General features: G+C 54.8%; 91 protein-coding genes, 1 tRNA gene and 6 pseudogenes (1 of these 98 running past the window's edge). 49 read left to right on the forward strand and 49 right to left on the reverse strand.

Going from position 1 to position 115,343, the window contains the following annotated elements:
- Positions 1–286, forward strand: a 286-nt coding sequence (locus tag ACR0AA_RS12805) for a transposase (protein ID WP_480756175.1), incomplete at its 5' end; no start/stop codon positions are given.
- A gap of 496 nt (positions 287–782) precedes the next feature.
- Here the strand turns inward: ACR0AA_RS12805 and ACR0AA_RS12810 are convergent.
- Positions 783–1,046, reverse strand: coding sequence for a hypothetical protein (locus tag ACR0AA_RS12810; protein ID WP_480664667.1), 264 nt, complete (start codon positions 1,044–1,046; stop codon positions 783–785).
- A pseudogene (locus tag ACR0AA_RS12815) lies at positions 953–1,231 on the reverse strand (transposase); the annotation flags it as partial. The pseudogene ACR0AA_RS12815 and the gene ACR0AA_RS12810, both read right to left, overlap by 94 nt.
- An 878-nt stretch (positions 1,232–2,109) precedes the next feature.
- Between ACR0AA_RS12815 and ACR0AA_RS12820 the strand changes: the two are divergent.
- Positions 2,110–2,601, forward strand: a complete 492-nt coding sequence (locus ACR0AA_RS12820) for a transposase (RefSeq protein WP_480664401.1) — start codon at positions 2,110–2,112, stop codon at positions 2,599–2,601.
- A gap of 1,043 nt (positions 2,602–3,644) precedes the next feature.
- Here the strand turns inward: ACR0AA_RS12820 and ACR0AA_RS12825 are convergent.
- Both ACR0AA_RS12825 and ACR0AA_RS12830 read right to left on the reverse strand, forming a co-directional pair.
- On the reverse strand, positions 3,645–4,451 hold the full coding sequence (locus tag ACR0AA_RS12825; protein ID WP_480664403.1) for an alpha/beta hydrolase: 807 nt from the start codon (positions 4,449–4,451) through the stop codon (positions 3,645–3,647).
- 201 nt (positions 4,452–4,652) lie between these two features.
- Entirely contained in the window at positions 4,653–4,907 is a 255-nt protein-coding gene (locus ACR0AA_RS12830; protein WP_480664405.1) for an integrase core domain-containing protein, read from the reverse strand.
- Between the two features lie 736 nt (positions 4,908–5,643).
- Here ACR0AA_RS12830 and ACR0AA_RS12835 point away from each other — a divergent pair.
- Both ACR0AA_RS12835 and ACR0AA_RS12840 read left to right on the forward strand, forming a co-directional pair.
- Complete coding sequence (locus ACR0AA_RS12835) at positions 5,644–7,104, forward strand: oligosaccharide flippase family protein (RefSeq protein ID WP_480756176.1); 1,461 nt, start codon at positions 5,644–5,646, stop codon at positions 7,102–7,104.
- Between the two features lie 114 nt (positions 7,105–7,218).
- Positions 7,219–7,871 (forward strand): annotated as a pseudogene (locus ACR0AA_RS12840) (integrase core domain-containing protein); the annotation flags it as partial.
- Between the two features lie 432 nt (positions 7,872–8,303).
- Here the strand turns inward: ACR0AA_RS12840 and ACR0AA_RS12845 are convergent.
- The 3 genes from ACR0AA_RS12845 to ACR0AA_RS12855 all read right to left on the reverse strand — a co-directional run bounded on the left by ACR0AA_RS12845 (position 8,304) and on the right by ACR0AA_RS12855 (position 10,470).
- On the reverse strand, positions 8,304–9,149 hold the full coding sequence (locus tag ACR0AA_RS12845; RefSeq protein WP_480756177.1) for a sulfotransferase domain-containing protein: 846 nt from the start codon (positions 9,147–9,149) through the stop codon (positions 8,304–8,306).
- 153 nt (positions 9,150–9,302) lie between these two features.
- Positions 9,303–9,977 carry a transposase gene (locus ACR0AA_RS12850; RefSeq protein ID WP_480664411.1) on the reverse strand — a complete coding sequence of 225 codons (675 nt, stop codon included), beginning with the start codon at positions 9,975–9,977 and terminating at the stop codon, positions 9,303–9,305.
- Positions 9,978–10,026: 49 nt separating this feature from the next.
- Positions 10,027–10,470, reverse strand: a complete 444-nt coding sequence (locus ACR0AA_RS12855; RefSeq protein WP_480664413.1) for an IS3 family transposase — start codon at positions 10,468–10,470, stop codon at positions 10,027–10,029.
- Positions 10,471–10,832: 362 nt separating this feature from the next.
- Here ACR0AA_RS12855 and ACR0AA_RS12860 point away from each other — a divergent pair, with 362 nt between their 5' ends.
- Both ACR0AA_RS12860 and ACR0AA_RS12865 read left to right on the forward strand, forming a co-directional pair.
- A complete protein-coding gene (locus ACR0AA_RS12860) occupies positions 10,833–12,008 on the forward strand; it encodes a right-handed parallel beta-helix repeat-containing protein (RefSeq protein ID WP_480756178.1) in 1,176 nt (391 codons plus the stop codon).
- Positions 12,009–12,288: 280 nt separating this feature from the next.
- Positions 12,289–12,600: a transposase gene (locus tag ACR0AA_RS12865; RefSeq protein WP_480664658.1), complete on the forward strand. Its 312-nt coding sequence runs from the start codon at positions 12,289–12,291 to the stop codon at positions 12,598–12,600.
- Here the strand turns inward: ACR0AA_RS12865 and ACR0AA_RS12870 are convergent.
- Complete coding sequence (locus ACR0AA_RS12870) at positions 12,574–13,425, reverse strand: glycosyltransferase family protein (protein ID WP_480664417.1); 852 nt, start codon at positions 13,423–13,425, stop codon at positions 12,574–12,576. The genes ACR0AA_RS12865 and ACR0AA_RS12870 overlap by 27 nt on opposite strands.
- A gap of 369 nt (positions 13,426–13,794) precedes the next feature.
- Here ACR0AA_RS12870 and ACR0AA_RS12875 point away from each other — a divergent pair.
- A pseudogene (locus ACR0AA_RS12875) lies at positions 13,795–14,525 on the forward strand (transposase); the annotation flags it as partial.
- On the forward strand, positions 14,525–14,911 hold the full coding sequence (locus tag ACR0AA_RS12880; protein WP_480664419.1) for an HAD-IA family hydrolase: 387 nt from the start codon (positions 14,525–14,527) through the stop codon (positions 14,909–14,911). The pseudogene ACR0AA_RS12875 and the gene ACR0AA_RS12880, both read left to right, overlap by 1 nt.
- Before the next feature lie 164 nt (positions 14,912–15,075).
- On the opposite strand, the gene ACR0AA_RS12885 is transcribed toward ACR0AA_RS12880, so the two are convergent.
- Genes ACR0AA_RS12885 through ACR0AA_RS12895 form a run of 3 tightly spaced genes read right to left on the reverse strand, consistent with a single transcriptional unit; the run spans position 15,076 to position 19,171 of the window.
- Positions 15,076–17,271, reverse strand: coding sequence for a GumC family protein (locus ACR0AA_RS12885; protein WP_480664421.1), 2,196 nt, complete (start codon positions 17,269–17,271; stop codon positions 15,076–15,078).
- Positions 17,272–17,292: 21 nt separating this feature from the next.
- A complete protein-coding gene (locus ACR0AA_RS12890; protein ID WP_480664423.1) occupies positions 17,293–18,615 on the reverse strand; it encodes a polysaccharide biosynthesis/export family protein in 1,323 nt (440 codons plus the stop codon).
- The gene (locus ACR0AA_RS12895; protein WP_480664425.1) at positions 18,599–19,171 is read right to left on the reverse strand and encodes a hypothetical protein; all 573 of its coding nucleotides are present in this window, start codon (positions 19,169–19,171) and stop codon (positions 18,599–18,601) included. Before ACR0AA_RS12895 ends, ACR0AA_RS12890 begins: the two co-directional genes overlap by 17 nt.
- Before the next feature lie 794 nt (positions 19,172–19,965).
- Between ACR0AA_RS12895 and ACR0AA_RS12900 the strand changes: the two genes are divergently transcribed.
- The 7 genes from ACR0AA_RS12900 to ACR0AA_RS12930 all read left to right on the forward strand — a co-directional run bounded on the left by ACR0AA_RS12900 (position 19,966) and on the right by ACR0AA_RS12930 (position 36,394).
- Positions 19,966–24,570, forward strand: coding sequence for a MupA/Atu3671 family FMN-dependent luciferase-like monooxygenase (locus ACR0AA_RS12900; RefSeq protein ID WP_480756179.1), 4,605 nt, complete (start codon positions 19,966–19,968; stop codon positions 24,568–24,570).
- 38 nt (positions 24,571–24,608) lie between these two features.
- Entirely contained in the window at positions 24,609–30,884 is a 6,276-nt protein-coding gene (locus tag ACR0AA_RS12905; RefSeq protein WP_480756180.1) for a type I polyketide synthase, read from the forward strand.
- 347 nt (positions 30,885–31,231) lie between these two features.
- The gene (locus tag ACR0AA_RS12910; protein ID WP_480756260.1) at positions 31,232–31,588 is read left to right on the forward strand and encodes a hypothetical protein; all 357 of its coding nucleotides are present in this window, start codon (positions 31,232–31,234) and stop codon (positions 31,586–31,588) included.
- A gap of 389 nt (positions 31,589–31,977) precedes the next feature.
- Positions 31,978–32,967, forward strand: a complete 990-nt coding sequence (locus ACR0AA_RS12915) for a glycosyltransferase family 2 protein (RefSeq protein WP_480756181.1) — start codon at positions 31,978–31,980, stop codon at positions 32,965–32,967.
- Positions 32,967–34,226, forward strand: coding sequence for an O-antigen ligase family protein (locus ACR0AA_RS12920; RefSeq protein ID WP_480664432.1), 1,260 nt, complete (start codon positions 32,967–32,969; stop codon positions 34,224–34,226). The genes ACR0AA_RS12915 and ACR0AA_RS12920 overlap by 1 nt, the downstream gene beginning before the upstream one ends.
- Positions 34,227–34,305: 79 nt before the next feature.
- A complete protein-coding gene (locus ACR0AA_RS12925) occupies positions 34,306–35,265 on the forward strand; it encodes a glycosyltransferase family 2 protein (protein WP_480756182.1) in 960 nt (319 codons plus the stop codon).
- A gap of 316 nt (positions 35,266–35,581) precedes the next feature.
- Complete coding sequence (locus tag ACR0AA_RS12930) at positions 35,582–36,394, forward strand: sulfotransferase (RefSeq protein ID WP_480756183.1); 813 nt, start codon at positions 35,582–35,584, stop codon at positions 36,392–36,394.
- Between the two features lie 33 nt (positions 36,395–36,427).
- Here ACR0AA_RS12930 and ACR0AA_RS12935 read toward each other — a convergent pair.
- A pseudogene (locus ACR0AA_RS12935) lies at positions 36,428–36,746 on the reverse strand (integrase core domain-containing protein); the annotation flags it as partial.
- A gap of 405 nt (positions 36,747–37,151) precedes the next feature.
- On the opposite strand from ACR0AA_RS12935, the gene ACR0AA_RS12940 reads away from it, so the two are divergent.
- A complete protein-coding gene (locus ACR0AA_RS12940) occupies positions 37,152–39,128 on the forward strand; it encodes a right-handed parallel beta-helix repeat-containing protein (protein WP_480756184.1) in 1,977 nt (658 codons plus the stop codon).
- Between the two features lie 312 nt (positions 39,129–39,440).
- On the opposite strand, the gene ACR0AA_RS12945 is transcribed toward ACR0AA_RS12940, so the two are convergent.
- Positions 39,441–40,094: a sugar transferase gene (locus ACR0AA_RS12945; RefSeq protein ID WP_480756185.1), complete on the reverse strand. Its 654-nt coding sequence runs from the start codon at positions 40,092–40,094 to the stop codon at positions 39,441–39,443.
- A gap of 330 nt (positions 40,095–40,424) precedes the next feature.
- Between ACR0AA_RS12945 and ACR0AA_RS12950 the strand changes: the two genes are divergently transcribed.
- Together ACR0AA_RS12950 and ACR0AA_RS12955 are read left to right on the forward strand one after the other, a co-directional pair.
- Positions 40,425–40,604, forward strand: coding sequence for a transposase (locus ACR0AA_RS12950; protein ID WP_480756186.1), 180 nt, complete (start codon positions 40,425–40,427; stop codon positions 40,602–40,604).
- A 571-nt stretch (positions 40,605–41,175) separates the two neighbouring features.
- Positions 41,176–41,855: pseudogene (locus ACR0AA_RS12955) on the forward strand (IS6 family transposase).
- A gap of 283 nt (positions 41,856–42,138) precedes the next feature.
- On the opposite strand, the gene ACR0AA_RS12960 reads toward ACR0AA_RS12955, so the two are convergent.
- Positions 42,139–42,468: a TOBE domain-containing protein gene (locus ACR0AA_RS12960; RefSeq protein WP_480756187.1), complete on the reverse strand. Its 330-nt coding sequence runs from the start codon at positions 42,466–42,468 to the stop codon at positions 42,139–42,141.
- Between the two features lie 129 nt (positions 42,469–42,597).
- Between ACR0AA_RS12960 and ACR0AA_RS12965 the strand changes: the two genes are divergently transcribed.
- On the forward strand, positions 42,598–42,780 hold the full coding sequence (locus ACR0AA_RS12965) for a hypothetical protein (RefSeq protein ID WP_480756188.1): 183 nt from the start codon (positions 42,598–42,600) through the stop codon (positions 42,778–42,780).
- A gap of 7 nt (positions 42,781–42,787) precedes the next feature.
- On the opposite strand, the gene ACR0AA_RS12970 is transcribed toward ACR0AA_RS12965, so the two are convergent.
- The 5 genes and pseudogenes from ACR0AA_RS12970 to ACR0AA_RS12990 form a co-directional block, all read right to left on the reverse strand.
- Positions 42,788–43,453 (reverse strand): D-lyxose/D-mannose family sugar isomerase, encoded by a 666-nt coding sequence (locus ACR0AA_RS12970; protein WP_480664441.1) that lies wholly within the window; start codon positions 43,451–43,453, stop codon positions 42,788–42,790.
- Positions 43,454–43,470: 17 nt separating this feature from the next.
- Complete coding sequence (locus ACR0AA_RS12975; RefSeq protein ID WP_480756189.1) at positions 43,471–44,397, reverse strand: carbohydrate kinase family protein; 927 nt, start codon at positions 44,395–44,397, stop codon at positions 43,471–43,473.
- Positions 44,398–44,434: 37 nt separating this feature from the next.
- Positions 44,435–45,436: a glucokinase gene (locus ACR0AA_RS12980; protein WP_480664662.1), complete on the reverse strand. Its 1,002-nt coding sequence runs from the start codon at positions 45,434–45,436 to the stop codon at positions 44,435–44,437.
- Positions 45,437–45,454: 18 nt separating this feature from the next.
- Positions 45,455–46,759, reverse strand: a pseudogene (locus ACR0AA_RS12985) (GH1 family beta-glucosidase); the annotation flags it as partial.
- A 2-nt stretch (positions 46,760–46,761) separates the two neighbouring features.
- On the reverse strand, positions 46,762–47,793 hold the full coding sequence (locus ACR0AA_RS12990) for a LacI family DNA-binding transcriptional regulator (RefSeq protein WP_480664444.1): 1,032 nt from the start codon (positions 47,791–47,793) through the stop codon (positions 46,762–46,764).
- A gap of 217 nt (positions 47,794–48,010) precedes the next feature.
- Between ACR0AA_RS12990 and ACR0AA_RS12995 the strand changes: the two genes are divergently transcribed.
- The 14 genes from ACR0AA_RS12995 to ACR0AA_RS13060 all read left to right on the forward strand — a co-directional run bounded on the left by ACR0AA_RS12995 (position 48,011) and on the right by ACR0AA_RS13060 (position 65,281).
- On the forward strand, positions 48,011–49,279 hold the full coding sequence (locus ACR0AA_RS12995) for an ABC transporter substrate-binding protein (RefSeq protein WP_480664446.1): 1,269 nt from the start codon (positions 48,011–48,013) through the stop codon (positions 49,277–49,279).
- Between the two features lie 65 nt (positions 49,280–49,344).
- Entirely contained in the window at positions 49,345–50,352 is a 1,008-nt protein-coding gene (locus ACR0AA_RS13000) for a carbohydrate ABC transporter permease (RefSeq protein WP_480664448.1), read from the forward strand.
- A gap of 3 nt (positions 50,353–50,355) precedes the next feature.
- Positions 50,356–51,504, forward strand: a complete 1,149-nt coding sequence (locus tag ACR0AA_RS13005) for a carbohydrate ABC transporter permease (protein ID WP_480756190.1) — start codon at positions 50,356–50,358, stop codon at positions 51,502–51,504.
- A 9-nt stretch (positions 51,505–51,513) separates the two neighbouring features.
- A complete protein-coding gene (locus ACR0AA_RS13010) occupies positions 51,514–53,169 on the forward strand; it encodes an alpha-glucosidase (protein WP_480756191.1) in 1,656 nt (551 codons plus the stop codon).
- A gap of 3 nt (positions 53,170–53,172) precedes the next feature.
- Positions 53,173–54,255, forward strand: a complete 1,083-nt coding sequence (locus tag ACR0AA_RS13015) for an ABC transporter ATP-binding protein (protein WP_480664454.1) — start codon at positions 53,173–53,175, stop codon at positions 54,253–54,255.
- 83 nt (positions 54,256–54,338) lie between these two features.
- Positions 54,339–55,091, forward strand: a complete 753-nt coding sequence (locus ACR0AA_RS13020) for a sugar phosphate isomerase/epimerase family protein (protein ID WP_480756192.1) — start codon at positions 54,339–54,341, stop codon at positions 55,089–55,091.
- Positions 55,091–56,164, forward strand: coding sequence for a LacI family DNA-binding transcriptional regulator (locus tag ACR0AA_RS13025; RefSeq protein WP_480756193.1), 1,074 nt, complete (start codon positions 55,091–55,093; stop codon positions 56,162–56,164). Before ACR0AA_RS13020 ends, ACR0AA_RS13025 begins: the two co-directional genes overlap by 1 nt.
- On the forward strand, positions 56,157–56,906 hold the full coding sequence (locus ACR0AA_RS13030) for a basic amino acid ABC transporter substrate-binding protein (RefSeq protein ID WP_480756194.1): 750 nt from the start codon (positions 56,157–56,159) through the stop codon (positions 56,904–56,906). The genes ACR0AA_RS13025 and ACR0AA_RS13030 overlap by 8 nt, the downstream gene beginning before the upstream one ends.
- A 63-nt stretch (positions 56,907–56,969) precedes the next feature.
- On the forward strand, positions 56,970–58,616 hold the full coding sequence (locus tag ACR0AA_RS13035) for an amino acid ABC transporter permease (protein ID WP_480664462.1): 1,647 nt from the start codon (positions 56,970–56,972) through the stop codon (positions 58,614–58,616).
- Positions 58,613–60,586 carry a beta-galactosidase gene (locus tag ACR0AA_RS13040; protein ID WP_480756195.1) on the forward strand — a complete coding sequence of 658 codons (1,974 nt, stop codon included), beginning with the start codon at positions 58,613–58,615 and terminating at the stop codon, positions 60,584–60,586. The genes ACR0AA_RS13035 and ACR0AA_RS13040 overlap by 4 nt, the downstream gene beginning before the upstream one ends.
- A 144-nt stretch (positions 60,587–60,730) precedes the next feature.
- Entirely contained in the window at positions 60,731–61,855 is a 1,125-nt protein-coding gene (locus ACR0AA_RS13045) for an extracellular solute-binding protein (RefSeq protein ID WP_480664466.1), read from the forward strand.
- A gap of 118 nt (positions 61,856–61,973) precedes the next feature.
- Positions 61,974–63,086, forward strand: coding sequence for an ABC transporter ATP-binding protein (locus ACR0AA_RS13050; protein WP_480664468.1), 1,113 nt, complete (start codon positions 61,974–61,976; stop codon positions 63,084–63,086).
- Positions 63,087–63,098: 12 nt separating this feature from the next.
- On the forward strand, positions 63,099–64,019 hold the full coding sequence (locus ACR0AA_RS13055) for an ABC transporter permease (protein WP_155148465.1): 921 nt from the start codon (positions 63,099–63,101) through the stop codon (positions 64,017–64,019).
- Complete coding sequence (locus tag ACR0AA_RS13060) at positions 64,016–65,281, forward strand: ABC transporter permease (protein ID WP_480756196.1); 1,266 nt, start codon at positions 64,016–64,018, stop codon at positions 65,279–65,281. The genes ACR0AA_RS13055 and ACR0AA_RS13060 overlap by 4 nt, the downstream gene beginning before the upstream one ends.
- Before the next feature lie 37 nt (positions 65,282–65,318).
- On the opposite strand, the gene ACR0AA_RS13065 is transcribed toward ACR0AA_RS13060, so the two are convergent.
- From ACR0AA_RS13065 to ACR0AA_RS13110, 10 genes are all read right to left on the reverse strand, one after another.
- Positions 65,319–67,238 carry a beta-galactosidase gene (locus ACR0AA_RS13065; RefSeq protein ID WP_480756197.1) on the reverse strand — a complete coding sequence of 640 codons (1,920 nt, stop codon included), beginning with the start codon at positions 67,236–67,238 and terminating at the stop codon, positions 65,319–65,321.
- Entirely contained in the window at positions 67,235–68,095 is an 861-nt protein-coding gene (locus ACR0AA_RS13070; protein WP_480664475.1) for an SMP-30/gluconolactonase/LRE family protein, read from the reverse strand. Before ACR0AA_RS13070 ends, ACR0AA_RS13065 begins: the two co-directional genes overlap by 4 nt.
- A complete protein-coding gene (locus ACR0AA_RS13075) occupies positions 68,092–68,697 on the reverse strand; it encodes a 2-dehydro-3-deoxy-6-phosphogalactonate aldolase (RefSeq protein WP_480664477.1) in 606 nt (201 codons plus the stop codon). The genes ACR0AA_RS13070 and ACR0AA_RS13075 overlap by 4 nt, the downstream gene beginning before the upstream one ends.
- On the reverse strand, positions 68,694–69,587 hold the full coding sequence (locus tag ACR0AA_RS13080; protein WP_480664479.1) for a 2-dehydro-3-deoxygalactonokinase: 894 nt from the start codon (positions 69,585–69,587) through the stop codon (positions 68,694–68,696). Before ACR0AA_RS13080 ends, ACR0AA_RS13075 begins: the two co-directional genes overlap by 4 nt.
- A 4-nt stretch (positions 69,588–69,591) precedes the next feature.
- Positions 69,592–70,359: an SDR family NAD(P)-dependent oxidoreductase gene (locus tag ACR0AA_RS13085; RefSeq protein ID WP_480664481.1), complete on the reverse strand. Its 768-nt coding sequence runs from the start codon at positions 70,357–70,359 to the stop codon at positions 69,592–69,594.
- Positions 70,359–72,068: an IlvD/Edd family dehydratase gene (locus tag ACR0AA_RS13090; protein ID WP_480756198.1), complete on the reverse strand. Its 1,710-nt coding sequence runs from the start codon at positions 72,066–72,068 to the stop codon at positions 70,359–70,361. Before ACR0AA_RS13090 ends, ACR0AA_RS13085 begins: the two co-directional genes overlap by 1 nt.
- A gap of 25 nt (positions 72,069–72,093) precedes the next feature.
- The gene (gene melA, locus ACR0AA_RS13095) at positions 72,094–73,434 is read right to left on the reverse strand and encodes an alpha-galactosidase (protein WP_480664484.1); all 1,341 of its coding nucleotides are present in this window, start codon (positions 73,432–73,434) and stop codon (positions 72,094–72,096) included.
- Positions 73,431–74,279 (reverse strand): carbohydrate ABC transporter permease, encoded by an 849-nt coding sequence (locus ACR0AA_RS13100; RefSeq protein WP_480664486.1) that lies wholly within the window; start codon positions 74,277–74,279, stop codon positions 73,431–73,433. The genes melA and ACR0AA_RS13100 overlap by 4 nt, the downstream gene beginning before the upstream one ends.
- Position 74,280: 1 nt before the next feature.
- Positions 74,281–75,207: a carbohydrate ABC transporter permease gene (locus tag ACR0AA_RS13105; RefSeq protein WP_480664488.1), complete on the reverse strand. Its 927-nt coding sequence runs from the start codon at positions 75,205–75,207 to the stop codon at positions 74,281–74,283.
- A gap of 94 nt (positions 75,208–75,301) precedes the next feature.
- Positions 75,302–76,561 (reverse strand): ABC transporter substrate-binding protein, encoded by a 1,260-nt coding sequence (locus ACR0AA_RS13110; RefSeq protein ID WP_480664490.1) that lies wholly within the window; start codon positions 76,559–76,561, stop codon positions 75,302–75,304.
- A gap of 138 nt (positions 76,562–76,699) precedes the next feature.
- Between ACR0AA_RS13110 and ACR0AA_RS13115 the strand changes: the two genes are divergently transcribed.
- From ACR0AA_RS13115 to ACR0AA_RS13150, 8 genes are all read left to right on the forward strand, one after another.
- Positions 76,700–77,506, forward strand: a complete 807-nt coding sequence (locus ACR0AA_RS13115) for an IclR family transcriptional regulator (protein ID WP_480664492.1) — start codon at positions 76,700–76,702, stop codon at positions 77,504–77,506.
- Positions 77,503–78,561: an ABC transporter ATP-binding protein gene (locus ACR0AA_RS13120; protein ID WP_480664494.1), complete on the forward strand. Its 1,059-nt coding sequence runs from the start codon at positions 77,503–77,505 to the stop codon at positions 78,559–78,561. Before ACR0AA_RS13115 ends, ACR0AA_RS13120 begins: the two co-directional genes overlap by 4 nt.
- Positions 78,562–78,708: 147 nt before the next feature.
- Complete coding sequence (locus ACR0AA_RS13125) at positions 78,709–79,668, forward strand: dihydrodipicolinate synthase family protein (protein ID WP_480664496.1); 960 nt, start codon at positions 78,709–78,711, stop codon at positions 79,666–79,668.
- Positions 79,659–80,591, forward strand: a complete 933-nt coding sequence (locus ACR0AA_RS13130; RefSeq protein ID WP_480756199.1) for a 4-hydroxyproline epimerase — start codon at positions 79,659–79,661, stop codon at positions 80,589–80,591. Before ACR0AA_RS13125 ends, ACR0AA_RS13130 begins: the two co-directional genes overlap by 10 nt.
- Positions 80,588–81,826 carry an NAD(P)/FAD-dependent oxidoreductase gene (locus ACR0AA_RS13135; protein WP_480664500.1) on the forward strand — a complete coding sequence of 413 codons (1,239 nt, stop codon included), beginning with the start codon at positions 80,588–80,590 and terminating at the stop codon, positions 81,824–81,826. Before ACR0AA_RS13130 ends, ACR0AA_RS13135 begins: the two co-directional genes overlap by 4 nt.
- Before the next feature lie 9 nt (positions 81,827–81,835).
- Positions 81,836–82,861: a trans-3-hydroxy-L-proline dehydratase gene (locus tag ACR0AA_RS13140; protein ID WP_480756200.1), complete on the forward strand. Its 1,026-nt coding sequence runs from the start codon at positions 81,836–81,838 to the stop codon at positions 82,859–82,861.
- Positions 82,862–82,986: 125 nt separating this feature from the next.
- Positions 82,987–84,117, forward strand: a complete 1,131-nt coding sequence (locus ACR0AA_RS13145) for a tetratricopeptide repeat protein (protein ID WP_480664504.1) — start codon at positions 82,987–82,989, stop codon at positions 84,115–84,117.
- Between the two features lie 240 nt (positions 84,118–84,357).
- On the forward strand, positions 84,358–86,571 hold the full coding sequence (locus ACR0AA_RS13150) for an NADP-dependent isocitrate dehydrogenase (RefSeq protein WP_480756201.1): 2,214 nt from the start codon (positions 84,358–84,360) through the stop codon (positions 86,569–86,571).
- 279 nt (positions 86,572–86,850) lie between these two features.
- Here the strand turns inward: ACR0AA_RS13150 and ACR0AA_RS13155 are convergent, their stop codons facing one another.
- From ACR0AA_RS13155 to ACR0AA_RS13210, 12 genes are all read right to left on the reverse strand, one after another.
- Entirely contained in the window at positions 86,851–87,960 is a 1,110-nt protein-coding gene (locus ACR0AA_RS13155; RefSeq protein WP_480664508.1) for a peptidoglycan-binding protein LysM, read from the reverse strand.
- A gap of 41 nt (positions 87,961–88,001) precedes the next feature.
- On the reverse strand, positions 88,002–89,264 hold the full coding sequence (locus ACR0AA_RS13160; protein WP_480664510.1) for a type 2 periplasmic-binding domain-containing protein: 1,263 nt from the start codon (positions 89,262–89,264) through the stop codon (positions 88,002–88,004).
- A gap of 22 nt (positions 89,265–89,286) precedes the next feature.
- Positions 89,287–90,072, reverse strand: coding sequence for a PP2C family protein-serine/threonine phosphatase (locus ACR0AA_RS13165; protein WP_480664511.1), 786 nt, complete (start codon positions 90,070–90,072; stop codon positions 89,287–89,289).
- Between the two features lie 3 nt (positions 90,073–90,075).
- A complete protein-coding gene (locus ACR0AA_RS13170) occupies positions 90,076–91,047 on the reverse strand; it encodes an FHA domain-containing protein (RefSeq protein ID WP_480756202.1) in 972 nt (323 codons plus the stop codon).
- A gap of 205 nt (positions 91,048–91,252) precedes the next feature.
- Complete coding sequence (locus tag ACR0AA_RS13175) at positions 91,253–93,433, reverse strand: serine/threonine protein kinase (protein ID WP_480664515.1); 2,181 nt, start codon at positions 93,431–93,433, stop codon at positions 91,253–91,255.
- Positions 93,434–93,771: 338 nt separating this feature from the next.
- A complete protein-coding gene (locus ACR0AA_RS13180; protein WP_480756203.1) occupies positions 93,772–95,058 on the reverse strand; it encodes a dynamin family protein in 1,287 nt (428 codons plus the stop codon).
- Positions 95,055–97,097, reverse strand: a complete 2,043-nt coding sequence (locus ACR0AA_RS13185) for a dynamin family protein (protein ID WP_480664518.1) — start codon at positions 97,095–97,097, stop codon at positions 95,055–95,057. The genes ACR0AA_RS13180 and ACR0AA_RS13185 overlap by 4 nt, the downstream gene beginning before the upstream one ends.
- A gap of 66 nt (positions 97,098–97,163) precedes the next feature.
- Positions 97,164–98,024 (reverse strand): hypothetical protein, encoded by an 861-nt coding sequence (locus ACR0AA_RS13190; protein ID WP_480664520.1) that lies wholly within the window; start codon positions 98,022–98,024, stop codon positions 97,164–97,166.
- A 23-nt stretch (positions 98,025–98,047) separates the two neighbouring features.
- On the reverse strand, positions 98,048–98,449 hold the full coding sequence (locus ACR0AA_RS13195; RefSeq protein ID WP_480664522.1) for a hypothetical protein: 402 nt from the start codon (positions 98,447–98,449) through the stop codon (positions 98,048–98,050).
- A gap of 33 nt (positions 98,450–98,482) precedes the next feature.
- Positions 98,483–100,207 (reverse strand): dynamin family protein, encoded by a 1,725-nt coding sequence (locus tag ACR0AA_RS13200; protein WP_480756204.1) that lies wholly within the window; start codon positions 100,205–100,207, stop codon positions 98,483–98,485.
- An 8-nt stretch (positions 100,208–100,215) separates the two neighbouring features.
- Entirely contained in the window at positions 100,216–102,228 is a 2,013-nt protein-coding gene (locus ACR0AA_RS13205; protein ID WP_480664526.1) for a dynamin family protein, read from the reverse strand.
- A 2-nt stretch (positions 102,229–102,230) separates the two neighbouring features.
- Positions 102,231–102,626: a hypothetical protein gene (locus tag ACR0AA_RS13210; RefSeq protein ID WP_480664663.1), complete on the reverse strand. Its 396-nt coding sequence runs from the start codon at positions 102,624–102,626 to the stop codon at positions 102,231–102,233.
- A 789-nt stretch (positions 102,627–103,415) separates the two neighbouring features.
- Here ACR0AA_RS13210 and ACR0AA_RS13215 point away from each other — a divergent pair.
- The 3 genes from ACR0AA_RS13215 (at position 103,416) to ACR0AA_RS13225 (ending at position 104,541) form a co-directional block, all read left to right on the forward strand.
- A tRNA-Leu gene (locus tag ACR0AA_RS13215) sits at positions 103,416–103,500 on the forward strand.
- 403 nt (positions 103,501–103,903) lie between these two features.
- A complete protein-coding gene (locus ACR0AA_RS13220) occupies positions 103,904–104,107 on the forward strand; it encodes a hypothetical protein (protein WP_480756205.1) in 204 nt (67 codons plus the stop codon).
- Positions 104,104–104,541 carry a hypothetical protein gene (locus tag ACR0AA_RS13225; RefSeq protein ID WP_480664530.1) on the forward strand — a complete coding sequence of 146 codons (438 nt, stop codon included), beginning with the start codon at positions 104,104–104,106 and terminating at the stop codon, positions 104,539–104,541. Before ACR0AA_RS13220 ends, ACR0AA_RS13225 begins: the two co-directional genes overlap by 4 nt.
- A 982-nt stretch (positions 104,542–105,523) precedes the next feature.
- Here ACR0AA_RS13225 and ubiV read toward each other — a convergent pair.
- The 3 genes from ubiV to ubiT are packed head-to-tail and all read right to left on the reverse strand — an operon-like array spanning position 105,524 to position 107,956.
- Positions 105,524–106,432 (reverse strand): ubiquinone anaerobic biosynthesis protein UbiV, encoded by a 909-nt coding sequence (gene ubiV / locus ACR0AA_RS13230; RefSeq protein WP_480664531.1) that lies wholly within the window; start codon positions 106,430–106,432, stop codon positions 105,524–105,526.
- A gap of 4 nt (positions 106,433–106,436) precedes the next feature.
- Positions 106,437–107,414: a ubiquinone anaerobic biosynthesis protein UbiU gene (ubiU, locus tag ACR0AA_RS13235; RefSeq protein ID WP_480664664.1), complete on the reverse strand. Its 978-nt coding sequence runs from the start codon at positions 107,412–107,414 to the stop codon at positions 106,437–106,439.
- Positions 107,414–107,956 carry a ubiquinone anaerobic biosynthesis accessory factor UbiT gene (gene ubiT / locus ACR0AA_RS13240; RefSeq protein ID WP_480756206.1) on the reverse strand — a complete coding sequence of 181 codons (543 nt, stop codon included), beginning with the start codon at positions 107,954–107,956 and terminating at the stop codon, positions 107,414–107,416. Before ubiT ends, ubiU begins: the two co-directional genes overlap by 1 nt.
- A gap of 136 nt (positions 107,957–108,092) precedes the next feature.
- Here ubiT and ACR0AA_RS13245 point away from each other — a divergent pair, with 136 nt between their 5' ends.
- On the forward strand, positions 108,093–109,601 hold the full coding sequence (locus tag ACR0AA_RS13245) for a UbiD family decarboxylase (protein WP_480756261.1): 1,509 nt from the start codon (positions 108,093–108,095) through the stop codon (positions 109,599–109,601).
- Complete coding sequence (locus ACR0AA_RS13250; protein ID WP_480664535.1) at positions 109,598–110,179, forward strand: UbiX family flavin prenyltransferase; 582 nt, start codon at positions 109,598–109,600, stop codon at positions 110,177–110,179. Before ACR0AA_RS13245 ends, ACR0AA_RS13250 begins: the two co-directional genes overlap by 4 nt.
- 54 nt (positions 110,180–110,233) lie before the next feature.
- Here the strand turns inward: ACR0AA_RS13250 and ACR0AA_RS13255 are convergent, their stop codons facing one another.
- The 3 genes from ACR0AA_RS13255 to ACR0AA_RS13265 all read right to left on the reverse strand — a co-directional run bounded on the left by ACR0AA_RS13255 (position 110,234) and on the right by ACR0AA_RS13265 (position 112,069).
- Entirely contained in the window at positions 110,234–110,845 is a 612-nt protein-coding gene (locus tag ACR0AA_RS13255) for a HupE/UreJ family protein (RefSeq protein WP_480664537.1), read from the reverse strand.
- Positions 110,846–111,176: 331 nt separating this feature from the next.
- Entirely contained in the window at positions 111,177–111,482 is a 306-nt protein-coding gene (locus ACR0AA_RS13260; protein ID WP_480756207.1) for a hypothetical protein, read from the reverse strand.
- Positions 111,479–112,069, reverse strand: a complete 591-nt coding sequence (locus ACR0AA_RS13265; RefSeq protein ID WP_480756208.1) for a hypothetical protein — start codon at positions 112,067–112,069, stop codon at positions 111,479–111,481. The genes ACR0AA_RS13260 and ACR0AA_RS13265 overlap by 4 nt, the downstream gene beginning before the upstream one ends.
- Between ACR0AA_RS13265 and ACR0AA_RS13270 the strand changes: the two genes are divergently transcribed.
- From ACR0AA_RS13270 to ACR0AA_RS13280, 3 genes are all read left to right on the forward strand, one after another.
- Positions 112,019–112,906 (forward strand): IS481 family transposase, encoded by an 888-nt coding sequence (locus tag ACR0AA_RS13270; RefSeq protein WP_480664666.1) that lies wholly within the window; start codon positions 112,019–112,021, stop codon positions 112,904–112,906. The genes ACR0AA_RS13265 and ACR0AA_RS13270 overlap by 51 nt on opposite strands.
- Positions 112,907–113,076: 170 nt before the next feature.
- Positions 113,077–113,352 carry a hypothetical protein gene (locus ACR0AA_RS13275; RefSeq protein WP_480664542.1) on the forward strand — a complete coding sequence of 92 codons (276 nt, stop codon included), beginning with the start codon at positions 113,077–113,079 and terminating at the stop codon, positions 113,350–113,352.
- A 10-nt stretch (positions 113,353–113,362) separates the two neighbouring features.
- Complete coding sequence (locus ACR0AA_RS13280; protein WP_480664543.1) at positions 113,363–113,836, forward strand: phage holin family protein; 474 nt, start codon at positions 113,363–113,365, stop codon at positions 113,834–113,836.
- 3 nt (positions 113,837–113,839) lie between these two features.
- Here the strand turns inward: ACR0AA_RS13280 and ACR0AA_RS13285 are convergent, their stop codons facing one another.
- Together ACR0AA_RS13285 and ACR0AA_RS13290 are read right to left on the reverse strand one after the other, a co-directional pair.
- Complete coding sequence (locus tag ACR0AA_RS13285) at positions 113,840–115,009, reverse strand: acetate/propionate family kinase (RefSeq protein WP_480664544.1); 1,170 nt, start codon at positions 115,007–115,009, stop codon at positions 113,840–113,842.
- A protein-coding gene (locus ACR0AA_RS13290; protein ID WP_480756209.1) for a bifunctional enoyl-CoA hydratase/phosphate acetyltransferase crosses the window boundary here: on the reverse strand, positions 115,002–115,343 show its final stretch. 1,053 nt of this gene lie beyond the right edge of the window; 342 of the gene's 1,395 nt are visible here — the last part of the coding sequence; its start codon lies off the right edge, out of view; the stop codon is at positions 115,002–115,004. Before ACR0AA_RS13290 ends, ACR0AA_RS13285 begins: the two co-directional genes overlap by 8 nt.

A 115,343-nucleotide genomic window follows, 5' to 3' on the forward strand; every position in this document is an offset into this window, starting at 1 on the left:
CAGCAGCATCCCAAAAGTCGACTGGCTACTTGGGGATCGCGGCTATGACGCCGACTGGTTTCGAGAAGCGTTAAAAGACAAAGGGATACGCGCCAGCATCCCCGGCCGTAAGCAACGCAAGACCCCGGTCAAGTACGACAAGCGTAGGTACAAACGCCGCAACCGTATCGAGATTATGTTCGGCAGACTCAAGGACTGGAGACGCGTCGCAACCCGCTATGACCGCTGTCCCAAAGTACTCCTTTCTGCCATCGCGCTCGCAGCAACCGTCATCTATTGGTTATGAATCCTGACCCTAGCGTTCTGACGGCCCCTGTTTTCAAACAGAAATCCATATTTTCGCGTTGCATCACACCTTGCCACGCCCTCGGCTTGTCCCGGATCAAGCGCTCCAGATTGAAAAACTCCAACGCACGGCGAGAAGACTGGCGGCCTGCGGTAGATTAATTGCGGCGAAATCCAGCGCGCCATCCTGCAAACTGAGCCAATAATGTCTGGTGGGTTTGTCGAAGCGAGATTGGATATATGCAATCAGTTGGTTGCGCGTCGTCAGTAGGTCAATCCAGGCCGACGGCTGACTTAGTCATCCCCTCAAACTCACACACATAAGGTTGATCGAGGGCAATCAGACTGGGATTCAGTAATTCGTGGGCCGGACGTGCCGAACAGGCAGTGTAGATCAGGAACGTCCAGAACAGATCATCCGTCAGTCCTTCATGTTCGTAGAGAAGCTTTACGTCATCAAGATCTCGTGGATGCTGGTGATCCACGGCTGCGTGGAGTTAACCGCCAAACAAATCTTCGAATGAGACGATCTGCATTTCTGCATAGCCAAACGCGTCCGCTACAGCGTCTGAGCTCGCCCGGGTTTCGGGGTCAGGAACAACGCCGCGCGTGACTGACGAGGTCTCAATTTTGGCTTCTGCACCCTCCAGACGCACAAGCGCGCGGGTGGCACCGCCCCACTCTGGTTCAGGGCGTCCATTGTCTCCTCCCAGAGCCCCGCCAGTGTCCAACACCGGAACTGCAGGTAAACGCTCGGCCACTTCCCGAACTCCCCGGGCAGGTCGCGCCTTGGGGCACCCGTCCGCGCAATCCAGAAAATCCCATCAAGAACAAAGCGGTGTTTGGAAGGATTGCGCCCGTTCGGGGCGCGGACCGCTAGGATGAACCGCTCACAAAACGCCCATTCCTCGTCCGACACCAGGTCTCGTGCCAAGTTGGTCTCCATCGCAGTTGCCAGCTTGAATCACGCTCACCGCGCCATCTGAATCCCTATTGTCAACACGCCCTAACGTGCCCTTTTCATTTCCCGACAAGCTTCAACGAGTTCTAGTCCGACTTTAACAGCCGATTGAGTGCAAGTAGTACTACAGCCACTGTAGATCCCGCAAAATACGAAACTATGCAGATAAATAAGTTCGCGCCGAGAAATACGGCAATCACCGATGCGGCAATGCCAGCAGATAATCCAAAAAGGCCGTACGCCGCCACCATACTTGCTCCATTTCACCTCTAGATTGTCTCGCCTAGGGTCATTACAGCTATGTGTATTACAGAATGCCGACTTGGCGAACGCCAACATCTTTAGTGGCAACCGATCAGCGTAATCTTGCCAACAGATATTCGGTGCTAATGATGCAATGTCTTTTGTGCGTGTAAAACGGGTCGCGGCCTTCGAAGTCATAGGAGGTAGAAGTCAACTTGAAAAAGATGGCCTTCCCTCTGGCACGTGGATGAAAGCGGAAGCTTGTTGACTTTCGGATGAACAAAACACCAACGCGGACCGCTCAAAGGTTGGTTCCAAACAACGCGCAAGCGTCTGATTTCGCTGGCTGAGGGGGCTTGGAGATACTCTTGGATTGCAGGGTTTGCGACGAAATGAGAGAAAGCCCTGCAACTTCCAAGGCCCCATGAAGCCGAAACTCCGCGCCCCTGAACAGGACGATCTGCTGCGCCCACGCCTGACCGACATCATCGACTTACAGCACGATTTCGCGCGCCGAACACGCTGTTCTATTGGGAGTTCTTTGAGCGAATAATGGGATGTACCGGCTGCTTCACTCAGCAGGTTAGGCATTGTCTATTTCTGCAAGATGGAGAAGTAACATGGCGAAGTCCATAATTGTTGAGCTGATGTCGATAGACATCGGAATTTGCAAATCTGCCGTTTGTCCCGAGAAGAACCAGAAGCAGCTTGACCTGCAGGTGCACCATCGCGTTCGGTCCCGCCTGGTGTCGCGTCGAACTGCAACTATCAACCAGATCCGCGCCTGGCATTACGGTGCGGAAGGGGCTGCGTGCTCGAAGAGCTCGTTCGAAACGATCTTGGAAGAGCGCAAAGACGTGATATCCCTGCGGAAGCGTTCGATCTTGATTGGCCTTTATGGTGATTGGTTTTGGCTTGATGATCGGATCGATACAGTTTCGAGGGAGATCGAGTTGATCAGTCATGCCGAAGAGAACTGCGTCATCGTCATGACCATCCCCGGCATTGACGCGAGGATCTCGACCGCGATGGTAGCAGCAGTTGAAACGGGTGAGGCAGTTTGTCGAGGGCGCGACTTCGCGCCATGGGTTGGCCTTGTATCCCGTCAATAGTGCACAGGCGGGCGATCGGTCCTGGGGCGCATCACCAAACGCAGTAGCCAATGTTTGCGAATGCTCTTCGTTCAAGCAGTCAAGGTCATTTTGATGCGCACAAATTGATGGCCGGACTTCAGCTTCGGCGACGGGTTGCCCAAAGCTGCGGAAGGCATGAACAGCAACAAATTGGCAGGCGCCTGGCCAAAAAACTGGCGCGAAGGGCATGGAGCATATTGAAACATAAAACGGCGTTTGACTCACCAAGAGATGAGGTTGCTATCGATGTCAAAACTCCGAGGTAATCCAAAGGAATTCGAGACTGACAAAAAGCATGGAACGGAAAATTTCCGCCCCCAGTATCTAACGGCCCATACGGTCTGCATAGACCTTGTAGGTACTGAGATCACAGCGCGCGCGTAACCCCAACAAGACCACGGCCCGCGCGTCGGCCAACAGGCCGAATACATATGAGCGACTCCCGAGAACATACCAGAAATTACTTGCGAACAGTGGCTGGTACATACAAAGGGGCCGATAACAAAATAGAAATTTTTTGCGTGATGGATTGGACCAAGAAAAATCCTCTGTCGTTCTTGCCTCAACCCTTCCAATACGCGCGTCGGAAACAGGGGGTGGGATTGATGCTTCCACTCGAATTGGGCACTGCGGCTTGTTCGAAACCTTAGCGAAATGGCGTCATACACGCCCGAGAAGGTGGGTCAGACCGGCATGCAGCAATTTCGAGAGTTACCCCCGCTCTTGCAATTTTGGCGGTCTAGCGTGCTCTTTTTCTATGAGCTCTTGCGTTCGGCAGCATCGTGGCTTGCGTCGAGTTCGCTGACCAACTGCCGCAAGCGGATCGGCAAGGAAGGTGTGGAGTGGCTGCTGACCAAGACCTGCGCGTCTGCAATCCACAATAGATCAGACAGGTCGCCACTTGGCTATCCACAGTAAAACAAGCTCAAGCCAACCGAACGAACCGGTTTCAAACTCGCCGCTCGCGCCGAAAACCGTGGAATGCGCGAATTCTTCGCTGTCTCGGAACAACTGCTGCCCAACTACTTCTTTAGAAATGACAAGACCTCGCTGGCAAAACCCTGCGTCAATAGATTCGAATGCGTGCCATTGCGGTACGTATGAAACTCCTTTTCGTCGGGAGCTTCCGAAAAAAGTGCCTCGGCCCATTCTAACGGCAGTGCCTTATCCTGAACTCCATGTCCGAACAGCAAGGGTGCTCTAACATGAGCAATATCGGCTACCGCCTCATGGCGCTCATTCCACATAAGCAGGCACATTGGTATGCCCTTCAAGCGCTTACTCTGATACCTACAAAGCTTATCGAAGCCGGCCTCGACAACGAGGCCTTGCACCTCGCGATTTCTGGCCACGTGGACTGCTGGCGAAGTTCCCAAACTGAATCCATAGATGAACCTCTTTTCGGCTGGAACGGGCTCCGGCAAAATCGCATCGAGTTGGTCATAGAGTGCCAGTGCATCCCCCTTTATTGATATCTCTGAAGGACGACCAGAAGCGCCATTTTGACCGCGATAGCGCATAATAACGATGCCGATGCCAAGAGACGCAAAGCTTGCCATATGCTGCGCCATCCTATCTATACCCGCGAAATTGCCGCCAAATGTCAGCAGAATTGGAGCATCCCCTTCGCGTGGAGTAATCCAAGCCTCAATAGACGTTCCGTCGCCGCCAGCAAACTTGACCACCTCATACATCGAAAGGTCCCCTTCCGGACGCACTGCATCTTGCGGAAAGCGATAGATCGAGTGGGTCTGGTAATACCAGATCGCCAAGATAGTCGAAAGAGCGACTGCTAGTACCACCAGTGCCACGAAATGCAGCGTGCTCATTAACAGACTCCAATCAATAATAGCTAAAGTGTCAGTAGCTGTATCATCTGGAGCAAAAAAGGGATGCAGGAGTCAATCCAAGTTGGAAGATGCGAACTTAGAAAAATCTCTACACCCAGGTTGACAGGCAGTTCAGAGATTGTGACCTGAGACCCGAATTTCCACCAGCCGTTGGGAAAATCCGATGGGTGATTTTTGGCCTCATGTGGCCTTATTCTCCAGTCTCGATTTCGTGGCAAATTCCCACGGTGTGAGATTGCCGCGGGACGAGTGGGGTGTGTGTCGGTTTGTGTCTTCCTTCGATGTGGTGATCTTCTCTCTGGCCTCGGTCAGCGATTGGAGCAGGGTTTCGTCAAAGAGCTCTTCCCAGAAGCTGCCTTTGAACGCCTCGATGAAGTCGCTCTGCATTAACTTGCCCGGGCGAGGTAGTGACAGTCGATCCGGGTCACCAGGCACCGTCTTAAGACTGCCATGCTAGTCAGTTCCGTGCCATTATCACTGACATTCGTTCTTGGTTATCCGCGTCGCGCTTTGATCGCGGTCAACTCCCGCTTGACACGTAGTCAGGATAGCGATGTATCTGCAACCAAGGTCACGCACTCACGAATGTAGGCGTCCACGTTAGGCAGCACACGGAACCTGCGCCGGCCGGCAAAGGCATCCGGGACGAAGTCTAGGCTCCACCGCTCATTTGGGCACTCTGGCACCAACATTGGCCTTCGCGCCCCAGAGCTTTTCTTCATCGGCCGCGCTTCCTTACCTGCAAACTCTCTTCGCGATAGAGTTGCCTCAGCTACTTCTTGTTGACCTGCCAACCTTAGCGTTCGAGCATCAAATGCACGGGTCGATAGCCGAACCGCCGACGTTCCGCAGCGACCTGGTTCATCGCCTTGCGCAACTCGGCATTATCCGCTCAAATGCAACGATACCGAACGCTCGACGCCCAGAACGGGTCTCAGTCCAATTGCGATTGCATATGTGCTCCACCGAGCATTCAGTGAATGGGACGGGATAGGTGTTGACCAAAGCCGTTTCCAGGAAGAACTTACCGGGGTGAGAGTCGGAGATTTGCTCCATTTTTTTGGTTGCACGAGGGTAGATCTTGTAGATAATTTATTTACTTGATAAGAATTCTGCCCTAAGGCGATGGGCCACATGTTAACTAGTTAAAAATATTGAGGAAAACGGCCTAATGCCCTCCGACTTCTCAAAGGTTGGTGAGGATGCTCGCTGGGTTGCCGCGATGAACTTCGTGGCGGTTGGCTTGAAGTTTCTGACCATTCCGATACTCGCTAGATTCATCGGCGCAGAGGAGTTTGGGGCTGTCGCGGTTGCGATTGCCGTGTTTCAGCTCATGTCGATGATGTCGGTCCACAGCGTGAATACCGCGCTTGTCGCGGCCGAGGAACACAGTCCGGAATTGTGGCACACAGCATTCCTAATCACCTTAGGTTTGGGTCTTCTTGTGTCGATGACCTTAGTTCTATTTGCACCGCAGATTAGCCAGCTCCTTGGTGCGCCTAGTTCTAGAGTGTTCATCCAAACGATAGGTTTGATTGCTCCTCTGACATTTGTTGCCGAGTTTTTTGTATCCTTGATGAGCAAGAATCTTACCTTTCGGAAGCAGGTTGTTCCAACCATTGTATCGAATCTGGCGTCCGGATTCTCTGCTATTTTGCTTGTTTTTCTGGGGTTTGGGGTCTGGGCATTGATGGCGCAACACATTGTGTTCTCAATTGTGCGCGTAATCGCCATGTCCGTTGTTACGCCGTTTCGCCCACGCATTTACTTCAATTGGCCATTGATTAAGCCTGTGCTGCCTGAAGCAGCGCGGAGCCTTACTGCGATGATAGGCCACTACCTTTCTAACCAGGGTGTGGTTCTAATTGTGACGCGAGTGCTGGATGCCGCCGCCGGCGGGATATTCTTCGTTTGCAACAGGTTCACGGTCCTACCCATGGAAGTTCTGGGCTCCAGTCTTGGTCGCGTAATATTTCCAAATTTTTCGAAAATTAGCCGCGAGGGCGGCGATAGAAAAGAGCTTCTGAGATGGGCACTATCAGTTTCTTCCACAATCCTTTCTCCCATCTATTTCGGGATGTGGGCGGTTGCAGTTCCAATCACGGATGTTCTGTTGGGCGCTCGATGGTCGGAGATTTCTTCGATCTTCGCCATAATGGCAATCGCTGGAGCCTTAAAAGGGCCGCAAGGCGTTTTCTCGTCGTATTTCCAAGGAACTAACCGGTTTGACTTACTTGTGAAGGTGAATTTTCTGAATGCTCTGCTCATATTAGCGTTCGTTACCATGGGCGCATTTCTCAATGGTCTCACTGGTGCGTGCGTAGGAATACTTGCCTCACGTTTCATTACAGTTCTGCTTACTGGAATTGTAGTGTTCAGAATTGAAGCGATGGACTCTGTTTCGGGGTTCTATTCATTCATTCCCAGTATGATAGTGGCTTTTATTATGAGTGTGGTCGTGTTGCTCTTCATATCCCAGGGAGGGGTTTCGGCATTGCATTCGGCGGTTCAGCTAGGACTCGGCGGAATGTTGGGATGTGCCATTTATGTTGGCTGCCTTAGAGTCTTTCTGCCTCAGGCACTTCGCGAAGTTATACAAGTCTTGAAGCCGGCATCAGCCCGGAAGCTTTGACCAATCTCAGATAGGTGTGCTCTGAAGCCCATTTTTGAGCCATTTGTGATTGGAGTCTTCCGCGACGAATTTCTGGCTGGGAGAAGGAAAGGGGGCGATGAAAGCAGCGAGATTTACGGACGCACAGAAGGCGTTTGTTTTGAAGCAGGTTGGCCGATCAACGTCAAGAAAGCCTATAGAATTTACCGCTAGATGGAGCTGTAATTGCGGGACAGATCACCAAAACGGCGGTGAAGGCCAATCTGAGGGAGGATCGCTCGGATGCCATGAGGCCCAATGAGGTGTGGGCAATGGACTTCGTTCTTGATCAACTCGCGACTTGCCGTAAGCTGCGCGTCCTGACTGTGGTCGATACACTCTCGCGCCTCTCACCCATCATCGATCCAAGGTTCAGCTGCAAGGGTGAAGACGTTGTTGCCACGCTGGAGCGGGTGTGCCGGTAGATTGGCTATCCGGCGACGATGCGGGTGGATAATGGCAGCCAGTTCATCTCGCGGGATATGGATCTGTGGGCCTACCATAATGGTGTCCCGCTCGACTTCTCACGCCCTGGCAAACCGACCGACAACGCCTTCATCGAAGCGTTCAACTCCAAGTTCAGAGCAGAATGCCTGAACACGCATTGTTTCCTGTCGCCGGCAGATGCTTGCGAAAAGATGGAGGATTGGCGTAGATACTACACCGAAGAAAGACCGCACAAAGCCATCGGGAATATCCCGCCGGCAATGCTGGCAAACTCACATTGCGATACCAGCCCGTCATCCTGAGACAAGGCGGAGAACTCTATGCCCAGGTGGCAGAAGGTTGGGTGGCAGAGCAGGTGCCCTGCAACTACAAAACCGGGCGGCCCTAGGTTTGGTGCTTGGTTCGGCGCCTGCAGTAGTTGACTCGTTTGAGATGTATAGTTGGGGTCGTTTAAAGACGCATCGTTAATTCCGACGATTTTAGGCTTTCCTGGCGCGGTGCAGTGCCAATCAGCGTTTTGATCCTGATCGGCCCTAGCCTGTCGCTTTGTACTCAAAAGAAGCCGGACGGTTGCAGATCAAACCAGCACGGATCGTGGTAAAAGACTAGCTTGAAGCCAGAATTCACTCGGCGACATTCCTCAAAATTCGGGGGAGTTCGGAGCTTGGCTCACAAGATGTATTTGAAATGGCTGAGGGATGCCCAATATTGGTTATCGCCTCTAAACGTCCACCTTAAAGGGACCAGTCACCAAAGTCCTGGCCAGTTAGCGACCTAAGACGCTGTACATCTTCGAGAACATCCTCCGCCATCCTCTCCTTAACGGATTCTGAAACTCGCAATATTGGAGTTTTCTTACGCGTGGAAAACATAGGTCGGAGCTTTTCGCGAGTTTCCGGACTTAAAGTACTCCAAAGATTATGGAGACGTCGATTCCTTCTAACTCTTTTGAACGGACCGCTGAGTGATGATAACTCGCTGGATGAGTTTGCATGACCAGTCCGAGCAAACGTAATCTTGTGAACGCCAATAAAATCCAGAAACTCGTCAAAAAAAGACTGAGGATTGGCCTTGAGAGACGAAAAACTCAAAACCCTAATCTTATCTTGAGGAAAGAATTCGAGATATCTCTCTAGGTTTGCGGCGTACTTGCTGGTGTCCAATAGATTGGAGTAAAAGCTACTACCAACAAGATCGTCCGGATTTGGCGGGTTGCGCCCGAGTGCTTGCGCATGCTCATAGTGCGAGATCATTCGTTCGACTGGATCGCGTAAGACGTAAACTAGGCGAACATTCGGGCAATGATCACGTATGCGGTTAGGAACGCCAGGAAAAATTGACTGTTTTGCATAGTTGGGGCTGATTTCACCATGAATCGGCTTGGACGGGTCGAATAGGCCAGAGTACCACAACGGCCCTCTTTTCCAATTCAAGGACTCGACAAAGAAATCCGTTTCCTTTTGGCGCGAAAGCCCAATCACTGGGTGCTCGGAAAGGTGCTCAAAAAGGGTCGTGGTTCCACATCTCATAGCTCCAATGACGATAAAATCCGGCACAATCAAATTGTCTTTATCAATCATCGATTATTCCCCGAGTGGTGGGTCTATGCGATAGCCTAGCTCTAATACCCGTTCAAAACTGCAAGTCAACACTTTGCAAGTTTGCTAAACTGTTTCACAATTTGACAAGATATCCAGGTGCAGGTTTCTGTCATTTTTTGAACGGATTTGGTCTTAGGTCCTAGTGATAGACCATCTTTTGGATGTCTCGGAAAGGGCTTCCGGAACAGCGGACGTAATGTCTTTACCGAAAGTGGGCCGCCGTGATTGAACTACATGGGGCAGCTTAGCATCATTGCAATCTTGACCTAATGCGTCGTTGAAGCCAATTGCAATAGGAGAGTTCGCCGCGCGGAGCGAGCCTCGGCTCACGTGCCGCTGTCTAGCCACTGTTTTTGGCCCGCGGATCGTAGGTTTCTCAAATATAATTTTCGCTAATAGGGGACGCACATTGTGCGCCTGCTTCGGGCTTGTGTGATTGTACTGTCTGAGCCAGTCAATGATGACAATCTGGGCCTGCCTCAGCGAGTAGAAGATCTCCAGGTTCAGCAGTTCGCTCCTGAACCGTGCATCGTTGGCTCTTGATGTAGCAGTTCGGCACCGGCGGTCTGTCCAGATAAATGATGTGAACTGGTTGCCCTGATCCGTGCTCATGATCTTAGGCGGGCCGAAGCGGTGCATGGCCTCATTCAGCGCGTCAACGCAAAATCCGGCCTCCAGCGTGTTCGATATCCGCCAAGTCAGAACCTTTCGGGTGTGCCGGTCCAAAGTCGTCACTAGATTCAGGAGCCCACGTCGCTTGGGCAGATAGGTGATGTCTGCGGCCCAGACCTGAATGGGTCGAGCCACCCGCAAACCGCGCAGCAGATAGGGATAGGTCTTGTGCCCTTTCGCCGCCTTACTGGTGTTGGGCTATCTGATAGATGGGCATCAAGCCCATCAGCCGCATCAGGCGACGGATGCGCTTCTCGTTCACCAGATGGCCTTCGTTGCGAAGATGCTGGGTCATCTGCCGAACGCCAAAGAAGGGCGTTCCCAGAAACTGCTCGTCGATCTGGCGCATCAACATCAGGTTCATCGCCGTCTCGCTCTTGGGCGTGTAGTAAAACGACGGCCGCGAGGTCGACAGCCACTTACGCTGCTTGACACTCGACAGGTTGGTATTGGCAGGCTCAACCATCTTGCGCCTCACTTGCCGATCCATGGCTTGAGCTTTTGTGACAAAAAAGTTGGCGACAGCCAACTCCCCGATCTTCGCGTGCAGTTCTTTGACCTGCTCTTCGTCGATCTCTGGGGACTTCTTTCCGCCTGGTTCAAACACGCCGAACGCGCTTTCCAGCATAGCGCGTTTGCAACAGTGGATCATCGTGGGATGGACGCCAAATTGGCTGGCAAGCTCAGCCACAGTTCACTCACCCTTCAAACCCTCAAGCGCGACTTTCGCCTTGAACTAGGGCGAGTGGTTCTTCCGTTTCGACATCTCTGATCTCCTCTTCGTCGAAGATCAGCAGACAACAAATCGCAGCTTACGTCAGTGTCCGAAATTCAGGGGGGTAGCTCAGGGCACTCCAGAGTTCCGGGCCAAACACAGGGAACATTCCGGTTATGTTTATGCCTCCAACCAATTGTTGCCATTGTGTGCGCGTCGTCCCGAAGCTAACGTTAAGCAACTATCGCAGCATTGGGCAGGTTATGGAACCAGAAGTGATCATCTACGATGTGAGTGAACTCGCTGCTGCTTATGAGACGCTCTCTCAGTCGACTGGCGGAACGATCTTTGTTTCGTCTGGCTCTAATCTAGGCTCGATCAACCTGTCCAATGGCGGAGATCAGGCGGTCACGATTGTGTCGGAGGACGCGCTCAATCCTGCCGTGATAGAGTCGATTGATCTCGAGAACGTGAGCAATCTGGAGATTGACGGCGTCTTGGTTTCACGAGATGCGGGCCGCATGCTCAACATTGAAGCCAGCACGAACATCGCTATTCGAAACACTGAATTTGCGTCAGATTCCACTCAAACACTGACCGAAGGTTTGGTGGGCACATCGACTCAGGGCGCTGACATCGGGATCGTCCGCGATACTTCTGGCCTGACTCTCGAGAACAATGAGTTTCACGGTTTCTTCCAGGGTATCACCATGTATGAAACAAGTGATGTGCAGATCAACAACAACGAGTGGTACGAATTTCAGGGCGATGGAATCCGGATGGAAGGGGTTCAGCGCGTAGATATCATGAACAACAACTTCTATGATTACTACGGATCTCCCCAATCTGTGAACCACTCTGATTTCATTCAGGTCTGGTCTGTCAACTCGACAGAGACGATAACCAGCGATCTCCGTATCATCTCTAACACGATGCATACGGGCGACGGGACGGCGGCGCAGGGAATTTTCATCAATAATGAAGCATTTTCCAAGCGCGGAATTGGTGATTACTATCAGAACATTGAAGTAGCTGATAACGTGATTTATTCCGCGATGTGGAATGGTATACGAGTCAACGGAACCGATGGTGCTGTGATATCGAACAATACCTTGCTTTGGAACCAGGACGCCTTCGTAGAGTTCGAGGATGGTCGCGTTCTCTCCCAAACCCCCACCATCCGAGCCGACAACTCCATAAATGTCGAGACGTTCGACAATATTGCGAGAACCGTAAGGATCAACGATGTTGATCAAGAGCAGAACGTGATGCTGGAATATCGGCAAGAAAGCTCAAGCACCTACGCCTATGACTTGTTCCCGGGGCTGAATCTGGGGGCAGACGCCACGCTCGCCGACCTCGCTCTGGTTGAAGGTAGTGGCGTGGAGGGAGCTGGCTCTTCGCTCTCGCAACCGGGTCAGGTCGAAGATGCGCCGAGCGAGAGCGAGTAACGACTATGCTCTGGCATACACGATTTTGCTTTTCGGTCTGACATTCATCCGATATTGGGCATCGCTCAGCCATTCTCAGTACATCATTTAAGCCAAGCGCGGACTTCCTCTGATTTTTGACGAAAGTCGCTGGGTGCGTTCTGGCTTCATGCCAACCTTTCACCACGATCCGTGCTGGTTTGATTTGGATGGCGGCAATGCATTCAGTACGCGTCTACCAATTTCAGTGAACCTCTCAATGGCGCACAAGACCAAAAGTCCAGAACCAATAATCCTTACTATGGTATCAAGGTGGGAAATAACGACCACAGAGAACGACATTAATTTCGGATATTGTCGCCAGTGGCAAACAAGGATCTCTATCCCCGGGCGGAAGCAGCGCAAGACAACGGTGAAGCACGACAAGCGCCGATACAAACCCCGCAACCGGATCGAGATCATGTTTGGCAGGCTCAAGGATTGGCGCCGCGTGGCAACCCGGTACGACAGGTGCCCGAAGGTCTTCCTCGCAGCAATCGCCCTCGCAGCTCTCGTCATCTATTGGCGATCAGTCCTGACCCTAGGATTAATCGCTTTCCATTCCATAAGCTGAAATGTGCCTTCTGGCAACGACTTCAGGGTCCAGGAATGAAAGGTCCAAGGCTGACAAAGGATGTCCATTTGAATACCGACGCGCGGCCTCGACAAAGTCCGCCGATGTCAAAGCGTCGCGAACCTGAAGCGTATAGTCATTTCCAATTCGTTCAGCTATTTCAGCACCAGCCTCGAATTTGGGAAAAATCGCCGGAGTTCCAATGGACAAAGATGTTATCAGACTTCCTGAGTTGAATTGGCCGCAAAAATTAAAAACGCATGCATTACTAGACTTTATTAGTGATGCCAGTTCCTGATCTCCCAATGCATAATCCAAAATCACTACGCGCTCATCGCTACCTCGTGCCGCTTCGACATCGCGTCGATACGAGCTTTCGATCCGTCCCGCTACCACCAAACGCGAAGCCTTCAGTTTCGCCGAGCGGAACTCGCGGATCATTTCCGATACTCGCTTATATCTCTTGATATATCCGAAAGTGAGAAAAACCGTATCTTGCGGATGAAAGCCAAGACGGCTTCTAGTATCCTCAAGCTGAAAACCACCAAAATAGTTTATGAAGTTTTGGTGCATGACCGTGTGAAACCTTGCGCTCGACAGTTCTGGGAATGAACGCAATAGGGTGATGCGCGCTCCTGAGGACAGCATGGCTACATCTGTTACCTTGCGGAAAAACTCCTGTCGAAGAAGATTCCACACCTCCTTTTGACGAGGACCCCATGCATCGTGCGGTTCAAGGTTGTGGGCAGTCCAAACCACTTTTCCACCGGCATCCCGAATACGTTCCATCGTTCGTAACATATTTCGCGCATAGAAGTCGGCCACCGCTGAAAACCGGCTTCCTAATCTATTGTGAAAAACTCTCTCCGGCCAATGGACATGCATTACTGGGGCGGATCTGAAAGCGAAACTCGGATTATAACTTGATAGTTGAACGCCCTGCATTATCAGAGCCTCAGATAACGTCTTAATGAAAGGGTTATCGTTCCTAACCGTATGGGCAGGGTACATAAGGACGTGGCGCCGGCTCAAAGCGAGGTGCCCTCCTCATGAAAATGCTGCATTCGGTCCGCTCCTTCAGCCAAGCAAACTCAACATGGATGAAATTGAGTGCCTAATCAACAGGTGTTGATTTGCTCCCCTGAAAAGTCCTTGATTTGAGGTTAGCCTGTTCTCCAACCAAGGAGACAAGCGGTGAAGAGAAGCCGTTTCAGCGAGGGGCAAGTTATTGGTGTCCTGAAGGAGCAACAGGCTGGGCTTGGTGCGAAGGAGCTTTGCCGCAAGCTGGGATTAGCGACGCGACCTTCTACAAATAGCGGTCGAAGTATAGCGGCATGGAGGCTTCAGACGCGCGTCGGCTAAAGACTCTGGAATCTTAGAACGCCAAACTAAAGAATATGCTGGCCGAGCAGATGACGAATGTGGCGACGCTGGAAGAGATGCTCGGAAAAACTTTTGAAGCCCAATTCGAGGAGGAATGCTTTGGATCGGGCGATGAAGACCAAAGGCCACAATCAGCGACGCGCTTGTGCGTTGGCCGGGATCGATCCACGTGAATATCGGCGTCGGCCTAAGCACCCTGCCGACACGGAACTGCGGGCAATGATGAAGGAACTGGCGTCCGAGCGGCGCTGGCTCGCCTATCGTCGTCTGCACATCCTGCTGAAGCGCGAAGTCTGGGAGGTGAACTGGAAGAAGCTGAATCGGCTCTACCGCGAAGAAGCGTTAACCGTTCGTAAACGGGGGGGGGTCGCAAGCGCGCAGCCGGGACGCGGGCGCCTATCGCGATCCCGCGCGGCCCGAACAAGTGTTGGTCGCTCGAATTCACGTCCGATGCGTTGGAAGATTGTCATCGGTTCCGCGTACTGAATGTCATCGACGACTTCAGCCGTGAACGCCTCGCCGCCTTCTTTGACACATCAATTTGAGGAGTGCGTGTTGCCCCAAGTGCATTGCGTTAAGTGGGCCTCCCCGAAAAATCGAACAGGCTTTGAAGGTAAGCGGTCTGGAGAGTTATTTTGGCTCAAACCTAAACAGTCCCTACATAGTCAACAGTTGGAAACCTGAACCTGACCTTTTCCTCCACGCCGCCCGATGCATGGGATATGCACCAAACTCCTGCATTGTTGTGGAAGACAGCGCGGTTGGAGTTCAAGCCGAAAACGCAGCCGGAATGACCGCGCTGCTCTACGCGCCACATTCCACTGAAAGTTCAGAAAAAACTGCCACTGTTTTCAATGATATGTCTCGACTACCAGAGCTCATTAAAGCCGTGGAAGTCGAGAAAACGGAACCAGGCAAGGTGGGCTGAAACCACCGGTTACGGCCTTATCGCCCGCGTTGTATTCCTTGATCATCCCAATGATCTGCTCGTCACTAAATCTGTGTTTCATAATCCATCTTTCATTTGGACGAATACTATCACCTCAATAACCTGATTTCAGAGAGCTAGGTCAATATCTTTGATATAGCGCTCTAAGTGTAGTTGTAGGTTGGAAGGCGTTCAAAACGAAGAGCGCGTTTATCCGGTGCAATCGTTAGGCATGCACCGATGAGCATTTCGCGGATGACCGGTACGCCTGACAGCACCCGATTGGCTACTCCAGCTGAAGTGCGACCCCAAGTAAATGCTGCAACCGCTCCGGTAATAAATGATGAGTACTCAAGTGCGTCCCCGACGTGTGCGAGAGCAGGTGTGTCAACAATGACCACATCATATCCGATTCCGCCTGTGTTCGGTTTCCCGATAAGTTCGGACAAGCCTAGATAATCACTGGTCGATCTTTCATCTGGAGCACGAGTTCGAAGGAATGACAGTCCGTCATTTATTCGATAGATATCATTCCCTTGGAATGCGGAATCCTCAGAGTTCCCTGGATGCAAGCTTAGAATGGGCGCGAACGCGTTGGACAGGGATCTCTGATGTCGATCGCCATCCACAAGAAGGACGGATTTTCCCATCGACGCCATGTAGAACGCAATATTGGAAGCGAGTACTGACTTACCTTCATTCTGAAGAGGGGAAACCACCGCAATTGCGCAATTACCGCTTGGTCCGCGTTCGATTTCATAAACTACGCGACGAATGGACTCGGCGAAACGAGTGCGAGGTGCATTTATTGCGTAGCTAAGTAGAGCGAGATTCATGCGTTCAGAACGCGAAACCTTCCTCTCGAGATGCAAATTCTGGAGATCAAGACTGCGCAATTCTCTATGAGAAATTCGCGGAATGGTGCCCAGATATGGAACTCCCAGCGATCGCGTTACATCGTCTGACCGGCGCATTCCGTCGTAGACCTGCTCCAAGGCAAACACCAATGCCATGCCAATGATTAGCCCTCCAATGACGGTTCCTACAGCCACCACCGCAAGGCTTGGATTCGAGGACTTGCTTGGCGGTTGTCCATGTTCAATAATTCTTGCCGGACCTACGACGTATCGAGACGATCTAAGACTATCCTGCTGGCGATCAAGCAACACAGCTTCTTCGCTGCGTAACGCATCAAGTGCTCTCTCCTGACGCAACAACTCGTTTCCGACCTTGCTCGAGTTTGCCAAGCCTACGGCCAACTTGGTGCCATAGTCCTCCAATGATTTCAGGATCATCAAGTCACTTTCAATCGAGCTGAGATTTGATCTTCTCAACCAGTTCAACTCGGATCGGTATCTTCTATGTAGATCCTCCTCCGCTTCCAGCAAACCCGCGTTACTGTCTGACGATGACGCCCTTCGTGAACGAAGATCACCAATTAAGTTGGCCAAGGATTGCAACTCAGAAGACTCCAGTTCTGAGGCAATGTACAAGTAGTCTAGGTGCTCTTGATTAGTGATCTTTTCAGAGGCCAGATCAATCACGTCAATCGCAATGGAGTAATCCGCTATCTCTCGACGCTTTTCCGCAATTCGACTGTTGTTTTCCTCTATCTCTCGCTCAATCTGCGTGACTGAGCCCTCGTCGGGCAAAGAAATATTCAGTCTCAGCTCGGAGATTCTATTTTCCGCTTCACGCATCTCCAACGTAAGCTGGGAGAGTTCAGATTCTACCCAAGCGGCTGCGTGCGCGGCTTGATCGACGCGAGCCCTCTCAAAGCTGGATATGTATGCTTCGGCGACATCATTCACAACATTAGCAGACAAGATCGGATCTAACGATTCATACCGAATAGAGATAATGAATGTCTCACCCTCGCGTTCAACAGACAGTCCTTCCCGTAACTGCTCAATAGCTGCTGCTAGGATGCTTTGCTCGTCTATTGAATCTCCCGCCTCTTCTAGGAGTTGCTTGGCCAAAGTGAGATAGGGTTCCTGGCTAGCAACATCCCTGAGAACGATCTCCGAATAGATCTTGTTAATTTCGGAATCCACCACAAGTCGCTCGGCAAAGAAGACGTTTGGGAGCGTCGGCGAGTTGATTCCGTCCAGGTTTCGAGGGTCAATAGAAATCAAGGACTGGCTGACATACTTCTGGGGTGTGGTGAAGTGGTAGTAAAGCCCAGGAATCAGTAGAAGAAAAACGGGGAGAATTACATATGCAATTCTTTGCCGTAGGATCTCGATTGCGTGACGTGCAAAATCAGATAAATCGAAGTTACGCGCGTGTCTGGCTGCGCCCTCATTGCGATGGCCCTCGACTTGATAATCCTTCCGGAAGCTTTTGCTCTCCGAGTTCATCGCTGTGCCCCTACTTAACAATCAATAACTGTCTTCAACGTATAGATTGACGCTTACATAATCCCCTGGCAAGAGTTGACTATCTGGCTGGGACTCTGTGGAACCGAGGAGTTCTCCGTTTCTCCAGATCGATGTGATCAGCTCCAGATCCTGGGAGGATTCAGGTTCGGCAAGCGCCAGGGTTCTAGTTAGATTCGAAATTCGTTCTTCGACTTCCAAAAGAGACGCAACTATTTCCGCCCGCTCGTTAATCGCAGCGATTGCAATCTCGGCCCTTTGCGTTCGCGTGTCGCGATCAGCACGAAGTATCGATACGTTTGCGCTAATCAATGTCCCCTGTGCGGATAGCATGAGCGTTTGTGCATCAGAAAGTTGAGTTTGTAATCTGCTCAAACGATCTGCGGTCAACAGTCCGCGCTCTGAAAGGCTATTGAGCTCTTCATAGGTTTGTTCAAGTTTCGATGCATGCGCAGAGGCGAGCTCCAGTTGGTCTTCCATCAGGTGTACTCTATCTGCGAGCGCATCCGAGGACGCTTGGTTGAATGATACTTCATCTTCAAGAGTCGCAATTATTCTCTTAATTCGATCTCGATGGGCTAGAACGAGTTGATTGAATTTCTCCTCAGAGAGGTCCAATGGACGTTGGATCGGTGCCATATTCGGGTCGTTCTCGGCAAGCGCCAGCGTTGCCCAATGTTCAACCAAAAGTATCGAGCGGCGCGTTTTGGCAGACTTGAGGTCAGATGCCAACTGAATGATCTGAGCTTGTGACATTTCCTCATCCAGAACACTTCGGATCCCACCAGCGAGTGCTATGGCATGGCGCACTGTCATGCCGGTGTGGAATTGTACTGCTCCCGGTGTTGTCACCGATCCTCCAACGAAAACCGGCGCCCTTTGAGCCACCCTCAGATAGACTTCCACACCGGCAAGAGAAATTTGTCGGATTTCTCCGTTTGGCTGCATAATAGAGGTGGTCGTCCCGGCCAGTGAAAGCTGAATTTCGGATTTCAGTTCCTCGATCGTCTTGCCCGACGCTTGGAGGCTTCCAACAAAAGGAAACAAAATTCTTCCGTTTATTTCAACTTTAGACATCTCCCGAACACTGGGGAAGCCAACCAAAGAAAACTCGATCTGGTCTCCGACCAGTATGGTCGCGTCCAATAGTGGCGCCTTTTCGGTTTGTGCATGTACTTTCTCGTTGGGAGCAATCAAAAGTACTAAAAAGAGTGCTATGGAAAGAAGAGATTGAAGTACACGCAAATTGTTCGAGGCGTGTATAGTACGGTCTGCAAGGATGCTGAGACCTGTATTGGAAATGAACTCGTCAACGAAACATTTCATTCGCATACTCCCAAAGTTCTAACTCTGGCTCCATAATCGTCATTAGCTTTTCCATTTGGGCGCTTGATGGCCTAAAATCGTCGCGCCCTCTTTCGTTATAGCTATAGATTCCCAAGTTGGATCCGAAAACGCGACGATACTCTCGCTTGAACTTTTCCAAGTCGTCCAGGAACCCAATAATTGAGAATGCTTTCATGTTTTCCTTCGCTTGATCCAAAGCTTTCTTTTCGGCACCAGAGGGTATCACCGGCGTACCGGAAAAGAACCTTAGGAACGTTAGGCCGTGGGCCCTCGCGACAGGTCCTTCAAGGTAGTTGTCAAAGTCTCTCGGGATGAACCCATCCCTAGATGTGTGGAGGAAGTTCGAAATCGTCCGCGTTACCGGGTCGCGGAGAAGCGTAACAAATCTGTACGAACTCCCAAAATGGCGACGATACAACTCGTCGAACAATACATGGCCAAATACCAGCTGTACACCATGGCACATGTATGTAACCACGAGCTTACGCCGCAACTCATACACGTTTTTGCTGTTCTCGAAGTCATCGAATTGCAAGTCATTTCTGTCCTGTCCATCGATAAGAATTGCGGATGCTCGACGTGTTGCGTTTGCATCCACCACTCCAATTTTTCGACCGAGAGGCACGGTCGCGCTTAGCGCCTCCGAAATTGACGTCCCCCCGCACTTCGGAATATGCATGTAAAAGCAACAACTTGCGGGTCGGCCAGATACTGTAGCGACAGTTCTTCGTGAATACGTTCGGAAGCGCCTTAAGGCTGTGGTCGCCCTTGTCTTCACTTTAATCTCAGCCCTTTCGAACGTAGAACCACTAACTTACTGAGGGTAACATACGTATCTTTGGTGAGCATTGAAAGGCAATCTCCGAAAACTTTCTCGTATGGACCGGTAATTGTGTGGCGTCATGCTGTCGTCTTCAGCGCCTTCTGACAATTGCTGTTTGATCCGAAGCGGCATTCGCGTGCCCTTCGACGGCGCGATGCCGATCCAATGCACCCGACACAGCTCTTGTCCTTCCCCCTTGCAGCCGGGCCGTTAGACATCAGGAACCGCCCTCACACAATCCAACTCACTGAAGATTAGACTGAATGTTGCAAAAACCCGAGCCGAAACCTCAGATCACTTGGGAATTCCGGGTTGGGAACAGTTTTTCCAATAGGTACGGATTGTCTTGGGCTTGTAACCAGATACGTTAGCGGACTTGTAACCAGATACGTTAGGAGTGGCGCGATCTCGGATGATAAGCTAACCTTTCCTTTATGTCTCTGCGCTGGGGCGAGGGAAGTGTTATTGGAAGTGTTATTGCTAGTGTTATTGAGTGAGGGTTCATTATGCTTGAGACGGTCGCAAAGTTAGATACACCTAGCGCTGCGTCAGCGATTTTTGTTGGTGACGGAAGTCTATTGGTGACATGTGCCGAACTTTTCTTGTCTTCAGGCCATTCTATTGCAGGTGTTTCGTCTTCGTCTGAGGAGAACCAAAGCTGGGCGATCAACAGGGGCATCTCGTTGCTCGGGCCGGCGAAGGATCTAGACCTTTCTGGTTTGGAGTTTGATTTCCTATTTAGCGTTGCGAATTTGGAGATTTTGCCTGATCAAGCGATCGGGGCAGCAAAATCTATGGCGATCAATTTCCATGATGGCCCGCTTCCCCAATATGGTGGATTGAATACACCTTCTTGGGCGCTACTGAACGGGGAAAAGCGATACGGCGTGACGTGGCACGAAATGGTCGCTGATGTTGATGCGGGCCGCATCGTTAAGTCCCTGGAGTTTGAAGTTTCACCAAAGGAAACGGCCTACAGTCTGAACACAAAGTGTTACGCGGCTGCAACAGAGGCATTCCAGTCGATCATCGATGAAATATCTGCGAGTAGTCTTGAACTCTCTCAACAAGCGAAGGCACCCACGATCTACAAGAAGTCTCTTCGACCCAGCCAGTACGGGTTCATTGATTTTTCTCAACCTTCATTTGACATAGAACGTCTCGTACGTGCGCTCGACTACGGCGCCTATGATCACCCGCTCGGCCGTGCTAAAATCTGGTTGGAGGAGGGACCCGTTGTTGTGTCCAGGGCAAGTTCGGCGGCGTCGGACGACAATACTGCGGATGCTGGGCGCGTACAGACTATTGAGCCAGATAGCATTACCGTCGCAACTGGACACGGGGTCATAACGTTGTCCGGGATCCTTAGTTGCGACGGAAAGCCTGTCAATCTGAGCACCACATTGCAAAGGGGCCAAAAGCTCCCCCTCATTGGTCGCGATCTCCGGGAACAGATCGATGGTCAGCTGCCGGACTTGGCAAATGCACATGCATCATGGATTGAGGACTTTAGGGCTTCGAGCCCAGTTGATGTAGTTTATCCGCGGACTTTAGGAGATGGTTCGAGTACGCACGAAGCCAGCAATCAATTGCCATTGGGGGCTATTGAGACTGATGTACCGACATTAATTGCCGGCTTCTCATCTTGGCTGGCGATGCTCTCTAACAAGCTACACGTTTCCATTGCTTTAGAAGGTTCGCAATTCCTTCAGAAAGAACGCATGGCGCAAGGATTAGTCCGCGAAGACGTGTTACTCAATTTGGAGATTGATCAGAGCGCCAAGATTTCAGGCTTGGTTTCCGAGGTTAGACGAGCGTCCGAAAAAATTGTGGCAAGGGCCCCAATACTATGTGATGCAATTGCTTGCCTCGCTGACGAGGGCGAGCGTGACCGGGCGGTCGGTGCATTGAATGTGGGCGTTTACGTTGGCAACGGTCGTCCCAAGCCAAGATCTATCACGTTACACGTCGACGAAAATAGCCAAGAGCTATCTCTTGTCGTTGATCCGAGGGTTCACGATCGGACGGTTGCCGAAGTCATGGCGAAACATCTTTCGTTCTTCCTCGAGAAGTTTGTGGACGCACCAGGCAGCCAGATTCAGCAATTGCCCTTAGTCCCTGACAATGAAAAGGAGGTTTTTGATCGACTAAATCTAACGAACCAAGATTTTAGTGACGCCTGCGGCATTGATGAAGTCATATCCGCGATGGCCCGTGAGTTGCCCGATCAACCGGCCGTCGAGTGGAACGACGTCGTCCTATCCTATTCTGACCTAGAGGAACGTGCGGAGAGTTTTTCTAGGTTGCTTCTCCAAAAGGGGGTTGGAGCGCGCAGTATCGTTGGGCTTTGTATGGCGCGTACACCGGACCTTATTGTCGCGTTACTGGGTATTCTTAAGTGTGGCGCTGCCTACCTGCCTCTCGATCCGAGCTACCCGAGAGATCGTCTGCTGTTTATGTTGGAGGATTCCGGGGCGGAATTGGTTGTAACAGATCCAAGTAGCGCTGAACGAATCCAACATTGCGGTGCCGATACGGTCATGGTCGCGGACACACCGAGCATAGGCGGCATCAAGGCGCTTGAGCGAAGTTCTGGCGATCTTGCGTATCTGATCTATACTTCGGGATCCACGGGGAAGCCTAAGGGCGTGATGGTCACTCATCGCAATGTCCTTAACTTTTTTGCGGCAATGGATGCCCGTGTGCCAAGTGAGTCTGGTGGACGCCTGTTGGCCGTTACCAGTCCATCCTTTGATATCTCCGTACTGGAACTCTGCTGGACCCTGTCTCGTGGCCTCACAGTGATTTTTCAATCACAAGACGCAATTGCCCACAGCAATGGCCCAGGTTTCAGCCTATTTTACTTTTCCTCCGACGCGGCGTCGAGGGGCCGTGAGGCGTATAGGCTTTTGCTGGAAGGAGCTAAGTTCGCTGACGAGAATGGCTTTGAGGCGGTGTGGACGCCAGAGCGGCATTTTCATTCATTTGGAGGATTGTTTCCCAATCCGGCAGTAGCAGGTGCCGCGGTTGCTGCAATCACAAATCACATACATGTCCGAGCCGGAAGCTGCGTGTTTCCGCTACATCACCCAATTAGGGCTGCCGAGGATTGGGCTTTAGTAGACAATTTGAGCGATGGCCGTGCAGGCATCGCGCTTGCTTCTGGTTGGCAGCCGAATGACTTCGTAATTCGCCCTGAGGCATTTGAAGAGCGCAAGCAGCATATGATCGATGGGATTGGCCAGTTGCGCGATCTTTGGCGCGGAGAGAAAGTGGCATTTCCTGGTCATGCAGGGACTCCAGTCGAAGTTTCGACGCTGCCAAGACCTGTCAAAGATGACATTCCAATCTGGATCACAGCAGCCGGAAATCCGGAAACGTTCGAGGTTGCGGGGAAAAACGGCTGCAATGTACTGACCCATTTATTGGGTCAAACCTTCGAAGAGGTGGCTGAGAAGGTTGCAGTCTATCGAAAGGCTTGGGTTGAAGCCGGGCACGCTGGGCAAGGCAAAGTGACTCTCATGCTCCACACTTTCGTCGGGGATGATCACGACTCCGTACAGGATGTGGTTCGTGAGCCAATGATGAACTATCTGCGCGGCGCAATGGACCTTGTAAAAAAGGCTTCGTGGTCGTTCCCGACGTTTGTACAACGCGGCCAGGAAACTGGTCGGACACCGGCGCAACTGTTCGAAGAGGAGGAACTCACAGAAGATGAGACCCAAGCTTTGCTGGAGCATGCATTCCAAAGATACTACAAGACCAGCGGGCTCTTTGGTGCACCAGAAAACTGCGTCGACATAGTTCGGAAGTCGGCGCAGATCGGCGTTGACGAAATTGCTTGCCTGATCGACTTCGGGATTGAGAAGAGCTTAGTCCTCGATCATCTCCCCTATATAAAGAAAGTGATGGATTTGGTCCGCGCGGAAGTCCCGGTCGACGCGAAGGCGTCGGTTGCGAATGATATTCTGAGCAAAAAAGTCACTCATTTACAATGCACTCCGTCGATGGCTTCGATGTTAGTAGTCGACAGCATTGGGAGGGCGGCTCTAAGTGAGTTAGACGTAATGATGGTAGGGGGAGAAGCTTTGCCATTGTCGCTCGCAACCGAGCTACGATCGAACCTTTCGGGAGAGTTTCTAAATATGTACGGACCGACTGAAACCACGATATGGTCCGCAACTCAAACCTTAGACAAAATTGGCGACTTTGTTCCTCTTGGTACACCTGTGGCAAACACTTCAATAAAAGTCGTCAATGAACACGGCGCGGAGTGTCCAAGCCTTGTGCCGGGTGAGATTGTCATTGGCGGGTCAGGTGTAACGAATGGCTATTGGAAGCGACCTGATCTGACTTCAGAACGCTTTATCTCAGACAGATTGGCAGATCATCAAGGAAAGCGCCTCTACCGAACCGGAGACTTAGCACGCAGACATAGCACAGGGGCTATAGAGTTTCTTGGACGCATTGATCACCAAGTAAAGATTCGGGGCCATCGGATCGAACTAGGGGAGATCGAAGCTGCGCTAAGCTCTCATTCGTCGGTGAGAGATGCTGTCGTGCGGCTTTGGGCCGAGCCTTCAGGTTCGCAGCTTGTTGGGTATGTCGTTCCAGTTGACGGTCAGACTGTGGTGGACACTGCAGCACTTCTTGAGGAAATTAGCGAGCGCTTGCCGGAAGTGATGCTTCCAACGTCCATTGTGAGTTTGTCGAAGCTGCCGCAAACACCAAATGGCAAGATTGATAGGAATGCCTTGCCTCCATTGGCTTCCGTCGCCAGACAAAGTGAAGAGGTAGCATCCGCAAACGATCTGGAAGCTTCGATCGCGTCGATCTGGTGCGAAATGCTGGGGATTCAGTCGGTTGGAATGACGGATAACTTCTTTGACCTCGGGGGGCACTCTTTGCTCGTGGTGCAGGTCCAGCGCTGCATAAAGCAAGAGCTGAAGCGTGAGGTCCCAATTACGGATATGTTCCGTTTCACTACAATTCGCGCTTTGGCGGAGCACCTTCAGGATGGAGAAACTCAAGAGACCAAAGGCGCTATGCGTGGTGTGGACCGTGCATCAATCAGGCGCAGCCGGATGACCCGTGGACGCTCGAGAGCATAGTGAGTCAGTGATTTTAGTGTTGTGTAGGGGGCAATCGAATGGTTCAGTCGTATGAAGGTGACAATGGCGACGCCATCGCAATAGTGGGCATGGCGGCGCGTTTGCCTGGTGCCCGAAACCCAGACGAGTACTGGCAAATGCTAAAAGCCGGCCGCCTCGGCACCCGTTGGCTTACCGATGATGAACTCCTCGCAGAGGGCGTGTCACCCGAGGAATTAAGGGATCCAAACTACGTCCGGGCGGCTAACCTTTTGTCAGACATGGAAATGTTTGATGCGGGATTCTTCGGCTTTAGCCCTCGTGAGGCCGATATTCTTGATCCTCAACATCGGCACTTCCTAGAGCTGTGTTGGGAGGTGCTCGAAGACGCCGCGCATATACCGGAGAATTTCGACGGTGCTATTGGTGTGTACGCCGGTTCGGGCATGCAGGCGTATATGCCCTATAACCTTCTATCGAACCCGGAACTTGTAAACGATGTGGGCCTGTTTCTTCTCCGGCACACCGGAAACGACAAGGATTTCCTGACGACGCGAGCTTCTTATCTTTTGGATCTGCAGGGGCCAAGTATCAATATACAAACTGCATGCTCAACGTCTCTGGTCGCGATCCACGAGGCGTGTCAGAGCCTGCTGAGCGGCGAATGCGACATGGCCCTTGCTGGAGGCGTGACGATTGAGTTGCCGCACCGCCGAGGATACCATTATGCCGAGGGTGAAATCCTTTCGCCCGATGGGTTGTGCCGAGCGTTTGACGATGCGGGCACAGGAACCGTATTCGGCAGCGGCGGTGGATTAGTAGCGCTGCGCAGACTAGAAGACGCATTGGCAGATGGCGACAATGTGCGCGCAATCATAGTAAGTAGTGCAATAAATAATGATGGATCGCAGAAGGCAGGTTACCTTGCGCCCAGCGTAGACGGACAGGCTGGTGCTGTCGCTGAGGCTCTTGCGGTCGGAGGCATATCTCCTGATACGGTGTCATACATTGAAGCTCACGGTACAGGAACAGCGGTCGGTGATCCCATAGAGCTCACCGCTCTCAGAGAGGCCTATGGCACAAATCTTCCGTCTGAAAGCTGCGGTATCGGGTCAGTAAAGACGAACATCGGGCATCTTGACACTGCGGCGGGGGTTGCGAGCCTAATTAAAGTGGTTCTGTCACTTGAGAATGAGGCTTTGCCACCAACATTGAATTTTGAGAAACCAAACAGCCGGTTCAACTTCTCAGAAAGCCCATTTTACGTACAGGATACCCTGCAAACTTGGCCAAGAGCATCCGCACCCCGGCGCGCTGGGGTAAATTCCCTCGGAGTAGGGGGGACGAACGCGCATGCCATTCTTGAGGAGGCACCGAAGCGGACCCAAAAACCTAGTAGCGAAGGGTTTAAAATTTTCCCGTTCTCGGCGCGGACCGAGAAATCCGCTGATGCATTACTGAACAAGTGGAGTCTATGGCTTTCGAACGAGAATAAGGGTGTCATAGCAGATGACGCTGCGTTTACGTTGCAAACCGGTCGGCGCCAATTCGACCACCGCCGCGCCGCTATCGCAACTGACCTAAGTGAACTGAAAGACGTTCTGCGTGATCGAACCGCTAGCAAGCGCTTTACGAAGGGCAAAGCAAATTCGAACAAGCCGGGTGTCGTGTTTATGTTTCCGGGTGGCGGGGCGCAGTTTCCTGGGGTCGGGCGCGAGCTCTATGAATCACTACCAGTATTCCGAAGCGCAATTGATGACTGCATCGCTTCACTCCCAGGGGAAGCACCTGCTGATCTGAAAGAAGCAATGTTTGCAAAGCAATCTGACCTAGAGCGCATTGGCCCGATATTGGCACGCCCCACCTATGCATTGCCCACACTGTTCGCGCTTGAATATGCTTACGCCCGGCTATGGATGTCCTGGGGCATCAAGCCGACAGCAATGATTGGTCACAGCGCAGGCGAGTATGTAGCGGCATGTATCGCCGGTGCGCTCACGCTGAAGGACGCCTTGGCAATCATCTTTATCCGCGCCCAACTTTTCGAAGTCGTTCCAGAAGGCAGAATGGTTTCTATCGGTTTGCCAGAACGGGAAGTAAGAGACCTTATTGGTGAAAATCTCGATATCGCTGCCGTGAATGGAGAGTCGGCATGCGTTGTTTCGGGCTCCGAGGCTGCAGTAGAGGAACTGGCGCATAAGCTTTCAGAGCGGGACATTCCGCTAAATAAGTTAAGGATAAATGTGGCGGCGCACTCGCGTATGCTGGACTCACAGTTGGAGGGCTTTCGCCGTAAACTGGAATCGATTAGGTTTTCCGATCTATCAGTCCCATGTATCAGCAACTTGAACGGGGATTGGGCATCTGGCAACGACATGACTACTGTCGATTATTGGGTGCGTCATTTAAGGAACACGGTTCGTTACGGTGACGGCATCTCGAAGGTTTTGGAAAAGCCGAATCAGATTCTCCTTGAGGTTGGTCCGGGGCAGAGCCTTGGAGCACTCGCACAGCTGGCACAATCCGATCACGAGCCCATCAGTGTGCTTTCTTCTACTCGCGCGCCTAACGAAGTAGATTCCGATCTTGCTTTCGCAATGACGACAGCAGCATCTCTTTGGTGTTGCGGAGCTGACATTGACTGGGCGGTGCTCCGAGAAGAAAGAGATCACAAGAAAGTTGCTCTGCCGACTTATGCGTTTGAGAAGGAATATCACTGGATTGAGCCAGGAAGCGGAGGGTATTTACCCGTCGCCGACTCGGAGCAAAGCGAGGTATCCCTCTCACGGATTGAGAACATTTCAAATTGGTTCTCGACGCACGAAATGATCAAGATCCCGTCATCAATCGGGACGGAAGATTGTACTGGTCGTTGGCTGATCTTCGGTGATGATTGCGATTTACATCGAGAACTTGTGGAGCGGATCGGGATTGGTGGCGGAGTAGTTACTTCTGTTTATCGCGGTGACGAGTTTAAAGCGGGGGATCGGGGCTATTGGGTTGCGCCCGGAGACTGGGAGTCTTTCGAGGCGCTCGTGGATGCATTAGAGCAAACTGGAGGCGTCCCTACGAAGATCGTTTACATGTGGCCCTTGGTTGAATTGGAGCAGACTGACTCCTTCATGGGAGCAATTGGTTTTTGTCGGTCCCTTCAGCTGAGCGGCGCGGGAGGCGAACATCGAATTGCTTTCACGACGGGCCTTTCTCCTTCGAATCCTGATCAGTTGCGTGCGCGCCCTCCCCAATCCGCGTATTTGGGGCTTAGCAGAGTACTGCCCAGGGAGTGTCCGGGCCTATTTGCACAACAGATAGATCTCGTCGACGTCGGGGATGCCGCGAGCGCAATTCTTGAAACCATTCTGGAGCCGGCACAGCATGAACTTGTAGTTTATGAGGCAGCCAAAAGGTTAACGCAGCGACTTGTTCCAACCGAAACCCAGATCGCGGACGGATTACCGGATCGATTGCGGGAAAACGGAGTCTATTGTATCACAGGCGGGCTTGGTGGCATTGGGTTGAAGCTGGCAAATTATTTGTTCGAGACAGCGCAAGCGAAACTGGCTCTGATTGGACGGTCAGAATTGCCTCCTCGAGAAAAGTGGTCGAGTGAGATTAGTGCTGCACCATTTTCCCAAAAGACAGAAGTTCTCCAGGCGCTTATTGACTTGGAGTCCAGAGGAGCAGAGCTGTGCATTGTAAAAGCGGATGTAACTTCAGAAGCAGAAGTAGTTAAGGCACTCGAAAAAATCGTAGAAAAGTTCGGACCGATTAACGGGATCATACACGCAGCTGGCACTATAGATGATGGGCCGCTTGCTTCTAAAACTGCAGATTCAGTGAAGAAAGTCCTAGCCCCGAAGTGGACAGGGACTCGAGTTCTCGACAAATTGATCCCGGATGGTTCTGTGGACTTCTTCGCAGTGTTTTCTTCTACGAGCCTACTGATCGGTCCACCGGGACAGGCTGACTATGCCTCGGCAAATGCGGTAATTTGCGCACACGCCTTAGCTCGAAAAGACGGTCTCTGCATCGATTGGGGCGTTTGGTCCGGCGTTGGTCTTGCACAAAAAACATATGGTGCGGTGTTGCCCGATGGCTGCGTTGAGGATCATCCATTTCTCGGCATCAGAAGTTCGCAAGAATCGAGTGTTTGTTACTCTGCGCTCTATCGACCTCATGATCTTTGGGTACTAAACGAGCACCGGCTCGGCGGCGTTCCAGTGTTTCCTGGCACGGGCTATGTCGAGATTGCAGCTGCGGCGGCTCGTGTTGAGCTTGACCAAAGCACGCTTGAGATCCAAAATCTCTCCTTTGAGGCACCTATGCGATTTGCGGGTGATGTGCCGCGGCTGGTTTTGACTTCTCTGAAGCCATCTGCACTCGGCTACGAACTGGAGATTGCGAGCAAGTCTGTTTTCGGAGATACGACTACAAGGCATGCAGTTGCTGAAGTGCATTCGCCGTCAGAGCACGAAATCCCTACTTGGGCGGACACGTTGCTCGGGGTTCGCGCTGAAGACTGCGAACAGATTGGTATTCGGCACCCCGATCCGGAAGTTCTGGAGTTTGGGGAAAGATGGCGTTCAATCAAGTTCGTCGGCACAGCGCCGGAAGAAATCACACTTGGACTCATCGAGTTGCCGTCTCGGTTTGATGCAGATTTCAATACTTTTGAGACACATCCTTCTCTACTGGATATCGCCGCAACAATCGGGTTGCAATCGATTGAGGATGGATATGGGAATGATGGTCTCTACGTGCCGATTTCCGTGAAGAGCGTGAAGCTTTACGCACCGATCTCGGGAAGCCTCAAAGCGATTGCCCGTTTGGTCGATGCTGAAGTTGGGCGTTTTGCAGTATTTAATGTTGCCGTGACCGACGCTCAGGGCCGGTTGCTGGCGGTGCTTGAGCAGTTTGCCTTGCGACGAGTCTCTTTGTCGACGATCAACGCTAATATTGAGGAAGAAGGGTCGTCACTGATCGAAGAAATGATGACAAAGGGTATCCGGGCGGAAGACGCGGACGAGGTTTTTGGTCGCGTCTTTAACAGTAAATTGAGCCGCCTCACCGTGAGTTCGATTGAGTTACCGCAGTTGCGGCATGCTTTGTCTGTCTCTCTTGCGCCGACCCAGCAGAGAGAGCCCAATCGTTCAGAAGGTCCTTCCGGCGATTACGCAGACAAAGTTGAAGGAACGATTGCAGAAATCTGGAGCAATCTACTTGGAGTGGAGCGTATTGGTGTTGACGATGACTTCTTTGATCTCGGCGGTCACTCTCTTGCGGCGGTTCGCTTGTTCGCACAAATTCGAAAGGCATATGGCGTTTCACTTCCGTTGTCTTCTCTATTTGAGGCACCGACAATCAGCAAGCTTGCGCTCTTGGTGAAAGAAGAAGCAGATATTCCAGAAGAGCAAGCCGCGGACTCGGTGAAACAAGACGTGACGGAACCTGTAGCAATAGCGTCGGTTCAAGCGCCGGAGGCCAAGCGCGCATGGTCGCCGCTTGTACGCATTTGCGCAGGCGAAACTGGCCGGCAGCCATTGTTCGGCATCCATGGTGCGGGTGGAAATGTGTTGTACTTCAACGCTTTATCTCGGCATCTCGGCGGCGATCAACCGTTCTATGCTCTCGAAGCGCTCGGTGCAGACGGCAGGAATGTGGAGCCGCACCAGACAATCGAAGAGATGGCGGCTTGTTATCTCGATGCAATCCGGACGATCCAGCCACATGGGCCCTACCATCTAACCGGCTATTCTGGTGGTGGTGTTATTGCCTATGAGATTGCCCAAATGCTTCGCAAAGTGAATGACAGGGCAGAATTGGTGATAATGCTCGATACCATTTGCCCTGCGGCGGTTAGTAGGAGTGCTACTCCAATTCAACACTTTAAAAATGCACTAAAAAATCCAAGGTATCCGATCGCTTTGCTCAGGGCGTTAAAAAAGCAAAAAGACACCATGCGGGCTCAGGCCGATATGCTGCTTAGAACGGTGGATCATGCGATGCGTGGAGATGATCTTCCCTTGGATGCTATAGAGTTTAAAATTAGCCGACACTTTGCCAATGTTCAGCGCAAATACGAGGTGACTGGCTATCCCGGTGATATTGTCATAATGCGTGCCATGGAGGCGGGCCTCTTTTTCACGCGAGGTGGTAAGCAGCTTGGTTGGCAGGACTATGTATCCGGCTCGATTGAAGTGATTGAGTTTGATTGTTCGCATGCAACAATGGTGAGCGAACCCACAATCGGAGAAGTTGCAAAGACGATACGCCGCCATCTCGACGCAAAGAACGTAACGGATTTGGGTGGCGCGGATGAAAGACTAGTGTCGTAGCAGTGGCTGAAAAAAGACTCATATACGTATCCTATTTGCCGCTTGGAGGTATTCGAGGAGTCTTTTCGGACACATCGTTTCCAGCGAACATTCTGGAAAAAGCTTCGCGCTACCGATGCGAGGCTGACCGAGTCTCATTCCTTGCGTCTCACCATCTTCAGAGATTGGTCGCCGCCAGTTTTATTGGTGTTGAACCACGCGATGTGAATATTCGGCACTCCAGTACCGGGCGACCGGAGATTCGCGTCCCGGGTGTCCATGGCCCGCAAATACCGCAGATAACTGCCTCAAGACGCAGAGGATTGATTGCGGTTGCTGTCTCCGATGTCCCGACCATAGGAATTGATGTGGAGCTAGATTGCCAGATCGAAGAAGCTATGGATCTCCTTAGTCCATTCTTGGCACAGGAATCCTTGGCGAGAATCTCGCTAAGTGTTGGCAATGAATGCAATCTGGACTTTTTGACTTCATGGACATTGATTGAGGCATGTGGAAAGGCGGTTGGGGACGGTCTGCTTGCTTTCGATGGAGATTTGACGATCAGGCAAGTTGCAAAGAGGAGGTATTCTTTGACTTCGTCAAAGGGAAGTTGGCAAGGTTTGAGCCGAAGAGTCCACAATGAGTATGTTATCGCTGTTGCCTGGACGGCTTCTGAAGCGCGTCCCGAAATAAGATGGCTATGTGGCGAAGACCTGTTCCGATGACTAGGTTTTGACCTAAAGACCTGCCCCTGAAATGTCCAGTGTTTAGGTTTAGTCTGTTCACCAAGGAAGGATACAGACTTGAAAAGAAGAAACCGTTCCGGAGTTTAACAGATCATTCGAGTTCAGGAAAGGTATGAAACTTGGCATAGTTCGAATGTCGATGGCGCACCGACTGTCAAAGGATGTTAGAATCTGACAGGTGTTGTTTGGATGCAGCTAAGGGTCAGACCTCAACAGAGAAACTAAAAAGTGCGGTCACTAAGGAGAGCAGGCCGAAATCTGTCAATTGTGTCCTTCCCTCGGGGAACTGGGCCACTACACTGGCTCCGGAAGGGGATTAGTCATGGCGAGGAAGCGACATTCGAACCAAGATATCTTGAAGCTGCTGCGTGGACGGTACTGATTGCCGACGCCTGAGAAATAATGTAGATTACACACGTAAATGGTTGAGTAAGTATATGGCTAAAGGTAATAAAATCCTTGTTGCAGTGCTCACTATGTCCAAGGCTGCAGCTGATCTTGAAGGGCTGCTAAATGGTCTTCGATCGTTATTGATGCCTAAAGGTTCAGAAGTCTATTTTGTTCTCATTCAAAACGGTGTCTCATCACCGACTATAGGCTCGAGCGAATTAGGCCTTACCGATTATAGAAACCCAAATGTCATTTCTGTGGAGAGGTTGGGCATTCCGCAGGCTAGGAATGCTGCATTGAAGTATGCGCAGGAAATGGGTTTCGATTGGTTGGCTTTCTTCGACGACGATGCAATCCCAGATCCCTATTGGATTATCGAGTTATTGGCTCCAACGAGTCGCGGCGGAGTAGATGCTGTTGCCGGGCCTCAGGTGCCTGTGTTCGCCGGAGATACCAAGACGAGGATAAATAGTTCCAAAGTCTATCAGGAGATGAAATGCGCATATGGCACTCAAAGGACATGGGCTGCGACCAACAATGTTATGTTCTCGGTCCAATTTACTGAGGAAATGGGTCTCGAGTTCAACGAGGAAATGCAGTCGGGCGGCAGCGACAAAGAGTTCTTCCTTAGATTCCATTCCTCTGGAGGTAATATTTTTTGGACGGATCGAGCAATTGTTGCGGAGAATATACCGACAAGCCGCTTAACACTCTCATGGATACGTCGCAGAGAGTGGCGCAAGGGAGCTACGGAATTCACAATTCAGAGTGGGGTTCATCGGAGTTTCCGTGCAGCTTCGCTGTGTGCACTTAAATCCATTTACTACTTTCTATCTGCAGCTATCAATCTGCTTCAGACCCTCGACAGCCGAAAATCAGGCTACGTAGATGCGATCGCAGACATAAGTCACGCAGCGGGGCTGGTTTTTGGTATTTCACCTTACTTTCGGCCTCGGAAATATACCTAATGCTTCCGGCGGAATATGGACCAAACCAGATCGGTTCGACGGACGTATTTTCCAAAGTGGTAACTGTCGCATATGCGCTATTTGTGTATTTAATTGCTACTGGATTGTTTGCGCCACTTGGACTTCATCCGACACTTTGGCTGATGGCGTATGCAATATTTATTTTACTAGTTGTTTCAAACTTTGTTGAGTTTCTTGGCGAGGTTATTGACAATCTCGTTTATGTACTTTTTGGGCTTCTTTGCTTGGTGTCCGCGTTATGGTCAGCTGCCCCGGAAGACACGGCCCGCTTTGGAATTCAAGCAACATTCTCGATTCTGATTGCATTGTTTATTGGTATGCGACTCAAGCCTACTGAGCTGTTTTATACTTTTTTGATAGTCTCGGTTCTCGGAGTTGCTATGTCTTGGATCAATCAGGGAGGGTTACTTTTCTCGCCGGTGAATGATAATGGTCTCTTTAGAGGTGCATTCGGTGGAAAGAACTCGTACGGAGAGGCCGCAATGGCGTTGGCTCTGGCATGCCCGATGGCCCTGTTCCTGCTGAGTTCGCGACACGTCTTCATAAAGCTTGCATTGACTGCCGTTCTTGTGGGGGGCTTCCAATTATTATTGAAAAGCCAATCCGCTTCGGGACTGCTGTTGTCAATCGGCGGGGTCATTCTCGTCGTATCAACGCAGATTTTCTTCCGGAGCAAGCTGGCCAGAGCCTTGATGGCGCTATTTTTCTCCATTGTAGTTTCACTTGCTTTAATTACAGCAATAGTGTTTGGCATTGACCTCTGGGGCGCACTACTCGATTCAGTCAACAAAGAAAGTACCCTGACGGGAAGAACTGTTCTATGGGGCCATGCAATGGCGCTTATTCAGGAGCACCCAATTTTGGGAATCGGCGCAAATGGGTTCTGGAATGGGGCCGAGTATAGGAATGAAGTAAGCGCGCTACAGAACATTTATGGTGATCAGGTTCTATCTTTTCATAACCTGGCTTTTGAACTCGCGGTATCCCTTGGAGTATTCGGGCCAATAGTTCATGCCTTAATGGGCTTGAAGACCTTCAAGCTTGGCCTCCTCTATGCCTTTCGGAATGGAGAACCACTGGGTATTTGGGTCTGCGTTTTAGTACTGTGCCTTTACGTTCAGGCTCTTTTTGGCACGACCCTCTATAAGCCACATGAAGCATCTCTGATGCTACTGGTTAGCTTTGGCGTTTCATTGGGCAGAGCCGTCTATCGCGTTGGGGCACCGTATGATTCCTAAGGTGATTTCAAGGGTGGGGAGGTGTGATGTCGACGCTCGCCGTCGGCGCCAATTGTTCGCATCCGGTAGGGAAATCCTTGTGGTTATCCCGACGCTCAACGAAGAAAGGAAGATAGAAGAGTGCTTGCAAAGCCTATATTCTGGTTCGGTGCGCATGGAAGACGCAAGCGTGTTTGTAGCCGATGGCGGCAGTGAGGACAGAACACTAGAGATTTTGACCAAACTATGTGAACAGTATCCGAATCTTCACATAATAAAGAATGAGCAGCGCTTGCAGTCAGCTGCCGTAAACTTGGTTTGCTTCGATCATGCAACGGAGGATCATAAATATCTTGTTCGTTGTGATGCTCATAGCATTTACCCACCAGATTTTGTGGGCCAAGTGGCGGACGGTCTTGCAGGCGACCGGATTGCTTCGTTGGTGGTTTCGATGGATGCTAAAGGAGACTCTGGATTCGGAGAGGCCTTGGCATGGGTGGTTGATACCCGCCTAGGATCCGGCGGCGCTCCCCACAGAGGTAAGAGTATTTCTCGAGAGGTTTCCCATGGGCACCATGCTGGCTTTAATATTCGCTGGTTTCGTGAGATTGGGGGATACGATGAGACTTTTAGCCACAATGAGGATGCGGAATTTGATCTGCGATTGACGAAAGCGGGTGGCGTAATCTGGTTAGAAAGTAGTCTCGGAATTACTTACATAGTTCGTAGGACGCCTTTCCTGCTTGCCAAACAATACTATAATTATGGTTTGGGGAGGGCCAAGACCCTACGGAAGCATTCAATGATGCCGCAACCTCGACAACTCATTCCTGTCGTAAATTTCTTGCTTCTGGTCTCGTCCTTTCTAGGATCTTTTATTGATCCTTTTTTCTTGGTTTGGCCCCTGACTTATTTCGCGATATTGATCGCAGTATCGGTGTGCTGCAGTGTTTCCCTGGGAAAGCTTCATGGAGCTTCAGCTGGAGTGGCATTGGCCATTATTCACAATTGCTGGGCAATTGGTTTTTTAAAAGGTGTGTTCCGGAGAAATCAATTTTAACGGAATGTCCTATTTGACTTGGTCCATTGTTATGTTTTGGAATGTGAGGACAGTGAAGGCGAACATGCGGCACAAGCCGGAGGAAATAGTTCAGAAGCAGCGTCAGTTGGAGCGCCTCATCTGCCAGACATGCCACACCAGAACAGGGGTGGGAGTCGTATGTTAGGCGGGAAACACGATATGCCTGTCCTACTGACTCATAAATTGGGCCCTAATGTCTCAAGGTCGCGTTCAATGGACACTCAATCAATTACTGAGCTTTCAGAACAATCAACTTACGCTATCACAGGTACCAATTCCCCTCTATCGTGAAACTATGAAACTTTTAGGATACATACCAAAGCCGCTTAAAACTTCGTTTGGTGGCTTAGCGCTAGAGATTGGTGCACATGCCCGACTTGCTGTGAGTAACACTATTTCTAGTAGAACTCGACCGACCAAGAAGTTTGTTATCTTTGGGCGTGGGCGATCTGGCTCAACACTACTTGTTGATATGCTCGATAGTCACCCTGACATCAGATGTCTCGGTGAGATCATGAGGTACCCTCCTATCCGACCAGTACAATACGCGGAAGCCGCTTTGGGTTGCGCAGGTGGAAATGTTGTCGGATTCAAGTTGCTAAGCTACCAGGTAAGGAATCTCTGGCGTGACTCTCATAGGAGCAACTTGCGCCAATGGATAGTCGATAACAGGGTCATAGTATTTAGAGTGCAGCGCAGTGACTTGCTCCGCCACGCGGTTTCCAACCTATACGCCAGACATCGAAGGGCATTTCACTCTACAGACGCGAAGTCGAGTTTTCACCGCCCGTTTCATATTGATCCAAACGAACTGATTAAGTGGATGGAAGGCAGCGAGGGCCATTTAGAATTCGAAAATTCTTGGTTGGAAGATATTGAATTCGAGAATATCACCTACGAATGCGATCTTGCAGATGGCGTTCAGCAAGAAGCAACGAGAAACCGACTATTGGACATACTTGAGCTGGATAGAAGCGAGTATGCTACCAAGTATAAGCGCGTAACTCCAAGGTGCCTTCAAACTCTGATCGAGAATTATGACGAGGTTCACAGGCACTTGAAGGGCACGAAGTACGAGGTGTTTCTTCCGACGGGTGCTAAAGATTGAGCATGCTTAACCTGCTCCCCTGAGAGTTCGAGTTTATAGGTTAGCTCTGTTCAGGTTTTGGCCTTCCTTTGACCGGTTAGCATATTCGTATGGCGTCAGGCCGGCGAGGTTCGAATGAGGCCGGTTGTGATTCGCGCCATGCCGCAATCATGCCGCAATCATGCGGCAGGCATGGCGCAGAGATGGGAATTGGCGTTCGTTCAGGCATTTTGTGATTCTAGTCGGCGCGCCATGCCGTAATCATGCAGCAGGCATGGCACACAGATGGGAATAGGCGTTCGTTCAGGCATTCCTCTCGCATCCGCCCGCTGGAGATTTCGACCACGCCGTGCTGCGCTGGCTTTCCCGGCGCGCCGCCCGATCTGTTAGTTCCAATTTGATTGTAAGTGCATGATTGGACTGGTTTCCATTAAGATGATGCATCCGGGACCCGGTGGTCGGTCGTCCAATGCACTGCGGCAGATTCCCGCCAACAATTGGTCGCATCAAGTGGGATCTCGCCGATCGCATCGCCTCGCTAATGACAATACTCAGAGCGCTAAACTATATACCGCTTAGATCTTCATTGTGGACTGGATCTGGACGGTATGTTTCTCGGACAGGGACAATGATCCACATAAAAGACACAATAGCATGGCTGATTTAAGCCCAAACGGAAACATTGGCTTCAATTTAGCCACTTTAACTTGGCCTAGCGAACGGTCGCTGCCAGCGTCCCGAAGTTAGCATCGAAGCAGAAAGAGAAGGAAAACAGGTCATGGAACCAGAAGTGATCATCTATGATGCGAGCGAACTCGCTGCTGCTTATGAGACGCTCTCTCAGTCGACTGGCGGCACAATCATTGTTGCATCTGGCGCTAATCTAGGCTCGATCAACCTGTCCAATGGCGGAGATCAGGCGGTCACGATTGTGTCGGAAGACCCGGCCAATCCTGCCGTGATAGAGTCGATTGACCTCGAGAACGTGAGCAATCTGGAGATTGACGGCGTCTTGGTTTCACGAGATGCGGGCCGCATGCTCAACATTGAAGCCAGCACGAACATCACTATTCGAAACTCTGAATTTGCGTCAGATGCCACTCAAACACTGACCGAAGATTTGGTGGGCACATCGGCTCAGGGCGCTGACATCGGGATCGTCCGCGATACTTCTGGCCTGACTCTCGAGAACAATGAGTTTCACGGTTTCTTTCAGGGCATCACCATGTATGAAACAAGTGATGTGCAGATCAACAACAACGAGTGGTACGAATTTCAGGGCGATGGAATCCGGATGGAAGGGGTTCAGCGCGTAGATATCATGAACAACAACTTCTATGATTACTACGGATCTCCCCATTCTGTGAACCACTCTGATTTCATTCAGGTCTGGTCTGTCAACTCGACGGAGACAATAACCAGCGATCTCCGTATCATATCTAACACGATGCATACGGGCGACGGGACGGCGGCGCAGGGAATTTTCATCAATAATGAAGCATTTTCCAAGCGCGGAATTGGTGATTATTATCAGAACATTGAAGTATCTGATAACGTGATTTATTCCGGGATGTGGAATGGTATACGGGTCAACGGAACCGATGGTGCTGTGATATCGAACAATACCTTGCTTTGGAACCAGGACGCCTTCGTAGAGTTCGAGGATGGTCGCGTTCTCTCCCAAACCCCCACCATCCGAGCCGACAACTCCATAAATGTCGAGACGTTCGACAATATTGCGAGAACCGTAAGGGTCAACGATGTTGATCAAGAGCAGAACGTGATGCTGGAATATCGGCAAGAAAGCTCAAGCACCTACGCCTATGACTTGTTCCCGGGGCTGAATCTGGGGGCAGACGCCACGCTCGCCGACCTCGCTCTGGTTGAAGGTAGTGGCGTGGAGGGAGCTGGAGCTTCGCTCTCGCAACCGGGTCAGGTCGAAGATGCGCCGAGCGAACCTGTGTCGCCGCCGCCCGAGAGCGAACCAGTGTCGCCGCCGTCCGAGAGCGAAACCGTGTCGCCGCCGTCCGAGGGCGAGACCGTGTCGCCGCCACCTGAGGACGAGACCGTTGTACCACCCGCAGAAGAAGAAGTTGAAGACAATCCCGACCCGGTGACCGAGCCGAGCGGCGAAGCAGGAATGACCATTCACGGCACCTCAAGCGCCGAGACCATTTCTGGAACAATCGGCGACGATAACATTTTTGGCTATGATCGTGCCGATGTCATTTTTGGCGGAGACGGCAATGACCTGATAGAAGGCGGCGGGGGGTTCGACGACCTCAACGGCGGGCGCGGAGATGATGACCTTCGTGGCGGATCAGGCCACGATGTCCTTAACGGTGGAGAAGGCGCCGACACTCTTTCGGGCGATGCTGGCAATGACACGCTCAACGGTGGCGAAGGTTCAGACGTGATTCAAGGGGGCCGTGGAGGAGATCTGCTGCACGGAGATGCTGGCAACGATTTCTTGTTCGGCGGGATGGGGTCTGACGAGCTATGGGGTGGTGAAGGAGACGACACAATGTCCGGTGGAGGAGGGCGTGACGTATTCCACATAGGCCCTGCGAGCGGAAACGATATAATAACCGATTTCCGAATCGGGAAGGACCTCCTCGCGCTGGAATCTGATCCAACGAGCGCTATCCAGACGGACAATGGGTTGCTATTGAGATTTGTTGACGATAGCAGTCTGCATTTGGACGGTGTTACTCTTGAAGAGTACCAGACTGAGTCGGAATTTTTCCTACTCTAACTGTCTTCAAGGGTTTAAGTAACATAATGTATTGATAGTCCAGACACACTGAGGTTTGATTGGCCTCAGGTGTCTGGACCACCGCGCGCCGGTCCTATTTTCCTAAATCCAATACGAATGAGTGCTGAACTCTCCCTTCAAATTCCCTCGTTGCATTGACGTTGCACACTGAAATCAGGCCACTGATTTTTTGGTTATCCGTCCGAATATCGACGGATCCTGTGTAACGGCAGTTTCATTCGATCCGGGGGCAGTTAGAACTACTCCATATAGTATGCATGGCCTCTATTTCTAATCCTATTGGTCAAAGCGTCAGCACGATCCTCGTTGGACGAGAACAACATGAACTGTTTTGAAAACCAGCCAAATGTCGCGCATAAATGTCCAGTTTCCAACATACTCAGAGTCCATTTGAACCCGTTCTTCGTATCCGATTCCACTTCTGCCATGCGTTTGCCAAACTCCAGTTATTCCGGGGCAAGCGCGCAGGTAGCTATGCAACTGTCTTCCATAGTATGACATTTCGCCACTCTGTATCGGACGAGGTCCTACGATACTCATGTCGCCCCGGAGCACATTGATAAATTGCGGCAGTTCGTCGAGGCTGGACTTTCGGAGAAAACTTCCAATGAACGGAATGATTCTTGGATCATTCTTGATTTTTCGGCTGCGGTTATACTCTTTTCGGATTTCCGGGTCAGACTTGAGAAGCTCTTCTAGCGCTCTCTCCGCATCGACCACCATTGTTCTAAATTTGATGCATTGAAACTTTTCCCCATTAAAACCAATGCGCTCCTGCTTGAAGAATACGGGGCCAGGCGCGAAAAGCTTCACGAGTACAATCACCAAGAGAAACAGGGGTAAGAACGCAATGATGGCCATTGTCGAAAAGACGACATCAAAGGCGCGCTTCGATGAGCCCCCAATCGGTGATGTGTATGTGGCAGAGTTGACGACGTCTTCCATTCGTTCCCCCAGTTACTAGTTACCGAAATTTCTTCCAATCGCCGCAGCAGAATACGACCACTGAAAGTAAGCCCGGAGGGAACACCTATCGGAGACTGTTGAAAAGGATCCTCGGGCAAAGCCCGGTTAAAAACTATCCCACCATTACAATCCAAAGCGAAATGCACCACAAATCTCGTCGCCGCGTACCAATACGCACAAATATTTATGATGCCCCACTCCGAGCACACTAATAGGAAGACAGTACTACAAGGCTAGAGTTGAACGCAACCATTTCTGTCCTTCCCCGTAGAACTGGGCCACTACACTGGCTGCAGCAGGGGGTCTGTCATGGCGAGGAAGCGACACTCGGACGAAGACATCTTGAAGTTGCTGCATGAAATCGAGTTGAAGCTGAGTGCTGGATCGGATGTGGCCTCAGCGTGCCGCAGCGTTGGGATCAGCGATGCGACTTACAACAACTGGCGCAAACGGTTCGGCGGGATGGGGCGCGCGCAGTGTCGGAGCTGAAGAGCCCGGAGAAAGAGAACGCGCGGTTGAAGAAGATCTTCGCCGAGCTCGAACTGGACAAGCTCATTTTCAAGGAAAGCTTTAACCACCTTAAGCCCGGGGCCTGACCACGGAGAAACTCCGTCAGGCCGTCACCCATACACGCCAGAAGCTCGCGACGTCCGAGCGGCGGACGTGCCAGGTGCTCGGCTTGGGTATATTAGGTGTGGCCTTCATTATGGGGCCAAGCGCATTGACTGAGTTTAATCCGAGTAATCTGGCACAACTGGCAATCCTTGGGGCGGCGCTGTCCTATGCTTTTGCCGGTGTCTGGGGCAGCACTGCCCTTTCAAGCCAACGACCACTTGTGAACGCACTTGGTATGCTGATCGGCAGCACAGTGCTTATGTTTCCGATTGTTCTGTTGCAAAGTATTGCTGGCCGATCACCTATTTGTAGATATCCATTGCAAGCACGTTGAACTGCCCGCCAATGACTTTGGGCAGGTTCTGTCGCAAACTCTGCCTCACCTGTCAGACCGAACGCAATTCTGTCAACGCGTGCTGGGACATAACCGGAACAAACCGCGGCGATCTCATTTAAGGGCACGCATTTTCTGAAAGACGTGATCTTGCACGCGGTTTTTTTCTACCTGCGCTATGGCGTGTCATACCGGGATCTGGAAGAAATCATGGCGGAACGTGGGCGTTGATCTGGATCATGCAACGCTAAACCGCTGGGTCAGCCGAAATGCAGGCCTCATTGCTGAAGCAGCGCGGTATAGAATGCGCCCCGCAGACTGTTCTTGGCGCATGGATGAGACATATGTGAAAGTGAAGGGCGAGTGGGTTTATCTTTACCGAGCGATCGACAAACACGGCAAGACACTTGAACTCATGTTATCCGAGCGCCGGAATAAAGCCGCCGCGACGAAGTTCTTCGCTCGCGCATTTGACGTGAACGGTCTACCGCGCAAGATCGTCATCGACAAAAGTGGAGCCAATACAGCTGGCATCAAGGCGATCAACAAGATGCTCATATGCTACGGCCGTCCGATCCCAATCGAAATGGTCATGCGGAAATACCTCAATAACATCATTGAACAATGATCACCGGTTCATCAAACGAAGGATCAGACCCATGCCGGGATTCAAATCTTTCACTTAAGCCGCATCTAACCTGGCGGACATAGAACTGGTCAACATGATCCGCAAAGGTCAATTCACGCTCGAACTCCATCCGTTTCAGCAGTTCGCCCAACTGGCGGGGTAAACCGCTCACCAATTCCACTGATGCTCTGCCATCTAATAAGTTTGCAACAGAACCAAATGGTCTGCCGTTGCTTCGGGAAACAGACAGCGCTCAACGTTCCAAGCGGCAACTGTGAACTCTGCAGGCAAAAGTGCAGACTGTGCCACGCCACCCAGCTGCACTGCGTTCATAGCAGGTAGGGCGGACAACAATGCCCTATGAGCTCCGGCCGTGCGAGGGGCCGAGAGGATACTCGCTCTCTGTTCGTCCGTGACCGCTGGATGGTCCGCAAATGTCTGGGTAATCACAGTCTTTGCCCCGTCGCCTTATCAAAAAGCCGCAGCGCGTTTGGCTTCAGGCTGATGCGTGTTTCGCCGATTTTCGCTGCGTGGTCCTTACCCACCAAAACAGTGAAGGGTTGATCAGAAATCACCCCGTGCAACAGGCGGTGGGCACCAAGTTCTTCAAGGATGTCAACGCGGAATGTGACACTGCCGTGATCGTCCAGCACAACATCCTCAGGGCGAATACCCATCGTGACCGCCCCAGAGTAAGCCTCTTGCACAGACAACGGCCCGCCATAGCCGTTGATCCGGACCTGCCCCTGACCCATTTCCGTCTCGATCAGGTTCATCGGCGGGGCACCCATAAACGAGGCAACGAAGGTTGAGGCCGGGTTGTGATAAATTTCGGAGGGGGTGCCGACCTGTTCGATGCGGCCAGCGTTTAGAACGAAGATGCGGTCCTGGAGGCGTTGTCAACTGTGCGGTTCGACGACATTAACATCGCGGGATGGCCGACCTTTGATCTGTCGACCGTTTGCAATCCGATCGATGACGCGGTCAAGCGTGTCATCTGGCTGTTGGAACGACGGTTGGCAAACCCCGCGAAACCAAGCGAGACGATTCTGATCGACCCGTATTTCGTGCCCCGCGGGACTCACTGACTGCTTTTTAGTAGTCGGATACCAGCAGGAAGTCCGGCTCTGCGTCTTCTTCTATGGTTGCAAAGCGCGGGATGGGGTCCTCGAACACGTTGTCGGTTCGGTCGTCGTTCACGGTTGAGACCTCGCCAATCAGGCAATCGCCTTTTTCCGCCCAGAACGCGTGCCAAATGCCGGGCATCAACGTTACGCTTTGGCCGGGCTTCAAACGCAGCAATTCGCCGGGCTGAATTGTGACTGGACAGCTATCGCTGGGAACCACCACCGGGTTGTCACGGTCGATCCCGCCATCGGGGTCCGAGGCATAAATTTCCATCACCAGATCGCCGCCACCCCGGTTGATGATGTCTTCAGCTTTGACGATGTGGCGATGCATAGGAGACAGTTGCTTTTCCCGCGAAGCCAGTAGCTTTTCTGCGTAGAGCATCCCCCGGCCTTTGTTCAGGTCCTGAACGTCGCCATTGCGAAGCGTAAAGAGAAACAAACCTAGCTCATCAAAACGGCCCTGACCGTAGTCGGTGATGTCCCAACCAAGACCGCGACTACGGATGTCCTGTGCCTGAGAGCTGCGCATCTGTTCGGGTGACCAGGTCGCAAAGGGCGGCAGAACCGCCCCGAATGAGTGGATGAAAGCCTGTGCTTCAGACTTAATTTCGTTGATTTCTGATCTTTTCATCTGCGTCTCTCGTGGGGTCAAAGTTCATGCGCCCAGGGCGGGTTCGCCCCGGCGCGGGAGACGGTGATGGCAGCCACTTTTGCACCTTTCAAAAGGGCGGCCCGCAAGTCGTCTGTGCTCAGTGCTCTTAGTTCGGTTTTGGACAGCCGGCCCAACCGGTCCAGCTCGGCCAGAACTCCGGCGTTGAAAGTGTCCCCGGCACCGACCGTGTCAGCCACTTCGACTGCCTGAACTGATACCGAGGTTTCTGAACCGTCCGCCAGATAGCCGACAGCCCCCTCGCGGCCACGGGTGACGATTACCACTGCAGGTCCTGCCTGCAGCAGCAAAGGAACCTTTTCTGCCAGAGTTTCAGGCCCTGGGATGATCCAGTCCAGATCCTCATCTGAAACCTTCACGATATCGGACTGTGCAATCATACTATTCAGCCGGGTACGATATCGGGTCTGATCCTTGATGAAACCGGGTCGGATATTCGGGTCCAACATAACTGCCCGATCCGATCCGTGGCGACTCAGCAGCGCGGCGTAGGCGTCTGCACAGGGTTCGCAGGCGAGGCTGATACCGCCGAAATACAAGGCCGAAGCGGCGGGCAATTGCGTCGGCATGTCCTCGGGCAATAGCATTCGGCCAGCCGAGTTTTCGTCTACAAAGCTGTATGTTGCGTGCCCATCTTGAAGTTGGACAAAGGCTAGCGTCGTGGGGCGGTCCGAATGGATTACATGGCTTGTGTCCACATGGCTGTCTTTCAGCGCTTCCGCCAATTGCTGGCCAAACATGTCGGAGGACAAGCCGGTCAATAGTCCGACCGGTGCACCCAGACGCCCAAGCGCAATAGCGGTATTGAAAATCGCGCCTCCCGAATGGGGCACGAACCCTTGCGCACCTGAGGCGGTCGGTTCGGCGATCATGTCGATCAGGGCTTCACCGCAGCACAGGATCATGCCGAGGTCCTTTCTGTAATGGGGTCAGGCGGCCAGTTTACCGCGCGAGCGCACTTTTGCAGAAATTGTTAGCGCCAACAATGCCAAATTCATCCTGTTCGGACACATACAGGTTCATTGAGCGGCGCAATTCACTGAACCGCCCGCCAGCATTGAAGGCATCCCGGAACGCATCCTTAAACAGCCATCGGTTCTTTTCGGCCACTCCGCCTACAAGAAAGACACCGCCTGTGGGCATGAATGCAACGGCTAAATCGCCCATCAATGCCCCAAGATGGGTTGTGAACATGTGGGCTGCTTTGACGGCGACCGGGTTAGTTTTTGATTGCGCGTCCTGTAAAATATCCTTGGCGGTGCGCAGTGGGGCGTCAGATTGGCCAGCGGCCAAGCTGGCCGCCTTGTAAAGAATTGGCAAGCCGGTACCGCTTAGGAACATTTCCGCTTCCAAAACGAGGCTGTCGTCGAAGAAACAGTCCGGGGCGACGTGGCGAGCGGCTTTGAAGATTTCCACTTCATCCTCGTGGCGAGGTGAAAGACCAACATGCCCGCCTTCACCGGACGCAGTGTGGTATCGCCCTTCCGAATACAACAGAGCACCAACGCCAAGCCCTGTACCCGGGCCCACCACTAGACGCGTTCCAGCGGGTGGGGTTGCTGCCCCCTGCAGAACTTCGACATCGTCGCCAGTGATTTCGGCGACGGACCATGCAGCGGCAGTAAAGTCGTTGATAACAAACGTATGCTGCGCGCCGGTTGCCTTGCCTATGTCGCGCTCTGACAGATCTAGATGCGCATTCGTCAACCGGATCGTCCCGTCCTTGACCGGGCCAGCTCCGGCCGCAACGACAGCGCGGGGATCGGTGCCAAGCTCGTCGCGCAGGCTGTGAAAGGCGTCCAGCAACTCGGACAGCGAGCCGGTCGGGTATTTGCGAAGGTCCGTCAGTTCTCCGTTTGAAATAACACCCAGACGGGTATTGGTTCCGCCAATATCCGCAACAAGGTTCCAATGTTCGTGCATGGCGCCTGCAGGTTGGGCCATCGGCAGAGAAACGGAACTTCCGGCCAGAGCGGTTTTCAACGCGTTGTACGACGCCTTGGGTGTGCGCTCCAGCGTATCAAAGTCGACGTCGACCAGCCCGAACCGCTTTTCATAGCCAAAGGACCATTCGTAATTGTCCAGCAACGACCAAATGAAATAGCCCTTGACCGGTACGCCTTGCTCAATTGCGTTTTGGACTGCGGCCAGATGTCCGTTCAGGTAGTCGATGCGGTCGTCATCCTGCTGACGCTCGGGGCTGGCCATGCCGTTTTCGGTGACAAAGATCGGCAGATCGCCAGTGTGATCGCGCATGGTGCGTGTCAGGAAGCGTGTCAGGGCGTCAGGCTCAATCTCCCACCCCATCTGGGTCTTGGGCAGCGGGCCGGGGATTTCCTTCAGGCTGGGCCACGCAGTTTCATCGGGCGCAATCAGTTTGCGGGTGTAGTAGTTCAATCCGCACCAGTCGACGGGTGTGCCGATGGTGTCGAAATCGTCTTGCCAGCCAGAGGGTAGGTGAGGTTCCAGCCCGTCCAGCACGTTTTGCGGATAGGCTTTACTGAACACCCCGCTCAGGAAAAAGCGGTTATAAATTCCGTCATAAAGATCAGCAGCCTTGCGTGCGCCGGGGCTGTCATCGGCGGGTTCAGCCCATTCCAGATTAAACACAGCGCCCAAGTTGGACATTCCCAAACCGCGCATCGCCTCAATGGCACGACCATGAGCAAGCAGGACATGATGCATCGCACGGGCTGTGGCGCGGATGTCGCGCAGGCCCGGTGCGTGATGGCCTTCAAAATGGCTCAGCCAGCTGACGCACCAGGGTTCATTGATTGGGGCTACACTGTACATGCGGTCCCCGACCCGGCCCATTATAATCTCGGTGAAATCTGCGAACCAATGTGCGATATCGCGATTTCGCCATCCGCCAAGATCGGCGAGGGGCGAGGGCAGCTCCCAGTGGTACAGGGTCGCACAGGGGCGAATGCCGCGTTCCAGAAGTGCGTCGGCCAGGCGATCGTAATAGTCCAAGCCAGCTTGGTTCACCGTACCACGCCCTTCGGGCAACACGCGCGCCCAACTGGTTGAGAAGCGATAGCAGTCGAAACCGGCATCACGCACCAGATCGAAATCCTGCGGATAGCGATGTAGATGGTCACAAGCCAGATCGCCATTCTCATTGCGCACCACATTGCCGGGTGATGCTGCAAATGTATCCCAATGGGTCTGCCCAGCGCCGCCCTGAGCGTGTCCTTCGATCTGGTAGGCAGAAGTTGCAACGCCAAAGAGGAAGTCTTTGGGGAAATCCGAACGCGTGTATTTCATTTTCAGAACCTGTTTGGGGCGGGGCCGGTCGAGCCGCCAACTACCAGTTCGGCCTCCAGCAATCTAGTTTTTACGGGATCTTCCGGGGATTTGATGCGCTCGATCAACATCTCTGCCGCCATTTCACCGGCCTGACGAACCGAGGATCGGGTGGCCGTGAAAATCGGCACATCCTGACCGTTCTTGAGGTATGAGAGGTCGTCATCATGGGCAATGACCGAGACATCTTTTCCCATTTCCAACCCCGCCTCGTTTAGCGCGCGCCGCACGCCAATGGCAGAAATCATCGATGACGTCAGAATGGCGGTTGGCGGTTCATCCAGACGCAGCATGTCGCGCGTTTCGTGATGCCCATAGACCTCGGTCATCTCGGCGCTGCGCATCAGATCGGGGTCGGGGGACAGGCCGGCATCATCTAGCGCCTCAAGATACCCTGCACGTCGGCGTTGGGCGAAATCCATATCCTCAAGCCCGTTGATCAGCGCGATGCGGCGATGTCCAAGATCGATCAGAAACCGGGTCGCGCGCAGGAATGAGCTTTTATTGTTCACGTCAATCCAATCATAGGGCACGTCCACGCCAGTTGATCTGCCGTGTACGATGAACGGCACACCCATCCGGTTCAAGACCTCGATTCTGTGTTCGTTGACCTTTGGGCCTTGCAGAACCACCCCATCGACCGCGCCGCGTTGAAACAGGCTGCGATATGCCTCCTCGATCGAGGTGTCGTCGGCGTTGGTGAACATCATGTCATAGCCATGATCTCCATACTTGCGGGCGGCACCGGCGACGAAATCCCCGAAGATCGGGTTCACCATTTCATGCTGTGACGAACTTGGGATCACGTGACCAATTACCATGGATCGTCCAGTCGCCAAGCCCTTGGCTCGGCTGTTCGGACGGTATCCGTGTTTGGCTGCGGCGGCCTGAACACGAATGCGCGTGTCCTCATTTACCTCGGGATAGCCATTCAGCGCGCGGCTGACCGTGGTCTGGGACAGGCCGAGAATTTCTGAGAGCTGCTTTAGGTTCATCGTCGATTCAAAGCGCCTTCAATTTTTTCTGTTTCGTGTATTGCGGGCGGTTTTCACCCTTAGACACGTTTTTCCCTGATTGGGTTTCAATATTAATATTTTGGGGCGCAGTAAACAGATTATTGACATATTTTGAATGTTAGCGGATAAAGCTCAACATCCAAAGCGCTTTGAAAATGAGTCTTGCAGGCGCTTAGTAATGTTGGGAGGAAGCTTCATGAAACACTCGCTTTATGCAGGAGCGGCGACGTTCGCCCTGATGGCGGGCGCGGCGCAGGCCGACAAGGTTACCGTGTTCGGCCCATGGCTGGGGCCTGATCAGGAGAATGTCGAAAAGGTGCTGGATGGCTTTGCCGCCGCAACCGGGCACGAATACGCCTATGTCGGATCGGATAGCTTCGAACAGCAAATCAGAATCGATGCCGAGGCAGGGTCGGCGCCCAATGTAGCAGTGTTCCCCCAGCCCGGCTTGGCTTCGGATATGGCCAAGGCGGGGTTTCTGACACCGCTTGGCGATGGGACTGCAGACTGGATTCGTGACAACTATGCCGCCGGGCAGTCGTGGGTTGATCTGGGGACCTATGCGGGTCCTGGCGGCCAGGATCATCTGTATGGCTTTTTCTACAAGGTCGACGTGAAGTCGCTTGTCTGGTTTGTGCCCGAGAACTTTGAAGATGCCGGGTACGAAGTCCCCACCACGATGGAGGAACTGAAGGCGCTGACAGACCAGATCGTGGCCGATGGCGAAACGCCGTGGTGCATCGGTTTGGGCTCCGGTGGCGCGACTGGCTGGCCGGCGACCGACTGGGTCGAGGACATGATGCTGCGCACACAATCGCCTGAGGATTATGATGCCTGGGTCGCAAACGAGCTGAAGTTCAACGATCCGAAGGTTGTTGCTGCGATCGAAGAATTCGGCGCGTTTGCCCGCAATGATGACTATGTGGCCGGTGGTGCCGGTGCAGTTGCCACAACAGATTTCCGCGACAGCCCGAAGGGCATGTTCAGCTCGCCTCCGCAGTGTTACATGCACCGCCAGGCCTCGTTCATTCCGGCCTTCTTCCCGGAAGGCACGGTTGTAGGTGAGGATGCTGATTTCTTCTATTTCCCGGCGTACGAAAGCAAGGACCTTGGCAGCCCTGTACTGGGTGCCGGTACGGTTTGGGCGATCACAAACGACAGCCCCGGCGCGCATGCGTTGATCGAATACCTGCAAACGCCAGAGGCGCACGAAACATGGATGGCGCTGACCGGCTTCCTGACACCGCATAAGGGCGTCGATACTTCGGTGTTCTCAGACCCGACTTTGAAGAAGATGAACGACATTCTTCTGGGGGCGACAACCTTCCGGTTTGACGGGTCCGACCTGATGCCAGGTGGTGTGGGCGCGGGCACGTTCTGGACGGGAATGGTCGACTATACCGGGGGTACTCCGGCGCAAGAGGTTGCCGATGAAATCCAGTCTTCCTGGGACGCATTGGACTAATCGATTGAAACCGGGCGACCCGCAAAAGCGGGCCGCCTGACCCCTCCGTCGCAAGGGAGAGCGGCATGCATCCGGCATTTCAGGGCCTGCTGACCATCGCCATCGGCGTGTCAGGTTGCGTGGGCTATTTCTACCTATCCAATCAGTTTCTGGACAAAGTTCTGTTCCCGCCTCGCGGGCCGAACGCTGGCCGTAACATCAACCGCGCGAACATGATCCGGCCTTGGTTGTTCCTGTTTCCGGCGTTGGCTGCGTTGGGGCTGTATCTGGCCTATCCGGTCGTCGAAACGCTGCGCCTTTCGCTGACGGATCGGGTCCCGGGCGGTGGGTACGAATGGGTTGGCTTGGACAACTATGTCCAGATGGCCAACGAACCCAAGTTTTGGGAAGCGATGCGCAACAATATGTTCTGGCTGATCGTCGTGCCCGCCATGTCGACAGCCTTTGGCCTGCTTGTAGCGCAACTGACTGACCGCATCCGTTGGGGGAACATCGCCAAGTCTCTGATCTTTATGCCCATGGCGATCTCGTTCGTGGGGGCCTCGGTCATCTGGAAACTGGTCTACGACACCCGCCCGGCCGAGCAGGATCAGATCGGCATGCTCAACGCGCTGTACCTGTTTTTCGGCGGGACCGAGCCGCAGACCTGGCTGACGATCCCTTTCTGGAACAGTTTCTTCCTGATGGTTGTCCTGATCTGGATTCAAACCGGGTTTGCCATGGTCATTCTGTCAGCTGCCCTGCGTGGCATCCCCGAGGAGACCGTCGAAGCGGCCATTCTGGATGGCGCCAACCCGTTTCAGATCTTTTTCCGGATCAAAGTGCCTCAGATCAAGACAACAATACTGGTCGTATGGACCACGATCACGATTACCGTTCTGAAGGTCTTCGACATCGTCTTCGCCATGACCAACGGCCAGTGGGAGACGCAGGTTTTGGCCAACTACATGTATGACAAGCTGTTTCGGGCCAATGACTGGGGCGTGGGCTCAGCCTCGGCCATGGTGATCATGTTGCTGGTCGCTCCGATCCTCGTTTGGAACGTGCGCAATGCGCGCAAAGAGATGGAGTAGGCCGTGAACGATATTGCTGGAACCAAACCTGCCCTCAGATGGGTTGTTCACGCCTCGGTCATCTTCCTGGTGGTACTGTGGGTCGTGCCAACTCTTGGGCTGCTGATCTCATCCTTCCGCACGGCTGACCAGATTGCGACCAGCGGTTGGTGGCGGTCGCTGTTTCCGTCCGAGCAGAACCTGACTCTGCGCAGCGCGGCACCTGACACGCAGGTGCTGGAAAACGGAATGTACGTGATCGAGGGCAACCTATTTGGCGACGAAACCAAAGCCGCGATTTCAAAATGGGGTGTCAGCTCCAGGGCCGTTGATGCATTCGCCCCCGGAGATACCGCAGAATTGCGCAATGGTGGGACAATCACGGTCGATGCCAAAGGCAACTACCGGATGCAGAACCCGGAAGAGTTCACCGGCAGCCGCGGGTCGCGTGTCTTCGTAACGGCCGAATTGCCCCCTGAGTTCACCTTGGACAATTACCATAAGGTCTTGCTGGCCGAGGACAGCACCGACAGCATGGGGCGGGCGTTCTTCAATACGCTGACCGTAACAATTCCGGCCACCATTATCCCGATCCTCGTTGCAGCTTTTGCGGCATATGCCTTGGCGTGGATGGATTTCCCCGGACGAGCGCTGCTTATTGCCGCCGTCGTGGGTTTGCTGGTCGTCCCACTGCAGTTGGCCTTGATCCCGCTTTTGAAATTCCACCTCAATATTGGCATTGGCAAAGGTTATCTGGGGGTCTGGCTGGCCCATACTGGTTTCGGCATGCCTCTGGCGATCTACCTGTTGCGCAACTACATGGCCGGGCTGCCCCGAGACCTGATCGAAAACGCTCGGGTTGATGGCGCGACCGAATTCCAAATCTTTACCAAGCTGATCCTGCCGCTCAGCTTCCCGGCGCTGGCGTCATTCGCGATCTTCCAGTTCCTCTGGACGTGGAATGACTTACTGGTCGCTAAGGTCTTCCTGATCGACGCGTCGGGCCAAACTACCGTTATGACCAACCGCATCGTCGAGCTATTGGGCACACGCGGCGGTAACTGGGAAATCCTCGCCACGGCGGCATTTGTTTCAATCGCCGTACCGCTGGCTGTCTTCTTCGCAATGCAAAAATACCTGGTCCGTGGCCTGTTGGCCGGGTCCGTCAAATAGAGGCGTCTGATGAACGTGCAGAACACCGTGGAACTCAACAAAGCAACCAAAGCATCGTCCGACTGGTGGCGTGGCGGGGTCATCTATCAGATCTATCCGCGCAGCTTTCAGGACAGCAATGGTGATGGAATCGGAGACTTGAAAGGTATCACCCAGCGCTTGGAATACATCGCTTCGCTGGGCGTTGACGCCATCTGGATTTCTCCGTTCTTTAAGTCGCCGATGAAGGATTTCGGGTATGATGTCAGCGACTATCGCGATGTCGATCCGATGTTCGGGACCATGAAGGACTTTAAAGAACTTCTGGATCGCGCGCATGTGCACGGTCTGAAGGTGATGATCGATCTGGTGCTGTCGCACACATCGGATCAGCACCCATGGTTCAAAGAAAGCCGGTCCAATCGCGAGAATGACAAGTCCGACTGGTACGTCTGGGCTGATCCCAAGCCCGACGGCACGCCGCCGAACAACTGGCTGTCGATCTTTGGCGGTTCGGCTTGGCAGTGGGATTCTCGCCGCCTGCAGTATTACCTGCACAACTTCCTCACGTCGCAACCGGACCTGAATTTTCATTGCGCGGATGTGCAGGATGCCTTGTTGGATGTGGCGCGGTTCTGGTTAGATCTCGGCGTCGATGGGTTCCGATTGGATACCATCAACTTCTATTTCCACGACAAGCAACTGCGTGACAATCCTGGCCTGCCCATGGATCAGCGCAATGCTTCAATCGCGCCGATGGTGAACCCGTATAATCATCAGGATCACCTCTATTCCAAGAGCCAGCCTGAGAACATTGCCTTCCTTGAGCGGTTACGCGCGCTGACCGACGAGTATGAGGGCCGCGCCTGTTTGGGCGAGGTCGGTGACGCACAGCGCGGGCTCGAGATCATGGGCGAATACACCAGCGGCGATAAGCGCATGCACATGTGTTATGCGTTTGAGTTCCTGGAAAAGCGCGCTTTGACAGCAACTTACGCCAAGCAAGTGTTCGACCAACTGGAAGAGAAGGCGGGCGACGCGTGGCCATGCTGGGCATTCTCGAACCACGACGTTCAGCGTCACGCGTCCCGGTGGGAGTTGGACGACGCGGCGCTCCGTCAGCACGCCGTTCTGATGATGTGCCTACGCGGATCAGCTTGCCTGTATCAGGGCGAGGAACTGGGCTTGCCCGAAGCGGATGTTCCCTTTGAGCTCCTGCAAGACCCCTATGGCATTGAATTCTGGCCGGAATTCAAAGGGCGCGATGGCTGCCGCACGCCGATGGTCTGGGCCGCGCAGGACGAACAATCCGGTTTCACTTCAGGAACCCCCTGGCTACCGGTTAGCCAGACTCAGGCTGACCAAGCTGTTGACCGATTGGAACAGGAGGCCAACTCGATGTTGCACCACTATCGCCGCGCCATCGCGCTGCGTCATGCGCATTCTGCGCTGATGTCCGGTCGGCAGATCGATATGAAACAGTCGGGCCCAATCCTGTCGTTCCTGCGCGAGAATGGCACCGAACAGGTGTTCTGCGCGTTCAATCTGGAGACAGAATCAGCAAGGGTCACTCTGCCGGACGGCGAATGGCAGGTTATCGGGGAGGAATTGGGCAGCGTCGTAGGGGCGGGGACAGTGACCCTCGGCGCGGCCCAATTCTGTCTGATGCAGCGGGTGCGGGGATAAGCTATGTCGGAACTCAATCTCACGGATGTGGCGAAGACCTATGGCAATGTCGATGTTCTCAAGAACATCAATCTGGATATTGAACGCGGTGAGTTGATCGTGTTTGTCGGTCCCTCCGGCTGCGGTAAATCCACTTTGTTGCGCATGATTGCGGGGCTCGAAAAGATCACCGGCGGGACGCTGGAGATCGAGGGGCAGGTCATGAATGACGTTCCCCCGGCACAAAGGGGCATCGCAATGGTGTTCCAGAGTTACGCGCTATACCCGCACATGACGGTGCGCGAGAATATGGCCTTTGCTCTGAAGATCGCCAAAATGCCGTCGGACGAAGTGGACGCAGCCGTCGAGCGCGCTGCTCGTATTCTGCAGCTTGAACCGTTTCTGGACCGCCTGCCCAAGGCTCTGTCCGGTGGTCAGCGCCAGCGGGTCGCCATTGGTCGGGCCATCGTGCGTGATCCGAAGGTATACTTGTTTGATGAACCTCTTTCTAACCTTGACGCCGCTTTGCGGGTCGCTACGCGGATCGAGATCGCACGTTTGAAAGAGGCGATGCCGGACAGCACGATGATCTATGTCACTCACGATCAGGTCGAGGCGATGACGTTGGCCAGTCGGATCGTGGTCCTTGCCAACAAGGGAATTGCGCAGGTGGGTACACCGCTTGAGTTGTACGAAACGCCTGACAACGAGTTTGTCGCCCAGTTCATTGGCTCCCCGGCAATGAACCTGTTGCCGGGCGTCATCACGCAGACTGGAGAGCAAACCGTCGTAAAGCTTGATGGCGGCGGGACCGCGGTTTCCGACATCGCCACAACAGAGGCAGACGCGGGAAAGCAAGTGAACATTGGGGTCCGTCCCGAGGATTTTCACCCAGTCGACGCCAATCCGATTTTGGAAGGTGTCGTGGATTTCACTGAAGCTCTGGGTGAGGTCACGCTGCTCTACTTCGCAGCCAAGGACGGCGAAGACGCCACTATCGCCAAACTGCCGGGTGTTCAGAAAAATATGCGGGGACAAAGTGTCGCCGTATCAGCAGAACCGGAAAAGGTTCACCTGTTTCATCAGGGGCTTTCCATGCGGCATTAACCCAGGCGGCAGCCAAGCTTGACAAGAGCAGCGTCCCTGTTTCAAGCTAATTGAAACGTTTCAATTGGCTATGGCACCTGTCTATGCGAATTTCGGCGCAGCTTTATACCGTGCGGAAAGTTGGGGATCTAAAGACCCAGCTTGAATTGGTTGCGGGCTGCGGATTTACCGACATTGAAACCATCGGGTTCCACGGCAGCACGCCAATTCAGGTCGCGCAGCTGGCTCAACAGGCGGGGCTTACCGTTCGGTCCGCACATTTTGATTGGATCGAGTTCGAAACCCGCTTTGACGAAATAGTGGACTTTCTAGGGCTGGTGGATTGCCCAGTGGCCGTCATGCCTTGGTTGGCGCCCGGAGAAAGACCCCAATCAACTGACAGCTGGGTCGCGATGGCGCAGCAACTGACCGTATGGGCCGACCAGTTGTCGCATCATGGGGTTCGCCTGGCCTATCACAACCATGATTTTGACCTGCTGGGGCGAATTGGTGAAACACCGTTGGACATCATCCTGTCGCATCACAACCTGCACTGGCAGCCAGATCTGGGATGGCTGGTTCTAACTGATCCAAACCCGATCGAGTTGCTGCGCAGGTATTCCGACAAGATCGTTTCCGTTCATGCCAAGGACGTCAACCCGTCAGGCGGGCAGGGCGATGAACGTTGGCGCGACTTAGGCCACGGAGTGGTTGATTGGGCTACGGTTTTGGGTGTTTTGGCCAACAGCAATTGCGCCGATCTGTTTGTCGAACATGACGAAACGCCAAATGCGCCCAAGACATTGCGAACAGGGCGCAAGTATCTGTCCCTGCATCTGTTGGCTGGGGCAGGGTAATGGCCCGCGCGACCATCAAATCGATCTCCAAGGAAACCGGTTATTCGGTCGGGACGGTTTCGAATGCGTTGCGAGGGTCAGAGACAGTCAGGGAAGAAACGCGAACGGAAATTCAAGCCGCTGCTGCCCGACTTGGCTATCGCGTGAACATGGATGGGTTGAAACTGCGCACCAATAAATCCTACCGCGTTGCGGTTTTGGTCAGTGTGTCCGCCGATGCAGAGGAAGAGTGGGAAGGCGTGGAATTCACCCGTATTCTGGCTGGGATTTCGACCGCTCTGAAAGGGTCTCGGTATGAGCTGAGCGTTTTCAATGTGGCCAACCTGGAAGACGCGATGGGGGCATTGAGGAAGATCGTTCAGGACGGGCTTGCCGATGGCGTCATCTTTTCTGGAACGCTGCATCACGATCCGCGCATCGCTTTTCTTCAGCAAAACGCATTCCCTTTTGTCACACTGGGGATGAGCGACGGCGAAACCCCTCATGCCTATGTAGATATCGACAGTCAGGCAGCAGCTTACGATGCGACCGAGCGACTGGTGCGATTGGGGCATCGGCGCATTTCCTTGGTGAACCCTCCATCTGATCTGATTTATGCGACGCAACGCCAACAGGGGTACGCGCAGGCATTGTCAGCCGAAGGTTTACCTTTCGATTCCTCATTGATTTTCAACGGACCGACGACGGCGCGGACCGGGCGGCAAGCCTTTGAGGCAATGATGCAACTAACCGATCGTCCCACGGCATGCATTTGCGCCAACGAAGCGATGACCCTGGGTGTTTTGTCCGCTGCTCACAAGGCAGGCGTCTGCATTGGGCAGGACCTGGTCGTTATCTCGACGGATGACCTGCAACTCAGCCGATACTTCGTGCCGCCGCCCAGCACCTATTATGTCCCCATTGAGGAAACCAGCCGCGTGCTGGGAGAGTTTATCCTGAAAGCTCTGGACGGGGCGAAGCCATCGGAGACCCAAAAAAAGATCAGGGCCAACCTAATCGAGCGGCAACCTGACACCCATGCGCAGAAAAGTGCGCACAACGTGAACCAACAGAGGAGTACTGAAGATGATTAAGAGACTATTGGCTGCAGCAGCAGTGACTGCCATCTTCGCGCCAACGGCGTTTGCTGCTGATCTTGAGGGTCGTGTGCTGAAGATCGGCACCGACGCAACCTATCCCCCGATGGAAACCGTAGACGAGACGACCGGGCAAATCGTGGGCTTTGATGTCGACGTTTTGAAAGCAATCTGCGAGCAGGTTAACTGCGTCCCGAATTTCGTGAACACTGCGTGGGACGGTATTTTTGCGGCACTTCAGCAGGGTGAATTTGATCTGGTGATTTCAGGCGTTTCTATCACGCCAGAACGCGAGGAAAGCATGGACTTTTCCGAGCCGTACATCGTCGTCAGCCAGGCAATCCTGTTGCAGGTCGATAATGCCGACATGACGCTGGACGATTTCAAAGCGGGCGGGCAGAAACTGGCCGCGCAAACGGGAACCACCAACGCGCAACTGGCCGAAGAACTGGTCGGGCGTGAGAATGTCAGCCTGTACGACAACTTTTCGGCCGCGATTCTGGCGCTGCAGAATGCGGATGTGCAGGGCGTCATCATCGACGGCACCTCGGCCGCAGCATATGAACAGGAATTTGCGGGCGAGCTGACCGTAGGGATCACCGGTCTGCAGTCGGATCCGTTGGGCATCGTGTTTCAGGAAGGCGACGCCACAGTTGATGCCATCAATGAAGGACTGGCGGCTATCAAAGCCGACGGCACGCTGGACAAGCTTGTCGCAAAATATTGGGGCACGGAATAACCGCCCACAGCTCAAGTGACCCGACGGCGCGCACGTCGGGTCAAATCTCAGCAGAGAGGTTTCATGACCCGTCTAAGCTCGATCCGCCCGAGCAATCTTGTTCTGCTCGCCGCCGCTCCGTTCATTGTCTATCTGTTTGCATCATCCTCGAAATACCTCAGATCGCTGACGGCGATCCTTGGGATCGGTGATAATGCGGGCCCGATTTTCATCGGGTTCCTGTTGGTGCTTTCCGTGGCCGTTCTGGGGTACCTCAGCGCGCGTGTGGCCAGGTTTCGTGATGCCGCTCCGCGCTGGTCGCGTGTCGTTGCAATTGGCGCACTGCCGGCGGCTGCCGCGCTTTCTGTCCTGAGTTTCGTGGCGCCCCACGCCCTCATGCCATTTGCTGAATCCGTGTTCTTTCACGCGCTAAGTGAGAACACTTCAACCTTGATCGACCGTTCCTCGCAACCGTGGGCGCTGTTCCCAGACGCCGTTTTGCGAGTTCAGGCGGGGCTTCAGGCGGTTTTGATTGTCTACGCGCTCCTCATTGCGGCGATCGCGGTAAGTGGACACCTTCCCTCAAAGGTTCAGGGGATCACTCAGCCCGGGTTTGAGATCCTGACCGGCGCGACGCTGTTCTATCTACTCTTCATGGCGCATTGGCAGTTTGCGACAGGCGTCGCGATCACGTTCAGGGCGGCTATTTTCGCTTATATATTTGCCGCCATTCTGGGCTTGATTTGGGTCGGGCTGCAGTCGTTTAAGCCCAAGGCACGTACGACGGTTGTATACGGGTCGATCAGTCTAACGCTGCTGGCTGTGTCGGCTTTCTTTTTCATGCAACCACAGGTCAACTACGTGCTTGTTGGCAGCACCGAAGCCCGTATCGCAATCGTGCGTGGCACGCCGCAGGCGCAAGCGGACAATATCCGTTTTGGCGAGTTTGAGGGCGGCGGTGAGCAACAATACCGCATCCGCAGCGCCACCGACCCGGCCAGCGCACTTGAGCAGATCGAAACCGTCGACAGTGTGTCCGGTGCATTTGTTCCGATTGAGACCCACACGCAGGGCCATCCAGTGATTTGGCAGACCAGCTTTCTGCCGGACAAGTACCGAAATCCGGCGCTGACCTTCGCCGTTCTTGGCTTTCTGCTTCTGACCCTGACCATTGGTGGTGCGCAGCACAAGCTGCATCCGTTGGCAGTCGGATCCGAGTTCTTCGTGGATACCATCCGGGGCATTCCGATGCTGGTGATCATCCTTTACATCGGTCTGCCATTGGCGGGGGCAGTCAAAGATGCGACGGGCGGTGGTATCGACATGACCAACATGACGCGCGGTGTGATTGCCATTTCCGTCGGATACTCTGCCTATATGGCCGAGATTTTTCGCTCGGGTATCGAAGCGATCCCGCGCGGGCAAATCGAGGCGGGAGGATCACTTGGCCTGTCGCGCTGGCAGACCGCACGGTTGATTATCCTGCCGCAGGCTTTGCGTATCGTGACGCCGCCCCTGGGCAATGAGTTCATCGCCATGATCAAGGACACATCGCTGTTGTCCATCTTGTCGGTGCGCGACATGACACAGCGTATGCGAGAGTTTCAGGCGGCCAGTTTCCTTCCTTTTGCGCCATTTAACACTGCGGCCATCCTTTATGTCGTAATCACCTTGGGTTGCGCCAGTTTCCTAAAGTGGATTGAACGCCGCACAGCGAGGGAAGGCAGATGAGTAAGCTTGAGCTTGGCGTTTGTTATTACCCTGAACAATGGGACAGATCACTGTGGCGCGACGATGCTGAACGGATGGTCGAAATGGGTCTCGACTGGGTGCGTATCGCGGAATTCACCTGGGGGCTGGTTGAACCCGTGCGAGGCCAGTTCAACTGGGATTGGTTGGACGATGTGATCGGCATTCTGGGCGAGGCCGGTCTGCGTGTCATGATGTCGACGCCCACGGCCTCGCCCCCGAAATGGCTGATTGATGAGTACCCTGAGATATTGCCGGTTGGTCCTGATGGTCGAACCAGAGGGTTCGGTTCTCGCAGACATTACTGCTTTTCCAGCGATGTCTACCTTGCCGAGGCTCAACGGATCGCGACCGAATACGCCCGCCGATACGGGCAAAACCAGTTTGTACACGCCTGGCAGATCGACAATGAATACAACGATCATGATACGGTGCTCAGCTATTCGGTAGCCGCGCGGGACGGGTTTAGAAAATGGTTGTCAGACCGGTACGGTACTATCGAAACCCTGAACCGAACTTGGGGCGCAGTGTTCTGGGGATCGGTCTATTCCGATTTCGATCAGATCGAGTTGCCCAACGGATTGGTTGCAAATCCAAACCCGACCCATGCGTTGGACTTCATGCGCTATTCTTCCGACCGAGTTCGCCTGTTTAACCGGGCACAGGTGGACATTCTGCGCGAGTTTTCTACGGGCCGGGACATTACCCACAACTTCATGGCGGGCAGTTTCGAATTTGACCACCACGCCGTAGCCAAGGATTTGGATATCGTTGGCTTCGACAGCTATCCGCTGGGCAACCTAATAGGTTCCACGCTGTCAGATGATGACAAGCGCAGATACCTTCGAACCGGTGCACCGGATTATCAGGGTTTTCACTGCGATCTCTATCGCAGTCAGGGCAATGGGCGGATGTGGGTCCTGGAGCAGCAACCTGGCCCGGTCGATTGGGCATCCAAAAATCCGTCGCCTGCTGACGGAATGATCCGGCTGTGGACATGGGCTGCCTATGCGCATGGTGCCCAAGCTGTGATGTTCTTTCGATGGCGTCAGGCCAAATACGCGCAAGAGCAGTTTCACACCGCGCTGTTGCGATCAGATGGTAGCATCGATCAGGCTGCAATCGAAATGGCGCAAGTTGCGGCGGAACGCGCCGCGCTTCCAGCGGCAGAACGAGACCGGACACAAGTGGCAATGGTGCTAGATTACCCATCAATCTGGGCCGCAAATATACTGCCCCACGACGAAGACTTTCCTAACACTCATATAGCGCGAGAATGGTACGCGGCACTGCGGTCCCTTGGGGTCGATCTGGACTTTTTGGGTCAGGACGACGATATCTCGGGATACGCTCTGATCGTTATTCCGCAATGTATGATTGTCTCGGCCGAGTTGGCCACAAAGCTGAAGGGATGCGGTGCGCGCCTTCTGATTGGTGCCCGCTCTGGTAGCAAGACGGAAGACATGCACACGCCGCGAAATCTGGCCCCCGGAGTATTGGGGGATCTGACAGGCGTGAAGGTCCTGCGGGTCGAATCACTGCCCGACCTTGCGGAGGAATCGGTGCATCTGGTGGATGGCGCAACGCACGGTTTTTCCGGCTGGCGCGAGATTCTGGAATCAGATGCCACTGTAATAGCACGTTTTTCCAGCAAATACCGGGACAACAGCCCAGCGATTGTCCGTTCAGATAAGGCAACCTATCTGGCAATGGTTCCCCGCGGTTCGTTGTTGAAGTCTGTCCTGCAAGAGGTTCTGAAATGGGCGGAAATTCCCGTTTTGGATTGCGGTTCTGATCTTAGAGTCACACGTCGTGGGGCACTGAGTTTCGCCTTTAACTTTGGGGATACAGAGCGCCGCCTGCCTGCGAGCGAAACGCGCTATTTTCTTGTGGGCTCGTCTTTGATCCCGTCCTGTGGGGTTTCAATCTGGGCTGATGACCCTGAGAATTGAATTTGGCTGGATGCAAAGTGAAAGCGCCAACTGGATATATGAAATTTTTCAACTGTCACTTTTGGCCTGACAATACCGCCGCAAAGTTCTAGCGTGACAACCATAACAACAAAACAACACAGTCCAATAACGGGAGATCCAAAAATGGCTGAACGGAAAAACCTTTCCAGACGCTCTGTTCTGAAAGGCGCGGGGGCGGCTGCTCTGGCTGCGCCTCTTTACAGCAAGAGCGCGCTGGCATCTTCGGGTGAAATCAACATTCTGATGTGGTCGGATTACCTGCCGCCTGCGTTCCTGCAAGAGTTTGAAACTCTGACAGGAATCAAAGTGAACTACACCGGCATTGGGTCGAACGAAGAAATCATCAACAAGATGAAGGCCACCAAGGGCCAAGGCTTTGACATCGTCTCGCCGACCAACAACCGCTCTCTCCAGTGGGAGCCGCTGGAACTGCTGCAGCCCTTCGACATGAGCAAGGTTCCGATCGATCTGGTGAACCCTGCCATGGCGCAGATCGGCACCGATGCGTGGAACTTTGGCGACAGCGGCGTGCACTGGTTGCCACACATCTGGGGCACCGAAGGCATCGCCTATCGCACCGACCTCTGGCTGCCCGAAGGCGATGCGCCGTCCTATGGCGACGTCTGGTCGGAAGAGAACGCAGGCAAGACCATGGGTCGCGCGCATTCGATGATGCTGGGCGCAGGTCTGTATATGGAGCGCTCAGGCGAGATGGAGCCGGGCTCTGTTTGGGCCGCATACGGCGACGAAGAAACCATGCGCAAGGTCTGGGGCCAGATCACCGACTGGTGCATCGAGCGGAAGAACCGGATCAAACTGATCTGGAACGATGCCGACACCCAAAAGAACGGCCTGCTGAATGAAGGCGTTGTTGTTGGTCAGACCTGGGATGGTCCGCCGCTCGCACTGAAATCGGCGGGTGAGCCGGTCCACTATCAGGCTCCCATCGAAGGTGCGATGGCATGGGTCGACGGTATGTCGATGCCGACCGGCGCGCAGAACATCGATCAGGTGTATGCCTTTATCGACTTCGCGTATCAGGCCAAGCCTGCGGGTGTTGCCATTGACAGCCACGGCTATAACTCGCCGGTTCTGGGTGCGGACCAATATGCCGGCGACACCTACAAAAAGAACTTTGCCGAGGCCTATCCAGGCGACTCCCTGGCGAACCTGAACCCATGGCCTGCTGAGGCTCCGTGGTACGCCGAAACCCGGACCGAGTTCGTCAACAAGTTCAAAAGCGCTTAATCGCTATGCAAACCTGCCCTCCGCCAATGTGCGGAGGGCTATGAACCCGCGCGTCGTGACGGCGTGACGGATCCATTTTCGGTGCGAAGGGGAATCGCGCCAGACGGAGATACCAAAAATGAGTGCAGGGGTCGGTGTAGATCTTGAAAACCTGTGGATCCGCTTCGGAGACTTTGTCGCCGTGCGGGACGCCAATGTGAATATCAACGGGGGCGACTTCTTTTCGTTCCTCGGCCCCTCGGGCTGTGGTAAGACGACGATCCTCCGAGCGGTCTCGGGCTTTTTGGACCCCAGTGAGGGCAAAGTCCTGATCGGCGGAAAGGATATGCGCGGTATTGGGCCGAATAAACGTCCGACAGCACTGATTTTTCAGAACCTTGCGCTGTTTCCGCTGATGAAAGTCTGGGAGAACATCACCTTCTCGCTTGAGATCAAGGGAGCCAGCACCGCTGAGCGCCGAAAGCGCGCCGATGAGCTTTTGGACATGATCGCATTGCCGGGGCAGGGCGACAAACTGCCGAGTGAGCTATCTGGTGGTCAGCGTCAGCGCGTCGCGATTGCCCGCGCCCTGTGCGCCGAACCTGATGTGCTGTTGCTTGACGAGCCGCTGTCGGCGCTTGACCTCAAGCTGCGTCAACACATGCGCACCGAATTGCGCGAGATCCAGCAACGCGTCGGCATCACTTTCATCTACATCACCCACGACCAGGGGGAAGCTCTGACCATGTCGGACAATATCGCCGTTATGCGGGCGGGGGTGATAGACCAGATCGCTGATGGCAAGACGATTTACAATGATCCGAACACCGCATTTGCAGCGTCATTTGTTGGGGAAAACAACGTGTTCCGCGGCAAAATTAAACAAGTCATGGGGAATGAGGCGCTAATCGCGACGAACCGCTCCGGTGATTTGGTGGCTCGCATTTCGACTGCCAATCAAGGGAAAATGAAAGAAGGCGACGACGCCATGATGTTCATTCGCCCCGAAGCATTTGCGATTGCCCCGGATGGTGCCACAGGCGATCACTTTGTGACCGCTCGGGTGAACCATGAGGAATTTGAAGGTAACGTCTTCAATATCTTCACCGAAGGCGACGGCGGCAAAGAGATCAAGGTGTCTCTGCCGAACCTCGGCCAGTCCTTCGAGGACCACACCGGCCAGAACATCACGCTGGAATACGAGACCCGCAATGCGGTTTTGGTTCCGGCTGGTGAACTGGCCGCAGAATAAGGAGGCCAGACAATGCCCGGCTTCCTGAAAGAATTCTTCAACCGTAACGGCACCGGCATGGGGCTCGCGATCTTGGGGCTCGTCCTGTTCTGGACCATCGGCCTGATCATCCTGCCCCAGCTGTCGATGCTAGACTTTTCCTTCCGTCCGAACCTGCCACCGCCAGAGATTGGTGGGCCCAAGGACGTCTATACGCTGGAGAACTACAAATACCTGATCTACGGACCCGAAGGGGGCAGCCAGTCTTATAATGCTGTCGACCTGCGGGTGTTCTTCCGGACGCTGATTGCGGCGGTCTGTGTAACGATCTTCAACCTGATCATCTGTTATCCGATCGCCTATTACCTCGGTCAGTCCAAGGGCAGCCATATCCGCATCTTTGCGATCATGCTGATCATCCCTTACTGGATCAACGAGATCCTGCGGGCCTTTGCGTTGCGGATCATCTTTGGCGAAACCGGTGTTCTGAATACCCTGTTCATGGGGTTGGGTATCTTTGATACGCCATTCGACTTCATTCGCAACGACATCGCGCTCTATGCTGGTCTGGGCTATGCCTACATCCTGCTAATGATCTTCCCGATGTATAACGTCATTGAAAGTCTGGACGGGAACCAGATCGAGGCCGCGCGTGACCTTGGTGCGCCCTGGTGGCGGATTCACTGGCGGGTGGTCATTCCCTATGCCAAGCCGGGCATCAGTTCTGGCTGTACGATGGTCTTCATGTTGAGCGCCGGTGCGCTGGCTGCACCGCAGATTCTGGGCGGGCCCTCGTCCTTGTGGTTCACACAGCTGATCTATCAGCAGTTCAACGACAACAATGACTGGCCGCAAGGTGCAGCTTACGCCATCGTTCTTCTGGTGACCTGTATCCTGTTCGTTCTGGCGATGATGCGCCTGTTCAAGGTGAACATGGGGGACATCGGGAAATGAACAATTCCTTCCTTCGTGTAAGCATCTGGGTCTATCTGGTCATCTTCTTCCTGTACCTGCTTGGTCCGTTGGTGATCATGTCGGTCACGGCGTTCAACTCTTCGGCTTTCCCGAGGATGACGCCGTGGGAATGCCTGACCTTCCAGTGGTTTGGCGAGCTGTTTCAGGATCAACGTATCCTGAACGGCATCAAGAACTCGCTGATCATTGGCGCTGGCACAGTTGTTCTGTCTGTGGCAATGGGTCTGGCCGGTGCGCTGATGCTGACCCAGATCTGGCCTAAGCTACGCGCGACCTACTACACCATCATAATCGCGCCGATCCTGATCCCGGGTGTTGTTCTGGGTATCTCGACACTGGTGTTCTGGGATCGGATCAACCGGATGCTGGGGCTGGGTGCTGACAGCTTTCTGTCGAACGGTATTTTCCTGACAGTGATCGGCCAGTCCACCTTTATCGCCAGCTATTGCATGTTGGTGCTGGTGGCGCGTTTGCAAAGGTACGACATCGCGTTGACCGAGGCAGCTTTGGACCTTGGCGCGACACATGCGCAGGCATTCCGCAAGATCTTGCTGCCTTTCATGCGTCCCGCGATTGCGTCGGCGGCGGTACTGGCGTTCCTCGCCTCGTTCGAGAACTACAACACCACCACATTCACCTTTGGTGAGTACCCGACGCTGACGATCGAATTGGCACAGAAAGTCCGCTATGGCATCACGCCTGCGATCTCGGCACTAGCCTTCCTCATCGTGGCGTTGACGGTGTTCTTTGCGCTGCTGAATGAAGCCAAGCTGAAACGTCAGGAATTGGTGGCAGCGGCTCGTAAGAAGGCAACGGTTGAAGAACTGGCAGGCAAGATCAAACTGCCGAGCTTCTTTTCAGGTAACATGGCTGCCGTTTTGCTCGTCGTGTTCGCAGTTGCCACAATCACCGTGGTTGGCACCGCGACGGCCTATAACCCCGGCCAGTGTATCGCCAACGTCAAAGAACAAAAACGCCTAGAAGCCGAACAGCGTATTCAAGAATTGCGCAAGCAGCGCGAGGAACAACGCAAAAAGCGTGAGGCTGAAGAGGCTGAACAGGGTGGCGCACAGCAATCCACGCCTAAGCCATCTAACAATAGCGGCTTTGGCAACGTGTTCGCCCCAAACTCTTTGGGCGGTGATGCAGAAGAAGAGGGCTCAGATTCCGAAACTCCGCCGTCTAACAACGGCGGGTTTGGAGGGGCGTTCGACCCCAACAGCCTTCAAACTGACCAATAGGTGCAGTGTCTAAACAATGAAATGCGCCCGAGGAGGTTTACCCCTCTTCGGGCGTTTCGTTTTTCAAAATTGCAACATCGCAGGCGTCAATGACCTGACCATTCCACGCAACCGGTTGGGCGTTGTAGTTGATAAGGAAAGTGTGGGCAGCGGTATCGCGGCGTCGCAGTCCCTCAGGCATCGGGTTCAGGGCCACTCCGGTCTCGCGCGCCGCCATTTCGATCACCCGGTCCCACAGTGCCTCATCCGGAAAACCCGCCAGATACCAGAGGCCCTTTTCGCCTATCAGCGCAGGTGTTCTGTCCGCAAATCTCAACAATTTGGAAGCTGATCCGGACAGCCGATCAATCCAATGCTGCGCTGCGCCGCCGCCGTTGACCGGCCGCTGCACGTTGGGTGGTAGCGTCTCGACCAGATCGACCTCGCAATTCAGGCTGGTCAGATCCGGGCGACCTTTTGCCGGGATCTGGAAATCATGTGTGATTGCACCGCTGCGCGGTCCAAGGATGACCAGATCGCCCCCTTCGGTGAGCCGACGCTCCAGATCACTGTCCAATGTCGCAAGCCCGGGGGCAAGAATGATTGCATAGCCATTGTTCGGGATGTCGGTTGGCGAAACGAAATCAACAGAAAGACCAGCCCGTCGCAGAGCCCGATAAGCCGAGAAGACCAATCTGAAATAGTCAAATCCGGCGCCCTGCGGCTGTGTTGTCCATGCCCAGTCGGATGCATAGTCGAACAGGATGGCGACCTGTGCCGGTGTCTGAACCACGTCGCCGAGGTCTCTCAGAGTATCCGCGGTCTGTTTCGCCTCGGTCAATCCGGGGGCAGGGCGGTTGTCCGGTGTCAGCAAACCGGCATGCATTTGCTCTTGCGCAAAAGGTGCTTGCCTCCAGCGAAAATAACTGACGACCTCGGCCCCATGCGCCACGGCCTCAAGCGACCAAAGCCGTACCATGCCGGGCAGGGGGGCTGGATTGTAAGGCGCCCAGTTCACCGGTCCGGGTTGCTGTTCCATCACCCACCAACGCCCACTGCCGACTGCCCGATATAGGTCATGGTGAAAGGCTTGCATGTCCGGGTCGCCCTGTTGGAGGAATGCAGTTTTATGAGCCTCGTCAGCTTCCAGCCGGTCGGAAAGGAACCCGATCGGATAGCTGTCCCATGTGGCGATATCCAGATCCTCACCGACTTTGAAATGGTCGAAATCCAGAATCCGCCCCATGTAGTTGTGCAACAGCGGTGCATCTGTCAAAGGACGCAGCACATCAACTTGAGCCTTGTTGAATACGGCCACCTGATCCGAGCTGAAGCGTCGGAACGCCAGCACGTGCGCTGGATTGGGTTCGGTCACTGTCAGGTTGGGTAAATCGATCTGGTCGAAATCGCCGTACTCCATTGACCAGAATATGTTGCCCCATGCCTCATTCAGCGCATCACTGCTGGTGTATTGGTCCTTCAGCCAAAGCTGAAAGGCGTGCAGAGCAGATGGGCTGTAGCTGACCGTGGTGTCGTGACATCCATATTCGTTGTCGATCTGCCAGGCGGCGATATGAGGGTTACGTCCATAGCGTTCACCCATAGTCCGGGCAATGCGGACGGATTCCTCAATATAGCCCAGATGGCTAAAGCAGTAATGCCTGCGCGACCCGAACTTGCGGGCATTTCCCTGCGCGTCCACTGCTAACATGTCTGGATGTTTTTCGATCATCCATCGCGGAGGCGTCGCGGTCGGGGTTCCTAAGACAACTTTAAGCCCGGCATCTCCCAACGTTTCAATCGCACGGTCCAGCCAGTCAAAATGCAGCTCGCCGGGCTTGGGCTCCATCCGGCTCCATGCGAACTCGCCGATCCGAACCCAGGCCAGCCCCGTTTCGACCATAAGGGCTGCGTCTTCGGCCCATTTGGCTTCGGGCCAATGTTCCGGGTAATAGCAAACGCCAAGTTCTGCTTTCATAGAAGGACTCTGTGTTCCGATTGACCCTTGCTGACGCCCATGGCGGCAAAGGTCATGCCATTGGTTGGTTGGGTTCTTAGCGCGTCGGCATCCAGACCATCGCGCGCCGTGGTGCAGAACAGAGTTGTCAGATCTTTTCCGCCGAACGCAGGGCATGAGGTGTGCGCGGCCTGAAAGGGCACTGCCCGCAGAAACCGACCAGTCGAATCGTACGCGGCAACACGGCTGGCACCCCATTGGGCGATCCAGACATTGCCGTCAGCATCAACAACCGCGCCGTCGGGATAGAGGCCATCGTCTCTCAAATCCAGAAACACAACGCTTTTGCCGTCAGGCCAGCCAGAGTCCGGGTCAAGGGACCTGCGCATAACCTGTTGCGTGACCGTATCCGCGTAATATGCGCAGGATCGATCCGGTGCAAAACAGATCGTATTCGAAATTGTGACACCCGGCACCAGCTGGCGAAGCTCTCCTTGCCAGAACCGATAGATCGCGCCTGCCCTGTCTTCCGCGTTCTTCCCCATGGTTCCGATCCAGAACCCGCCCCAAGGATCCGCGCGCCCGTCGTTGGAACGCGTGACTGGGTTGTCCGCCTCGAGCGGTACGATCAGATCTTTTTGGCCACTGAGCAGCTCAAACCGCCACAGCCCGGTTTCAGAGGCCAGCAGCAATACATCATGGTCCACCCATCCAGCGGCCGAGACGTGTTCGGAAAACTGCCAACTGTGTTGTTCGCCTGCGTCTTGCGTCATCAATCGCTTGTTGACGATATCGAACCAGAACAACTGTTGCCGTTCCGGATGCCATAATGGACCTTCGCCAAGCTCGCATGGGCGGTCGTCAAAAATAGAACTCATCCAGCGGCCTCATCGTATGCTGCGATGATCCGGTTTGCCCGATCCGCAACGTCAGGAACCGCCATGCCAGGTTTGAACAGGGCCGATCCGATGCCGAATCCATCGGCGCCAGCCTCGATCCACTCGGCGAAGTTTTCCGGACCCGCGCCACCGACCGCATAAACCAGAGTGCCGGTTGGCAACACAGGCCGTAAAGCGGCTAAACCGGTCAGACCGGCCATGACGCCGGGAAACAACTTCAACCCGGTGGCGCCAGCCTTGAGCGCGGCAAACGCCTCGGTTGGGGTATAGACGCCAGGCCAGCTCTGCATATTCATTGCGACAGATCGGGTGATCACATCGGTGTCGCAATTCGGCGAAACGATCAGTTTGCCACCGACGCCCGCAACCGCCTCTACTTGTTCGGGGCTCAGCACAGTTCCAGCACCGATGAGGGCTTGGTCGCCAAACTCTGTGGCCAACAAAGCAATGCTGTCCAGCGGATCGGGCGAATTCAGGGGTACTTCGATCTTATCAATGCCTGCGTTGATCAGGGCGCGGCCCACTTCCACGGCCTCGGAAGGGTTTAGGCCGCGCAAAATTGCGATGATAGGGCGGTTCATGCGGTTTGCCTCGTTAGTTTTCGGGCCTGCGAAAGACCAGCCAAGGTACATTGCGTGGCATTTGCAGTCTCCACGAAAGCCCCCTGAAGTTGCAGCGCACTGGCATAGATTTGAGAGATACCGTCGGCCCCGATAATCGCCAGTTGCTGCCCCAGCCAATAGGGGCGCGTTGCGGCCAGTTCCGCACCGATCAAAAGCCCGGACAATCGGGACCGGGCGGTCGCCTTGTCCTGATTATGCAGCAAATCCGCAGCGCGAAGGCCAAACAGGCGCGCGGCCAGTTGCTCGGGCTTCGACAGTGTGTCAGCGGCGGCTTCGGCAAAAGCGACCTCGTCCCAACCGTCTCCGACCGAGTGTTTCAATACCGATTGCTTGCTCAAAAGCTCAAACATCTCGCCAGTCATGAAGGTTCGAAAGCTCACGATTTCTCCGGCGCTGACCTGAACCCATTTTGTGTGTGTCCCGGGAAGGCAGATGACACCGTCCCAGTTCTGATGGTTTGCCAAAAACCCGGCGATTTGGGTTTCCTCACCGCGCATGACATCCGGCGGCGTGTTCTGTTTCAGGCCGGGCACAACAAATGCCCGTATCCGAGCATCGGTATTCGGCACGCGAATTGGTGCCACCGGAACCGGGGCTGAGGGAACAGCCGAGTACGGCGCCTCAACCCAACCTTGCCGCGCGCCGACCATGCCACAGGCCACAACGTCGACGGGATCGGCATCCAACCAGTCTTCGATCAGGTCCAGCAGTGACGATTCAAACTCATCTTTACCGAGCCGCGCCATACCAAGGTCAGACTGCGCCTGAGCCACGACTGTTTCCCCCTGCATCGCCCAGGCTCGCAGATGAGATGTTCCCCAGTCGACTGCAATCCACTCTGCTCTCATGGCGTTACCCCGTAACTACGACACCGCCATCCACTGCCATGCACTGGCCGGTCATCGCGCGGCTGGCATCGGAGGCAAGGAACAATGTCGGTGCGATCATGTCTTCGGGAGTCAGGTGTTCTTTCAGGCATTGCCGGTCCATATGGGCAGCCAGATCCTCGGGTGTGGCCCACATGTCCAACTGCTTTTGCGTCAGGACCCATCCGGGGGCCAACGCATTCACGCGGATTTTTTGCGGCCCCAACTCGCGCGCCAAAGACCGTGTCATCCCAGTGATCCCGGCATTCGAAGTCGTATAAATCGGGTAACCCGCATTCCCCATCATATAGCTGATCGAGCTGAAGTTGACGATTGATCCCCCTTTGCCGGCCATTTGGCGCGCAGCCTCCTGACAGGCGAAATAGTAGGCCTTGAGGTTCACCTCGATCATCCAGTCCCAGAACTCGGTAGTTGTTTCATCAAGCGAGTGGCGTTTGTCATTGGCTGCGTTGTTGATCAGTACGTCCATTGGACCATGGGCTTCTGCCGCTTTTTGCATCGTGACGTGCAGCAATTCCGTATCCGTCATGTCGCCTTGCATGAACAGGGGCGCACGTCCGTGCTTGTCCCGCATTTCCTCAACGAAAGCACTGGCGTCTGAACGGCCGATAAAGGCAACGTTTGCGCCTTGGGTTAAAAACCCATCCGTCAGGGCTGCCCCTACGCCAGAGCCGCCGCCGGTGATATAGACCGAAGCGCCGTTTAGATCGGGAAAAGTGGCTGGTTGATCCATCAGTGGCTCTCTCTGGTGACAAGGCGGGTGTCTTTGCCGACAAGGAAATCAAGATCCGCTCCCTGATCCGCCTGCAGCACGTGGTCGATATAGAGTTTTGCGTATCCGCGGGTGTAATGCGGATCGTCCGGTTGCCACGCGGCGCGGCGTGCGTCCAGTTCCTTTTGGTCGACCAGCAGCTCCAGTTCGCCCTTACTGGCGGAAACGCGGATACGGTCGCCGGTTTTGACCAGCGCAAGCGGACCGCCAGCCTGTGCTTCAGGGCTGACATGCAGGATAACGGTTCCAAAGGCGGTGCCGGACATGCGGGCATCCGAAATGCGGATCATGTCACGGACGCCTTCCTTGACCAACTTTGCCGGGATAGGCATGTTTCCAACCTCCGGCATTCCGGGATAACCTTTTGGGCCGCAACCTTTGAGTACAAGAATGGTTTCGGGCGTTACCGGAAGATCGTCCCGATCGATATTGGCCTTGAGGTCCTCGATGCTTTCGAAAACGTAAGCTTCGGCTTCGGTTTCCAGCAGGGCATCTGTTGCCGCCGAAGGCTTCACAATGGCTCTGTTCGGTGCGAGATTGCCGCGCAGGACTCGCAGACCAGCGGCGGGTTTCACCGGGTCGTTGAAGGGGCGGATGACGTCTGTGTTGAAGCACTCGGCACCTTCGTAGTGGGCTGAGATATCCTTATTCAAAACAGTTTTCGCAGGCCGCAAAAAGGATTTGAGCTCGGACAACACAACAGGAACGCCGCCAGCATAACAGAAGTCTTCCATCAGGTATTTGCCCGAGGGCATGCAGTTGACCAGCAGAGGGATGTCCGACCCAATTTCGAAGTCCTTGAGTGTCAGGTCCACTCCAACACGACCGGCCAGCGCCAGCAGATGGACTACGGCATTGGTCGATCCGCCCACGGCAGCGTTGGCCAGAATTGCGTTTTCAAATGCTTCTTTAGTCAGGATGTCCGAAGGCTTCAGGTCTTCATCCACCATCTCAACGATCCGTTTTCCGGTCAGATGCGCCAGCGCCATCCGGCGGGCGTCTACAGCGGGCAGGGCAGCGTTAGTGGGCAGGCTCATTCCCATCGCTTCGACCAAAGACGCCATCGTTGACGCCGTGCCCATGGTCATGCAGACACCCGCGCTGCGCGACATGCCGGACTCGGCGCTCATGAAGTCCTTCAGGGTCATCTCTCCGGCGCGCACAGCTTCGGAGAACTTCCACACATCCGTTCCCGACCCAATATCCTTGCCGCGGTACTTCCCGTTTAACATCGGTCCTGAACTAACGACGATCGAAGGCAGATCGACCGAAGCCGCCCCCATCAGCTGCCCCGGAGTGGTCTTGTCGCATCCACCCAGCAGAACGACTCCGTCAATCCCATAGGCGCGGATCGATTCCTCGACATCCATGGCCAGCAGATTGCGGAATAGCATGGCTGTGGGCTTCATTTGCGTCTCGCCCAGTGACATCACCGGGAACTCAACCGGGAAGCCGCCAGCCTCCCACACGCCGCGTTTGACGCCCTCGGCCAAGTCACGCAGGCCCGAATTGCAGGGTGTGAGCTCGGACCACGTATTGCAGATGCCGATGATGGGGCGGCCATCAAAGGCGTGATCGGGAAAGCCCTGGTTCTTCATCCAAGACCGGTGGATGAAACCATCCTTGTCCAGCTTGCCATACCAATGCTGTGAGCGGCGTTTTCTTATCATTGTTTTCAGCCTTCTAAAGTTCGGTTCAGGCGGCCTTGGCGGGTTTGCACCAATCGGGCAACCAATCGGCGTGCGCGACTAACAGATCATTTACCATGCTGCGGATCTGCCGCAGATCCAGCTCGGCAGCTGTATGAGGATCCATCATGGCCGCGTGATAGATATGTTCGGGGTTCTGCTCAACCAAAGCCCGCACTGTCAGCTCTTGCACGTTGATCTGCGTGCGCATCAGGGCGACCAGCTGCGGGGGAATGTCCGTGACGACCGATGGCTGAACGCCATTGGAATCCACAAGGCACGGTGTTTCGACCGCAGCGCCCAAAGGCAGTTGCGGAATTTGACCGGTGTTGGGCAGGTTGCCGTAAGCCACATAAGGGGTGTCAGTTGCGATCGCGTTCATAAGATCGGCCGCAAATTCGTGGCTGCGGACGACCTCGATATTACGCCCGTCGGTCAGGGTTTTGGCCTGTTCTTTCCAGTTTGCGACCTGTTCCTCGCATCGGGTTGGATATTCATCCAGAGGGATACTGAACTGCTCGATCAGATCTTGCCGTCCGTCTTTGATGAACCAGGGAACGTATTCGGCCAGATGCTCCGAACTTTCGGTGCAGAAATAACCCAGATGGTCCATCACCTCGTACCGCACTTTGTTGGGACAGCGCGGCATCAGTAGCGGTGGTTTGGGGATGCGCCCGTTGGCATAGCCCTGACGCAACGCCGGATAGAGATCACGGCCTTCGTGTTCCAGCCGCAAGAAGAAGGCGACGTGGTTCACACCGGCGACTTTGTACCGGAATTCGGACTTCGGCAGGTCCAGATCGTGGGCCAGTTCCTCAACCGTGTTTTGTACCGAATGACAAAGCCCCACATGTTTCAGCGCCGGGAACCGCTCGGCCAGGGCCCACGTATTGATGGCCATAGGATTGACGTATTGCAGCAGCGTCGCGTTCGGGCAGAGCTGCATCATGTCCTGTGCCACATCCCACAGTACCGGAACCGTACGCAGGCCGCGCATGATGCCGCCAACACCCAGTGTATCCGCAATGGTCTGGCGCAAGCCGTATTGCTTGGGGATTTCGAAATCCGTCACTGTGCAAGGCTCGTATCCCCCGACCTGAAAGGCCGTGATGACGAAATCTGCACCGTCCAACGCGGCACGGCGATCAGTGTGAGTGGACACGGTAGCACCGGTTCCGACAGAGCGTATCATTGCCTTGGCTACGGCTTCACTTTCGGCAAGACGTACCGTATCGATATCCATCAGCGCAAAGTGGCTGTTGGCAAGCGCTGGGGTCAGCAGAGCGTCGCCCACGATATTCTGCATGAAGATCGTGGAGCCCGCGCCGATGAAGGTAATTTTTGTCATTTTACAGCTCCGAGGGTCAGGCCCGCGATGAAGTGTTTCTGCATGAGGAAGAACATGGCCACCGGCGGCAGCGCCGCGACGATGGAGCCGGCACTCATTAACTGATAGGCTGCGCGAAATTGCGCGTTAAAGCTGGTGATCCCGGCGGTCACAGGTTGGCTTTCTGCGCCTTGGGTCAGGACAACAGCCCAGAAGTAGTCGTTCCAGATAAAGGTAAAGATCAGCACGCTGAGCGCCGCAATGGCGGGTTTCATCAAGGGAAGAACAACGTACCAGAAGATCCGCCATTCGCTGATACCTTCAACGCGCGCCGCTTCGATCAGTTCAAAGGGCAGGGCGCGGATGAAGTTGCGCATGAACAGCGTGCAGAACCCGGTTTGAAACGCGATGTGGAACAGGACCAGCCCGGTTTTGGTGTTGTAGAGGCCCAGTTGCAGGGTCAGATCGCGCACCGGAACCATCAGAATCTGGAACGGTACGAAGTTGCCCGCAACGAACATGAAGAAAATCCAGAGGTTCGATTTGAATTTGTAGATTCCCAGCGCAAAGCCGGTCATGCAACTCAGCGCGACGGCTCCGATCACCGTTGGGATGGTGATCAGGAACGAATTCATCAGATACCGTGGCATGTCCGAGTTGAAGAAGACCTGCCCATAGTTGAAAGCGCCTTCAAAACTGGATGGCATGCCCCAGTAATTGGCGTTGGTAAAATCGGCCGCGGGTTTGACCGAAAACAACGCGACTGCAAGCAGAGGCCCCAGCCAAAGCAACAGTGCCAAAGGCAGCATGGCCTGATAGGTGATTTGCGCCGCGCGGGGTTGTTTTTCGATAGGTTTGGGAAACATCTCAGTGCCCCTTTTCTTCGCGGTACATCGACCACAGGAAATAAGCGATGAAGCACAGCATGATGAGGAACAGGATCACCGCGATAGCAGCGCCATATCCCATGCGGAAGCCGTATTCGGACAAGGCGACCTCGAACATGTAATAGGCTAGTACGCGGGACGACCCGAACGGACCGCCCTGGGTCATGATCGAGATCAGGTCGAAGGAGCGCAGAGCGCCGATGATCGTCACGACAAAGGCGATGAAAGTCGCGGGGCGCAGTTGCGGAAGGATGATGTGCCAGAGCATCCGAAAGCCCTTTGCCCCGTCCAGGCGACCTGCCTCGATCTGCTCGGGGTCGACGGCGTTCAGGCCGGTCAGATACAGGATCATACAATAGGCCGTTTGTGGCCAAAGACCGGCGAAGATGATGCCGTACGTAACAAACCGTTCGTCGCCTAGAACGTTTAGCGGGCCGAGACCAAATAGGCTGAGGAACTCATTCAACAGACCAAAGGTCGGATCGTAGAACCACGTGAAAACAAGGCCGACGACGACCTGTGAAATAACAAACGGGAAGAAAAACAGCGACTTGTACAGGCGAATGCCCCAGACGGTCTGGTTCAGGAACAACGCGATGAACAAGCCTGCCGGGATTGCCAGAAGATACAGGATCAGCCAGATCAGGTTGTTCTTGAGCGAAGTATAGAACGCATCGCGGTCAACCCACTCCCAATAAAGGTCTTCGTAGTTTCGAAAGCCGACATATTCCGCCGCCCCAAGCCCGTCCCACTCATAGAGCGACAGGTTGAAGGATTGGAACACCGGAATGATCACGTAGACCATGAAGAAAAGCAGGCCCGGGGCCAGAAATAGCCAGGGCGCAATGCGCTGTTGGTTTCTGTGGAACCAGCTTTCCTGTTCGGGGATATCGACGGCAACGGTCATGAGAAATCTCTGGGGTCGAGGGGCAGGCGGGACGCAACCCGCCTGGAAATTGGTTCAAGTGCGGCCCAGCATGGTGCGGGGCCGCAGCTACTCATCAGTTTTCGTAGATGCGCTGACGTGCTCGTTCCAGCTTGGACAGGATGCGGTCGGCATTGTCCGGCTTGACCATGAACTCCTGGAAGCCTTCCATCGATACTTTGGCCATTTCGGCCGGTGCATCGCGGTCCCAGAATTGGGCAACGCCACCGGGGCTGTTCGACGACAGCATGGTGAAGCCTTGCTGCAGGAATTTGTCGTCGTCCACAGAAGATTGAGCGTTGACCGGCAGCTGGCCCAGGTTCGACCCATTGTTGATCTCGGTCTGTTCGTCGGGAGAGACAACAAACCGCAGGAATTCACGTGCTGCTTCTTTGTTCGACGCATTGGCAGGGATGTGGAACGTGTCGGTCGGGGCGTCTTCGGCCAGTTCAACATCTGGGTTGATCGCGACGAACTGGTAGAAGTCCAGTTGATCATCGGTCAGGCCAGCCTCGCGCAACGGTGCCACGGCAAAGTTGCCCATCAGATAAGCGGCGGCTTCTCCGTTGACCATGAAGGGCAGAGCCTCTTGCCAGCTATAGGTCTGGTGGTTGTCGATGAATGCGCCCATGTCGATCAACTGCTTCCAGTTGGCGAAGGTTTGCTTGACACGGTCATCCTCCCAGCTGACTTCGCCATTGGCCAGTTGTTGATGAAAATCAAAGCCATTTGTTCGCATGTTCAAGTAGTCAAACCAACCACCAGCGGTCCAAAGAAACTTGGTGCCGATGGTATAGCAGGCCCGGCCTGAGTCGACGATCTTCTGGCAGTTTGCCAGCTCTTCTTCCCATGTGGTCGGCTCACTCAGACCCAGTTCGTCAAAGATGTCTTTGCGATAATAGACACCCCACTGGTAGTAGGTGTAGGGCACGCCCCACTGCTTGCCGTCGATGGTCATCGCGCCTTTGGTCGACGCGAGGTTGTCGGCAATCGCCGGCTCGGCCCACAGGTCGGACACATCTTCGAACAGACCGGCATCAACGTATGGTTTCATCCGATTGGCGGCATACCACGTCGCAACGTCGGGCGTATCTGCAGTCAGGAAGTTCCGGATCTGGGTTTTGTACGCTTCACGGTCGATCACCGTGGTTTCGATTTCCAGACCAGGATGTTGTTCCGCAAAACGCTCGATCATCGCTTCCATCGTCGCACGCGGCGCGGGGTTCGATGTGTCGAGGAAGATTCTCAGTTCGCCGGTGAGTTCGGCAGCGACAGGTGCAGCGAGTGCGACACTGGCTGCCAGAGCCGCGGCAGTGCGCGTGAACATGGAATGCATGGTTTCCTCCCTTAGCTTCCATTTAGTTCCAAATAATGAAACTGTGTTTTATATATTGAAAACTACACATCGACTCGGTTAGTCTTGTCAAGACCCTTGCGCCGACGGCCTTGGGAAACGGGAGGAGAATGAACATCCGTGGCTGGTGACGGTACAATAGGAAAAGCATGTGATGTGCTGGATCAGGTCGCGGCTTTTGCCCGCCCGGTTCGATTTGCTGAATTGCTGGACAGCAGCGATTTCCCCAAGGCGACTCTTTATCGGTTTCTGCAAACCCTGACCAATCAGGGCATGTTGTCTTACGATCCCGAGCGGCAGACTTATGCGCCCGGAATGCGCTTGGTGAGGTTGGCCCACGCCGCGTGGACGCAAAGCTCTTTGGCGCCAATAGCACGGCCGTTTCTGGACGCTCTCAGCCGCGAGACGGGGGAAACCGTCCATTTGGCGCAGCTGGATGCCGGTCAGGTGTTGTATGTGGACAAACGCAACGCGGCCCAGCCGATTGAAATGTTTTCGCAGGCCGGTAAGGTCGGTCCGGCCTATTGCACCGGTGTTGGTAAAGCCATGATGGCGTTTCTGGATGAAGATGCGCAAAACAGGGCGCTTTCTCAGCAGAGTTACCACCAGTTTACGGAAAAAACGCTGACCTCAGAAAACGCGCTGCGCGCCGATCTGGAATTGATCCGAGACCGAGGCTACGCCGTCGACGATGAAGAACATGAGCCCGGCATCATTTGCATAGCCTGTCCGATCCTGACGTCGACCGGCCGCATGCTGGGCGCAATCTCGGTCACCGGGTCCACGGAACGAATGGATTTCGATCAACTGGAAACCTGGGTGCCGCGCGTCCGCCGCGTCGCCGAGCAGATTGGATCAGAAGCACAAGCCTGGCGGTTTCCCGAAACCCGCCCGAATGTAAAAAACGACAGGATGCAAGCAACATGACGGGTGTAACTCTGAATCAAGCGGTTAAACGCTACGGCCAGACTCAAGTCATTCACGGTATCGATCTTCAGATCGAGGATGGCGAGTTTTGCGTGTTTGTTGGTCCCTCGGGGTGCGGTAAGTCCACTCTCTTGCGGATGATTGCGGGCCTTGAAGAAACGTCGGAGGGCCAAATTCACATTGGTCCACGCGATGTGACGCATGTAGACCCAGCCAAACGCGGTGTTGCGATGGTTTTTCAGACCTATGCCCTCTATCCGCACATGACCGTAGCCGAAAACATGGGGTTTGGCCTGCGCATGAATGGCGTGGCCAAGTCTGATATAGACCAAAAGGTTCAGGAAGCGTCGAGTATCCTGAAGCTTGACCAGTACCTCAAGCGCAAGCCCAAGGCATTGTCTGGCGGTCAGCGACAGCGGGTTGCTATCGGTCGCGCAATTGTTCGTGGCCCTGAGGTGTTTTTGTTTGACGAACCCCTGTCCAACCTCGACGCGGAGCTACGCGTTGAGATGCGGGTCGAGATTGCACGGCTACACAATGAAATCGGTGCGACCATGATCTATGTGACCCATGATCAGGTCGAGGCAATGACCATGGCCGATAAAATTGTGGTGTTGCGCGACGGCAGGATTGAGCAAGTTGGTGCGCCGATGGACTTGTATCGCGATCCCGACAACCGATTTGTGGCCGGTTTCATAGGGTCTCCGGCGATGAACTTTCTAGATTGCGACTTTGTGGACGGAAAGGTTTCGCACCCGGCGCTTAGTGAGCCGTTGACAATCCCAGTCAATGTGCCTGCGGGATTGGACAAAGTAACCCTGGGCATCCGTCCGGAACATATCGAAGTTGATCGTTCGGGCGACACTTGCTCAGTCGATCTGACCGAGGCACTTGGCGGTGTAAGCTATTCATACCTGCTGACGCCGAACGGAGATAAACTGATTGTCGAGGAGCGGGACGACCAGCGCAGCAGGCAGGGTGACAAGATCGGCATCGTCGTTCGTCCTGAACGGGCTATGTTGTTTGATCCGGACACGGGCTACAGGCTCCGCTGACGTCTTCGCGAACTTTTTTTGGGCGCGTCTGGTCATCGATCAGGCGCGTTTTCCTTTTTTCTGGATTTTGTATCCAATATCCGTTATGGCGATTCCGAAGGGCTTGCCAAGCCGCCCCAAACGCCGATTGTTTTAAGGAAGCACCCCATGTCGACCAACGTTTTCACCGGCACGATGCCGGCGCTGATGACACCATGCAAACCTGACCGCACCCCTGACTTTGACGCATTGGTGCGCAAGGGAAAGCAGATGATTGAAGCGGGCATGTCGGCGGTGGTCTATTGCGGATCAATGGGGGATTGGCCCCTGTTGACCGATGCGCAGCGGATGGAAGGGGTCGAACGCTTGATCGATGCTGGATTGCCCGTCGTGGTCGGTACTGGCGCTATCAACACCAAGTCCGCTGTCGCCCATGCAGCCCATGCGCAAAAGGTGGGCGCAGTTGGCTTGATGGTCATTCCACGGGTTTTGTCGCGGGGTAGCTCTCCGACCGCGCAAAGGAACCACTTCAAGGCAATCTTGTCTGCCGCGCCGGAAGTTCCGGCAATCATCTACAACAGTCCATATTATGGCTTTGCCACCCGCGCGGACCTGTTCTTTGCCCTGCGCGTCGAACATCCGAACCTGATTGGCTTCAAGGAGTTCGGCGGCAAGGACGACCTGCGCTACGCCGCCGAGAACATCACCAGCCAGGACGATCAGGTCACTCTGATGGTGGGTGTGGACACCGAGGTCTACCACGGCTTTGTCAATTGCGGTGCGACTGGGTCGATCACCGGGATCGGTACAGCCCTGCCGCGCGAGGCTTTGTTGCTGGCGTCCTTGTCAAAAAAGGCGGCAGATGGAAACGCCGAAGCCCGGCAGCGGGCGCAAGAGCTGACCGAGGCGATTCAAGTGCTGTCCAGTTTTGACGAAGGGCCGGATCTGGTGCTGTACTACAAGCACCTGCTGGTGCTGAACGGTGAGCCGGAATATCGCCTGCATTTCAACGAAACCGATGAATTGACCGATGCGCAACGTAACTATTGCGAACAGCAATACGACCTGTTCCGCACCTGGTTTGCAGAATGGTCCAAGCAGGGTGGGGTGATCACTGAATGCGAGTGATCGACAGCCACACCGGGGGTGAGCCGACGCGTGTCATTCTGGACGGCGCCCCCGATCTAGGCTCCGGATCGTTGGCGGAGCGCGCCCGGCGATTGGCGACCCAGCATGAGGCGTTCTATCGATCTGTAATGTTGGAGCCGCGGGGTCAGCCCGCTATGGTTGGCGCCTTACTGGTCGAACCTGTTGATCCGACGTGTGTCACAGGCGTGATCTACTTCGACGTGGACGCCGTTCTGGGAATGTGCGGGCACGGGACCATTGGCCTGGCCGTAACGCTGGCGCATATGGACCGAATTGGCATCGGCAGTCATCGGATCGAAACCCCAGCCGGCGTGGTGACGGTTGAACTCCTTGATCGCAACACCGTCACCGTGACAAACATCGAAAGCCGCAGAGTTCGCCAAGGCATTGAGCTTGACGTCCCTGGTCACGGCAAAGTGACAGGAGATGTGGCTTACGGAGGAAACTGGTTCTTTATCGTCGATCCCAGCCCGATACCGGTGAATCCCGGCAATATCCCGAAGCTGACCGATATGACGGTCGCCATTCGCAAGGCGTCAATTGCGCAGGAGGTTGGCGGCGAAGAAGGCGAGCCGATTGACCACGTCATCTTTCAGGATGCGTCGCCGGACCCGTCTGTCCACAGTCGCAACTTCGTTCTTTGCCCTGACGACAATTACGACCGTTCGCCGTGTGGCACTGGGAGCTCGGCCCGGCTGGCCTGTCTGGCCGCAGATGGGCGCCTGGCACCCGGACAGGAGATCGTACAGGAAAGCGTTATCGGCAGCACATATCGATTGTCTTACCAGCCGGGTCGGGAAGGGGGCGTGATCCCGTCAATCACCGGGCAGGCGTTTGTCATGGCAGATTCGAAACTGCTGTTCGACGAAAATGATCCTTTCAGGGCAGGGATCGAGACATGACCCCACAGGTTGTTGTCATCGGTGCCGGTGTTATTGGCATTACGACAGCGCTCGAGCTTCAACGACGCGGGCACTCCGTTCTTGTAGTGGATAGGAAAGGTGTCGCCGCAGAAACCTCGGCGGGCAATGCGGGGGCTTTTGCGTTCTCTGAAGTGGAGCCGCTGGCGACACCTGGTATAATGCGCAAGGCCCCGATGTGGCTGCTGGACCCGTTGGGCCCTCTGTCTATTCCCCCAGCATACGCATTGCAAATCGCACCCTGGATGTACCGTTTTTGGCGCGCTAGCCGATCAGGTCGCTACAAGGACGCGCTGAGCGCACAAGCGGGCCTGATGGAACTGTCCCGCCAAGCGTTGGAACGGCTGGTTCCATTCGTGAAAGCAGAACCGTTGCTGCAACGCGATGGGCAGATGCAACTGTATGAAAGCGATGCAGAATTTCGTGCTAGCCTGCCGACTTGGGACCTGCGGCGCGAACATGGGGTCGAATTTGAGCTACTCAAAAGCCCTGCTGCAATAGCAGAAAAGCAACCCGGTCTCAGCGCGCGCTTTACCCATGCAGGTTTTACTCCGAACTGGCTGAATACTACTGACCCCAAGAAATGGGTGGATCATCTGGCGCAGGTCTTCTGCCACCGAGGTGGCCAGATTGAACGGCGGGACGTTCGTGCGCTGGCACCGTTGGAGAATGGTGTGCGGATCACATTTTCGAACGGTTCTCTGGAGGTTTCCAAAGCGGTGATTGCGGCAGGCGCATGGTCTCATCACATCGCTCGTACTTTGGGTGATAGCATCCCTCTGGAAACAGAGCGTGGATACAACACGACGTTGCCCGAAGGTGCATTTGACCTGCGAACGCACCTGACCTTTTCGCGCCACGGCTTTGTGGCTAGCAGGATCAATGGCGGTGTACGTGTCGGCGGGGCAGTGGAACTGGGCGGGCTGACCCTGCCACCCAATTTCAAGCGTGCCGACACTCTGCTGAAAAAGGCCACGGAATTCATGCCGGGCCTGAAAACTGAAGGTGGCACGCAGTGGATGGGGTTCCGCCCTTCAATGCCTGACAGCCTTCCGGTAATCGGCGCTTCACCCAATGCGCTCAGCGTTATTTACGCGTTTGGCCACGGGCATCTGGGCTTGACCCAATCTGCTGGAACCGCCGAACTTGTCGGAGCGATGATCGATGCGGTCGAGACTCCGATTTCCCTAGTGCCTTACTCGGCCACGCGGTTTTAAGGAGGGCATATGCGCAGCACCAAAGCCATCCACGTTGTTTCTGCCCACGCGGAAGGCGAGGTCGGCGACGTCATCGTAGGGGGTGTATCACCACCGCCGGGTAAAACCCTGTGGGAGCAACGCTCTTTCATTGCGCAAGACCAGACCCTACGAAATTTCGTGCTGAACGAGCCCCGCGGTGGCGTATTTCGTCATGTCAATCTGCTGGTTCCGCCCATTCATCCAGAGGCGGATGCCGCCTTTATCATTATGGAGCCTGAAGACACGCCGCCCATGTCCGGCTCGAATTCGATCTGTGTCGCAACGGTTTTGCTGGATGGCGGGATCATCCCGATGCACGAACCCGAGACGACTCTGACGCTCGAAGCGCCCGGAGGGCTGGTCCGCGTGCGAGCCGAATGCCGGGACGGCAAGGCAGAACGAGTATTCGTTCAGAACCTGCCGAGCTTTGTCGACAAACTCTCGGTCCCTTTGGAAGTTCCTGGCATTGGCACCTTGACTGTTGACACAGCCTATGGCGGTGACAGTTTTGTCGTGATCGACGCCAAATCCCTTGGGTTTGAGATAACTGAGGATGAGGCCCACGACATCGCGCGACTGGGCGTCGCGATCACCAATTCGGCCAATGAACAATTGGGGTTCACGCATCCAGACAATCCGGACTGGAACCACATTTCTTTTTGCGCCTTCTGCGGACCGCTCGGGCAAACCGCAACGGGGCTGCGCGGCAAATCCGCCGTTGCGATCCAACCCGGCAAGGTCGACCGTTCACCCACCGGAACAGCCGTCTCCGCGCGCATGGCTTTAATGGCGGCGAAAGGGCAGATGAGGGTTGACCAGACGTTCGAGGCAATATCGATCATTGGTTCGCGCTTTACCGGCAGGATTGTTCAGGAAACTCAGGTCGGCGGGCGCGCGGCCATTATCCCCGAGATTAGCGGCCGTGGTTGGATCACTGGCACGCATCAGCACATGCTGGACCCGGACGATCCCTGGCCGGGCGGATATCGCCTGAGCGATACCTGGGGAGTCTGATCAATCATCGCGATTGCTCCTGTGACTTTTTCGTATCACTTACAGATAGTTGGCTGCGCGCCTCTCTTGAGAATCTGTGTCTACCTACCACCTTAAGGTGAGTGGTATTCACCTGCGGAGCCCATATGCACATACGCCTTGCAGCATTAATTGTTGTGTTTGCCACCTTGCTGCTGTCGTTAAACTCCACCCCTTCCTACTCTCAGTTGTCCGCTTCATGTTTGGGGAACAAGGGCGGCTTGACCAAGGTGGTTGCGGCCTGCACGACGCTGATGAATGCGGAGGGACTAACCCCCGTGCAGCAAAACGCTCTCCTAAGGGCGCGTGGCTGGGCCTACTACTGCGGCAAAAGGTATGACAAAGCGATCGTGGACTATAACAGCGCTTTGAAATCGCTGCCGGGTGACTCAGTTTCGCTGCTTAGGCGGGCTTTCGTGCATGACGTTTTGGGCAATGTCGACGCTGCGGACTCGGATTATTCCGAAGTGCTGCAATCCGACCCCGACAGAATCTCAGGGCTTTTCTACAAGTCGAAATTTGACGAATGGCAGGGAAAGCATGCCGATGCCATGAAAGGATATGAGCGGGTTCTTGAAATCGATCCTGATTACAAGAACGTGGGCCAGTATTTGCACCGAATGCATCATGAACTCTATGGGATCGATGGTGCAAAAGAGTTTCTGAAAGAGGCGAAACGGCGATGGCCAAATCAAGTCTGGGTTTATGATACCCAGGTTCAATTCGATCTGATGTTTAGCCGCGATCATGAAAGTGCGATGAACGCCCTGACACAACTGGCACAACTCAAACCCGGAATAGAGTACGAAGCATTGCTGCCGGCGATTGTTCACCTGAAAATTGGAATAGAGGAAGAGGGGATCAAATACGTCAAGGATTATGCGGAACGACATCTGGAATACGACTTGGCCAATAGAAATCTGATCGGAAGATGGTACCAAAAGGCTCATAGCATGCTGGTTATTGGGCAAGACCGACAATGGATGTATCGGTATTTGCTTTTAGCAATGCTTGAACGGCCGGACCTGGCCAAGAAAGAGATCGCTGCTTTTCTCAAAAATTCAGGAAAAAACGGTCGACGCGCAATTCTTCGTATCATCCGCGGCGCGGGGATAGAGGTGTCGCAAGAAGCATGGGCGGGCTCTGTCCAGCAATTGAACAAAGCGATAGACGAGTATCTCGATCATCTCGGACGGACCAGCGGCTTTAGGAAATATGGGCCTCCGGAAAGAGGCTAATGCCGCGCCAATAGCGGTTGTTAGTACGCAATGAACGCTCAAATTCTGCGATTTCAGCAACCCCGTGTCAATTTGCGCGGCCTCTAGACGATTGATCCCGGGCCAAACGTCATTTATGGGAGGCCCTGTCAAAACAGAGTCACCGTTGGGCGGTAGGTTAAACGCGCCCATCCCTCGCCACGCATTTGTGGCACACTCTTGGATCGCACGCCCCGAAAGGCTTAAAAAAGGTAAAAGAATATGGCAGATAAATCGAACTTCGACATATTGTATACCATTGTAGACGAAGCGCCCGAGCTGGCCAGCGCCTCGTTCCTGCCCATCATTCGCAAGTTCGCTTCGGCGGCGGGCGTCAGCGTTGGTACCAAAGACATTTCCCTTGCGGGCCGTATTCTGGCGACCTTCCCGGAAAACCTGACCGACGCACAGCGTATCACCGATGATCTGGCCGCTTTGGGCGAGCTGGTAAAAACCCCCGATGCTAATGTGATCAAGCTGCCGAACATTTCGGCCTCGGTCCCGCAGCTGGTGGCGGCAATCGAAGAGCTGCAGTCGCAGGGTTACGATATCCCGAACTATCCTGAAGAGCCCTCGACAGATGACGAGAAAGCAATCCGCGCGCGTTACGACGCCATCAAGGGTTCGGCCGTGAACCCGGTTCTGCGTGAAGGTAACAGCGACCGTCGTGCCGCCCGGGCCGTGAAAAACTACGCGCAGAAAAACCCGCATTCGATGGGCGAATGGATGTCGGACAGCAAAACAAAAGTGTCCTCCATGTCCGGCAATGATTTCTATGCCAATGAAAAATCCGCCACCATCACCGCTGCGCAAGCCGGCGATGCCAAGATCGAATTTGTTGGCAAGGACGGGAGCGTGACTGTTCTGAAAGATGCCTGGCCTCTGGCGGAAGGCACTGTTGCCGATGCGACCTTCATGTCGGTCAACGCACTGTCTTCATTTCTGGCGGACGCGATTGAGGACACCAAAAAAGACGGCACCATGTTCTCGCTGCATATGAAGGCGACGATGATGAAGGTCTCCGACCCGATCATTTTCGGCTATGCGGTAAAGGTCTGGCTGGCGCCGGTGTTCGAGAAGTTCGGTGCAGAGCTGGACGCTTTGGGTGTGAACCCGAACTCGGGCCTTGGTGATCTGTTGGATCGCGTGAAAGACAATGCCGACATCATGGCGGCAATTGATGCGATCAAGGCAGACCGTCCTTCAATGTACATGGTGGACTCGGACAAGGGTATCACCAACCTGCACGTGCCTTCGGACGTGATCATCGACGCCTCGATGCCCGCTGTGATCCGGGCGGGCGGCAAGGGCTGGGATGAGACCGGCGCCAAGGGCGACACCAACTGCGTGATCCCAGATCGTTGCTATGCGCCCGTCTATGACGAGACCATCAACTTCTTCAAGGCCAACGGCGCACTGAACCCGGCCACTGCCGGTGCCGTGGCAAACGTGGGCCTGATGGCGCAAAAGGCCGAGGAATACGGCTCGCACCCGACGACCTTCGAAGCACCCGCCGACGGCACCATCCGTATCGTTCTGACCAATGGTGACGTGCTGCACTCGCATGACGTCGAAAAAGGCGACATCTGGCGTGCCTGCACCGTCAAGAAAGCGCCGATCGAAAACTGGATTCAACTGGCGATGGATCGTCAGCGCCTGACCGGTTCCGAGGCGATCTTCTGGCTGGATGCGAACCGCGCCCATGATGCAGAACTGATCAAGTACGTCAAACCAGCGCTTGAGGCCGCGGGCGTGGCTGACAAATTCCTGATCATGGCCCCGCGTGAGGCAACCCATCAGTCGCTGGAGACCATCACAGCGGGCAAGGACAGCATTGCCATTACCGGTAACGTGCTGCGCGATTATCTGACCGACCTGTTCCCGATTTTGGAACTGGGCACCTCGGCCAAAATGCTGTCGATCGTCAAACTGATGAATGGCGGTGGACTGTTCGAGACGGGCGCGGGCGGTTCGGCACCGAAACACGTGCAGCAGCTGGTCGAAGAAAACCACCTGCGCTGGGACTCGATGGGTGAGTTCTGCGCTTTGGGTGAATCGCTGAACTTCCTGGCCGACAGCAAAGGTAACGCCAAAGCAGGTGTTCTGGGTGCCGCAGCCGAAGCTGCTACGCAAGGCATTCTGGACAACAACAAGTCGCCCAGCCGCAAAGTCGGTCAGCCCGATAACCGCGACAGCCACTACTGGTTTGCACGTTACTGGGCCCAAGCTTTGGCCGCGCAGTCGGATGACCCAGAACTGGCAGCCGAGTTTGCTCCGGTCGCCAAGGAACTGGCAGACAAAGAAGGTCAGATTCTGTCCGAACTGGAGTCTGCACAGGGTGCGGCAGCGGACCTAGGTGGGTACTATCACACCGATCCGGCAAAAACTGCGGCGGTCATGCGTCCCAGCGCAACACTGAACGCGATCATCGACTGATAGACAGTACCCACGCCCTGCGGCGTGGGTGTTTTTGTTATTTGAGACAGTTGCACGAAAAAGGGCCGACCCCCAAAGTCGGCCCTTTTTGAGTGAGTGGTAAGGCCAGAGCCTCACCGGTACAGTTGAATCCATGTTAACCCGTCGACAATTTTTCGGTATTAGGGGTTTCCCGTAGTCATTCGGGTTCCACCAAAGAACAAAACGCTGATCCTCTGGATTTGAACGAAAAAGGGCTGGTCAGTAGACCAGCCCTCGGACACTCGGAATTCCGAATGATCAGTTTGAAGCTGCCATCAGCTTTTCGTTGTGCTCGCGCAGCGTGTCCGAAACGATTGCGTACCATTCGCCGGATTCACGCATCTCGTTTAGGCCTTTGTTCAGCATTGCCAGGTACTGCTTGCCGAACGGGTTGCTGCGGTGGCTGATGAAGCGCAGCGAGGACAGCGAGGTCACGAAGGGGTTTTCAACCAGATCGTTCTGGTTCAGGCCCATTTCCACCATGGTGTCCGAGAACAGCTGAACTTCGAAGGTCGCAACATCTGCGGTGCCGGTCAGAACGGCGTCAAGGCATTCGCGTGCGGTGATCGGCTGCATTAGTGTCATGGTTTCGCCGTTGTGCAGACCTTCCTGCTCCATATCGTGGATGAACCAGCCGTCCATACGGCAGACCGTGGCGCCTTGAAGCTGATCAAAGGTCGTAGCGCTTGCATACTGACTTTCCGGGAGCGTGTAGAAGCCAACCACGATGTCATAAACCGGAACGGACGAGTCGAACTGAGTGCAGCGCACTTCGGTTTCCCAGGACCATTCGTAGGTACGGTTGGTGCAGTCCGGCATGTTCCAGGCCATCGACACGTCGAATGCGCCGAGCGGCAGCAAGGTTTCCAGATGCGAGTTCCAGTCGTCGACGAAGCTAACCGAATAGTCGCGCGCGTTTCCGCCACGCTGCAACGCGGTGGTTCCCAGACGGGTGATCGCGCCGCCGCCGTTAAGCGATTCATCCGCGAATGGGGCCCAGCCGTTACCTGTAACCAGCTTGATCGGCGGCTGATAAACGCTCGAACGCTTGACGCTGGCTGCGCGGGCTTCTTCCGCCGCGATGATTTCCTGGGCGGTCTGACCGTTGGGCAGGCTACCGTCGGCACAGGGCAGGGCCAGAACCAGACCCGGCTCAAGTGCGTTCGGGTTGGTGATGATGTTGCGGTTTGCGTTGAAGATCGGCTGATAGTTCGAGGTGCCGTACGCTGCAATGGCGATGGTGGCCATCGTGTCGCCGTCTGCGACCGTGTAGTTTGTACAGGCTTCCTGTGCTGCGGCTGCGCCGGCGCTCAGGGCAGTGACGGCGGTGGCCGACATCACAACTTTCTTCAGATTTAATTCAAACATGTCCACTTCCTCCAGACTTTTTAGTCAGGCCAATTGGGGCCTTAGCCATTTTCCATTTGATGACGCAGAGCGGTTGAAACGATGTCTCGCCACTCTCCGGATTGCTGCATGATCGCCAGACCCTGATTGAGCGTCTCAAGGATCGCTTCCCCATCCGGATTATCTTTGTGGGTCATGACGTTAAGCGACTTGATTGCCGCCAGATTGGGGTTCTCGATGATACGGTGCTCATAGCCCAGCCGTCCGATCGCTTCGACAGCCAGGTGCGCTTCGATTGCTACGATATCGGTTGTGCCGTCCATAAGTGCATGAAAGCACTCATCCGGGGAAACCGGGCGCATAAGCGTGATAGCCGGTTCGTACAGCCCAACGGCATCCATATGTGACAGTGACCAGCCTTCGGGACGGCAAATGGTTGTGCCCGCAAAATCCGCATATGTCAGCGTTTGCTCATAGCCCGAACCTTCGCGGGCAAAGAACGTGTCCACAACTTCGTAGAACGGGTTCGAGAAGTTGTATGTTTCGCACCGCGCACGGTCCTTTTCCGACAGAGCCTCGGCCTCTTCGCAGTTCGGACGCGACCACGGGAAGGTTGCATCGAACGCCAGAGTCGGCATCAGCAGATCCAGATGTGACGACCAGTCGTTGACGAACTGGATCTTATAGGACTGCTCGGGCGCGGCGCGCAGCATCGCGGTTTCGACCAGATAGGTGTAGAGACCGCGATTTGGCAGCGCTTCGTCCGTGAAGGGCGCGTAGTTGCCACCTGTGATCAGCAGTAGTTGGCGGTCACGGATCTCCGGGCGTTCTCCGCCATCCGCGTTGCGGATCAGCGCAGCGGCCTCGGCCCGGGCCGCTTCGATTTCTTCCTTAGCTGCGGCTTTTGCTTCAACAACCGCGTCTTCGCTGGCTTTTTTGGCCTCAGCTTCCGCTTCGGCAACCCGGGCTTCTGCTTCGGCAATGGCTTTGGCGGCGCGATCTTCGGCAGCCTTAACCAGCTCTGCGGCCATCTCGGCGGCCATAGCCTCGGCTTCGGTTTGCGGAGCGGCCGGAGCACGCCCGATGTCTTCCAGACAAGGCATCGTCAGAACATCACCGACCCGAATGATGTTCGGATTATTACCGATCACATCCCGGTTCGCGTCATAGATGATGCGAAAATCTTCGGTCGAATACACTTCGATAGTTAGCTCACGAAGGCTATCGCCGCGTTGAATTTCATACGTTGAGCACGCCTGTTGCGCCGAAGCTGTGCCCGCTGCGGCAGCAAGTGCCAGGCTGGATATGATCAGATGGGGTCTCATGGGTCCTGTTGCTTTGCCTTGTTTAGTTTTTTGTGAGTTTCACGACGCCGATCGAAGCGTTGTCCTGATCCGGATCGCCTTTGGTCTTCAGCGCTTTCTGCAGCGTTCCGGCGATGTCTTGCGCAAGACCGTTCGCGTTGGCCTGAAGAATGGACTGAATTTCCGCGTTGCTGAGGTATTGCAGGCCATCGCTGCCCAAAACCAAAATATCCGAGGGCGTAAGATCGAGTGGGTCTTCGGGGCAATCGACCTTTGGGATTGCCGCCCCCATGATGACTGATGTCAGCTGATTGCGGTCGGGATGCGCAAGGGCCTCGGCCTCGGTCAGGGTGCCCTCGGCCCGCTGAGCATCGATCACCGGCGCCATTGAGTGGTCTTCGTTGATCTGAGACAACGTGCCGTCCCGGAACAGGTAAAGCGGACTGTCACCGATCGAGATCCAGAACAGCCGCCGCCCCAGCAAAAGGACGCCCAACAGGGTCGACCCCATGTTGAATCCGGCACCTTGCTCTTCGCAATGGTTGGCGATTGCCGCATTGGCCTGCATTGCGGCCAGGGGTAGGGCGTCGATCAGGGCGGATTCAGACGGTGTGCCAGCTTCAAGCTCCGCATCCAGCGAGTCACGCCAGGCCTGGATCACCAGTTCCGAGGCCACTTCACCTGCTGCGTGCCCGCCCATGCCGTCGGCGACGACGACATATCCAGCGTTCGCCGCGTCAAACATACGTGATGCAACCGCGTCTTCCTGCGTTTCGCGCTGGCCCTTGTCCAGGATCAGCGCAATATCATATGCCGGTGTCGCCAGCATCTATCAGGAATCCCGCCAGTCAAAGCCGTCATCACAGAAGGCGGCAAAACGGATCGAGGTTTCGCTGATCCGGATCAGGTCGCCGCTCGACAGGGCGACGGTGCTGAGAACCGGTTTACCATTCAGGCGCACCAGGTTGGCTTTGCCGCCGTGGCCCAGATAGCATTTGCGATCTTCCGGGTCATAGGCAATAACCGCGTGGTTGCTGCGGGAAATGCCGGTGTCGCCAAAGTCCAGCTGAATAGCCTGATCGTCATTGCGGCCAATCTGCATCAAACCTTCGGTGAGTGTGACGCTGGCACCGCGACCCGGACCGCCGGTTACAACCAGCCACCCGACCGGGAAGGATTGTTCGGCATTTTCGGTTTTCGCTACTGGTTCCGCTGTTTCAATCAGGTCCTGAACATGGGTGTCGGCGCGTTCGAAACCCAGGAATGTCGTCTTGACGCGGCCACGGCGATCCTCAGCCAGAGCGGGCTGCGGTTCCTGCGGCGCTTCGGTCACTGGTTCTTGGACGGAAGGCTCGTTTGCCACCACATCGACAACCTGTTCGGGCTCGGAAACCTCCACCTCAACGATGGTTTCCTCGACTGCTTCTTCAGGGGCGGCTTCGGCACTTTCCGCGGCTGCGGTGTGCAGCGTCACGACAGGCTCGGCTTCAGGTGTCTCGTCGGAAACGTCCTGCACCTCTGCAATGACTTCCGCCACAACGACGTCATCTTCCGCTTGAGCTACTTCGGCGTCTTCACCCTCGGAAAAATCGGGCATCTTTTCTTCGGGAACCAACTCTTCGGCTTCTTCGTAGCTGTCGGAAGACGACATGTTGCCACCAGCCAACGCTTCGCGCAGCGCGTTAAAGTCAGCAATCGGTTCGGCTTTTTCCGTCTCGGTCGCTGAAGTTTCTTCGGCTTCGGTCTCTTTGGGTTTGCCGGCACCTTCGAGAAGCCGGCTAAGAGGGCTTTTGTATTTAAACATGGTGTCGACACCTTTGATTTTGGCACAGGACAGGCGTCCTATGGAGCTGCTTCTAACCTCTGCGCGCACTTGCACAACGGCACGAATATTTCTGATAACAAACTCACTTTTGACTTCCGCGGCGGGCCGGTTCCCGCCAGGGGCGCCAACTCAGGCGCTGCCCTCAGCAAACACACGCTGGCAGATCACGTACGAACCGGTCAGATCACTCCTGCGCCAACGGCATGTTGGCATTTGTCTCGACCCCAATGCGCAAGACGTTGAACCTTGCCTGAGGTTGATTTTCGGAAACAAGCGCTGCCAGCAAGGCATCCAGGCTTTCCGCGGCATTAACCGTCGTGCCCGAATTCGCCTCAGAGACCAGAACATCGCCCTCCTGCAATGTGCCCTCCGCTTCAGGTGGTACAGAACTTATCACTGTCTTCCAGCCTTCGCCGTCTTTGTTCTGAATGGTAAAGACATAGCCGTTTTCCAGACCAAGAACGCGCATGGCCGGAAGCGCCAACAATCCGTTTTGGGGACGCGTTTCACCCAAAGGCCGATACCGGGCAGAGACGCGGATATAACCATCCTGATCCACCTTCAGATCATTCAGCACCTGAGCGGCAAAACTTGTGTCCGCTTGTACGGGTTTGCCATTCAGAGTGTAGATCGTTGCACCGCGTTGAACCCACTCACCGACAATCGCCGGGTCCATGTCTGCGTCAACTCCGGTGACGGCGATCACGTTCCCGGTCGAAGCACGTCGCCGGGATGTCTGAAACGGAATTTCCACGTCCCAATGCGAGAATGCGACCTGCTGCTCCGCCAGTTCAACTGGTTCCGCTGGAATGGCCGGAGCGGCCTCTGCAGGTGCTGCTTCCGCCACCTCAGCTTCAGCTACTTCCGTAGCTGCGGTTTCTACCTCGTCCGTGGCGACCGGGGTTTCCTGGGCCTGCTCGACAGGCTCTGGCTTGGCTTCCGCTTCCGACGGAGTGGGCTCAGCTTGTACTTGTGCTGGTTCAACCACGGCTTCGGAAACCTGCTCGACTGGTTCCTCTGCGGGTGTATCAACTGCTGCCGTTTCTTCGACGACGCCTGTCTCTGCCGGCGTTTGCACGGACGCGGTCTCTTGTGGAGGAGTTTTTTGCTCTCCGGACATCAGAAAAAACCCGCCCGCCGCCAAGGCCGCGACGACCGCCGCGCCGACCACAATTTTGCCCGCTCCGCTTGATCCGTTTTTGACAACGGTATCCACGGCAACTGCGGCTTCCTCTTTTGGCGTGAACTTGGCCAGTTCGTCGTCTTTTTTGTCCTCATTGCCCAATGCAATGTCGGTGTTTCCTGCCAGAAGAGCGGTGACGACTGCTTCGGCATTCTCGCTCTCGGCCTTAATTCTGGCCTTTTCCGCTTCTTCGTCTTTGTGGTCCATCGCAACAATCACGGAAACGGGCCGGTAATCGAAGCTGTCGAACATCACACTGGGACCGCGGAACATGCGCAACCAGTCCAGAGCGGTCTGCAGACGATCGGTTGCGTGAACTTCCATCGCCTTGTCAATGGCCTCCAGGAACCCTTCAGGGTATCCTTCAAAGCGCCCCGCCAGCGGCGAGTAAGGGTCATCCTGACCGTTGTTGAATGCGTTCAGACGGGTCTGACCATCGATCGGTCGCTCACCGCTGATCGCGTGATACAAAGTCGCCGCAAGAACATAGAGGTCACTGCTTGGCCCTTGTTCTGCGCCGCGAACGTAAAATTCGTGGGGCGAATACCCGTCCTTGATGACGCGCAGGGTCAACAGCGCAGCAGACTGGTTTGCAGCCTGTTCCCGGGCTGCGCCAAAGTCGATCAGAACCGGATCGCCGTTTTCATCGATCAGAATGTTGTCGGGCGAGATATCGCGGTGCAACATGCCACTTTGGTGGATGAACGAGACCGCGGACAGCATTTTCTCGGTCACCTGAATGATAAAATCTGGTCCCGCTTTGTTATCCTGGTTTTCCACGTAATCCAGCAGATCACAGCCGCGGATGTAGTCCATTGCTATGTACGCTGTGTCATTGTCTTCGAAAACCTGATGCACGTTGACGATGTTGGGATGCACCAGGCGCGCATGGTTGCGGGCTTCCTGAATGAACAGATCGATGATCGAACGCAGATCGTCCTTGTAACCCGGCTCAACGGGTTCAACCAAATCGCCATTACGGCGGCAAAGTGCACCCGGATAGCATTCCTTGATCACAACTTCGCGTTCCAGGCTGTCGCGAGCAAGGTAAGTGATCCCAAATCCGCCATTGCTGATAAAACGCAGGATTTCGTACTGCCCGCGCAACAGCTTGGCGCCGGGTTGAAGTCCTTCAATTTTCGGTTCGTCGCGCGTCGCGCCGACGGCCTGGTTGTGGCTCATTTCTTTCCGCCCGTTCTAATCGTTTTGCGGCTTCATACCTTGGGCAAACAGCCCGCGAACTCACAACCAAACACAACCGCAGGACACTGAAGAACGTTAGACGTTTCAAATTTGACTTTATTGGGGCCGCCTCATGGCTTCACTAAGAACCAAGCTTGTGAGAAATCAATATATGGGTTCATAAAACCCGGCCACATCTATATATAGGATTTACCTTGGCAAAATCTGCGGACTGAATGCCCGTATTTTGGAGAATGGTCTCTGATTCCGAAACAATCGCCATGCGATTCTTCGGGTCTCGAATCGCTGCGCTGCGGCTCAATTATAGCGAGAAGGGGTCAGGTTCCGGTTTTCGGCTGCACTGAATCCACCCGGCTGCCGGCCCAGGCGAGATTGTCGCTGAGCTGCGCGAGGATGCTGATCGCATCCTTTAGTGGGGCATCACCGCTTTCGAATTGCAGCAACAACAGCAGGTCGGTGGCCTTTTCGAACTCACCGGGAATCCAGTCTGCCTCTGGGGCGATTTCGCCGCCCTGCTCCAAACGTTCGGCGAAATCTTCAACAATTTCCTGACAGCTGTTCAGGAAAGCGGCTGGTTCGATGTTGGACGTCTCGCGGAGATCATCGTAGATGCTTGCAATCGCCGCCAGCCAGTCCTCGAGGATCGGGTTCTCAAGCGGGGGAAGGGCGGATTCCAGCGTCGCGTGGATCGAGGGCGCTTCAGTTTTCGAGGGTTCCGCTTTTCCGATGTCCAGACTTTCCAGATAGGGCAGAAAATCCTGCTCGAGATCCTTCTGTGCGGCTTCCAGGTCTTTCAAACGCCGCGCTGACGCTATTTCCAGAACCTGCTCAGCCAGATTCTGGCCGCCGCAGGTTTCCCAAAGATCAAAATCTGGCTCAGGTTCTTGCGCCATAGCGCGGACAGCGACTGGGGTGCCGATGGGCACGACGGACCGGAACATGTCGCCCTTTTCCTTCTCCAGACGGGCCAAAACGCGATCCAAAGCGTCGCGCACCGGGGGAAGGTCTGTGTGGGTAACAGCAAGCAAACTGTTTGAGCGCAGCTCTTGCGGAACCTGTGCCCACAGGTGGCGCTCGGTCTCGCGCCAGGCGTTGGTTCCGTTCGTGCACCAAATCGCACAATCGACATAGGACAGCAGGTCCAACGTTGGTTTGTAGGTGTCATCAAGCGCACCCGTGCCCGGCAGATCGAACAGAGAAATTTCCTGCAGCGCGGGTGTGTTCAGCCCAACCGAGATGAAATCCGGGTTGTCGGCCGCAGCTTTCTCCAATGCGATTCCGGAATAGACTTTGGGTTCCTTGTCCCACCACCCAACAGTGGTTTCGGGGGCATCGGCATAAGCCACAATGACCAAAGGCAGTTTCAGGTGCTGAGGGCCGGTTGGCAGAATGTCGGCCCCGGCCAGCATGTTGGCAAGGCTGGATTTCCCGGCGCCGAATTCTCCGGCGAAACCGATATTGACCGCATTCGAAAGCCGTTCGGCATGGGCCAGAGCGCGCTCGCGCATCTTGTCCAAGGCCGAATCTGACGGCAGGGTTTCGGTAGCGGTCAGGAAGCGCTCGAGCTTGCGTACTTCCTGTTCGGTTCCGGGAAATTCAATCATTCCGCAGCCTCTGCTAATTTCTTGTCGGCACTATCGGTGCCGAACACTGCATCCAGATCATCTGCAACCCGTTGCGCTTGATCGAATGCCGCCTGCGCTTCTGCGCGTACATTGGTTTGGCCGGTTCCGACCCGTTGTTCAAGATGTCCGGCCAACAATGCCAGGTAATGGTCAAGCACGGTGTTCAGGCGTTCCAGCAGATCAGCCCTGGCCGTATCGACCAGATCGTCGCCAATCATCTCGAATTCCTGTACGATCATCCGTTCGGCCCTAGAGACCACGCTTTTGCGCGAGATCAATCGCGACAGCCAGCTTACGCGCAACTCGACGGTTATGCCCCGGGTCAGTGCGGTGGTATCCGGGCGGAACCAGCGAACCGCGCTGGTGTTCATCCGGTTGTCCGTGGGATCTTGCCAGCCGGGCAGGGCGCGCAAAGCCGCATTGCTGTTCATATCTATAGCATAAAGCTCGCTGAGCATGCGTTGCCGAACAACCTGCGTGGCACCCTGAACCAATTCGCGCATACGATCCCGCAAGGGCGAAAAGTTCAGTTCGGTTTCGCCCCCTTTGGCCAGCAAGGGCGAGTCGCCGTTCGGTCCGCGAACGACGCCTGAAACCGCCTCGGCCACGGTGTCATCCATAACGCCGCGCAAGTTGGCGAGAACGTCATCCATGTCGTCGATGATCTCTGACGTTTTCTGCGAGACCAGCGCGCGCAGTTCAGCCAGCGTCTTGTCGTTATCGTCCCCGTCGGTCACGTCGGCAGTACCGTCATCGTCGATCGCACGCAGATGCGCTTTGGACCGTTCCAGTTCACCTTGGGCAAAACTGTTTAGATGCTGCCATGCCATCTTGAGTTGTTCATCCCGAGGTCCCTGGGTCAACGCATTTGTGACATGGCGGCGCAGATCCGGCAGACCCGAGGCAATCATTGCGGCAAAGCGCAGTACACCTTCGCGGCTGATCGGGCCGGGGCCTTGTTTGATCTCTTCGACACCGTCCAGATACTGCTTCATCTGCTCGGGATGCGCGCGCAGCCAGGCCAGGACGTGATCGTGATTAACACCCGTTTCGTCGCCGGTCAGCGCATAATGGGCCCACTGGGCGCTGCCCATCAGAACATCGATGTCGGAATTGCCAAGAGCTTTCTCCAGACCATCCAACACGTCCGCCCGGACTTTGCCAGCGTCCTCTGCGCCGCCCCCCAACTCATCCACGCGGTTTATGAAAACCACGATCTGACCCAATTCCAACGCCTGCATCAGGCGGAACAATTTGAGGTCGGCCCGCGAAAGCGCCTGGTGCGCAGACAGAACAACCACAAAGAAATCCGATTCCTTGAGGTACTGACGCGAGATTTCCTCGCGGATCAATAGCGGGTCATTAACGCCCGGTGTATCGGTTACGGTCAAAGGGAAGGGGAAGTGGCCGATGTCGAAATAGACCTCGGCCTTCCGGGTAATATCGCTGTACAGACCGCGGTCCGAACCCGGATCGTGTTCCTCTCCATCGGTGGGATCATCACCTGCGCAGACATAGCGGGCCAGATCGTCCGAGGTCAGGTGTTCCAGATCGTGATGCTGGCCCAGCAACTGTTCATAGCTGTCGCCAAGACGCAGTTGGGCGCGGGTCTTCATCGCCTCGACCTGCTCTTCGATCATCTCGCGTTTATAGCTGTCCTCGTCATCCGGAAACATGTTGCGCAGCTCTTCGCCCTCGGCGATCAGCGCCTGCCATTGGCGGTTGTCGAAGAAATGAAACTCGGCCCCTTCGGTGCGGCCTGATGGATGCCCGAAATGCATATCGGTTATCACTGTCGTCCAGGGGTTCACATCCGACGGCAAGTATTCGGCCTGTCCGGTAAAGCCGTTGATAAGGCGTGATTTTCCAGCCTTGATCTGCCCAACAAATGCGATTGATGGCTTCAGATTCGAAAGATCATTTACGATGCGCGAAATGAACTGACGGGTTTCGTCATTACTGACCCCGTTCATGTCTTCGGCAATACGGATTAACTCGCGACGGTTGTTTTCACTCATACTGTTACCCTGGAAACTGATAATCACGGATTGAATTAGTCGAAAAATTGAATGTTAAGGGCGCAATCATTCGGCACGCCCCGTCAGAGATGTCCACACGTTCACGATGGCGCCAAGTTTACGTGCGTCGTGAACAACCATGGAAAGTTGGTCGCCGTCGTTCAATACGGCCAGTCCTGGGCCTTTGCCACCAGAAGGGCGCATCACAATCAACTGCGGGTGACCCAGCTCTGCGGCCGCATCACTATCCCATCCAGCAAGATCGCGGGCGAATTTGCCCAGCAAGCTCTGATCGGCATGCAGCGGCTGATCCTGGGCGCAATCGCCGCCAGACTGAATTGTCGCGCCGTCTTGAGCATTGGCTTGAATGCGACCCAGAGCAAATCGTTCCGCGTCGCCATAGAATCTGCTGGCCAGACCAGCCGGTTCATCTGCTTGTTCATCAGGTGCGTCGGTCTCTGGATCGTTTGGCACCACGGACATAATGGGGTCTGAAGGAAGTTCTATAGACGTGCAGGCATTTGCGATTTCACTGAATGTTATGCCGACGTCATCCGCCTCAAGCATGGTATCCGGTCGCAAAGAAACCAAGTTCAACGGCGCTGGCGCTGCGGCGATATCAGAAACCAGTTGGGCCAGTTGGCCAGCCAGCGCCTCGCGTTGTTCGGTTTCAAAATCCGGCGCAACGCCGAACCGAACGCGAAATACGTCAGTAACCCGAGAGCTGTTGACTTCAATCGCCAGACAATCTCCATTGCTGGCCGTGAATTCCAGCCGGCGCGGTAAGACAGTGCCACGGATGGTTTGCAGCACCTTTTCGCGACGCTCGACAGCACTATCACCCGGAAGAATGACAGCCGGGTCCAGCCGCGCTACCGATGAGCGGCCAATATCCTCGAGCAGGTCGAGTATGTCTGTATCCATCATGCCGTGACCCCCTCTGGTCCCGTCTAAACTGCGGCCGCAACCGGCCCCAGGCTGAGATGTGATTTCGTCAGCGCCAACCCAACGTTTGCGCTATTGCGGCAGATGTAGCAGACCACATGGTCTGGATAAGCCTGCGTCCGCAAGAAAATGTTCAGCCTATCCTTCGAAAACACCGCGATTTCCCCAAATCCCGGGTTTTCTGAAGCCGCGCCCTCTGATTGCCGCAGCAATGCTTCAAACGCACTCACGCCACGGCCCTGAAACAGGTTCGCGACCGCAATCGCCAGCGTGTCCAACGCCTCGGCATCTGCCTGGTCGTTGACGCTGGCCCCAAGCAACATCCCCGTTTCCATATCGACGTACCCGGCCGCAACGCAGTCGGGTATCGTTTCCATGGCGGTTTTCAGTGCGTTTTCGATAGACATCCGGTGCCCCGTCTTTTCCACCTTGGAATCACGTTACAAGACATGCCATTCAGCCCCGCTCTTATTGCCGGTTTTCGGGATCGATGGAACGTCTTCTTTTGCCCGGCGGGCACTATGTTCCGCCGCGATTTTGTCGAACTCCTCAAGGAATGCATTGAAAACCTTTTTCAGCCCTTCAGGGTCTTCAGGAAGGTCTTCGCCCACCGTGATTTCGCGCCACATCGCTGATGCACTAAGCGACGAACCAGCTTCGACATTCAGCAGGTCCTCAAGCGTTTCGGTCTCGGTTTCCTGAACTGCACCATTTGGCATCGGAACGACCTGTGTTTCGATCAGGCCGCTCGTTTCAGGCTCCGGTTCAAACTCATCATCCGAAGCGCCGGATTGCTCGGACAGCAAAGCGGCAATCGACGAAACGGATACATCTGCGCTTTGCGTTTCTACGGCGGGTTCGTTGGCTTCAACCTGTTCAGGCGTGTCCGCCAACTTGTCCCCAAGTGAGGACATAAAATGGTCTTGGCTATCCGGGTCGGCTGCAGGTTGCTCGCCTTCCGCCTCAACCTCAAGGTCGATGGCCTCGTCCTCTTCCAGTTCGTCCTCATCCAGTTCCAGAAACGCGTTTTCGGTGGAAGGCACATCCGTTATGTCGCTCAGGTTCAGCGGTTGGCTGGGCGTTTCGCGGAAGAAAGACCGAAGTTCATCTTCTTCTGTGTCCACCGACGGTGTGACCTCATCCGGTATCGCCGCCATTTCGGCCCGCATCCGCTCCGCCTCATCAGCGTTGATGCGGGGCGCGCGTTCGGTATCGTCTGCGCGAAGCTCGACACGGGCAGGACGTACCGGAAAGCTGGTGACAACGTCGTCTTTCTCATCCTGGTCCGTCTGACTCAGAACGGGATTTACCAACTTCAGAGGTGTCGTCTGATCCGCGCTTTCGGCACGTTTACTCGGCCGGAACGGCTGTACCCTCGGGGTTTCGGCAAGGCTGTTGTCGATCTGATATCGCGCCAGCATGTCCGCGCGGTTGTCCATGATCTGTTCGGTGATTTCAAGAAAGCTGTCCACCATCTTGCCGCCACCGCTGCGACCCCACAGCTCGGCATCGCCGCTCTTGTCACGTGCCGTGATCGCGTCGCGAGCCGAGAACAAAATCGACCGGTTGAACAGGTGTCCAGCCTCTCGATTCACGCGGCGCAGCACTTTCTGGCGGTCCTTGGAACCCAACGTATCGGCACGGGTAACCAGCAGCAACGAGTTGTGCTGCAACCGTTCCGGCAAAGCCACCCAAGTCGCCCGCTCAGTCTCGCGCCAGGCTTGCGTTGCGTGCGTGCACCACAGCACCCCGTTGGCCTGACCAACGGCGCGGCGCCAGACGTCTGTTGAAATCTTGGGGTCCGAGATACCGGGCGTGTCGATCAGATCAACCGCCTCTAGAATGTCAGATTCGAGGAAAATGCGAACGAATTGCGCGTCGTTGACACCGACGGATTCCAAATTATCCAGCTCGATGTCTTCGCGTGAGCCATCGTGGCGCTGAACGTATGCGGATTGTTTGCCCCAGCTGAACCAGACCGGCGGCAACTGCGTAGCCGTTACCTGAGTCGGCAAGGTATGCGACCGAAGCAAAAAATTCATCAGCGTAGATTTGCCTGCGCTGAATTCTCCCATGAGTGCAAAGACGGGCTTGCGGCGGGACCACTGCTCGATGCGTTCCCATGCCTTGGGCGAGACGAAACGGGTTTGTGAGTCTTTTGCCATATCGCTACTTATGCTGCCTCGTTACTAAGATCTTTCAGGATGTCGCCTAGAATATCGTCTCGCGATTTCTGTGGCGTCAGTCCTGCCATCAGCGCTGCGTTGCGATTGGGGTCATTCTCGGCCGTGGCCGAAATGTTCAGCAACGTCTCCTTCTGCTCGCGCATGAAATCCGAAAGGACGGCGCGCACGTTTTCCAACACTGCGGCAACCTGATTTTCCTCGATATCTTTGGTGATCGAGTTCGCCTCTGACGCGATCAGGCGTGTGTAATCCGCCGCGTAGGCTTCGAATCCTTTACGACGTTGCCACCAACGACGCCACCAGGTGCTTTGTAAGTCCAGCGCGATGGTTCGTCCAATGCCCAGCGGTGGCGGGACACGCGGAACAATCGGCGCTTCGATGCTGAATTCACCCAGATGGTTACCCAAAATCTTCTGGTACAGGGCCTCAATGTCCGTCGCCGCTGCACTGTATAGCGCGCCAGCGTCTTTGCGCATCGACCTCGCAAAGCTGAAGTACGCCGCTTTTTGCAGCGTCCGCAGCCCTGCAGGGTCATACTGCCAGGTGCCTTGTTCACCGTTCAACTCCAGATGCGCAATCAGCGAATCCGTCGCGCGTTTGACAAAGTTGGATTCAGCTGAATTCAGCCTTTCCAAGACTTTGGTACGCAGGGAAGCGGTCAGTTCAGCCGCTTTCTTTTCGTACTGATCTGCGATCGTAGCAACCGCTTCCTCGGGCGACACGCCGTCCAGATCACGGACCAAACCTTCGCCGCCCGAAAGATTCTTGGCAACTGCAGTCGCGCGAATCTGGCTGGCGATGTTGCGGGCACGGTGGCGCACGCGATCCAGAAGGCGGTTGCCTGCGCCCTCAGCGATGCGTTCGTTCATTGCTAACAACAGATCTGGCAGCCCAGACAGCGCCCAGATCTTGTCGAGCGAGGGGGCCTGATCGCCGAACCCGGCAGCCAGATAAAACGTGTTCAATGCCTCGCGTGATTCATCAGACAGAATCTCGGGATTTCCCGTCAATGCGGCCTCGGCCCAAAGCGCACTGCCGAAAACGACGCTTGTGTTCGCGTCGATATTGTTTTGCTTCAGTGTGTCCTGAATCCGATCACGGATTTCCGGCACCTGATTAACTGGGTCGGCCAGTTCGTCAATCCGATTTACAAACAGGATGATCTGGCGATTTTCGAACTGCGCAATGATCCGCATCAGCGCCATGTCCATGGTCGTCAGAGCCTGGCTAGCAGCCAGAACAACGACGCAAACTTCGGACCCGCGCAGGCTGCGCAAAGTGATCTGCTCGCGCACCATGAATGTATCGTTTACACCGGGTGTGTCGCAAAGTTTCAGCGAGATGGGATATTGCGGAATGTCCATGAACAGTTCCGCCGACTTCGTCACATCCGCAAACCGTCCGGTTTTTGGGTTGATGTCCGGGTCGTCTTCGTCACCCAGGCACACATAGCGCTGTATCAGTTCTTCGTCGAAATAGTCGTACTGATGGCTCTGCCCCAGGATCAGGTCGAAATGCTGGCCCAACCGCGCTTCGGACTTCGCCTTCATCTCGCCGATCTGGCGGCGAATATCGTCCATCTCGTCATCGGCACCGGCCCGGTTGGCCAGTTCGCCGAGGCGACCGCCGCCGACCATCAGGTTGTCCCACTCCTCCTGTTCGAAGAATGTGAATTTGGCCTTTTTGTCCCCTTCTGTGCGGGTGTTGATGTTCAGCGTGGTCACCACCGAGGTCCACGGGTTCACGTCCGACGGCAATAGGGCAGGGCGCCCGGCAAGGATGTTCACGATCGAGGACTTGCCCGCCTTGACCTGTCCGACCATTGTGACACTGGCCGTGAAATTCTCCATCCGTGTCTTGAGCGTGGCAAGCCGTGCGGACGATCGCGCATCCGCCACCTCTGTCAATTGGTCGATCTGTGCCGTCAGCGAGCTCATGGCCGATGTCATGGGCGTCAGCGCTTCATTTCCGACTGACAAAAGGTGGTCGTTGCGCGCCATGTTCAGCCTCCGGTTCCTGTCGCAGCCAACTGATGTGCTGGCGTGCTCGTCAAAGTGTCGATGCGGGCGATCAGGTTCAGCGCATTACCCAGAATGGCAGCCTCAGCCCCTGGCGAGATCGATTCATATGCGCGGCAATCTGCCAGCACCTCAATCGAGCTGAAACGTTCACTGTTCTCGAGGCGCGCGACGCGGCGACCGGTCGGAAAACCCTCGGATTTGCTCTCAGGCAGCGGCATACGAGAATTGGCAAGCAGGTATTGCCGCCCCGAGTGCGTGCGAAGCGAAATGCCGAAACCAGTGTTTGGATATTCCCGGTTCAGGGCTTTGAGTTCACCAAGAAAACTTTCGCGCGCAAGACCAACGGCTTCTTGCTCGGCAGCAGCGGAGTTCATCATTTTGGTCACGGTTCAGACCCTTGTACTGGAGTTGAGCGAAAAACTCGTACGGCGCCCGTGGGCAAAAAAGACTCATTAACTCCCAGCGCCCATCAATTACTTTCAAGGCGGTCTTATTTTGACGCGAATAAGATTTTTTGGCGTTTGAATTGTGGCGCAATTGTGTTGGCGACGTAGGCTTCACCCGCAACCTTAGGGCGTATCACGCACTAAAGTGAGTGTCGGGTCAGTTTGTCGCCAGGATTGGTTCACAACAGGAGTCTTAAACCGTAGTGCGTGAAAAGAAGCGCGCGGTATTACTGTAAATTATTGATGTATATTATTATTTGTGGACATTTTAAGCTCTCCGCTCCGCTAGGTTTGCCTTGGAGCAAACGAAAGCCAAGAAGCCTCCAGCCGAACGGTCGATCTTGTAGCTCGCACACACTCACGTTTCGATCAAAAGGTCACTCAACGTAAGCGCGTTTAAGTTTGTAGATAATTCGCACCTAGTGTCTCCAATTTGTAAACAATTGCAGCGACTGGTTCGGTAAGATTATTTGTTATTTATTTTTTTGAAAATACCTGAAACTCACGACGCTTTTCAGTAGCGTCATCTGGCAGCGCAGGCACGAGGTGACCCTCGGTCGACCACCAAGTCACCTAAACGTCGCAAACGTTCTGCAAAGCGCTTTTGCGATTGTTGCGTGTTCGCTGTCAATAATCTTGCACGCGGTGTAATTTTCCCTCTCGCACTCTGCTGAAAGCTTTGCTATTCACCCCCTCATTCTGGCACGTCGTGTCAGGGTTGCGGGTGTGGCGAAATTGGTAGACGCACCAGATTTAGGTTCTGGCGCCGCAAGGCGTGGGGGTTCAAGTCCCTCCACCCGCACCACGCTGTTTTCCCAAAGAAAAATCCTGGTCACCTCTGTTGTTGAATAACGGGCGGAATTTCAGTTTCCCACATTGTTTCCCAGTTTCCAGTTACGGTTTTGTTCTATTCCGCATTCAGAGTCGGCGCGGTTAAGCGCGCTGCGAAAGCCGTTTTTGGTTGGCTCGGCTACGGTACTTTCTGACCATCTCGAGCGTCTTGTAGGCGCAAGGGGCTCGAGCGTGCGAAAGCGGCCAATTTTCAGAACATTTGTGAACGAATGATCTTGCGCTGATTTTAGAAACCCGTAGCCAACGGAACAGTATACCACGGCAGTCCTTCCTGACAATTCCGAAGCAGTGTCTGACATCGACGCTGTACCGCCAACTACCCCGAGGAAAACGGTCGCAGGAACCTTAAACCGGCGTTGGCCGATCAGGTCGAGATGCGCCTGCTGCCCAAGTTGCGCGGCATAGAAGTAGAAAACCTCGGCGGCCAAATTCAGAAGCTTTCGGATTATGTCGAAGTGGATCTCAGCGATCCGGAGCTGGCCGAAGCAATCCGCGAATCTGTTCGGCAGGCCGAAGATGAAACAGGGCAATTTGTGTGGCGGGGGGTCACGCGCGGATGAGGCTGATCCGCCGGCCTTGGGCGCAACGTGCCGAAGATCCTGATGAAGCGATCTTTGGCCCGGCGGATTGTCCGCTGGGGGATGCGAACGCACGAGAAAACGCTCGATCCCGACACGCCGTCCTTTTGACGCGCGGTGATCAAGAGCTGCGTCTCTTTCCCTATCCCAAGACCGGTCTCAGCAACGCGGACGTAAAGGTCGCCGGATTACCCGCCCGTCCAAAGATCGGATTTGAGCCTCGTACGGAAGAAGAAGAGAAGGCAGTTGCGGCCTCAGGGTCAGATTCCGCCGCGCTCCGGGCAAACGTCGGCTTAACCGAAACCTCTCAGAGTGAGTTTTCGTCCCCTGCCGAAATGGGTTCCACACTGGGCGGAAAAGAAGCAATGGTGATGGACCAGCGGTTTCGGCATCACCGATTTACCGAGAACACATAGCCGGCAGGTGAGTTGCAGAGGCCGGCAGCTGCGGTGGCCCGGATGGCGAAGGCCGGGGGAAATCAAGCGACTGATCCATCGCCGCCGTGCGAAGGCCTCTTAATCGGAAAGCGGCAACCAAATCGTCTTTCCGGTTTCCTGTCCCGCCCAATCTCCGTTTCCGACTGACCATCCTCCTGGATGCGGGTGCGGGGGTTTTCAACCGGTTCCAAGCTCTACAAATAGGGCGTCAGGCAATAGAAATTCTCTGATTTGGGGGCTGGTTTGCCCCAGATTTTAGCCCTCAGCCCTCTAAGCATTATAATCAGTGTTATGTTCATAAGCTGTGCGCCACATACTTTGTCGTTTGACACAGATAAATCCAAGCGCCCCGAAAAATAGAGCAGTTTTTAACAAGGCAGGCAACTTGGCGTACGTCATTAAATCTCACAAATAGACCCAGTAATGGGGTATCCGTTCGCCTCTATCAACCGCTGCGCCACTTTCACTAACATCGGTCGCGCGTTCTCAATTTTCCTCGCTGAAAACCCGTGCATTTTTTCCTTTTTTGTTTGTTGGGGCATACATCTACCAGGCGTTGAACAGGATGGTCTGGACCGTTCACCCGTGATCAGAAGTGGTGGTTGGGATTTTGGAGCGGTTCAAGACGATTTTGGTTACTCTCTGAAAAGCGCAAACCGATCAACGAACTGATCTGGAAACGATTCTGCAAGACCATGAACCTACGTAGCGTTGCGGCATTGCCGGCAAGGACAATCCCGGAAGCCATCAACACAACTGCGCAGGTTTTCGTCTTTGCGACCCTGCTGCAGTGGTTTCTCAACCTACCTATCGTGCCCCGGAGCATTATTGATTAATTGCGCCAAAAAACTATGTCCAAAGCAGTGGAAGTCTTGCCGCTTCCCGATTCAGTTAACCCCTGGTCGAGCCCCATGACCGCAACGTGGCGACAACGCATCGTTTGCCGCCGACGTCACAGGTTTTACGAGCGTTGACCGTCGGCACCGGTCCAGGCAGCGCCACAGGCTCCTGTCAAAAACCCATCACTCAGGCGGATGTTTGCGTCGACGGATTGCAGTTCACGTGCCAACTCTCCCGGTGTGAGGTTCTGATCGATCCGCTGGCGATACAGCCCACAAAGCCGCGTGAACCCGCGCGATTGCGGGGAAAGGCGTAAGGCCCTGACCCCGGCAGCTTGCAGTTTTTCGATCTGATGATCAGTACATGCGTATGTATCAGACAGCGTCTGCACCCCGTTCATTGCCAAAAAGGGCCTTCCATCTCGGGTTTGCACGTCCAACCCATCCGGGTCATCTTCGCATGCAAACTGGCAGTTGTCCTTGGTTCGACCATGCAGCCGAGCGTGATAACAGCGCCCGGAAATCGCCAAGGGTAGCCGCCCATGGCCCCAGGCCTCTACTGCCAGATCCAAATCGCCAGCAACTTTCGCCAGAGCTTCGACCGAACTGATGGGCAGTTCTGGCGGCAGACAAACGCGCCGCGCGCCGCAAGAGGCCAGCCATCGCAGCGTGCCTTCGTTGTAGACGTTGACAAGCGGTCCAACGGAAAACTGGGTGTTCTTAGGTAGATACGCCAGCGCCGTCAGGTCGTTGATTTCGACAGTGACACCCATCTCGATCAATTCCGCAGTCAGCTTGCGTTCGCGTTTCAGCGTCACCAGAGCAAGGCTCGTGAGGGCAACGTCCTTCCCGGCATCTGCAAGTCTGGAAAGCGCTTCGGGAATTCGGTCCTGATAAAACGGCAATCGTTTGGAACACACGAGTTCACCTACCACGACGCGATCCACGGGCGCTTGTGCCAGTTCGGTGTAAAAATCGCTCCAGGTTTCAGCGGACCAAAAGAATTGAGCGGGCCCGACGGTTAGTTCCATTTGGCTATCTCCACGTCTTTTTGTAAGCGCCAGTCGTCATGGCCTGTCCCTCGGACAGCCGCGCGAGCATTCCTTCGGGTAACGGGCGTCCTGCATCCAATGCGTCTACAGCTGCGCGGAAATTGCGGACGACCTGCGCGACGTAGGACTTCGACCGCTGCCGCCCTTCGATTTTCAGAGCCGTCACACCGGCCTTTTGCAATTGCGGGATCAACTTTTCGGCGTTGAGGCTAACCGGATCTTCGAACAGATGCCCGGTCTTCTCTCCCGCGGAAAAACACCCTTTGCACAGCGTCGGATATGGCGCGGGCTCACCCTTGTCGACACGGTGAATGAGATACCCGCCGAGGCGGGCGTCCAATACGCCATGATCTTCGGTGTAATCCACATGGCTGGCGGGCGAGCAGACGCCGTTCATGTTCGGGGATAGTCCAGTGGCGTAAGACGATAGCGAACAACGCCCCTCGGCCATGACGCAAAGCCCACCAAAGACAAAAACTTCAGTCTCAACATCGGTTTCGGCATTGATCGCGGCAATCTCGGGCACGGAAAGGACACGCGGCAGGACGACCCGTTTGACGCCAAAGGTGTCGGCATAGAAATTAATGACATCGGCATTGGCCGCAGCTGCCTGCACGGATAGGTGCCGCCGCAATGTCGGGTGGTTGCGGGACGCATGATCCAGTAAACCGAGGTCGGCCAGAATGACCGCATCTGCGCCACAGACCTCGGCATCGTTAATAGCTCGGTGCCAGATTCCCTCGTCGCCTGCACGTGGGAACGTGTTGATGGCAACCAGCACTTTTGCACCGTGCTGATGCGCAAAGTTAACCCCATCGCGCATTTCCGTTCGATTGAAATTCAAACCGGGGAAGTTGCGCGCATTGGTTTCATCATTAAACCCGCAATAGACGGTATGCGCCCCCGCCTTGACGGCGGCGCGCAAAGCAGCGGGGGTGCCTGCCGGGCAGACAATTTCCATTACCATATCGCTGAATCCTCTGGCCGTGTCAGGCAAAGGCCCGTCCGGTTTTCCGCAAACGCAATCAGGTTTTGTAACGGGCGCGCAAACGGTCCTGACAGCGCGGCCGCCTCTGCGGCCAAATCCAGCTCGGCGTCGTCTATGGCGTTGCGCAAAGCCAGCACTGCACCTGTGTCGCCCTCGACCACCAGATCACGTGAAAAGAACAGGGCATCTCCGTCAAAGGCGCCGTGGACCAACCCAAGCAGCGCCGCCAGAGGGCCGGATATCCGCGCGGACGCAACCGTGTGCCGCCTGGTCAATTTTATTTTTGGCTGCCCGCCATTTGGATTGAGGCGCAGGACAATCGGCAGATCGACCGGATCAAGAAAGAATTCCGTCCGGTCGTATTCGCCAAGACGATTGAACAGGCCGGGATGGTTCCTTGCGATTTTGCGCGCAAACACCGTCAGCGAAAGCGACAAAGGTGCAAGCGGCAATGCGCGCAGACCCGCCGCCAACACGGCAGGGCAATACGGCATCGGAATTTGAGGATCGGACAAACAGACCTCCTGCTGCCTCAACAAAGCTGATTATGGCTGCCTTCCTACGGTGCGCGCTCTGTGGGGGAATTGACTGTTGTCAATTCTGGCCCGCGATCTTGTTGCTAGGAGAACGGAAGTTTTACGGAGCTTCCTCATTCGCACTCTGCCGCCATACCCCACGCTTCGCCATTTTCTGAGCTGGTGCGAAACAACGGATCAGTTCCGCGCGATTCCCGATCCGGTTTCGGTGCGCCACCAAATGACCGCGGTGCATCGGGCCGTGTTAGAGGCGCAAGGGCCGGTTTTGCAGTTTGATCACCCGTTGAGTGATCGAGACGTGCGATCCGACGTCCCCGTCGTTGTGAACCTTTTCGGAACCACCGCACGTGTTGCGGCCGGACTTGGTGTAGATTTGGACGGGCTGGATGGGCTGGGGCAGTTTCTGGCCGCGCTTCGCGCCCCTGCCCTACCGGATGGGATACGCGATGCTTTTTCGCGTTGGCCAATGTTGAAAGCGGCGCTTGCAACCCGTCCCAAAATCATCCAATCGGCACCGGTTCAAAGCGTAGTACACATTGATGCCGACGTTGATTTATCGATGATTCCGGTTCAGACGCATTGGCCGGGCGATGCTGGGCCGCTTATTACATGGCCGGTGGTGATCACCCGCCCTTATGCTGGCGAAGCGGACAGCGTTGGCGGATACAATGCGGGCATCTACCGTGTGCAGGTACTTGACCAAAACCGCCTGATCATGCGCTGGCTACCGCATCGCGGCGGTGCCGCCCATCATCGCAGCTGGGCAACGCACAACGAAAAGATGCCTGTTGCAATCGCTCTGGGTGCGAACCCGGCAACGCTGCTCTCGGCGGCACTACCGCTTCCGGAAAACGTATCGGAAATGACCTTTGCAGGCGCATTGAACGGTTCGCGCCCACGGATGGTGCCCGCCAAGACCGTGCCCCTTCTGGTCCCGGCGGACGCTGAAATCGTGCTGGAGGGTTGGGTGGCACCAACCGAGACCGCGCCCGAAGGCCCATTCGGCGATCACACCGGCTATTACAATCCGGCAGAGCCATTTCCTGTGATGCATGTCAGCGCAATAACCCACCGGGAAGCGCCGCTGTATCTATCCACCTATACCGGCCGCCCACCAGACGAGCCCGCGATCATCGGAGAGGTGTTCAATCGTCTCGCCCTGCCCACTATCCGTGCTCAAATTCCGGAAATACACGACCTCTGGCTGCCGCCGGCTGCCTGTTCCTATCGCATCGCGGTTGTCAGTATCGACAAGCGTTATCCGGGACAGGCGCGGCGGGTGATGATGGCGCTTTGGGGAATGCTGCCGCAGTTCAGTTACACCAAAATGATTGTGGCGGTGGACACCGATATCGACCCCAGAGACTGGGACGACATTGCCTGGGCGCTGGCGACGCGCATGGACCCGTCCCGGGACGTGATGTTATTGGAGAATACCCCCATGGACTATCTCGATTTCGCCTCCCCCCAGCCTGGGCTGGCGGGCAAGATGGGCATAGATGCCACCACAAAAATCGGCAGCGAAACGAGCAGAGAATGGGGGGACGTCATGCACATCTCGGACGCGGATTTGGCTTTTGCCGAAAAGCTGATCGCACGCACTCTGCCAGAGCTGCGCCAATGACTTCGCCGCGCGTCGTATTGGGCGTTTCCGGAGCATCAGGGGCAGTTCTTGGGCTGGCAGTGGCGAGATTGCTGTTGGCGCGGAATGTCGAAACGGATCTGGTTGTCAGCCCGGCCGCAAAACTCACACTGGCGCAGGAATGCGGCCCCGATGCTTTTGACGAACTTTGCAAGCTGGCGACCCGCTGTCATGCCAATCAAAATGTAGGTGCCAGCATCGCATCGGGCTCGGTCCCTGTGTCCGGGATGATTGTCACGCCCTGTTCCATGCGATCTCTGGCAGCAATCGCGAATGGTCTGGATGATAACCTTTTGACGCGCGCGGCCAGTGTGCAACTCAAGGAACGTCGGCCACTCGTTTTGCTGACCCGCGAAGCGCCGCTGACGCTGGCGCATCTACGAAATATGACGCTCGCAGCGGAAATGGGCGCTGTAATTATGCCCCCGGTTCCGCCATTTTATCTGGGACTGCGCGATATGTCCGGTGTCGTCGACCAAATAGCGGCGCGCGCCGTCGATCAACTGCGAGTTTGCGAACCGGTGGCTGAGCGCTGGCAGCCTTCGGAAGAGCAAGCCTGATACCCAAATCCGACCACCTCTAAATCCAACTACAGTGTTAGCCCTGGCGGAAAATCACAGGAAAAAGTCTGCCCGCTCGACCACCCAGTTCATCGCGATCAGGCTGGCGGCGGTGGCGACGGCTGCGCGGGAACCGATCCAGATAGGCCCTGGCTGCTTACGCAGAAACAAGACCAGCGGCCAAACCAGTAGCACGATCAACAACTGCCCGACTTCGACACCGACATTGAAGGCCAGCAGGCTGTGCCAGACATTTGGTTCATCCACGCGCAGGATCTGGTGCAGCATTAAGGAAAAACCAAACCCATGCAGCAACCCGATACCCGAGGTGATTGCAAAGGCCCACAGATCTACGTGTCCTTGCTCCGGCGGTCGGACGGCCATCACGGCGGCATAGATGATCGACAAGGCAATCAACAGTTCAACCGTTGATATGAACCACGCGCCACTGGGCGCGATGCCAAAGAAACCAAGGATCAGGGTCACCGTATGACCAAGAGTAAAGCCGGTGGCTCGCGCCAACAGGCTGTGCAGGTTCATCGCACCGATGATCATGCACAGAACGAACAGAACGTGGTCCGGGCCTTCCAAAATGTGGCGGATGCCTTCGACCAAAAAAGGTCGAGGCCGCAGCAGCTGCCGAGCCTGACACAACGACCGGGTCATGCATCGGGCCTGTAGCGCGAAACGTTCGGGTCTGATGCCCGTCGTTGTCCAATATCAGGTTCGCCGTATCCCCCTGCCCCGGCAGGCCGGGATGGGAGGTGTAGAGCAAGCTGTAGGTACTGACCGACCCGGCATAATAGCGCAGATGGAGGTCTACCATTACGTCGCCTACATAGGTCTCATCCTGCGCGGCGAACACATCCCCGTTGGCCGGTGCGCTCTGCGCCATTGCCAAAGTTGCAAAGCCCGGCTCCGACCCCAGAGGATGCAACCTCAGAGCCATGATCGAAGCTGTCTGAGCCTGCCCGTCCACTGAAAGCGTCAGTGTGCCTTAGGCGAGTGTCGCCAACCCACTCGGATCGCTTAGTACAGCCGGCAGATAGACGTAATACATCAGCACGCCGTTTTCGACCTGATTATGCGTGCAAGGTGCAGGTGTGAGCTGCCCGCCCGGTCCTTCTGGCCCAATAAACTCGGCGACCACATTGGACATCGGCAGGCGAAGATAGACGTCCAACCTCTCGTCAGAATGCACCAAATGATGAACCCGCACGTTCTGGTTCAGATTGAAATGCGAAAAAGCGGCGTTGCCGGTCATCCAAAAGACTAATGCAATTAGGAAAACAATTGGTCTCATGAATTACCTCCTTGCAGGAAAGCCTGATTTTTCATTCGGGCTTCAAGGATCGTCAGCCCTGAAAGGAACCACGAACCTTCTATTTGCTCGACGTCCAGGGCGGCCCGGTACGAAACAACCCGCTGGTGCATGTGCCCCCAGTGACAGGCACTGACCAATGCGTCCCATCGGGCCAATATCTGATCGCCACCGATTGCCGAGGGTTTCACATCCTCAACGACCAAGTTTCCAAAGTCTTTGGTCTGAGCATTTGCATCGGATGGCAACGCGACTGTCAGGCCTCGGTTCAGTTCCGCCTTGATTTCTGGTGCGTGCTCTGAAGCGACAAAGATGCATAAGGCGCGCGAAATTCTTGCATCTTCCGTTTCAAGGCGCACGGCGGCCAGATTCGAAACAATAGCCTCGGTAATTTGTGACGCCGTTGCGGTAACGGGAACGGTTTTTGACGGAAAGCTGAACTCGACCGTGGTCGACCTCAGGGCCCCAGAAATTACGACGGTCGTTAGCTGGACCGCAACGCAACCTTTGCAAGGCAAATCTGCCGAGAGGACACGCACGCCATCAGAGCAGCAATACAGCGGTCGCAAGCTTCGATCTCGGATCTGAGTAGAGAGCTTGGGATCAACCCCAAGACGGTCGCGAAGTGGCGCAAACGCCAATCTGTCGAAGACCAGAAGACTGGGCCGCGAGAGCTGCGCTCAACCATTCTTAGCCAAGACGAGGAAGCTATGGTCGTTGCGTTCCGGTGGCACACCCTGCTGCCACTGGACGACTGTCTCTATGCTTTGCAGCCATCAATTTCACATCTCACACGATCTTCTCTGCATCGCTGCTTGCAGCGTCACGGGATATCACGCCTTCCAGACATGGATGGGGACAAGCCCAAACGGCAGAAGTTCAAACGATATCCCATTGGCTATTTTCAAATCGATATCTCCGAAGTCAGAACCGAAGAAGGAAAGCTATTTCTCTTTGTGGCCATTGACCGAACCAGCAAGTTTGCGGTGGCGCAACTGGTGGAGAAGGTCAATCGCAAGACGACGTGGAAATTCCTTGAACATCTTCTGAAAGCCGTACCTTACCGTATCCACACGATTCTGACGGACAACGGCATCCAATTCGCCGAGCAGCCGCGCAATCGCAACACTATCTATTCCCGGCCCATGCGGTTCGACATGATCTGTGAGGCCAACGGCATCGAGCATCGGCTGACCAAGCCAAACCATCCGTGGACCAATGGCCAGGTTGAGCGCACGAACCGCACGATCAAGGGCGCAACCGACAAACGATACCACTATGAAAGCCATGATCAGCTTCGCACACATCTGGCCGACTTCCTTGATGCGTGCAACTTCGTTCGTCGCCACAAGACGCTCTCTGATTTCACGCCCTACGAATACATCTGCAAAATCTGGACATCATAACCAGATCGGTTCATCCTAAGTCTGATCCACCAGATAACCGGGACGGAACACCTAATGCTCGATTTGGCACACGCCCCTTTCCCGAATTCAAAAAATCGAATTAACATGGCTCGCGACAAAGGAAAAAATCGCGAGCCATTTTTTTACGCTCCCGTTCAAGGACCTGAGTGATGGTAACCAAAACACAGCTTGAAGCTGAAGTCGCAGAGTTGCGTCGCCAGTTGGCCGAACAAAGTAGCGCGCAGACCGCAGCATCGACCCCAAAAGAAGATGAGATGTCTGACCTGGGCAAATCGACGTCGGAGGGAATTGCCGACAGTCTTGAAGCATGGTCCACGCAGATCGAAGAAGTGATGACCGAACTCGAAGAATTTCCGCACAAAAAGCCGGTCCTTTTCGCACTTGGCATCTTCACGCTTGGCTATCTTTTAGGCCGATCCCGGTAGGAGCCCGATCATGAGCCGCATTTCACGCAACATCTCGATCATTCTGCGCGCCGAAAGGCTAATCGCCCAAAGACAATTGGCCGTCGCTGCCAAGCGCACGGGGTTTTATGCCGCCGCCGGGTTGGCCGTTGGCCTCGCGGTCATCATGTTAAACGTCGCCGGGTTTTTCTGGTTGTCCGAGACGATGTCAAAATCTCTGGCGGCTGTCATAGTGGCCGGGGTGAACCTTGTTCTGGCCGTGCTCCTCGCCTTGGTGGCGAATTCCATGACCGCCGAAGGCGACACCTCTGCAGCGGTAGAATTGCGGGACATGGCGCTGCACGACATCGAGGAAGAAGTGACCGACAGCCTCGCGGAGGCACGCAACACAATTGTCGGCCTCAGGCGTGACCCAATTGGCATGTTGTCGCCCGATATAATCAGTTCGCTTCTTGGCGTCCTGCTGCGATACGCGCGGCGCAGAAAGAACAAACCGGATCAGTAGAGATCAGGCCAATCTGGCCGCTGCCCGCGCGATGACCATCTCTTCGTTCGTAGGAATGGCCAGAATTCGTACCCTGCTGAAGTCCGTCGACAAAACGGTGCCGTTATCCGCATTTCGGTTAGGGTCCATTTCAATCCCGATCCAACGCATGCCCTCGCAGACCATCTGCCGGATACGCGCAGCGTTTTCGCCGATGCCTCCGGTAAAGACCAAAGCGTCGATGCCTTCCAGCGCGGCGGACAACGCGCCCAGTTCCCTACGGATGCGGAAGACGTAGTATTCAATAGCCTTTCGCGCGTCCGGGGTATCAGCGGCCAGAAGGGTGCGCATGTCCGAGGACATGCCTGAAAGCCCAAGAAGACCGGATTTACGATAAAGGGTTTCGGCGATTTCCTCGGCTGTCATCCCCTCCTGCTGCATCATGTACAGCACGACGCCCGGATCCAATTGTCCGCTGCGGGTTCCCATTGGCAAGCCATCCAGCGCCGAAAACCCCATGGTCGAGGCGACGGCACGCCCGCCTGAGACCGCACACATCGACGCACCATTCCCCAGATGAGCGATGACCACGCGGCCATCATAAAGCCCCGGCGCGATGTCCTTCAGCTTTTGCGAGACGTAGTCGTAGCTTAGCCCGTGGAACCCGTATCGTCGAACACCCTTGTCGTAAAAGTTCTGCGGCAGGGCAAAGGTATCGTTCACCCATGGGTGCGCACGGTGAAACGCGGTATCGAAGCATGCGACCTGAGTTGTGCCCGGAAACGCAGCACTGGCAGCCCGAATTCCGGCAAGGCTGTAGGGTTGATGCAGGGGTGCGAACGGGATGAATCCACTCAGGGTTTCAATGACGCCTTCATCCACCACAACGGGTTCCGAATAGACCGGCCCACCATGAACGACCCGGTGGCCAATGGCCCGGACGTGAATATCCGGCAGGTATTCACGGGTGAGTTCAAGGAACGCATTGATGGCCTCGTCATGCGTTTTCGTCCCCGAAAGTTGTCGGTCAACAGACCTCCCACCTGCGGACTGAGCCAAGAGCCGCGGCGCATCCCCCAGCCGTTCGATTTGACCGCGCCAGCGCATCCTGGGCCGACGATCCTCAGTCAGTTCATAAAGCGCGAATTTCAACGAGGACGACCCGGCGTTCAGTGCCAGAACATGTTCAGCCATGGATTTTGCCTTTATTCGCAATTGCATGCAGCGCCGCCACGGCGCAAGAGGCCAGCCGCGAGGCGTCATCATCCGCGCGGGAGGTCAGAATGATTGGTGCTGCGGCACCAACCACGATTCCCGCGGCTTCGGCATGAGAGATATAGGTAAGCTGCTTGGCCACCATATTCCCTGCCTCAATGTTCGGCGCCACCAAAATGTCCGCCGCCCCGGCAACAGGTGATGTGATACCCTTGGTGCGCGCAGCGTTCAGGTCCACCGCGTTGTCCATGGCCAATGGACCATCGACCAACCCGCCGGTGATCTGCCCGCGTTCTGCCATTTTGGACAACAG

The organism is Ruegeria sp. CE8, assembly GCF_056537465.1.

Bases quoted from the DNA above. Each gene is read 5' to 3' on its own strand.
- ACR0AA_RS12975 (WP_480756189.1), bottom strand. From the start codon at position 44,397: ATGATCCTGTGCTGCGGTGAAGCCCTGATCGACATGATCGCCGAACCG.
- ACR0AA_RS12990 (WP_480664444.1), bottom strand. From the start codon at position 47,793: ATGAACCTAAAGCAGCTCTCAGAAATTCTCGGCCTGTCCCAGACCACG.
- ACR0AA_RS13205 (WP_480664526.1), bottom strand. From the start codon at position 102,228: ATGGCGCGCAACGACCACCTTTTGTCAGTCGGAAATGAAGCGCTGACG.
- ACR0AA_RS13155 (WP_480664508.1), bottom strand. From the start codon at position 87,960: ATGTTTGAATTAAATCTGAAGAAAGTTGTGATGTCGGCCACCGCCGTC.
- ACR0AA_RS13160 (WP_480664510.1), bottom strand. From the start codon at position 89,264: ATGAGACCCCATCTGATCATATCCAGCCTGGCACTTGCTGCCGCAGCG.
- ACR0AA_RS13105 (WP_480664488.1), bottom strand. From the start codon at position 75,207: ATGACCGTTGCCGTCGATATCCCCGAACAGGAAAGCTGGTTCCACAGA.
- ACR0AA_RS12980 (WP_480664662.1), bottom strand. From the start codon at position 45,436: ATGGCCCAACCTGCAGGCGCCATGCACGAACATTGGAACCTTGTTGCG.
- ACR0AA_RS13080 (WP_480664479.1), bottom strand. From the start codon at position 69,587: ATGAGAGCAGAGTGGATTGCAGTCGACTGGGGAACATCTCATCTGCGA.
- ACR0AA_RS12820 (WP_480664401.1), top strand. From the start codon at position 2,110: ATGGCGAAGTCCATAATTGTTGAGCTGATGTCGATAGACATCGGAATT.
- ACR0AA_RS12885 (WP_480664421.1), bottom strand. From the start codon at position 17,271: ATGAACTCGGAGAGCAAAAGCTTCCGGAAGGATTATCAAGTCGAGGGC.
- ACR0AA_RS13260 (WP_480756207.1), bottom strand. From the start codon at position 111,482: ATGAGACCAATTGTTTTCCTAATTGCATTAGTCTTTTGGATGACCGGC.
- ACR0AA_RS13100 (WP_480664486.1), bottom strand. From the start codon at position 74,279: ATGTTTCCCAAACCTATCGAAAAACAACCCCGCGCGGCGCAAATCACC.
- ACR0AA_RS13045 (WP_480664466.1), top strand. From the start codon at position 60,731: ATGGCTGAACGGAAAAACCTTTCCAGACGCTCTGTTCTGAAAGGCGCG.
- ACR0AA_RS13275 (WP_480664542.1), top strand. From the start codon at position 113,077: ATGGTAACCAAAACACAGCTTGAAGCTGAAGTCGCAGAGTTGCGTCGC.
- ACR0AA_RS12930 (WP_480756183.1), top strand. From the start codon at position 35,582: ATGAAACTTTTAGGATACATACCAAAGCCGCTTAAAACTTCGTTTGGT.
- ACR0AA_RS13125 (WP_480664496.1), top strand. From the start codon at position 78,709: ATGTCGACCAACGTTTTCACCGGCACGATGCCGGCGCTGATGACACCA.
- ACR0AA_RS13065 (WP_480756197.1), bottom strand. From the start codon at position 67,238: ATGAAAGCAGAACTTGGCGTTTGCTATTACCCGGAACATTGGCCCGAA.
- ACR0AA_RS12940 (WP_480756184.1), top strand. From the start codon at position 37,152: ATGGAACCAGAAGTGATCATCTATGATGCGAGCGAACTCGCTGCTGCT.
- ACR0AA_RS12855 (WP_480664413.1), bottom strand. From the start codon at position 10,470: ATGCTGGAAAGCGCGTTCGGCGTGTTTGAACCAGGCGGAAAGAAGTCC.
- ACR0AA_RS13070 (WP_480664475.1), bottom strand. From the start codon at position 68,095: ATGAGTTCTATTTTTGACGACCGCCCATGCGAGCTTGGCGAAGGTCCA.
- ACR0AA_RS12960 (WP_480756187.1), bottom strand. From the start codon at position 42,468: ATGAACCTGATCGAGACGGAAATGGGTCAGGGGCAGGTCCGGATCAAC.
- ACR0AA_RS13210 (WP_480664663.1), bottom strand. From the start codon at position 102,626: ATGATGAACTCCGCTGCTGCCGAGCAAGAAGCCGTTGGTCTTGCGCGC.
- ACR0AA_RS13165 (WP_480664511.1), bottom strand. From the start codon at position 90,072: ATGCTGGCGACACCGGCATATGATATTGCGCTGATCCTGGACAAGGGC.
- ACR0AA_RS13285 (WP_480664544.1), bottom strand. From the start codon at position 115,009: ATGGCTGAACATGTTCTGGCACTGAACGCCGGGTCGTCCTCGTTGAAA.
- ACR0AA_RS13120 (WP_480664494.1), top strand. From the start codon at position 77,503: ATGACGGGTGTAACTCTGAATCAAGCGGTTAAACGCTACGGCCAGACT.
- ACR0AA_RS13075 (WP_480664477.1), bottom strand. From the start codon at position 68,697: ATGAACCGCCCTATCATCGCAATTTTGCGCGGCCTAAACCCTTCCGAG.
- ACR0AA_RS13255 (WP_480664537.1), bottom strand. From the start codon at position 110,845: ATGACCCGGTCGTTGTGTCAGGCTCGGCAGCTGCTGCGGCCTCGACCT.
- ACR0AA_RS13170 (WP_480756202.1), bottom strand. From the start codon at position 91,047: ATGTTTAAATACAAAAGCCCTCTTAGCCGGCTTCTCGAAGGTGCCGGC.
- ACR0AA_RS12890 (WP_480664423.1), bottom strand. From the start codon at position 18,615: ATGAAATGTTTCGTTGACGAGTTCATTTCCAATACAGGTCTCAGCATC.
- ACR0AA_RS13050 (WP_480664468.1), top strand. From the start codon at position 61,974: ATGAGTGCAGGGGTCGGTGTAGATCTTGAAAACCTGTGGATCCGCTTC.
- ACR0AA_RS13145 (WP_480664504.1), top strand. From the start codon at position 82,987: ATGCACATACGCCTTGCAGCATTAATTGTTGTGTTTGCCACCTTGCTG.
- ACR0AA_RS13000 (WP_480664448.1), top strand. From the start codon at position 49,345: ATGCATCCGGCATTTCAGGGCCTGCTGACCATCGCCATCGGCGTGTCA.
- ACR0AA_RS12970 (WP_480664441.1), bottom strand. From the start codon at position 43,453: ATGAAAAGATCAGAAATCAACGAAATTAAGTCTGAAGCACAGGCTTTC.
- ACR0AA_RS12945 (WP_480756185.1), bottom strand. From the start codon at position 40,094: ATGGAAGACGTCGTCAACTCTGCCACATACACATCACCGATTGGGGGC.
- ACR0AA_RS13190 (WP_480664520.1), bottom strand. From the start codon at position 98,024: ATGATGGATACAGACATACTCGACCTGCTCGAGGATATTGGCCGCTCA.
- ACR0AA_RS13015 (WP_480664454.1), top strand. From the start codon at position 53,173: ATGTCGGAACTCAATCTCACGGATGTGGCGAAGACCTATGGCAATGTC.
- ACR0AA_RS13140 (WP_480756200.1), top strand. From the start codon at position 81,836: ATGCGCAGCACCAAAGCCATCCACGTTGTTTCTGCCCACGCGGAAGGC.
- ACR0AA_RS12900 (WP_480756179.1), top strand. From the start codon at position 19,966: ATGCTTGAGACGGTCGCAAAGTTAGATACACCTAGCGCTGCGTCAGCG.
- ACR0AA_RS13035 (WP_480664462.1), top strand. From the start codon at position 56,970: ATGACCCGTCTAAGCTCGATCCGCCCGAGCAATCTTGTTCTGCTCGCC.
- ACR0AA_RS13150 (WP_480756201.1), top strand. From the start codon at position 84,358: ATGGCAGATAAATCGAACTTCGACATATTGTATACCATTGTAGACGAA.
- ACR0AA_RS12865 (WP_480664658.1), top strand. From the start codon at position 12,289: ATGGTATCAAGGTGGGAAATAACGACCACAGAGAACGACATTAATTTC.
- ACR0AA_RS12905 (WP_480756180.1), top strand. From the start codon at position 24,609: ATGGTTCAGTCGTATGAAGGTGACAATGGCGACGCCATCGCAATAGTG.
- ACR0AA_RS12920 (WP_480664432.1), top strand. From the start codon at position 32,967: ATGCTTCCGGCGGAATATGGACCAAACCAGATCGGTTCGACGGACGTA.
- ACR0AA_RS13180 (WP_480756203.1), bottom strand. From the start codon at position 95,058: ATGATTGAATTTCCCGGAACCGAACAGGAAGTACGCAAGCTCGAGCGC.
- ACR0AA_RS13250 (WP_480664535.1), top strand. From the start codon at position 109,598: ATGACTTCGCCGCGCGTCGTATTGGGCGTTTCCGGAGCATCAGGGGCA.
- ACR0AA_RS13055 (WP_155148465.1), top strand. From the start codon at position 63,099: ATGCCCGGCTTCCTGAAAGAATTCTTCAACCGTAACGGCACCGGCATG.
- ACR0AA_RS13130 (WP_480756199.1), top strand. From the start codon at position 79,659: ATGCGAGTGATCGACAGCCACACCGGGGGTGAGCCGACGCGTGTCATT.
- melA (WP_480664484.1), bottom strand. From the start codon at position 73,434: ATGACAAAAATTACCTTCATCGGCGCGGGCTCCACGATCTTCATGCAG.
- ACR0AA_RS13135 (WP_480664500.1), top strand. From the start codon at position 80,588: ATGACCCCACAGGTTGTTGTCATCGGTGCCGGTGTTATTGGCATTACG.
- ACR0AA_RS13040 (WP_480756195.1), top strand. From the start codon at position 58,613: ATGAGTAAGCTTGAGCTTGGCGTTTGTTATTACCCTGAACAATGGGAC.
- ACR0AA_RS13185 (WP_480664518.1), bottom strand. From the start codon at position 97,097: ATGAGTGAAAACAACCGTCGCGAGTTAATCCGTATTGCCGAAGACATG.
- ACR0AA_RS13090 (WP_480756198.1), bottom strand. From the start codon at position 72,068: ATGATAAGAAAACGCCGCTCACAGCATTGGTATGGCAAGCTGGACAAG.
- ACR0AA_RS12845 (WP_480756177.1), bottom strand. From the start codon at position 9,149: ATGATTGATAAAGACAATTTGATTGTGCCGGATTTTATCGTCATTGGA.
- ACR0AA_RS13225 (WP_480664530.1), top strand. From the start codon at position 104,104: ATGAGGCTGATCCGCCGGCCTTGGGCGCAACGTGCCGAAGATCCTGAT.
- ACR0AA_RS12825 (WP_480664403.1), bottom strand. From the start codon at position 4,451: ATGAGCACGCTGCATTTCGTGGCACTGGTGGTACTAGCAGTCGCTCTT.
- ACR0AA_RS13085 (WP_480664481.1), bottom strand. From the start codon at position 70,359: ATGGATCAACCAGCCACTTTTCCCGATCTAAACGGCGCTTCGGTCTAT.
- ACR0AA_RS12835 (WP_480756176.1), top strand. From the start codon at position 5,644: ATGCCCTCCGACTTCTCAAAGGTTGGTGAGGATGCTCGCTGGGTTGCC.
- ACR0AA_RS13020 (WP_480756192.1), top strand. From the start codon at position 54,339: ATGCGAATTTCGGCGCAGCTTTATACCGTGCGGAAAGTTGGGGATCTA.
- ubiV (WP_480664531.1), bottom strand. From the start codon at position 106,432: ATGGAACTAACCGTCGGGCCCGCTCAATTCTTTTGGTCCGCTGAAACC.
- ACR0AA_RS13280 (WP_480664543.1), top strand. From the start codon at position 113,363: ATGAGCCGCATTTCACGCAACATCTCGATCATTCTGCGCGCCGAAAGG.
- ACR0AA_RS13030 (WP_480756194.1), top strand. From the start codon at position 56,157: ATGATTAAGAGACTATTGGCTGCAGCAGCAGTGACTGCCATCTTCGCG.
- ACR0AA_RS13175 (WP_480664515.1), bottom strand. From the start codon at position 93,433: ATGAGCCACAACCAGGCCGTCGGCGCGACGCGCGACGAACCGAAAATT.
- ACR0AA_RS13010 (WP_480756191.1), top strand. From the start codon at position 51,514: ATGAACGTGCAGAACACCGTGGAACTCAACAAAGCAACCAAAGCATCG.
- ACR0AA_RS13200 (WP_480756204.1), bottom strand. From the start codon at position 100,207: ATGGCAAAAGACTCACAAACCCGTTTCGTCTCGCCCAAGGCATGGGAA.
- ACR0AA_RS13110 (WP_480664490.1), bottom strand. From the start codon at position 76,561: ATGCATTCCATGTTCACGCGCACTGCCGCGGCTCTGGCAGCCAGTGTC.
- ACR0AA_RS13060 (WP_480756196.1), top strand. From the start codon at position 64,016: ATGAACAATTCCTTCCTTCGTGTAAGCATCTGGGTCTATCTGGTCATC.
- ACR0AA_RS13025 (WP_480756193.1), top strand. From the start codon at position 55,091: ATGGCCCGCGCGACCATCAAATCGATCTCCAAGGAAACCGGTTATTCG.
- ACR0AA_RS13195 (WP_480664522.1), bottom strand. From the start codon at position 98,449: ATGTCTATCGAAAACGCACTGAAAACCGCCATGGAAACGATACCCGAC.
- ubiU (WP_480664664.1), bottom strand. From the start codon at position 107,414: ATGGAAATTGTCTGCCCGGCAGGCACCCCCGCTGCTTTGCGCGCCGCC.
- ACR0AA_RS12950 (WP_480756186.1), top strand. From the start codon at position 40,425: ATGGCGAGGAAGCGACACTCGGACGAAGACATCTTGAAGTTGCTGCAT.
- ACR0AA_RS12995 (WP_480664446.1), top strand. From the start codon at position 48,011: ATGAAACACTCGCTTTATGCAGGAGCGGCGACGTTCGCCCTGATGGCG.